The following is a 114,351-nucleotide window of genomic DNA, read 5'->3' on the forward strand; positions in this document are numbered from 1 at the left end:
CGCCACGGCGTTGCCGGTGAAGTTGGTCAGTGCGCGGGCTTCGGACATGAAGCGGTCGATGCCGACGATCATGCCGACGCCGCCGAGCAGCTCCGGCCGGTGGGCCTGCAGGCCTGCGGCCAGGGTGGCGAGGCCGGCGCCGGTGACGCCGGCGGCGCCCTTGGAGGCGATGATCATGAAGATCAGCAGCGAAATCTGGGCGCCCAGGTCCAGCGGGGTGCCCATCGCGTTGGCGACAAACAGCGACGCCATGGTCAGGTAGATCGCGGTGCCGTCGAGGTTGAAGGAGTAGCCGGTGGGGACCGTGACGCCGACGACGGGCTTGGACACGCCGAGGTGTTCCATCTTTGCGATCAGGCGGGGCAGGGCCGCTTCAGAGGAGGAGGTGGAGAAGATCAGCAGGTATTCGCGGCCGAGGTACTTCATGAGGCGGAAGATGTTGACGCCGGACACAACCTGCAGGATGCCGCCCAGGATCACGACGATGAACACGGCGCAGGTGATGTAGAAGGCGACCATGAGGGTGGCCATGCTGATGATGGCCTGGACACCGGTGGCGCCGACGACGGCCGCGATCGCACCGAAGGCGCCGACCGGGGCGAGCCACATGACCATGATGAGGAGGCGGAACACGAGGACCTGGCCGTGGCCCACGGCCTTCAGGATCGGGGTGCCCTGCGGGCCCATCTTCTGCAGCGCGAAACCGATGAGGATGGCCGCAAAGAGTGTGGGCAACACGGGGATGTCACCCGGGATGATGCCAAGCAGGAAGTCGACGGTGCTGTCTGTCGCGGCCTTCTTGTTCGGATCGTAGGGGGCGAGCTTGAGGCCGGCGCCCGGGTGGATCAGGTTGCCGACGACGAGCCCGATGGCCAGCGCGAAGGTCGACATGACGATGAAGTAGCCGAGGGCCAGGCCGCCGACCTTGCCGACGGTTGCCGCCTTGGCGATGGAGCCGATGCCCAGCACGATGGTGCAGAAAATGACGGGGGCGATCAACATCTTGATGAGCTTGATGAAGCCGTCACCGAGCGGCTTGAGCGACTTGCCGAACTCGGGGAACATCAGGCCGACCAGGGCGCCGAGGACAACGGCGATGATGACGGCCATGTAAAGGTAGTGGGACTTGTCCAGCCCCTTGCGCTGCTTCTTGAACGGCGCCGCGGCCGTAGCCGCTGACTCTCCTCGTTGAGAGGCCATGGTGTTTCTCCTTGGATAGGCTGGACCTGGATGCGGCAGAGTGCGCATCTGTCCGTTCTGCGTGTTCCTCCATCATTGGGGACACCGTGACGCGCATCACCGTTGCGTTCATATTGGTCATGGAAGGTGCAGTTGATCCATCACTGGAGCATCGCCCGAAGGCTGTTTGTGGCCCATCTGTTGTTCATGCTGGCCCTGACCGCACTGGTGGGTACAGCCACCTATGTGGACGCGAGGGACCACGCCTACCAAGAGGCCGGCCGCAGGATGACCGGCATCGCCACCTCCGTGGCGGACAACCCCTTGGTCCTGCAGGCAGCAGGCAGCGCCAACCCGTCTGCGCAGCTCCAGCCTTATGCCCTGCAGGTGATGCGCGACGCGCCGGCCGATTTCATCACGATCATGGCGCCGGACCGAACGCGCTGGACGCATCCCCGCGACGAGGAGCTGGGCAAGCCCTACATCGGCTCGATCCAGGCGGCCTTGAACGGTGAGGTCTTCACTGAAATCATGGCGGGCACGCTGGGTCCCTCGGTCCGCACCATCGCCCCCGTCAAGGATGCCGACGGGAAGGTCAAGGCCCTCGTGGCGGCAGGCGTCACGGTGCGGAACGTGGATGTGGCTTTCTCCGGCCGCCTGCCGGCTTTGCTGCTGATCGCCGCGGCCCTGCTGGTCGCCGGGTCGGTGGCCTCCTGGCTGCTTGGCCGCTACCTGCGCTCGGTCACCAGGGGCTGGGGGCCGGAACAACTCGCGCAGCTGTTCGCCTACTACGAGTCAGTCCTGCATTCGGTCCGTGAGGGCGTGATCCTCATCGATCCCAGGGGCAGGGTGGTGATGTACAACGACCAGGCGGCCGCACTGCTGGGGGTGCCACCGCGCACTGTCGACGGCGTCCCCGATGGCAGCGACCCCGGCAGCGGCAATGCCGGCACGGACGGCAGCGGCAGCGTCTCGGCTGGTGGCGGCCCGGACAGCAGCTTCCCCGACAGCGGAGCCGGCGAGCGCCGCGGGAAGAGGTCCCGCAACGGCCGTGGCGACGTGGCGCCGTCGTTGGCGGAACTGCCGCTTGCCCCCAGCCTGAAGGAGCTCTTCCAGTCCGGCCGAAGCGCCCGGGACGAAATCCACCTCACCGGCGAGCGCGTGCTGGTGGTGAACCAGGGCCCTGCAGTGGGCCCCCGCCCGGGGCCGGGCCGGCAGCGGTGGGCGTCGGGGGCGCCTGTCTTCGGCACGGTTGCCACCATCCGGGACCGCACCGAGATCGAGTCGCTCGGCAGTGAGCTGGAAACCATGCGCACGCTGTCCGACGCGCTCCGTGCCCAGACCCACGAGCACGCCAACCGGCTGCACACCATGGTCTCGCTCATGGAGCTGGGCCGCGGCGCCGAGGCGCTGGACTTCGCGACGAAAGACCTGGAACTGACCCAGCGCCTGACCGATGACCTGGTGGGCTCCATCGAGGAGCCGGTGCTCGGTGCTCTGGTGATGGGCAAGTCGGCCCAGGCACACGAACGCGGTGTGGAACTGATCCTCACCACCGGGGGCTCGACCGCCGTCACCGGGCTGGCGGTCCAGGACCTCGTCGCCATCCTGGGCAACCTGCTGGACAACGCGATCGACGCCGCCGCCGACGCGCCGCCCCCGCGGCTGGTGGAACTCTCCGTGATAACCGAGGCGGACACTGTGGAGATCACCGTGGAGGACAGCGGTCCCGGGATCGACCCGGCCGCTCTGGACGACGTCGTCCGGCACGGCTTCAGCACCAAGGCCCCCGGGCCGTTCGGGCGCGGACTTGGACTCGCCCTGGTCCGCCAGGCGGTGCGGCGGCTGGGCGGTAGCATGACCATCAGCAGCCCGGCCGGGGCACTGTTCCGTGTCACCCTTCCGACGGCGCCGGCCGAACCGTCGGCGGAACCGGCCGCCGCCTCGCCGGCCACACCGCCGGCCGAACCGCCGGCGCCACTAAGTGCAGAGGACCAGCAATGAGCGAGATCCGGGTACTCGTCGTCGAGGACGAGCCCATAGCGGCCGCCGCCCACGCCGCCTACATCGGCCGGCTGGACGGTTTCATCCTGGCCGGGTCCGCCCCGGACGGGCAGTCGGCCCTGCGCCTGATGACCGACCTCTCCGCTGCGGGCCAGCCGGTGGAACTGGTCCTGCTGGACATGAACCTACCCGACCTGCACGGGGCTGGACATCGCGCGCCGGATGCGCGCCGCCGGCCTCTTCGCGGACATCATTGCGATCACCGCGGTGCGTGAACTGAACATTGTCCGCAGTGCCGTGGCGACCGGCGTCGTGCAGTACCTCATCAAACCTTTTACCTATGCCACGTTCGCCGACAAGCTGCGCAGCTACAGGCAGTTCCGGGAGCAGCTGGCCTCCCCCGGAACGGGCGCCGGCGGGGCAGGCGCGTCACAGAGCGATGTGGACCAGGCCTTCGCGAGCCTGCGGGCGCCCTCGGAACTGCCGCTGCCCAAGGGTCTGTCCGTGTCCACGCTGGAGTCGGTGCAGGAGTTCATGAAGCTTCAGTCAGGGGCGGTGTCGGCCACGGAGGTGATGGCGGCGCTGGGCATGTCCCGTGTAACCGCGCGCCGCTACCTCGAGTATCTGGCCGACGCCGGCACAGTCTCCCGCACGGCACGCTACGGTGCTCCGGGTCGGCCGGAAAATGAGTACCGCTGGAGCCGTCCAGGGACCTAACCCCGCGCCCCGCTCCCCGCCGCATCGAGTTCGCACTTCGCGGCAATGTCTGGCCACAACACTGCCGTGAAATGCCGACTCGATGCGACCACCCGACGCGGTCACCCGGTTCGCCAACCCGGTGCGCCAACCCGGTGCGCCAACCCGGTGCGCCTACCCCACTGGCAGGCGGCCGTGGAACTACTGGACTGCGGACCGGACCGGTCCGCCGGCGTCCGGCCGGAGCGTTTCGAGCAGCTGGTCGATCACGCCGGCGTCCTCGATGGTTGAAGGCACGACGTACTCGTCGCCGTCGGCAATCTGCCGCATCGTCTTGCGCAGAATCTTTCCCGAGCGGGTCTTGGGCAGCGCCTCGACAACCGTGACGTGTTTGAAGTCGGCCACAGCGCCGATGTCGCGCCGGACCAGCGCGATCAGGTCCTTGACCAGGACCTCCTCCGGGATGTCCACACCGGATTTGAGGACCACGTAGCCGCTGGGCCGCTGGGCCCTTGAGCGGGTCCGCAAGCCCGATCACAGCACATTCGGCGACCGCCGGGTGCTGGCCGATTACCTGTTCCATCGCGCCGGTGGAGAGCCGGTGACCGGCGACGTTGATGATGTCGTCGGTGCGGCCCATCACGAACAGGTAGCCGTCCTCGTCCCGGTAACCGGAGTCGCCGGTGGCGTAGTAGCCATCGAAAGCCTGCAGGTAGGACGAAATGTAGCGGTCGTCGTTGCCCCAGAGGGTGGTCAGCGTTCCCGGCGGCAGCGGCAGCCCCAGCACGATGTTGCCCTCGGTTCCCGGCTCGACTTCCTCGCCTGCGCCGTCGAGGATCTGCAGCTTGAAGCCTGGCATGGGAACGCTGGGCGACCCCGCTTTGATCGGCAGGTCGTCCAGGCCTCGAGGGTTGGCACAGATGGCCCAACCGGTCTCGGTCTGCCACCAGTGGTCCACCACCGGTACGTCAAGGATCCGCGAGGCCCAGTGGAAGGTGTCCGTGTCCAGCCGCTCGCCGGCGGCGAAGAGCGTCCGCAGGCTGGAGATGTCGTACTTTTCCAGCAGCGCCGCTTCCGGGTCGGCTTTGCGGATGGCCCGCAGCGCCGTCGGGGCGGTGAACAGCACGTTGACTTTGTGGTCCGAGATGACCCGCCAGAACGCGCCGGCATCGGGGGTGCCCACCGGCTTGCCTTCGTAGAGCACCGTGGTGGCTCCGGCCAGCAGCGGGCCGTAGACGATGTAGGAATGCCCCACCACCCAGCCGACGTCGGAGGCGGTCCACATCACGTCTCCGGGTCCGACGTCGTAAATGTTCTCCAGCGTCCAGCGCAGCGCGACGGCGTGGCCGCCGTTGTCCCGTACCACGCCCTTCGGGGTTCCGGTGGTGCCGGAGGTGTAGAGGATGTAGAGCGGATCGGTGGCCTGCACGTCAACCGGGGCTGCCGGCTCGGCCGACGCCATGACCGTGTCCCAGTCGAGCCAGCCGGCGTGGTCGGAGGCGGACGCCGTGAAGCCGGGCCGCTCCTTGACCAGCACGGGGGTCCCGGGGGTCCCGGCGAGTTGCAGAGCCTCGGCGACCGCCGGGAGGTACTCAATCCGGCGGGAGGGTTCGATGCCGCCGGAGGCAGTGACCACCGCGGCGGGTGCAGCGTCCCTGATCCGGGCTGCCAGTTCCTTGGGCGCGAAGCCGCCAAAGACCACCGAGTGGATTGCGCCGAGCCGGGCGGTGGCAAGCATGGCGATGGCGGCCTCGGGGATCATCGGCATGTAGATCACCACGCGGTCGCCTTTGCCGACGCCGTGGCTGCGCAGCACCCCGGCGAAGCGGGCAACGAGATCAGTGAGTTCGGAGTAAGTAAAGCGCTGTTGGGTGCCGAGCATGGCGGAGTCGTAGATCAGGGCGTCCTGCGACCCGCGGCCCTCCTCAACGTGCCGGTCGAGCGCGTTGTAGCAGGTGTTCAGGGCGCCGTCCGGAAACCAGCCGTAGAGCGGCGCCCGGCTGGAATCAAGGGCGCGTCCCGGCGGCGTACTCCAGCCGACGGCTTTGGCGGCGTCCAGCCAAAACTCCTCCGGCTGCTCAACGCTGCGTTCGTAGCTGTCCCGGTAACTCTTGATGCCCATGAAGTAATCCCGTCCACGACGTTGTGATGCAGCTCATGGTAGCCCGCCCGGCGGTCTTACGACAAGGTTTCTGTATACATCGTCCGGCATCTTTAGAGAAATATGTAGCAACGAGGCCTTCTTCAGGCGGGTTGTGTATACACTGGAGGTAAGCGCCCGAGGAAGGAGACCAGCATGCGTGCCAGCGACAAGGCCTACGCGGCCCTGCGCGACGAGATCATTGAGTGGCGTCTGGCTCCCGGCACCGTGCTGGCCGAGGTGGAGCAGTCCGAGCGGCTCGGCATTTCCCGCACTCCGTTGCGGGAGGCCCTGAGCCGGCTGACCGCCGAAGGACTCACGACGACGGCAGGTGGCCGCGGCGTCGTCGTCACCGACATCTCCCTTGAGGACATCGACGAACTTTTCGAGCTGCGCGAGACCCTTGAGGGCAAAGCCGCCGGGCTGGCCGCCGAGCGCGGGGACGCCGTCGTTTTCGAGCAACTGCGCAGTGAACTCCTGCGTGCACCGGAGCTCATCAACGGCTCGGATCCGGCACGGCATGACTATTACGGCCTGGTCGGGCGGCTCGATTCAGCAATTGACGCCGCCATCTCCAATTCCTATCTGGCGCAGGCCATTCGCAGCCTGCGCGTGCACCTGGTGCGGGTGCGCCGGCTGGCGGCCGACGACGCCGAACGCCTCACCGCCGCAGCCGCCGAGCACGCGGCGATTGCCGAAGCCATCGCCGCCGGCAACCCGCGGCTCGCCGAGGCCGCCACCACCCTTCACCTGCACCGCAGTCTTTCCCACGTCAAAGCAACCCACGTACCTCACTAGAAGGAGCACCATGGTCAAGGAACACCACGTCCGCGTATACAAGAGCGAGGAAAACCTGGCCCGCGAGGACCAGCTGGCGTACAAGATCGCCAAGGTCGCGGCCGACCCCGTCGCGGTCTCCGATGAGGTCACCGACATGGTGATCAACCGCGTGATCGACAACGCCTCGGTGGCCATCGCTTCGCTGAACCGCGCACCGATTGTCGCGGCCCGCGCCCAGGCGCTGACGCACGGCCCCAGCACCGGCGGCAAGGGCTCGAAGGTCTTCGGCATCGAAGAGCGCGTCTCCCCCGAGTGGGCGGCCTGGGCCAACGGAGTCGCCGTGCGCGAACTCGACTATCACGACACCTTCCTGGCTGCAGAGTACTCCCACCCGGGCGACAACATCCCGCCGATCCTCGCGGTTGCGCAGCACGTCGACTCCAGCGGCAAGGACCTGATCCGCGGCATCGCCACCGGCTACGAGATCCAGGTCAACCTGGTCAAGGCCATCTGCCTGCACAAGCACAAGATCGACCACGTCGCGCACCTTGGCCCGTCCGCCGCCGCCGGCATCGGCACCCTGCTGGGCCTCGACGTCGAGACGATCTTCCAGTCAGTCGGCCAGGGCCTGCACACCACCACCGCAACCCGGCAGTCCCGCAAGGGTGAGATCTCCACCTGGAAGGCTCACGCCCCCGCGTTCGCCGGCAAGATGGCCGTCGAAGCCGCCGACCGCGCCATGCGCGGCCAGACTTCCCCGGTGCCGATCTACGAAGGCGAAGACGGAGTCATCGCCTGGATGCTGGACGGCCCCACTGCCGACTACCTGGTGCCGCTGCCCGAGGAGGGCGAAGCCAAGCGCGCCATTCTCGACACGTACACCAAGGAACACTCAGCCGAGTACCAGGCGCAGGCCTGGATCGACCTGGCCCGGAAGCTGCACGGCGAGCACCCGGAGGTCACGGACCCGGCCAACGTCGAGTCCGTGCTGATCAAGACCAGCCACCACACCCACTACGTGATCGGCTCCGGCGCGAACGACCCGCAGAAGTACAGCCCCACGGCCAGCCGCGAGACCCTGGACCACTCGATCCCGTACATCTTCACGGTGGCACTGCAGGACGGTGCCTGGCACCACGTCGACTCCTACTCGCCCGAGCGGGCCGGCCGTGCCGACACGGTGGAACTCTGGCACAAGGTCACCACGGTGGAGGACCCGGAGTGGACCCGCCGCTACCACAGCCTGGATATCTCGGAGAAGGCCTTCGGCGGTTCCGTTGTCATCACGCTCAAGGACGGCACCGTCATCACGGACCAGATCGCCGTCGCCGACGCGCACCCGCTGGGTGCCCGGCCCTTCGCCCGCGAGCAGTACGTCAACAAGTTCCGCACCCTCGCGGCCGGCCTCGTGGACGAAGCCGAGATCGAGCGCTTCCTGGCCGCCGCCGCGCGGCTGCCCGAGCTGGCCGCGGGCGAACTGGACCAGCTCAACATCAAGGCCGCCGACGGCGTGATCGACCTGGCCGCCGCACCGAAGGGACTCTTCTAATGCTGTACTCGAAGACCACGCCGGAGCAGAAGCGGATGAAGTTCCGCGAGATCCTGTCCTCCGGAACCATCGCGCAGTTCCCCGGCGCGTTCAGCCCGCTATCCGCCCGCCTGATCGAGGAGAAGGGCTTCGCCGGGGTGTACATCTCCGGCGCGGTCCTCGCCAATGACCTCGGCCTGCCGGATATCGGGCTGACCACCCTCACCGAGGTGGCCACCCGGGCCGGGCAGATCGCCCGGATGACGGACCTGCCCTCGATCGTTGACGCGGACACCGGCTTCGGCGAGCCGATGAACGTGGCGCGGACCGTCCAGGAACTCGAGAACGCGGGCCTTGCGGGCCTGCACATCGAGGACCAGTTCAACCCGAAGCGCTGCGGCCACCTTGACGGCAAGAACGTCGTGGATCTGGACACCGCCACCAAGCGGATCCGGGCCGCGGCCGACGCACGCCGGGACCCGAACTTCCTGATCATGGCCCGCACCGACATCCGGGCCACCGACGGGCTGGAGGCTGCGCAGCAGCGGGCCAAGGCCCTGGTCGAAGCGGGCGCGGACGCGATTTTTCCCGAAGCCATGAAGGACCTGTCCGAGTTCCAGGCCATCCGGGACGCCGTGGACGTGCCGATCCTGGCGAACATGACCGAGTTCGGTAAGAGTGCGCTCTTCACCGTGGACGAGCTGGCTGGCGTCGGCGTCAACATGATCATCTACCCGGTGACGCTGCTCCGTAGTGCCATGGGCGCTGCTGAGCGTACTCTGGAAGCGATCAAATCCGACGGCACCCAGGAGGCACAGGTTTCGAGCATGCTGACCCGTGCACGGCTCTACGACCTCGTGGACTACGAGGCCTACAACCGCTTTGATACCGGGGTGTTCAATTTCCAGGTCCCCGGCGTCTGACACCACCACCGGATTGCCGGCCCCGGCCGGACAACAGGCTTTAGGAACAAAGGAGTTTCAGCATGGCTGAAAATGAGATCAAAAAGGGCCTTGCCGGCGTCGTGGTGGATTACACCGCGGTGTCCAAGGTCAACCCGGACACCAATTCCCTGCTCTACCGCGGGTATCCCGTGCAGGAGCTCGCCGCGAAGTGCAGCTTCGAGCAAGTGGCGTACCTGCTCTGGAACGGTGAACTGCCCACCGAGGAACAGCTCGCCGAGTTCACCGCGAAGGAGCGCGCCGGCCGCGCCCTGGATCCGGTTGTCAAGCAGGTCATCGATGCGCTGCCGCTCAGCTCGCACCCTATGGATGTCTGCCGGACCGCGGCGTCGGTGATGGGCGCCCGGCACCCGCTTGCCGAGGACTCCTCGCGCGAAGCCAACATGGCCAAGGCCGTGGACCTGTTCGCCGCGATGCCGGCGGTGGTGGCCTACGACCAGCGCCGCCGCCACGGTCAGGACGTGGTGGAACCCCGCGAGGACCTGGGCTATTCCGCCAACTTCCTGTGGATGGCTTTCGGCGAGGAGCCGGTCCAGGAGGTTGTTGAGGCCTTCAACGTCTCGATGATTCTGTACGCCGAGCACTCCTTCAACGCGTCCACCTTCACGGCCCGGGTGATCACGTCGACGCTCTCGGATCTGCACTCGGCTGTGACCGGTGCCATCGGGGCGCTCAAGGGTCCGCTCCACGGCGGCGCAAACGAGGCCGTCATGCACACCTTCGACGAGATCGGAATCCGGCAGGAGGAGTCGCTCGAAGAGGCTGCGACCCGGGCGAAGGCCTGGATGGAAGACGCCCTGGCCCAGAAGAAGAAGGTCATGGGCTTCGGCCACCGCGTCTACAAGCACGGCGATTCCCGGGTGCCCACCATGAAGGCGGCCCTGGACAAGATGATCGCGCACTACGGCCGTCCGGAGCTGTTGGGGCTGTACAACGGCCTAGAGACCGCGATGGACGAGGCGAAGGCAATCAAGCCCAACCTCGACTACCCCGCGGGCCCGACCTACCACCTGATGGGCTTCGACACCCCGACTTTCACTCCCCTGTTCGTGGCCAGCCGGATCACCGGCTGGACAGCCCACATTATGGAACAGTTGGCCTCCAACTCATTGATCCGCCCGCTGAGCGAATACAACGGTGAGGAAGAGCGGCACCTGCCGTAGCGATTGCTGGCCTTACCGGCACGGGCCGGCCACCTTTTCTAAGGTGGCCGGCCCGTGCTTTTGGTTGCCGTGCTTTTGGTTGCCGGGCTTTTCGCTGCCGGTGGTTCTCAGGCCGCGAGTGGTCGGCCTGGTCAGCCCTCGCTGACCTTTAGCGAGGTAATCATGCGCTTCGCGTTCAGGTACTCAGGAGTCTGCATGTAGGCGCGTGCCGCGTCCAGGGACGGGAATTTCTTGGCGCCCTTGTGGTTGGCGGTCTCGTCCGTCATCCCGGCAGTGACCTGGAACGTGTCAGCGAAGGAGAAGAGGGGCGAGCCGACCGGGGCGCTGACGGCGTTGTTGAACATGCAGGCGGTGCCGTTCTGCCCGGCGGCGAAGCTAGTCAGCCCGTACGAGGTGGTGACGTGGTCAGTTTCCTGCAGCGCCCGGAACGTGAAGCGCGGCGTGATGGATCCCTTGGTGGGCTGGTAGGGGAGGTCCAGCTCGACCGAATCCAGCACCGTGTACGGCACCGGGCCTTCGCAGGCGCCGCCCAACCCGCCGGTCGGCCCGGAATGCAGGGACGCCACCACTACTCCGGCTTCGTCGGCAACGTCCACGTCAACCGACCCGGTGTCACCGGCTGCCTGGGATGCGTGCCAGGCAGCCGGGTAGTTGAACGTCACCTTTCCGTCGGCGCTGGTGAAGGTCTGCCAGGTGCCGGCGGAGGGCGACGGGCTCGCCGCGGCGGACGTAGCGGACGCCGTCGGCGTTACGGCAGGCGGGGTTGTAATCGTCGACGACGGCGTGGTGGTCGCAATGGCAGCAGACGTGGCGGGCGCCGTTCCTGCCGGCGACGAAGCGGCCGCGGGGGCAGGATCGCTGGATCGCATGTTTCCAGCGAGGGCCACGCCCCCGCCAACGGCCGCCAGTGCTATGGCCACGCCGGCGACTGCCCACGGCCATCGCCGACGCGTGCTTGAGCCGCCGGACGGTTGATTGTCGTAGGCTTCATCGCCGTTGGCGTCCTCGCCCGGAAGGTCGAGCTTGTGTGAGTCCATGCCTTGCCCCTAAAGGAATCCATGTGCCGCGTGCCGGTCTGGGCGGAGCTGCTCGTGCCGCCGTGGCGCAATGTTCAAGGCCTAGGCTACCGGCGGGGCGACCGCGTTCCCGGCATCCGAGCTTCGCGTCGCGAAGACCGTGGCTCCCGGGGCAGGGGTCAGGAGGCAGCGTTAGGGGCAAGATCACGCTGGCCTGGAGGGGTACCGGACTGAGGCGACGGTTTCGCTGTCGTCGTTGAGGACCACGACGACGTCGACGGCTTCACCTGCCAGCGCGGGAGGCAGCCAGTGCTCCGCATCCTGCCACATCCGCTCCAGCGGCAGCGCTTCAGCGTCGAACCACTCCGGCGTGATTTCCCGGCTCTCCGCCGGTTCGCCTTCCCAGCGACGGGTGGTGAAGAGCCGGCACGACATGTTCCACTCGGGCTTCGCCGGGAAGATGAATTCGACGACGCCGGCATGGGCCAGGTCTTCTTCCAGCACAATGATGCCGGCCTCTTCCCAGACCTCGCGGACGACCGCTTCGGCGTCGCTCTCCCCCGGCTCCACATGGCCACCGATTCCGACGATCTTTCCGACGCCGAAGCCCGTCCGCTTGAGGCCCAGCAGCACTTCGGTGCCGCTGTCCGTGTCGCGGAGCATGAAGCAAAGAGTGACCGGTGTGTAGCTCATCTGCCTACCCTATAGCTGCTGCCGCGCACCCGGACTACCCGGCGGGCGGCCCGTCGCCGACCAGCTGCGACCGCAGTTCGACAGGGATTCCCTTCTGCGCGAACTCCTGGTCCATGGCCTGCTGGGGCGTGAGGCCCTGATTATTTAAGGCTTGGAACTCCCAGTTGAAGACGGTGGCCCATGGCTGCCGGACATCCCAGAGAAAACGGCCGTTCTGGAGTTTGGCTAGCCTGAACCAAGCATTGCCGCCGTCGAGCTGGAGGGCCCTTCCCCCGTCGTCGGAAATGGAGTACGCGAGCCAGCCGTCGGCGCAGCCCAGCACGGTGTAGTAGGGCTGCTCCGTCGGGGGAATCGGCAGGATCGTGCGCTGCTGATCGTTGCGCAGCTGGTCGATGTTCGCAGGGGTGCAGGCGACTCCCCCGGTGGTCAAAGCGGCGGCTGAGGTGCTCGCTGTGGCAGAAGGGAGTGTGGGTGCCGGCAGCGGAGCGGGAACTGAAGGAGTCGCGGAAGCGCTCAGCGAAGCGGGCGGGGTGCTGGCAGATGCGGCCGGCGCGGGAATGCGCGACTGGGCCGGCCCCGGTGCCGGTTCCGGCATCAGGTTCCCGCCGATAACCACAGCGCCGACGACGGCGGCAGCGGCCAGGACGATGGCGGCCGTTGCCCGCGCACCCGTGCGCCGTTGCGCTGTGTGGGCCGCCAGGGCGACAACGTTCGGGTCAGTGGAGGAGACCACGGAACGGAAGATTTCCGGTGCAGTTCCCGGAGCGACGACCCGTGGTTTGGCATCTTTCATGAGCTCTTCGATGCGGTCCATGGCTAGTCCTTCCGTTCGGTCATCAGGTGTGCGGGGGCTGCCTTGGCAAAGGCTCGGCGTGCCCGGTGCAGGCGTACCGCAGCTGCTGATGTGGAACACCCGAGGGCTTCGCCGAGCTCTGTGCCCGTGAGGTCATCCCAGTAGCTGAGCATGAGCACCTCGCGGTCTCGATCCTTGAGCTGCATCAGCACGTCCGCGACGGCGGCGCGCTGGCTGGCGGCAGGACCCGGCGCCTCATGGCGGGCTTCCTCTTTGAGTCGCTCGACCAGTTCTTGGCGGCGGCGGCGTCCCCTGTACTCATTGCCGATTACATTCCGGGCGGTCGCAAGAAGCCAACCGATGCCCGGTGGTTCCGGCAGCTGCTTTTCCCAAGCAATTCGAAAGACGTCAGCGGCAAGTTCCTCCGCGCGGTGCCCGTCATTGATCCGGCAGGCGATATAGCCGTAAACCCGCGCGGCATGCTGGGCATGCAAGTCGATGAACGCTTGCTCTTTCGCAGCCAACATAGTGTTTCCCCCGAACATCGAATGACTTGTTCCTGCTGACTAAGTGTCCTGTGACGGTCCTTTCCTTACACGGGTGACCAAAAAAGCTTTCCCTGAGGACGAGTCTGGCACGATGAGCTGCGCTGGACGGTCCGCCGGCCCGTGCCGCGCGGCGGGGCCGGGCGCCCGGGCCGGGCGCCCGGGCCGGGCGCCCGGGCCTGCGCCGCGCGACCACGCTTGGCCGTGCTTGCTTCGCCTTAGGCGGTACTAAGGGCCGTGTACCGGTACCAGTCGGGGAAGGGGTCTTCGGGCAGGCGTAGGTCGGCATCGCAGCCGGGGCCCGGAGGCGGGTCGAATTCGAAATCCGGCTCCCAGACCGGCCGCGGACCGGCTTGGGGACCAAGACCTGGGTCTGGCGGATGATTGGATCCGAAGTCATGTTCCCAGTCCGGTGGCAGGCCCGCATCGGCTTCCGGTTCCCAGCCCGCTGGCAGGTTGAATTTGAAATCCTGTTCCCAGTCCGGTGGCAGGCCGGCGTCGGGGCTGAGACCTGCGTCCGGCGGAAGGTCGGATCCGAAGTCCTGTTCCCGGTCCGGTGGCAGGTCGGCGTCGGGGCTGAGACCTGCGTCCGGCGAAAGGTCGGATCCGAAGTCCTGTTCCCAGCCCGGAGGCAGGCCGGCGGCGGGATCCGGTTCCCAGTCCGGCGGGCTGGAACCGAACGGCAGGTCTATTGCCAGGATGCCGTCCGGCATTCGGGGTGGTTCCCAGTCCTGGTGTTCGCTTGGGTAGGTGCGGCCTGTTGGGGACGTCCAGCCGGGCGGGTGGTCCTTGTCCGCTGCGGCGGGAGTCCAGTTCGTGGCATGTTTGAGGCGGTGGTGTTTCCGGCAGGCCTGGCCCAGGTTAGCGATCCCTGTGGTGCCGCCGTCGGCCCAGGCCAGCAGGTGGTCCGTTTCGTTATCCAGCGACGCGTTGTTACAGCCCGGGAACGAGCACTTCGCGTCCCGCAGCCGCAGCCACTGCCGTAAGGCCTTGCTTGGCCGGTAACTCTTTCGGCCGATCTCCAACGGCGCCCCGTCCCGCGGATCGACCAGCACCCGGTACATCGAGTCAGTGCCGTCGGCGACCAGCCGGCGGGCCATCGACGGCGGAATCGGACCGTACCCGTCCAACATTGCTGGTTCCTCCGTGACCCCCAGCAGCGACAGAACCGGCACCGTGACCAGCACCTGCGCCCGCGGCAACCGCACATCCCCCGACAACCCAGCCCCTCTAACGCCGGAAGCGGCCGACCCGGAAGCGGAATCAGCGGTGGAACCCATACTGCTGGCCCCTAAGGCGCCGGCGCTGATTTCGCTGCCGCTTTCGGTGCCGTTGCCGGTGGCGGTTTCGGTGCCGGTGCCGCTGCCGGTGCCGGTGCCGGCGCCGGCGGTAACCATGGTGGGGAGTTCGCTGCCGCTGCCGTCGCGGTGGCCGGCGGTAGCCACGGTGGGGAGTTCGGTGCCGATACCGGAAGAGGCGCCGGCGGTGATTTCGGTGCCGTTGCCGCTGCCGGTGATCTCGCCGGTGAGGAGCAGGCCCGCGGTGACGTCCGCGCGCAGCTGCGTCAGGTTCCGTCCCTCGGCCGGGCCCTGCAGGGCCCGGGCCGTGGCCGTGGTCCGCTCCCAAATCCCTGCCGCGGTGTCCGCAGGCAAATACGCGTTGTACCAAGCCATCCCGTCACGGTCGGGCAGGAACTCCACCCGCCGGTCCTGCACGCTCCTGGTATGCCGGGCTTCGATGCTGACCGGGTGGTGGCGTTCCCGCCACGTCCGGGCCTTCGCGCGGAACCGGCCCGGCACCAGCTCCCCGGCCGGGCAGCCCCTCGCCGGGTCCGGGACCTCCAGGTCCGGGAAGTACGGGGCCAAGAAGTGGGCTTCCAGCGCCGCGGCGCCCGCCGGGTCCAGGTTCATGGTCTCATCGACCATGATCCGGGCATGCTGCCACGAAATCTGCCCGGCCTGCAACGCTCCCAGCGTCAGCGGCAGCGCCGTCGTCAACGCCAGCGCCTGACCAATCAACGCCCCGGCAGTGCGTTCACTGACCGTCAACACACACGCAAGCTCCGCGACCATCGACATCCGATGCACCGTGCGCAGCTGCGGCGCCGACACCGGCGGCATCAACGCCTCCGACACCCCGAGGTACTCCGCAGTCAGCCGGGCCTTCACCGCCGCGAACTGCCCCTCCAACCGCGCCACCTCCGCGAGCCCGTCCAGGCACGCATCCGCCGCCTCACGCAACGGATCCTCAACAAACACCGCCCCGGCATCAGAACTGGCCTCAGGCACAGAACCGGCATCAGCCAGGGGCCCGACCCCAGGCGCGGCGCCGGCAGCAGCCAGGGGGCCGGCGTCGCGGGAAGAACCGGCATCGGGCACAAGCTCACCGACCACGACACCGCCGCTGGCCAGGGAACCAGCCGCAGGCGAGGAATCAGCTTTGAGTGGCTCGCAGTCCTCCAGCCCCACCCCCACCGAAGCAGCAAACGCCGTAACCGACGCAAGCAGCGCCGCCACCGCCGACCTGCTCTCCGCACTCAAAGCCACTCCGCTTCTCATACCCAGAGCCTATTCACGGGCACTGACAATATAGACGGACCGGCGCAGTCCGACCAGCAGCCGATCAGCGCAAACAGGGCACCAGCGCGGAACAACTCCCGGCGGGCCCGGCTGGCGACGCCGAAGAGTAGCGCGGCAAACGCAGCACCATGCGCGGCAAGCGCCGCACCGAAAGCAGCAACTCGGGCGCCCGCCGCGGCCCTGCTCCCCGCACTCAAAGCCACACCGCTTCTCATACCCAAGCGTAAAAGAGAGCACCGACAAAAAGGGCGGCCTCAGTGCTACGCCGGGACTGCACCCGCCAAAGCAGCACGACGCCGCAGATGCAGCCGATTCAGGCCGCAGGCCTGTTCCTAGGCAGGAAGAATCGCACGGGGAACCATGGAATCGTCGCCCGCCCGGCCCGGGGAATCGCGACCCGGGGCCCGGGATACAACGGTCTACCCCAGGGCCCTCGGGTGCGCCGCGGCATAGATTTCACGCAGGGTGTCGGCCGTGACCAGAGTGTAGACCTGCGTGGTGGTCACGGACGCATGGCCGAGCAGTTCCTGCACCACACGAACGTCGGCACCGCCCTCAAGCAGGTGTGTGGCGAAGGAGTGCCGCAGCGTGTGCGGTGAGACGTCCTTGGTGATGTTGGCCTTCTCGGCAGCGACTTTCAGGATCGTCCAGGCGCTCTGCCGGCTGATCCGGCCGCCCCTCGCGTTCAGGAACAGCGCCGGAGTGCCCTTGCCCTTGCCGGCCAGCAGCGGGCGGCCACGGACCAGATAAGCGTCCAGTGCCCGGGCGCCGAACGAACCCAGCGGCACCAGCCGTTCCTTCGAGCCCTTGCCAAACAACCGGACAATAGCGGGGCCGCCGGCGCCGGGTTCCTCGTCCCCCTGCAAAGCGATGTCATCGACATCCAGGCCGACCGCCTCACTAATACGCGCGCCGGTCGAGTAGAGGAACTCCAGCAGGGCCCGGTCGCGAAGGCCGGTCGCCGTGTCGGTCCCGACCGCTTCCAGGATGCGCGTGACCTCGTCCACCGTGATGGCCTTGGGCAGGCGCTTACCCGGCATCGGCGGGTGCACGTCGCTGGCGGGGTCGGTGGGGGTGACGCCTTCCAGTGCCCAGAACTTGTGCAGCCCGCGGACTGCAACCACTGTGCGGGCGGCGGACCGGACGCCCAATGCGGAGCCGCCGTCGGACCCGTCGGAAAGGGCCTGGACGAACGCGGTCACGTCCCGCCGGGTGACCTCCTCTGGACGCGCCCGTCCAACCGAAGCCAGGTGCCGGGCGTAGCGCGCCAAGTCACGGCGGTAGGCAGACAGGGTGTTGGCAGCCAGGCCGCGTTCGACTCCCATATGCTGCAGGTAATCGGTAATGGCCCGGTCGACGGCGGTCAGCGGCCGGGTGGGCTGCTCCCCCGCCGCAGGTTCAACCGGCTCGGCTGCCAGCAGTCCAGTCATCCGCGCTGGCTGGGGTGAACAGGCCACGGCGCGTCCGCCGGACGGAGGCCCGCAAAGTCGTCCGCCCTTGCTGCAGCGGCGGCGAGCACCCCAACGACGGCGGACGGGTTGTGCAGGCGCCCCTCCAGGACTGCGCGGACGGCCGCGTCGAGCGGAATCCAGTGCAGCTCGATTTCCGCTTCCTCATCGGTGCGGACGTGGAGCTCGTGCCCGGGGACATCGCTCAGGCCACGTGCCAGGTAGATCCGGATAGCCTCGCTTGATGACCCAGGCGAGTTAAAGAAGTCCGCGAGGACGTTCCAGCGCGCCGCCACCAGATCGGCTTCTTCAGCGAGTTCCCGGGCCGCACCGGCGGCGAAGTCTTCGCCCTCGACATCGAGCAGGCCGGCCGGAATCTCCCAGAGTGCCATGCCCACGGGATGCCGGTACTGCTTAATCAGCAGGATTTCGCCGTCGTCGTTCATGGGCAGCACGGCGACGGCGCCGGGGTGGTCGATGTAGTCGCGGACTAAGGTGTCGCCGTCGTCGCTTAGCTGGAAACTATCGCTGACAACGTCCCAGATCCGTCCTTCGTAGACCTTCTTGGAAGACAAAAGACGGCGCGGGCTCGGCTCATCCGAAACCTGCCGTGCAGCATTGGGGGTTTCAGACTTACCAGGCATCGCGCCGTCCTTTGATTCAGTTGGGAGTTACTTGGACTCTGCCGTCGCAGCTTTGGCAGCCTTGGCAGCCGCCGCAGCGGGCTGGCCGACACCGTGCTGGTGGTCCAGTGCAGCCTTGACCAGTCCTGCGAACAGCGGGTGCGGCCGGGTGGGCCGTGAGCTTAGTTCCGGGTGCGCCTGCGTGGCAACGTAGTACGGGTGCACTTCGCGGGGAAGCTCAGCGTACTCCACCAGTTTGCCGTCGGGCGAGGTTCCGGAGAACACCAGGCCCTTGGCAGCAATCTGCTCGCGGTACTTGTTGTTGACCTCGTAGCGGTGGCGGTGGCGTTCGCTGACCACGGTCTTGCCGTAGGTCTCGGCGATGACCGAGCCCTCGTCCAGCTTGGCCTCGTACAGGCCCAAGCGCATGGTGCCGCCCAGGTCGCCGCGGCCCTCAACGTACTCCAGCTGCTCCTCCATTGTGGCGATGACCGGGTATTTGGAGTCCGGCTCGAACTCGGAGGAGGACGCGCCTTCGAGGCCGACGACGTTGCGGGCGTACTCGATCACCATGCACTGCAGGCCCAGGCAAAGGCCCAGGACCGGGAGCTTCGATTCGCGGGCGTACTTCAGCGCGCCGAGCTTGCCTTCAAGGCCACGGATGCCAAAACCGCCGGGGACGCAGATGGCGTCCACGCCGGCCAGGGACCGGACCGCGCCTTCTTCGGTGTCGCACTCGTCGGAGGGGACCCAGCGGATCTTGACCTTGGTGTCGTTCGCGAAGCCGCCGGCGCGCAGCGCCTCGGTCACGGAAAGGTAGGCGTCCGGCAGGTCGATGTACTTGCCGACGAGGGCAATCTCCACCTCGTGCTTGGGGTTGTGGACGGCCTCAAGGAGCTTGTCCCAGCTGGTCCAGTCGACGTCCTTGAACGGCAGGTCAAGGGCGCGAACGATGTAGGAGTCCAGCCCCTGCGAGTGCAGCGTCTTGGGGATGTCGTAAATGCTCGGTGCATCCGGGCAGCCGATGACAGCGTCGATGTCGACGTCGCACATGCGGCCGATCTTGTCGCGCATGGCCTGCGGAACCTCGCGGTCCGAGCGGATCACGATAGCCTCCGGCTGGATGCCGATGGAGCGCAGCGCGGCGACGGAGTGCTGCGTCGGCTTGGTTTTCAGTTCCTGCGAGGGGCCGATGTAGGGCACCAGCGACACGTGCAGGAAGAAGACGTTGTTCCGGCCGACGTCCTGACGGACCTGGCGGGCGGACTCGAGGAACGGCTGGGATTCGATGTCGCCGACGGTGCCGCCGATTTCGGTGATGATGACGTCCGGGGCGTTCTTGCCTTCGGCCGGCAGCCGCATGCGGCGCTTGATCTCATCGGTGATGTGCGGGATGACCTGGACCGTGTCCCCGAGGTACTCGCCGCGGCGCTCCTTGGCGATGACTGTGGAGTAGACCTGGCCGGTCGTGACGTTGGCGGATCCTTCGAGGTTTTCATCGAGGAAGCGTTCGTAGTGCCCGACGTCAAGGTCGGTTTCCGCACCATCGTCTGTCACGAAGACTTCGCCGTGCTGGAAGGGGTTCATCGTGCCCGGATCCACGTTGAGATAAGGATCGAGCTTCTGCATTGTTACAGACAGGCCGCGTGCCCGCAGGAGGTGACCGAGGCTCGAAGCCGTCAGTCCCTTACCGAGCGAGGACGCCACACCACCGGTTACGAAGATGTGTTTGGTCGTCTTGGACGAGCCCGGGAACCGGGAATTTACACGGGAATTTGATCGCTGCACCACGGAATTTGAGCCTATCATCAATTCGGTCTTCCTAGGGTCGATTGGACGCCGCTGTGATGGTCATCCCAGTGCCGGGGACTCAAGCCTGTTGCGGCAGCAACTTGGCGTCGTCCAGGAGTTCCTGGGCGTGCGCCTGGGCCGATTCGGAGTCCTCCTGGCCCGCCAGCATGCGCGCCAGCTCGCGGACGCGTTCCGCCTCGTCAAGCAGTTGCACGTCGCTGGAGGTGAAGCCGGTGGCGGTCGCGCCGTCGGCGCCGCGGACCGAGGTCTTAGTGACCCGGATGTGCTGGTCGGCGAAGGCCGCCACCTGCGGCAGGTGGGTGACCACCAGAACCTGGACGTGGCGGGCGAGCATGGCCAGCCGGCGGCCGATTTCGACGGCGGCGCGGCCGCCCACGCCGGCGTCGACCTCGTCGAACACGAACGTGGGGACAGGGTCGACGGCGGCCAGCACGACCTCGATGGCGAGCATCACGCGGGAAAGCTCGCCGCCGGAAGCGCCCTTGCCCAGCGGCCGCGCGGGCGCGCCCGAGTGCGGCTGCAGCAGGAACGCGATGTCGTCACTGCCGAACGGGCCCAGCGCATCCCCGGGCTCGACGTTGATGACTAGGGTGGCGTCCGCCATGGCCAGAGCGGTCAGCTCGGCGCTGACGCGGGCCGCGAGATCCTTGGCGGCTTTCTTCCGGAGCTTGCTGATGGCCGCCGCCTGCTTGCGCAGCTCCGCCTCGGATCCCGTGACCTCGGCTTCGAGCGCCTCGATCCGGGTGGAATCGTCCTGGAGTTCCTCGAAACGCGCCCGGGCCTGCTCCGCCCAGACGAGGACTTCGTCGATGCTTGGGGCGTACTTGCGCACGAGCTTGGCCAGCGCGGCGCGGCGGTCCTCGATCTCCGCGAGGCGTTCCGGGCCTTCGGTGTCCAGGCCGGCCTGGTAGCTCGCCAGTTCACCGGCGATGTCGTTGAGCAGGAAGCCCACCTCGGCCAGCCGGGCAGCGGCGGAGCCGAGTTCCGCGTCGTGTTCGGCGACGTGCTCGAGGGTGCGCTTGGCGGCGTCAACCAGGGTGGTGGCGTCGGCTTCCTCGCCGAAGTCTTCAGAAATCAGGGCCTGGCGGGCGGTGCTCGCGGCGATCCGCAGTTCTTCGACGTTGGCGAGTTTGACGGCCTCAGCCTTGAGCGATTCGTCTTCGCCCGGCTGCGGGTCGACGGCGTCGATCTCAGCCAGGGCGGCTTCCAGGGATTCCGCTTCGCGGAGCCGCTCCCGGGCTGCACTGCGGAGCCCGTCCAGTTCCGCCTGGCTGGCCTTCCAGCGTCCGTGCAGCTCCTGGTACGCGGTGAGCGGCCCTGCCAGGCCCTCCCCCGCGAACTTGTCCAGCGCTTCACGCTGGGCAACAGGGCTCTTGAGCCGAATCTGGTCAGACTGCCCGTGGACCACCACCAGGGTTCCGCCGATCTCGGCGAGCACACCGACCGGCGCGGTGCGGCCGCCAAGGTAGGCGCGGCTGCGTCCGTCGGCGCCGACGCTGCGGGCAAGCAGCAACTCGGCGCCGCCGTCGAACTCCTCCACCTCGGCTCCGGCGTCACGCGCCCGGTTGACCGCGGCGTGCCCGGCGTCGAGCTTCAACACAGCCTCGGCGGAAGCGCTCTTTGCACCGCTGCGGACGGCGCCGGCGTCGGACCGGGCGCCCAGCAGGAGGCCGACGGCGGTAACCACCATGGTCTTGCCCGCTCCGGTCTCGCCGGTCACGACGCTTAGACCAGGGCCCAGCGGCAGCGTCGCGTCGGTGATGACGCCGAGGTCGCGGATTCTTAGTTCTTCAAGCATGGGTCACTTCGCAGTCGGGGGATCGTTTGGTGCGCCGGGGTCCGCGTGCCGGGGCGCGGACAGCGGCGGCATGGGCCGCGGTGTGCGCACCACCGGGATCGGCCCGGTGTGAATGACATTCGGTTGCGGCACCGGGCCGCGCCAGCCCTGGATGGGCAGTTCGAATTTGCGCACCAGGCGTCCGGAGAACGGCGTCTGGTGGGTGCGGGCGAGCCGGACCGGGGTGGCGGAGCGGGTGACTTCCACGCGGGCGCCGGGCGGCAGGTCCACGGAGCGCCGGCCGTCGCACCACAGCACGCCCTGGGCGTCGGTCCGGTTCAGGATTTCGACCGCGAGCCGGGACCTGGGCGAGACGACCAGGGGTTTGGCGAAGAGCGCGTGCGCGCTGATCGGCACGATAAGCAGCGCCTCGACCTCGGGCCACACCACCGGTCCGCCGGCGGAGAACGCATAGGCGGTGGATCCGGTGGGGGTTGCGAGGACGACGCCGTCGCAGCCGAAGGAGGTGAGCGGGCGTTCGTCGACCTCGGTCACCACCTCGAGCATCCGTTCCCGGTTGCCCTTTTCGATGGCAGCCTCGTTCAGCGCCCACGTGTGCCAGATTTTCTGGCCGCGGCACCACACCTGCACGTCGATGGTCATCCGCTCCTCCACCGTGTACTGGCGGCTGGCGATCCAGTCAACGGTCTGGGCAAGGTCGGCCCGCTCGCTTTCGGCGAGGAAGCCGACATGGCCGAGATTAACGCCGAGCAGTGGCACGTCCACCTCGCGTACGAGTTCCGCGGCGCGCAGAATGGTGCCGTCGCCGCCGAGAACCATGACCAGCTCGACGTCGGGAAGCTTGACGTGGTCGTGCAGGACCTCCACCGGCTGGTCCAGCCGGCCGAAGAACCGCACCATGTCGCCGAGTTCGGATTTCTGCATCACGGGGACGATCCCGGACGCGTGCAGCTGGGCGCACGCTTCCCAGGCGGCTTTGAGGGATTCCTCGCGGCCGGTGTGGGCAAGGATGAGGACGCGCCTGCTCATCGGGGTTCCGCCTTCTCGTGCTTCTCGTGCTGCTTGTGCTTTCAGGGCTACGGCCAAATCGTTCCGAGCAACGCAGCAACGGCTGCGTCCCGCTCCTCGATCTTAGGCGGGTCTGACCGGTTCCCGCGTTTTATCCACAGGAAGTACTCGACGTTTCCGTTCTGGCCTGGCAGCGGGCTTTCCGCCAATCCCATGAGGTCCAGGCCCGCATCCAGCGCGGCGGCAGCCACCTTGGTGACAGCCAGCCGGCGTTCCCGCTGGGAGGTAACCACGCCGGTTCGGCCCAGCCGGTCCTTGCCGATTTCGAACTGCGGCTTGACCATCAGCACGAGGTCCCCGCCAGGCTCGGTGCAGGCGGCGAGCGGTGCCAGCACAAGGGTTAGTGAGATGAAGGATAAATCTGCCACTGTCAGCGCCACAGGACCACCGATGAGCTGCGGCGTGAGGTACCGGACGTTGAGGCCTTCATGGACCGAGACGCGAGGGTCCTGGCGGAGCTGCGGCACCAGCTGGTCGTGGCCGACGTCGACGGCGACGACGTGGAGCGCCCCGCGGCGCAGCAGCACCTCGGTGAAACCGCCGGTGGACGCTCCGGCGTCCAGGCAGCGTTTACCCTCCACGGCGACGGCGGGGAAAGCATCCAGCGCACCGGCGAGCTTGTGCGCGGCTCGGCTGACGTAGTCATCTTCCGCGGTGTTGGCGACGTCGAGGACCGTGCTTTCCTGGACCTGCAGCGAAGCTTTGGCCAGCACCTCTCCGCCTGAGCTCACTTTGCCTTCGCTGATCAGCCGCGCCGCGTGGGTGCGGGACCTGGCCAGCCCGCGGCCGACCAGGGCCTGGTCGAGCCGGGTCATGGGTGCGGGTCCCCCGTTGCCTGGGCCGCCACGTCCTCGTTCAGGGCTTCCACCAGTCCGTTGTGCAGGCCTTCGTATACCTCGCTGTGCGCCGACACCGGCAGCCCGGGCAGGCCGTCCAGGCGAACTAGCAAGGCGTCTACCGCAGCGTCGCCGGTCACCGGCTGCGCCGCGTCCGGCCACTGGACCCGCACGTCCTGGCTCTCCGGCTGGGCGTTCGTGGGTTGGCTCTGCTCGGTCATGCTCTCCAGTCTAGTGATCCAGCCACTCAAGACCCGGTGCGAGCGGAGCAGGTGTCTCCGGATTGGCGGTCCACCAGGCGGCGCACGCGGCCCGCCACGAGTCAAGGTCGGCCGGGTCTCCGGTGATGCGCACCGTCGTCCCGTCCACGTCGGCGGTGGCGCGGCCGCAGCGGAAGCGTCCGTCGCCGTCGTGCTCCACTGTCGGGTAGGGGAGGTAGAGGTCGGTCAGGTCGTTGATGAGGAATGTCGGCCGTTCCCGCGTCCGCGCGGCGAGTACGGATTCCCGCGAGTCGACGCCCGTCAGCACTGCCACGGTGGCGAAGCCGGCGTTGTTGCCGCCAAGAATGTCGGTATCCAGCCGGTCCCCGACAACCAGCGGGCGGTCGGCGGCCAGGCGTTTTGCGGCGGCGTGGAACAGCGGCGCCTCCGGCTTGCCGGCGACGAGAGGCTGCCGGCCGGTTGCTGCAGCGACGGCGGCGACCAGCGTGCCGTTGCCCGGTGCGATCCCGCGGGCCTGCGGAATGGTCAGGTCCGTGTTGGTAGCCACCCACAGGGCGCCGCCGGCCACCACGTAGGCGGCCTCAGCCAGATCGCTCCAGCCGACGTTGGGGTGGAAGCCCTGGACGACGGCGACCGGGTCCTCGGATCCGCTGCGCACCGGAACCAGGCCGGCCAGTTTGATTTCGCGGGCCAGGGCGTCGCCACCGGTGATCAGCACACGCGCGCCGGAAGGCAACTTCGAGGCGAGCAGTCCGGCAGCTGCCTGCGAGGAGCTGACGACCTGCTCGTCCTCCGCGGGGGCGCCGAGGTCGCGCAGGTGCTGCGCCACCTCGGCGGGCGTGCGCGAGGCATTGTTCGTCACGTAGCCCAGCCCCACGCCGATCTCCGCAAGCCTGCTCAGCGAGTCCACGGCCCCCGGAATGGCGTTCGGGCCCGCATAGACCACTCCGTCCAGGTCGGCGAGGAGCGCGTCGAACCGTGAAATCAGCTGTACTTCCGCCATTGCTGCCTAGTCCTCGGTGTGGACCGGCTCCGCGGACTCTTCGTCCTGGGCCTGCCCGGGTTCCAGTTCGTCCGCCTCCACGGAATCCTCGTCGGATTCGGCGTCGTTGGATTCGAAGAAGTCGGGTTCCTCGTCGTCGGAACCCGTTTCAAGGTCGCGGGCCGCGGAGTGCCCGGCGGTCTCGGGGAGGCCTGCTGCCGCTTCGGCGCTGGCGGCGCGGGGTGCTTCCTCCTGGGCGACAGCGGCAGACTGCCGGTCAGCCTGTTCCTGCAGGATCCGACGTCGCCGCTGCTCTTCGCGGGCTTCCTCTTCCTCATCCCAGCCGAGGTCGATGATGTCCGGCTCCTCATCGACGCCCATCCCGAGGGCATTTTCGGCGACGACGGCCTGACGCTGCCATTTCGCGGCTTCAGCTTCACGGCCGACTGCCGTCAGGGCGTCAGCGTAGGCGCGGAACAACCGGGGGCTGTAGGAGAAGGCCCGGTTGATGTCCAGCTGTGCGATTTCCAGCTCTGAAACGGCCGCGTCGAGCTGCTCCAGGTCGCTGCGGGCTCCGGCTGCGACGATGGCCAGTTCGACCTTTCCGGGAGCGTCAAGGTCCTTGGCTTCTTCAGACCGGGCCATCTCCAGGGCGCGGTCGGGCCGGCCGAGGCCACGTTCGCAGTCCGCCATGACTGGCAGGTGCATGTTCGATCCGCTGATCCGGCGGTAGGTGCGGAATTCGCGCAGCGCTTCGCCGTAGTGTCCTGCCGCGTAGGCAGTCAGGCCGACGGCTTCGCGGACCGCTGCGAGACGGCCGCCGCGGCGGCTGGCGGCGAGGGCGTGCTGGAAGGCCAGTTCCGGCTCATCATCGATGAGCCGGCCAGCCATGACGAGGTGGCGCGCTACCCAATCGGCACTGTTGTCTTCGAGGGTCTTGATCTGGTGTTGCGTGGCGCGGTCAAGTTCCTTGCCCGTAACGTCCTCGTCGATCTGGGGTGAACGCTCACGGTCCGGGCGGTTGGCACTGCGCAGGTCCTTGGCGTTCGGCACACGTACGGGACGGTCCTCGGCGCGGTCCCGGCCGAACTGGCGGGGGCCGGAGTCACCGCGGTCAAAGCTGCGGGCAGGACGGTCTTCGCGGTTGCCGAACGGTTTGCGGTTGTCGCCGCCGCTGAACGGCTTACGGTCGCGGTCGCCACCGAAGCTCCGACGTTCCCCGCCCTCACGCGACGGACGATCACCAAACGGCTTCCGATCCCGGTCACCACCGAAGCTCCGACGTTCCCCGCCCTCACGCGACGGACGATCACCAAACGGTTTCCGATCCCGGTCACCACCGAAGCTCCGACGTTCCCCGCCCTCACGCGACGGACGATCACCAAACGGCTTCCGATCCCGGTCACCAGCACCATACGGCTTGCGCTCACCGTCACGCGACGGACGATCACCAAACGGCTTCCGATCCCGGTCACCAGCACCATACGGCTTGCGCTCACCGTCACGCGACGGACGATCACCAAACGGCTTCCGATCCCGGCCACCAGCACCATACGGCTTGCGCTCACCGTCACGCGACGGACGATCACCAAACGGCTTCCGATCCCGGTCGTTGAAGGAGGGACGGGAGCCCGGCTCGCGGTCGTCCCCGGCCCGGAAGCCTCGAGGATCTCCGCCGGAGTTGTTCGCTCCGCGGAAGCCACCCCCGCCGGAGTTACGTCCTCCGCCGAAGTTGCCGCGATCCTTGCCGCCGCGATTGCCGCCGTTGTGCTCAGCCATGCTGGGTTCCTGTCCGAGGCAGCCGTCGTCTTGAGACAGCCGCACCACTCTTCGCAATAGTTTCTGAAGACTCACTGCACCGGTTTACCCGGGCGGTCTTCGCAAGTCCCGTCTATTCTATTGCAGCAGAGCCGTTCAGATTTTTGCCTTGCGCATGATCTCTTCCAGAACAGCCCTTCCCTGCTTGCGGTCCCAGCCGACGTCGTTGTTCGGGCGCGCTACAACCAAGCGATAGGCGGCCTGCGTTGACTGCACCCTGAGACTGAACTCACTGGATCCGGACAGGCGCACCATGGAGTACTGCGCTTTGGTCCCGAGCCCGGACACCTCCTCAGGATCCGTGACCGCGCCGAAGTCGCTGATCGAGGGACTTTTCGCCCCTGTACCGTCCCAGATGACCTCCATCACGACGGCGTTCGTGGTCACCCCGCTCGCATCCAGGGGGTACACGCAGGTGTCCTTCTCAAAGCCGTCATCGAGCCGGACCCCCGAGGGCTCGGGCGCCTTCAACGATGCACCGACGCTGCCCAGTGCTGCCTTGAGCTCCGCCTGGTCCAGCACTGCGCAAGCCCGCGTCTGCCCGGTCGGGATAAGGGAAGGGGTAGTCCGCCCGGGCGACGCGGACTCCGGGACCCCCGGACCCTCGGTGGAAACAGAGGGCGCGGCCGGCGGCGCGGAGGCGGTGCAGCCGGTCATTCCGAGGAAGACCAGTCCGCAGACGCTTGCTGCCTGCAATGCGCCCCGCCCAACGGCGGGGCCTAGCGGAAGACATCTCCACCTACTCCCATGACGATCCGGTCACCGGGAACAGCCGACCTGATGAACCGGGTCACGTCGCTTTCCAACAGTGAGATGCACCCCCAGGTAGGAACGCGGTTGGCGTGCAGGAAGATGGCGAAACCGGCGTTCATCACAATGGGCGAGTCCGGCGGCCGGTTGTAGTTGATTACCACGCCCTGGCGGTAGTCGTGCGAAGGACGAGTCGCGTAGTACCACATGTTCTCATCCGGGAAGACGTCAGCGCTGGACTCAAAGTACTTGTTGTAGTTGCCGTTGAGCCGGCCGCCCCAGCGAGAGTAGGAGTTGAGCGTGATGTAGTTCAGTGCCGTTCCCGGGTTCCCCAAGCCGAAGGCGTCGCTGACGGTGAAGGAGCCGGTCGGCGAGTACTTATTAATGGTCGGTCCGGTCGCAACTCCCGCCCAGGCGAAGCCGCTTTCGCCGGCGTAGCCCGGTACATTCCATTCCAGGTGATAGCCAGAGTCGCCCTTAAGGCACGTCGCGAACGTCACAGGAGTGCTGGAGTAACGCTCCGCTATGGCGAAAGACACCCGCTTTGCGCCGGCTGTGTCATACCTCAAGCCTCCCCGGTTAATTGCTTCGCAATATCCCACCGGGGTCACGTGTAGCGTCACCCTGCCGTCTGGTTCCCAGTCGAGCCAGCCCCATTGGTAGTACTGCCGGCATCCGGCTGCACTGCAGTATTCGGGGCTGTTGGGGTAGCCCAGGGTGCTGGCCCCGTTTCCGCGCTGGTTGTAATACACGCGGATGGCGCCTCCGGCAGGCTGCGCCCCTGTACTGGGAGACCAGAAAATGGTTGCACGCTCAAAGTCTTGGGAGCAGCCGTCGCCGGGCAATCCGCACACTTCCCGACCGGTCGGATACCCCAGCCAGCTGTTCTCGAAGCCCAATTCCGCCCAGCGGGTCCGGATCGCACCCCATGTGGGCTGCGCGCCGGTGCCAGCCGACCACATCATTGCTCCACGCTGAAAGCCCTGATAGCACCCGGACCTGGTGAGACCGCAAACTTCACGTCCGGTGGGGTAGCCGAGGCCGCTTTTCTCCGACCCCAGTTCAACCCAACGGGTGCGGATTCCGCCCCATGTGGGCTGTGCCCCCGTGCCAGGCGACCACATCATCGTCCCGCGTTGAAAGTTCTGGGAGCAGCCGTTACCCGAAAGGCCGCACAGTTCGCCGCCAACCGGGTATCCAAGGCCGCCGTTTTGCCCGGCAAGCTCCGCCCAGCGCGGAGCGATCGCGCCGCCCACGTCCCAGGCACCTGCGGAAGCGGACCAGGCGATGGAGCCGCGTTCAAAATGCTGAAGACATCCGCCCTCTACGAGCCCGCATGTCATCGCGCCAGCGGGGTAGCCCAAGCGGCCCGCAGCGCCTCCGATCTGGCTCCAGCGCAAACCGATGCCGCCGCTGAGGGGAACCGCGCCGTTCGCGGCCGACCAGTAGAAGGTGCCGGACTGGAACGCTTGGGAGCACCCGCCACCTGGCAGACCGCAGCTTTCGGAGGAGACGGGGTACTTCAGCCAAGAGCTCTCGGCTCCGAGCCGCTTCCACTGGCCACCAATGGCACCGTTCCATACGGCAACGGCGCCGGTTGCGGACGTCCAGTAAATGGAGCCCCCCGCGAAGTCGCGTTTGCAGCCGTCGGCAGCCAGTTCGCAGACGGCAGGCGCCAGCGCGGCGCCATACGAACCGGTCGGCCCGCCCAGGGCCTTCCACTTCTCATCAATGGCGGCGGGGCCATCTGCCACCACCGCGGCACCGCCATTTACTGCAGGATCCTTTGAGGCGTCTGCTGTGGGGACTGCGCTCGGAGTCGGCTCAGCCGAGGCAGTCGCCGTCGGCGTGACCTCAGGAGAAGCAGCCGTCGGAGTCGGCGTGGGACCGGAACTACTATCGCTACTGGGAGTCGACGTCGGAGTTGGAGCCACGGCGGTCCCGGTGGGGCTGGTAGGCGGAGCCGGCGCGGTGGTGGCAGATACCGGTGCTATTGCACCGAGAGAGAGTATGCCTGCCAAAGCGGCAGCGGCGCAGATGCGCCCAATGGGCCTTTTAATCAATGAATCCCCCAAAATTCCAAGCTAAAAAGTAGCAGCACCACGTTGGAGACGGCTATGACCGTCAGGACCCGCAGTCGATGTCCATCCCAAAGCTAGATCACTTTAACCACTTCGCCGCGAACTTTTTGGCCTTAACGACATATCGTTCCCAGATTGTTGTGATGGGAGTCTCAGGCAGCGGCGCAGGCATGTTTCGAACGGCCGGTTTTGGGGGTTAAAGAGCTCAGGCCCCGACGTGTGTCGGGGCCTGGCTGTAATGGTTGTCCGGCGGTGTCCTACTCTCCCACACCCTCCCGGGTGCAGTACCATCGGCGCTGTGGGTCTTAGCTTCCGGGTTCGGAATGGGACCGGGCGTTTCCCCCACGCTATGACCGCCGTAACCCTGTGTCCGCACCCCTGGTGGCCGGCCCTGGTGGGGGGCGGTTTTCCCTGGGTGGGAAATCTTGTGGTTACAACATGTGGTGTTGTATTCAGTTGTTTTGGTTCGTCAAGCAACGTTCCCGTGGGTTTGGGTTTGTTGTTTGGGAACCACATAGTGGACGCAAGCAGTCTTGTCTCTTTCCCCCTCCTTCGTGGTGTGAACGTCTTTTGAATCCGTTCACGAAGGTGGGGTGTGTGGTGTAAGTTATCGGCCTATTAGTACCGGTCAGCTTCACGAGTCGTTAGTCCTCGCTTCCACATCCGGCCTATCAACCCAGTGGTCTGGCTGGGGGCCTCTCACACACGAGGTGTATGGAAATCTCATCTTGAAGCGAGCTTCCCGCTTAGATGCTTTCAGCGGTTATCCCATCCGAACGTAGCTAATCAGCGGTGCACTTGGCAGTACAACTGACACACCAGAGGTTCGTCCGTCCCGGTCCTCTCGTACTAAGGACAGCCCTTCTCAAATTTCCTGCGCGCGCAGCGGATAGGGACCGAACTGTCTCACGACGTTCTAAACCCAGCTCGCGTACCGCTTTAATGGGCGAACAGCCCAACCCTTGGGACCTACTCCAGCCCCAGGATGCGACGAGCCGACATCGAGGTGCCAAACCATGCCGTCGATATGGACTCTTGGGCAAGATCAGCCTGTTATCCCCGAGGTACCTTTTATCCGTTGAGCGACGGCCATTCCACAATGTACCGCCGGATCACTAGTCCCGACTTTCGTCCCTGCTCGAGATGTCTCTCTCACAGTCAAGCTCCCTTGTGCACTTACACTCGACACCTGATTGCCAACCAGGCTGAGGGAACCTTTGGGCGCCTCCGTTACTTTTTAGGAGGCAACCGCCCCAGTTAAACTACCCATCAGGCACTGTCCCTGACCCGGATTACGGGCCGAAGTTAGATGTCCAAAGTGACCAGAGTGGTATTTCAACGATGACTCCACCCGGACTGGCGTCCGGGCTTCAACGTCTCCCACCTATCCTACACAAGCCACTCCGAACACCAATACCAAACTATAGTAAAGGTCTCGGGGTCTTTCCGTCCTGCTGCGCGTAACGAGCATCTTTACTCGTACTGCAATTTCGCCGAGTTTATGGTTGAGACAGCGGGGAAGTCGTTACTCCATTCGTGCAGGTCGGAACTTACCCGACAAGGAATTTCGCTACCTTAGGATGGTTATAGTTACCACCGCCGTTTACTGGGGCTTAAATTCTCAGCTTCGCCTTGCGGCTAACCGGTCCTCTTAACCTTCCAGCACCGGGCAGGAGTCAGTCCGTATACATCGTCTTGCGACTTCGCACGGACCTGTGTTTTTAGTAAACAGTCGCTTCCCCCTGGTCTCTGCGGCCCCGCCACGCTCCGGACAGCATGTGTCCATCACGATAGGGGCCCCCCTTCTCCCGAAGTTACGGGGGCATTTTGCCGAGTTCCTTAACCATAATTCTCTCGATCGCCTTAGTATTCTCTACCTGATCACCTGTGTCGGTTTGGGGTACGGGCGGCTAAAACCTCGCGTCGATGCTTTTCTCGGCAGCATAGGATCACCGGATCCCCCCATACGGGGGTCCCATCGGGTCTCAGGCATCATGAACGGCGGATTTGCCTACCGTTCGCCCTACATCCTTAGACCGGGGCAACCATCGCCCGGCCCGGCTACCTTCCTGCGTCACACCTGTTAATACGCTTGCCTCCCAGGTTTCGGTCCCGCGCTCCACCAAAACCCTCACACCACAAGGGTGAAAAGGGCAGGTCTCGGGCGGTTAGTATCCCCTGTTCAGCATGGGCGGTTTTTCGCCGGTACGGGAATATCAACCCGTTGTCCATCGACTACGCCTGTCGGCCTCGCCTTAGGTCCCGACTTACCCAGGGCAGATTAGCTTGACCCTGGAACCCTTGATCATTCGGCGGACGGGTTTCTCACCCGTCTTTCGCTACTCATGCCTGCATTCTCACTCGTGTAGGCTCCACCGCTGGTTTACACCGCGACTTCACTGCCCACACGACGCTCCCCTACCCATCCAGACGCCTGAACCACAAGGGCTTAGCAAAAATCTGAATGCCACAACTTCGGCGGTGTACTTGAGCCCCGCTACATTGTCGGCGCGGAATCACTTGACCAGTGAGCTATTACGCACTCTTTTAAGGATGGCTGCTTCTAAGCCAACCTCCTGGTTGTCTTCGCAACTCCACATCCTTTCCCACTTAGCACACGCTTAGGGGCCTTAGTTGGTGGTCTGGGCTGTTTCCCTCTCGACTATGAAGCTTATCCCCCACAGTCTCACTGCTGCGCTCTCACTTACCGGCATTCGGAGTTTGGCTGACGTCAGTAACCTTGTAGGGCCCATTAGCCATCCAGTAGCTCTACCTCCGGTAAGAAACACGCAACGCTGCACCTAAATGCATTTCGGGGAGAACCAGCTATCACGAAGTTTGATTGGCCTTTCACCCCTACCCACAGCTCATCCCCTCCATTTTCAACTGAAGTGGGTTCGGTCCTCCACGACGTCTTACCGTCGCTTCAACCTGGCCATGGGTAGATCACTTCGCTTCGGGTCTAGATCACGCCACTGCAACGCCCTGTTCAGACTCGCTTTCGCTACGGCTTCCCCACACGGGTTAACCTCGCGACGTAACACTAACTCGCAGGCTCATTCTTCAAAAGGCACGCCGTCACAACTACAAGGCTGCTCCGACGGATTGTAAGCACACGGTTTCAGGTACTGTTTCACTCCCCTCCCGGGGTACTTTTCACCTTTCCCTCACGGTACTGGTCCGCTATCGGTCATTAGGGAGTATTTAGGCTTATCAGGTGGTCCTGACAGATTCACACGGGATTTCTCGGGCCCCGTGCTACTTGGGATACTCTCCGGGCGGCATGACAACATTTCGGTTACGGGGCTCACACCCTCTCTGGCCGGCCTTTCAAGACCGTTCACCTATGCCCATGCAACACACCCCACTGTCCCGGCAGAGACAGAACGGAAAGTCCCACAACCCCGACCATGCAACGCCCGCCGGCTATCACACATGGAACGGTTTAGCCTGATCCGCGTTCGCTCGCCACTACTAACGGAATCACTATTGTTTTCTCTTCCTGCGGGTACTGAGATGTTTCACTTCCCCGCGTTCCCTCCACGCACCCTATGTGTTCAGATGCGGGTCACCAGGTCACTCGCGCGCCTGGCGGGGTTTCCCCATTCGGACACCCTGGGATCACAGTCCGGTTATCGACTCCCCCAGGCTTATCGCAGATTCCTACGTCCTTCTTCGGCTCCTAATGCCAAGGCATCCACCGTGTGCTCTTAAAAACTTGACCACAAAAGATCAATCAGTAATTTTCGAGAGAACCATGAAAACCACCGCCCCGCCCCAAAGGACAGAAACGACAGATCCAGGTTCATATTCTTGGAAATTGCTTCTTATAAAAGATGCTCGCGTCCACTATGTAGTTCTCAAACAACAACCCCAGACCACACACCCCACACACCAGAACCCCCGCAAAAGGGGCCCATCACAGTGCATGCTCGCTGCAGCCGGGAAACCAGAAACACACAAGCCCCACACCCCGCACCCCCACCCCCCGCAAAAGAGGAAGAACGCCCGGGCCATGGTCCTGTTGTCTCAGGACCCAACAGTGTGCCAAACACGAAACCGCCCCATCCCCGTCCGCACCGTTCCAGGACACCCGAACCCCGAAGGGAACGAACATGTCCGTACTGGGTGCCGGCAGAAAAACCGGCGGCCGCTATTTGCTGATATTCCACCCGTGAGCACCCGCCGCAGAACAATCGTCTGCGCAACGGGCGTACTCCTGACAACACCACCACACAGACATAACGCCTGGCAGGGTTGTTGTAGGTGCTCCTTAGAAAGGAGGTGATCCAGCCGCACCTTCCGGTACGGCTACCTTGTTACGACTTAGTCCCAATCGCCAGTCCCACCTTCGACAGCTCCCTCCCACAAGGGGTTAGGCCACCGGCTTCGGGTGTTACCAACTTTCGTGACTTGACGGGCGGTGTGTACAAGGCCCGGGAACGTATTCACCGCAGCGTTGCTGATCTGCGATTACTAGCGACTCCGACTTCATGGGGTCGAGTTGCAGACCCCAATCCGAACTGAGACCGGCTTTTTGGGATTAGCTCCACCTCACAGTATCGCAACCCTTTGTACCGGCCATTGTAGCATGCGTGAAGCCCAAGACATAAGGGGCATGATGATTTGACGTCGTCCCCACCTTCCTCCGAGTTGACCCCGGCAGTCTCCCATGAGTCCCCGCCATTACGCGCTGGCAACATGGAACGAGGGTTGCGCTCGTTGCGGGACTTAACCCAACATCTCACGACACGAGCTGACGACAACCATGCACCACCTGTGAACCGGCCCCAAAGGGGAAGGACTGTTTCCAGCCCGGTCCGGCCCATGTCAAGCCTTGGTAAGGTTCTTCGCGTTGCATCGAATTAATCCGCATGCTCCGCCGCTTGTGCGGGCCCCCGTCAATTCCTTTGAGTTTTAGCCTTGCGGCCGTACTCCCCAGGCGGGGCACTTAATGCGTTAGCTACGGCGCGGAAAACGTGGAATGTCCCCCACACCTAGTGCCCAACGTTTACGGCATGGACTACCAGGGTATCTAATCCTGTTCGCTCCCCATGCTTTCGCTCCTCAGCGTCAGTTAATGCCCAGAGACCTGCCTTCGCCATCGGTGTTCCTCCTGATATCTGCGCATTTCACCGCTACACCAGGAATTCCAGTCTCCCCTACATCACTCTAGTCTGCCCGTACCCACCGCAGATCCGGAGTTGAGCCCCGGACTTTCACGGCAGACGCGACAAACCGCCTACGAGCTCTTTACGCCCAATAATTCCGGATAACGCTTGCGCCCTACGTATTACCGCGGCTGCTGGCACGTAGTTAGCCGGCGCTTCTTCTGCAGGTACCGTCACTTTCGCTTCTTCCCTACTGAAAGAGGTTTACAACCCGAAGGCCGTCATCCCTCACGCGGCGTCGCTGCATCAGGCTTGCGCCCATTGTGCAATATTCCCCACTGCTGCCTCCCGTAGGAGTCTGGGCCGTGTCTCAGTCCCAGTGTGGCCGGTCACCCTCTCAGGCCGGCTACCCGTCGTCGCCTTGGTGAGCCATTACCTCACCAACAAGCTGATAGGCCGCGAGTCCATCCAAAACCACAAAAAGCTTTCCACCCCCCACCATGCGATGAGGAGTCATATCCGGTATTAGACCCAGTTTCCCAGGCTTATCCCAGAGTTAAGGGCAGGTTACTCACGTGTTACTCACCCGTTCGCCACTAATCCCCCCAGCAAGCTGGGGATCATCGTTCGACTTGCATGTGTTAAGCACGCCGCCAGCGTTCATCCTGAGCCAGGATCAAACTCTCCGTTGAAGAACAGACACAACCAAAGAACCACGGGAAAACGCGGAACCAGGCTGCACAAAATTTGAAACCAGCTGTAAAAACCATGCCATCCACGGGGTGGACAACACAGCCAAACAACCAATCAATAAAACAATTGGTATCAACAAACTTGGCACACTATTGAGTTCTCAAACAACAGACACATTCGAGTACTTCTCGAAACAATTTCTTTTGTTTCGCATTTCCTCGTCGCTACATTTCTACTTTATTGCATTCATTTCTGCTTTGCAAATCCGGCATTTTTCCCGGAATTCTGGCAGCAGAAGCAAATCTGCCCAGCAATTATCAAGCAATTTCAATTTCCCGGTGCTATGACCAGGAAGAATTGCTTCTTTTTGTTGGGGGTTGGTCGCCACTCAGTGGCGGCGACTCAGAAGACATTACACGCTCGACATCGGCCGTGCAAATCGGCCGGTGAGGAGCATGGGGGGTGCGGCAGCTACAGCGGCGCGACCCGCCTTAGCCGGGAACCACGACAGGAACGACATGCCGGCTAAGCTCCGGCCACTTCCACCGTTGCGAGGTTCTTTTTGCCCCGGCGCAGCAGCAGGTAGCGGCCGTGGAGCAGCTCTTCGGCGCCGATGACGGCGTCGGGATCTGAAATTTTGGCGTTGTTCACGTAGGCGCCGCCCTCCCCCACGGTGCGCCGGGCCGCGGACTTGCTCTCGGACAAACCGGTCGCCACAAGCAAGTCGATGATGCCGAGGCCGGAACCCTCCACGGTGGCAGAAGGCAGTTCCGCCGTCGCGGCCTTCAAACTCTCTGCATCCAGCGCTGTCAGGTCCCCGCCGCCGAACACTGCCGCAGAGGCCGCGATGACTTTTTCGGTGGCGTCGACGCCGTGCACCAGGGACGTGACCTCGTAGGCAAGTTTCCGCTGGCCTTCGCGGGCGAACGGCCGCTCTACAACTGACGCTTCCAAAGCTTCGATGTCGGCACGGCTGAGGAAGGTGAAGACTTTGAGCCGGGCGGCGACGTCGGCGTCGGCGGTGTTGAGCCAGAACTGGTAAAAGGCGTACGGGCTGCACATCTCGGCGTCGAGCCAGATAGCGTTGCCCTCGCTTTTGCCAAACTTGGTTCCATCCGCGTTGGTGATCAACGGGGTGCCCAGGGCGTGAACGTGCTTGCCCTCAACCTTGCGGATCAGGTCCGTACCACTCGTAAGGTTGCCCCATTGGTCCGATCCCCCGGTCTGCAGCACACAGCCGTAGTCGCGGAACAGCTGCAGGTAGTCCATCCCTTGCAGGATCTGGTAGCTGAACTCGGTGTAGCTGATGCCCTCGTCCGAATTCAGCCGCGTGGCCACGATGTCCTTTTTGATCATCGTGCCGACGCGGAAATGCTTCCCGATCCCGCGCAGGAAGTCGATGGCGCTCAGTGGGGCGGTCCAGTCGAGATTGTTGACCATCCGCGCCGCGTTGTCGCCGTCGAAGCTGAGGAAGCGCTGCACCTGGCCTTGCAGCCGGCCGACCCATTCCGCCACGGTTTCCGGGGTGTTGAGCACGCGCTCCGCGGTCTGCCGCGGGTCACCAATGAGGCCGGTGGAACCGCCCACCAGGCCCAGGGGCTTGTGCCCGGCCAGCTGCAGCCGGCGCATCAGCAGCAGCTGTACAAGGTTGCCCAGGTGCAGGCTCGGTGCGGTGGGATCGAAGCCGCAGTAGTAGGTGGCGGGGGCGCCGGCGAGCAGCTTTTCCAGCTCCGCCTCGTCGGTGGAGACGTGGACCAGGCCGCGCCATTTCAGCTCCTGCCAGATGTTGGCGAAGCCGGGGTCGTTCTGTTGGGACTGAAGATTCGTAAGCTCGGGCACGGAATCTAAGTTAGCAGGATCGGTCCGGCGGGACGGCCCTGCACCGGCTCGTGACAGAGAGAGCCGGTGCAGGCCGGGCCGCTACTCTTCGATGCCCGCCGGCACGCCGGCGGACGCGATGAGCCGTAACCGCTGGGTGGGGCGGGTCATCGCCACGTACAGATCCCCCACCCGGCCGTGCTCGTGGTTCAGCATGGTCGACGGTTCCAGTACCACAACGCCGTCGAACTCCAGCCCCTTGGCCTCGCGGGGGCTGATCACGACAATGTCCTGCTCGTAGCTCCCGGCGCCGGTACCGACCCTGCGGCCGTAGGCGCCGCGCAGCGCCTTGGCGGCTTCCGGAAGGAGCCCGCCGTCGGCGATCACCGCCAGCAGGCCGCCGTCGAGCGCGTCGATCTCCTCGGGAAGGACCTCAAGAAGCCGGCCGACAACCGCGCCGGACTCGACCTGGTCGATCAGCGGGGACCAGCGGCCCTCGCGGACGGCCTTCGGGGCTGAAACAACAAGCCCTGCGGCGTTCGCCATCCGGGCAGCCGCCTCGGCGATCTGCGACGGGGTGCGGTAGTTGACAGTGAGCTCCTCGAGCTGCCAGCGGTCCCCGAACATCGGCGCCAGTGCACTCTGCCAGGACTTGGCCCCGGCCACAGAGCTTGTCTGGGCAATGTCACCGACAATGGTGAAGGACTTCAGCGGGCAGCGGCGGACCAGCAGCCGCCACTGCATGGGCGAGAGCTCCTGCGCCTCGTCCACCACGATGTGTCCGAACGCCCACGTACGGTCCGTGGTGGCGCGTTCGGCCGCGGTGAGCCGTGCCTCGCGCTCCTGGTTTTGGTCCACCAGTTCCTCAGCCGAGATCAGGACGTCCACACCCGCTGTTTCCATGTTGACGAGCGTCTGCTTGGCGTTCGCCAGGTCCCGGGCACGGTCGTGCTCCTGCTGGGCCAGCCCGCGGCCGGCGGCCGGATCCAGTTCGCCGAGCAGTTCGGCGGCCTCGTCCAGCAGGGGCACGTCGGCTTCGGTCCACGGGGATCCGGCCGGCCGGAGCAGCAGTGCCCGCTCGGCGGGGTTAAGGTTCGGGGTGCAGGCCTCAAGGATGGCCGGTTTGCTCAGCAACTCCCCCACGAGCTTTTCGGGCGTCATCGGCATCCAGCACAGGTTCAAGGCAACCCGGACGTCCCGGGCCGAGCGGACGTCCTCGGCAAGGTAGGAGCGGTCGGCGTTGTTGCCGATACTGCCCGCCTCAACGAGTTCGGTCATTTGTTCGGTCAGTTCACGGAGCAGGATCTTGACGAAGGACACCCGGGCTTCGTTGTGCGGCTTCCCGGTGGCCCGCGCCTTCTCCCGGGCGCGGCGGACCTGGCGCGGGGTCAGCACCAGCTTGCGGCCGTCGACTTCCAGGATGCGGTTCCCGGCCGGGATGCGCTGGCGGTTCGCAACCGCGTTCGCCACCACCTCGGCCATCTCCAGCCGTCCCTTTATGGCAGCGACGTCGGAGTCGTCCTCGACGACGGCGTGGATGCCGGGCATCAGCCGGCCCAGGCTGGCCATCACGACGCCGGTCTCGCCGAGGGAGGGCAGCACCCGCTCGATGTAGTTCATGAACGACGACGACGGCCCCACCAGCAGCACGCCGGCCGTCTTGAGCCGCTCCCGGTGCGTGTACAGCAGGTAGGCGGCGCGGTGCAGGGCGACGGCGGTTTTTCCGGTGCCAGGTCCGCCCTGGACCACGAGCGCGCCGGAAATTGAAGAGCGGATGATCCGGTCCTGTTCGGACTGGATCGTACCGACGATGTCCGACATGCGTCCGGTGCGCTTAGAGTTCAGGGCGGCAAGCAGCGCCCCCTCGCCCTGCAGGGAATCGCTGTCGGCGAGCATGTCGGCGTCGAGCACGTCATCCTCGATGGCCTTGACCTGGCGGCCCTGCAGAATCAGGTGGCGGCGGCGGCGCACACCCTGCCGGTCAAAGGCCGTGGCCTGGTAAAAGTGTCCGGCTTCCGGGGCACGCCAGTCCACCATGAGCCGCTGCAAATCGTCGGTGGTCAGGCCGATGCGGCCGATGTACTGGGCCTCTCCAGAGTCAAGGTCAAGGCGGCCAAACACGAGGCGGTCGTCGACGGCGTCGAGCTGGGCGAGACGGTCCTCGTACAGTGCGGCAAACGCGTCACGCTCGGAGACGTTCTGCATGGTGCCCACGGCGCCGGCGCGGCGGACCTGGGCCAGTTGGGCACGCTCTTCTCCGCCCGCAACTCATCCAGCCGGGCGTACAGTCCGGCCACGTAGTCGCGTTCATGGGCCAAATCTGCGTCGTGCATGGAACGTTCCCCTATCGAAAAAGACAGACCAACCATTCTACAGCGATTTTCGCGATCGCTCCTTAAATATGTCGGTTTACATCAGGTCCGGACTTTTTTCAGGCATTCTACCGACGCCGGCACGCCCGTCCAGTGACAAGGCGGGTCGGCGGCGCGGCACTTCCGGGCCGCGGCGCGCCAGGGCGGAGGCTCTCTGGCGCCGGCTCCGCTACAAGTTCAGCAGGGAATGGATGCGGTGCCCGGCGAGGGCGGCCCGGCCGTTGAGGTCGCCCAGTTCCATTACGACGCCGACGCCGGCCACCTCGACCTCGCAACGTTCGAACAACCGGGCAGCCGCGCCCAGGGTGCCGCCGGTGGCGAGGACATCGTCGAGGATGAGTACCCGCGTGCCGGGAGCGAGATCCGAGGTATGCAACTCCAGGGTGGCGGTGCCGTACTCCAGCGCGTAATCCTCCGACACCACCTCGCGGGGCAACTTGCCGGCTTTGCGCACGGTGACGACGCCGGTGCCGGTCGCGTATGCCGCGGCGGCGGCGAGCAGAAAGCCCCGCGCTTCGACGCCTGCGACGGCGTCAAACTGGCCGTGGAACGGCTCGACCAGGGCGTCCACGACGGCCTTCAGCGCGGCGCCGTCCGCGAAGACCGGGGTCAGGTCCTTGAAGACGATGCCCGGTTTGGGATAGTCCGGGACGGTGGCACAAAGGCTGGTGATCTGCTCGCCCACGGTCATTGTCGTGTCCGGCTGGGGAAGGTCCTGCTCGCGTTGTTTCACCCATCAATCTTACTGGCTGGTAGCAATCCCGCCCTGCCGGTTGCGGCCGATCACGCCGTCCTGACTTTCGCTGCCTTGTACTTGGACACCGTGGGGTCGCCGCTGAGCCAGAAGCGCCAGGGATAGTTATCGGACCCGCCCGCCCCGGAGACGCCTACCCGCGGACCGGAGCTGATGTCGGTCGCCGGATCGGCCGGCAGCTCGAGCCGGAACGGTGCGGCCAGGGCATCGCGGCCGCTGTCCGCCGTCGTCAGTCCCAGCGACGTGGCGAACCGGGCGGGACCGCTGGCCAGGTCCTTGCGGGCTTTCGACGTCGGCCGCCGTACCAGGGCCAGCTCTTCGCCCGCGACAACTTCGCCGGCGCGCAGGAGCAGGGCGGAAGCCACACCCTCCGGGCCACAGACGATGTTGGTGCAGTGGTGCATACCGTAGGTGAAGTACACGTACAGGTGGCCGGCCGGGCCGAACATCGGGGCGTTGCGGCGGGTCTGGCCGCGGAACGTGTGCGAGCCCGGATCCGGGTGCAGTGAGTCCTCCGGTCCGAGGTACGCCTCGACCTCGGTGATCCGCACCGCTACCGGCCCGCTGTGGCTCTCGTGCGTGAGTACGGCCCCGAGCAGCAGCGGGGCCACCGTGCGGGGGTCCTGGGACAAAAGCCCGCGCAGGGCCTCGGGCGTCAGGTGCGAATCCATTCTTCGACCTTAACAAACCGGTGCAACCACCTGCCCGGAAGCGCCCTACGGCTGTGTCCGATTTCCGCTAGCGGGGGGCCGTACGAAGCTGGCAAGATGAAGCCATGGACTTTTGGCAGCGCTATCGGGCGATCGACGCCCGGGACCCCCGTTTCGACGGGCAGTTCTACACCGCTGTCCGCACCACCGGCATCTACTGCCGGCCCTCCTGCCCGGCACGGACCCCCAAGGCGGGCAACGTTACCTTCTATGAGACGTCCGCCGCCGCGCACGACGCGGGTTACCGGGCGTGCAAACGCTGCCTGCCCGAAGCAGTGCCGGGAACGCCGGCCTGGAATGTGCGCTCGGACATCGCCGGCAGGGCGATGCGGCTGATCAACGACGGGGTGATCAACCGCGACGGTGTGGAAGGTCTAGCCGCACGGCTGGGCTATTCCTCGCGGCAGCTCAACCGCATCCTCAGCCACGAACTCGGCGCCGGTCCGCTCTCCCTCGCCCGGGCCAGCCGGGCCCAGACCGCCAGAACGCTGCTGGTGTCCACGTCGATGAAGGCCGCCGACATTGCGTTCGCCGCCGGGTTCAGCAGCGTCCGCCAGTTCAACGAGACCATCGCCGAGGTCTTTGCCATGACGCCGTCGGCGTTGCGCGCGACAGCGAGGCATCCGCAGACGGCAGCCAGGACCGCCGTAACGTCCACTGCCCTGACGCTGAACCTGCCCTACCGGGAGCCGTTCGATCCGGGGGTGTTCGGTTTCCTGGCCGTCCGCGCCATCCCGGGCATCGAGGAGGGTACGTCGACGTCTTACGCCCGCACCCTGCGGCTGGCCCACGGGGACGCCCGCTTCCGGGTGGAGTACGGCGCCGACGCGCCGGGCCGGCCGATGACGCTCAGCATCGGCGCCGTGGACCTGCGGGACCTCTCCTCGCTGCTCAGCCGGGTTCGGCGCCTGCTCGACCTCGACGCCGACCCGGTCGCCATCGACACTGCCCTCGGCGCGGACCCCCGTCTGGCGGGCAGCGTCGCCGCCGCACCCGGGATGCGGATGCCCGGCGCCGTGGACCCGCACGAGTTGCTGATCCGCGCCATGATCGGCCAGCAGATTACGGTCGCTGCGGCGAGGACGGCTCTGGTCCAGCTCGCCGCGTCCGGCCGCGAGTGCCTGGTGCCGGCGGAGGGACTGCAGCGGCTTTTCCCGACGGCGGCTGACATCGCGGATGCCGGCTTCGCGCTGCTGCGCGGCCCGCAGCGCCGGATCGACGCCATCCGCGGTGCCGCCGCGGCCATCGCGGCCGGCGACCTTGAGTTCGGCTACGGCGACGACCTGGCCGGACTGCAGGCCAAGCTCCTGCCGCTGGCCGGCGTCGGACCGTGGACCGTGGGGTACCTCGCGATGCGCGTGATCGGCGCCCCGGATGTGTTCCTGGCCAATGACGCCGCGGTCCGCAACGGCATCCGCTCGCTGGCGGCCGGTACGTCTGGGCCCGGTACGTCTGGGCCCGGTCCGTCCTCCCCCGGTTCGTCCTCCCCCGATTTTCGGGAGGTCAGTCCCTGGCGGTCCTACGCCACGATGCATCTGTGGCGGGCGGCCGCAGCCAAGAAACCTGCTCCCAAGAAAGTGACCCGATGAATGCCCAGCTGTTGACCATGTCCACCCCGGACGGCCCGTTCACCATCATTGCCCGCGACGGCGCTGTCCTGGCCTCGGGCTGGACCGCCGTGCCGGGCGAGCTGACGGGCCAAATCCATCCGACGCTGCTGCCCGGCAGTTATGAAGCCGTCTCCTCGTTGGGACCTATCTCGGCCGCCGTCGAGGCGTTCTACGCCGGCAGCCCGCAGGCCGCGATGGAGGTGCCGGTCAGGCAACTGTCCGGTCCCTTCCGCAGCCACGCGTGGGAGATGCTCCGGACCGTCACCGCCGGGCACCCGGTGACCTATACCGAATACGCCGAACTGTCCGGCAACGCCAAGGCCGTCCGGGCGGCAGCCAGCGCCTGCGCCTTCAACGCAGCGGCCCTGTTCGTTCCGTGCCACCGGGTGATCCGGACCGACGGAAGCCTGGGTGGTTTCCGCTGGGGCCTGGCGGTCAAGGAAAGCCTGCTGGAGCGGGAGCGGCAAGTGGCCTTGGCGGTGCAGGCGTAATCCGCCAGCCCTGACCTGCCGGCCCTGGTGGGCGAGTACTTGGTGCGCGAGTACCTGGTCCGTCAGGCCTGGTTCGTTACCGGAACGCCCGCGGGCCAGGGCAGTAGCTCGGGCAGGTCGACGCCGTCGGCTGCGGCGGTGGCGCGGAGACTGCCCAGGGTGGGGGTGCGGCCGGCCAGCCACGCGGCGATGTCGGTGAGCATGCCGTTGATGACAGTGGATCGTCCGCCAGCGGCGCCGAGTGTGACGGACGGCAGGCCGAGCGGCTGGAGCACGAACCGTTGGCCCTCGGGCACCCGGGCGGAGAGAAAGTTGAAGAGGTTCTCGCAGAAGGGCCGGCTCCAGGTCTCCGGGCCGCGGCCGGTGCCCAGGTCGGTGGCGTGGATGGTGAGCTCGCGCCAGAGCGCCAGCCCGCCGTCGAACACCACGCCGTCGCGGAAGGTGATCGGCGCCTGCCAGCCTGCCGCGTCGAGCGTCCCGAACGCCTCCAGTGCACGGCCGATGGCTGCTTCCACCGCGGCCCGGTGCTGCTCGGCGCCGTGCCCGGCGCTGAGTTCGATGGCACGGTTCCGTCCCTCGGAGCCGCCGTCGTACAGCTCGATCTTCTCGCCGCGGGCCGCGTACTCGAGCTGCCGCGCCATGGCGTTGCCAATCCCGGCTACGTGTGCGAGGACGTGGCCGCGGGTCCAGCCGGGCAGTTCCGACGGGGCCGCGACCTCCGCGTCTGTCAGTTTTGCGGCGATTCCGGTCACGACGTCGGCGGCGCGGCGGAGTTCCTCCAGCAGGTTTTCGGGGGTGATTGAAGTCATGGCGCCCATCCTAACCGAGCCACCGGATTAGTGGGGATTAACCCAGTTCGGCTTGTCAGCCTGGTCCGTAGCGGTGCCGGATGTGCCGGCGGTCGTGCCGTGCCTGCCAGAACTCGAACTCCCGGGGTCGGATCGCGTAAAGCTGCCACGCCGGGTTCATACTGCCGTCGGCGCCGGGCCGGGCCGCCCAGTCGGCGGCGGAGGCCGCCGCGGAAAGCAGCACCACATCCCCCGCGACGCGCACCTGGCGGCCCTGCTGCTGCCAGAAGAAGTTCAGCGCGGCGTGCGGGTTGGCGGCAAGCTCCAGGCCCTTGCGGGACTCCCGGGACGTCGCGAAGTGCCAGCCGGCGTCGTCGATGTCCTTGAGGATCAGCATCCGCGACGACGGCCTTCCCAACTTGTCCGCCGTGGCCAGGCTGCAGGCGTTCGGCTGCGGCACACCGGCGGCCAGTGCTTCGGCGAGCCACTGCCGGAACAGTGCCGCCGGATCCGCAGGCGCCTGATCCGGGTCGAAGTCCGGCAGGTCGTCGGGAAAGTCGGGCAGGGCGCGCAGCAGTTCACGGAACGATTCGCTCATGCACCCACCTTAAACGCCGCCGAGTTGGCACGTCACGGCAATGTTTTGGAAAACACTGCTGTGAAGTGCCAACTCGGTGCAGCGGAGGCTGGTTACCGGCCCGCGTAGGCGCGGACTCCGTCGAGTTCCGTTTCGAGCGCCTGCAGCTGGCGTTCGACGGCGGCCGGTGCGGTGCCGCCCTGGGAGTTCCGGCTGTTGAGCGAGCCTGCGGTGGACAGGACCGTGCGGACCTCCGGCGTCAGGTGCTCCGAGATGGCGGCGTATTCCTCGTCCGTCAGGTCCCAGAGTTCGACGTCGCGGCTTTCGGCCTGCTTCACGGCGGCGCCGGAGAGTTCATGCGCCTCGCGGAACGGCACGCCCTGCCGGACCAGCCACTCGGCGATGTCGGTTGCCAGCGCGAAGCCCTGGGGCGCCAGGGATTCCATCCGTTCGGTGTTGAACTTCAGCGTCGCAATCATCCCGGAGACGGCCGGAAGCAGCAGTTCGAGGGTGTCGGCGGCGTCGAAGACCGGTTCCTTGTCCTCCTGCAGGTCGCGGTTGTACGCCAGGGGCAGGCCCTTGAGCGTGGCAAGCAGCCCGGTCAGGTCACCGATCAGCCGGCCTGCCTTGCCGCGCGCCAGTTCGGCCACGTCCGGGTTCTTCTTCTGCGGCATGATCGAGGAGCCGGTGGAGTAGGAGTCATGCAGGGTCACGAAGGAGAACTCCTTGGTGGCCCAGAGGATGACTTCCTCCGAGACCCGGGACAGGTCCACGCCGATCATGGCCGAGACCCAGGCGAACTCGGCGAAGACGTCGCGGGAGGCGGTGCCGTCGATCGAGTTGTGCGTGGCCGAGTTGAAACCCAGATCCGCCGCGACGGCCTCCGGGTCCAGGCCGAGCGAAGACCCGGCGAGGGCACCGGAGCCGTACGGCGAGACGCCCGCGCGCTTGTCCCAGTCGGCCAGCCGCTGGACATCGCGCAGCAGCGCCCAGGCGTGCGCCAGCAGGTGGTGGCTGAGCAGCACCGGCTGGGCGTGCTGCAGGTGGGTGCGGCCCGGCATGGCCACCCCCTGATGCGTCTTGGCCTGGTCCACCAGCGCGTCGATCGTGGCGAGCACGCCGCGGGCGATGATCCGGGCGTGGTCGCGCAGGAACATCCGGCCCAGGGTGGCCACCTGGTCGTTGCGGGACCGGCCGGCGCGGAGCTTCCCGCCCAGCTGCGGACCGGCGCGTTCGATCAGGCCGCGCTCCAGCGAGCCGTGCACGTCCTCGTCGGATTCGGCCGGCGTATACGCGCCGGAGGCCACGTCCTCGTCCAGCCGGTCGAGGGCGTCGAGCATGCCGGAGAGCTCGGCGTCGTCGAGAAGCCCGGCCTTGTGCAGCACCCGGGCGTGCGCCCGGGACCCGGCAATGTCGTAGCGGGCCAGCCGCCAGTCAAAGTGGGTGGACTTGCTCAGCGCCGCGAGGGCGTCCGCGGGACCGCCGGCGAACCGGCCGCCCCAGAGGGCGCCTTCGTTCGTCCCCGAGCGCCCCCCGGCCTCGCTTCGCTCGGCCGGGGACCCCTGCGCTCGTGGGCCCATCTGAGCCTTGCTGGTTTGGTGCTCAGCCACAGGGGCTACTTTCCCGCGACGCGGATGTCGCGGCCGGAGGCGACCTTGGCGGACATGCCCCACAGCTCGATGAAGCCCTTCGCCATCGACTGGTCAAAGGTGTCGCCGGTGTCGTAGGTGGCGAGCGAGAAGTCGTACAGCGAGGTGTCGGAGCGGCGGCCGTTGACGACGGCCTGGCCGCCGTGGAGGGTCATCCGGATGTCGCCCGTGACGTAGCGCTGGGTGTCCTCGATGAAGGCGTCCAGGGAACGCTTGAGCGGGGAGAACCACTGGCCGTCGTACACCAGTTCGGACCAGCGCTGGCCAACGGTGGCCTTGAAGCGGGCCTGCTCGCGCTCGACGGTGATGTCCTCGAGGTGCTTGTGCGCGGTGATCAGCGCCATCGCGCCCGGCGCCTCGTAAATTTCGCGGGACTTGATGCCGACGAGGCGGTCCTCAACGACGTCGATCCTGCCGACGCCCTGGGCGCCGGCGCGGCGGTTCAGTTCCTTGATGGCCTGCAGCGGGGTGACCTTGACGCCGTCGATGGCCACCGGGATACCGGCTTCGAAGGAGATGATGACCTCGTCCGGCGCCGGCGGGAACTCCGGGGTCGCAGTGTAGTCGTAGATGTCCTTCGTCGGGCCGTTCCAGATGTCTTCGAGGTAGCCGGTTTCGACGGCGCGGCCCCAGACGTTCTGGTCGATCGAGTACGGGTTCTTCTTGGTGGTCTCGATCGGCAAGCCCTTTTCCTCGGCGAAGGCGATGGCCTTGTCACGGGTCAGGGCAAGGTCGCGGACCGGTGCGATGCATTTCAGGTCCGGGCCGAGGGTCTGGATGCCGACTTCGAAGCGGACCTGGTCGTTGCCCTTGCCGGTGCAGCCGTGCGCGACCGTGGTGGCGCCGAACTCTCGGGCCGCCTTGACCAGGTGCTTGACGATGACCGGGCGGGAGATCGCGGAAACGAGCGGGTAGTGGCCCTGGTAGAGGCCGTTGGCCTTCAGCGTGGGCATGCAGTATTCGTTCGCGAACTCATCCGAGGCGTCGGCGACATAGGCTTCGACGGCGCCGCAGCCGAGGGCGCGCTGCCGGATGGTCTCCAGCGATTCGCCGCCCTGTCCGACGTCGACCGCCACGGCGATGACCTCGGCGCCGGTCGCTTCACCGATCCAGCCGATGGCTACGGAAGTATCGAGGCCACCGGAGTAGGCCAGCACAATACGCTCAGTCACTTGAAACGCTCCTTAGTTGTTGTGTTCTTCATTGTCTGTGAAAGTTCATGGCTTAGGGTCACTGCCCGGCCTCTTCGGCCAGCTGCAGGAAGCGGGCCGCCGTGGCGGCCCCGCCGAGCGGGTCCCGGGTGACCAGCAAGACGGTGTCGTCCCCGGCGATGGTGCCCAGGATCGACGGCATCACCGAGTGGTCGATCGCGAGGGCGAGGAAGTTCGCGGCCCCTGGCGGGGTGCGGAGCACCACGAGGTTTCCGGAGGCCTCCGCCGTGACCAGCAGTTCCCCGCACAGCCGGGCGAGCCGGGCGTCGAGGATTTCCTGGGTCACACCGCTCTTGGCGCCGCGTTCCCCGCCTTCCCCCGGGACCGCATAGACGAGCACGCCGTCCTTGCCCCGGACCCGGACGGCCCCGAGCTCCACCAGGTCGCGGGACAGGGTCGCCTGGGTGACCTGGACGCCGTCGTCGGCGAGCAGGGCCGCGAGCTCGGCCTGCGAGCGGACCGATTCACCGGTGAGGATCGCGGTGATCCGCGACTGCCGGGCCGTCTTGGTGGCCGGGCTGGCCCCCTGGGCGGCGGGCTGGACGGACATCAGTCCAGCCCGTCGGCGGCGGCCGGCGCGTCAACCCGCGCTAGGCCCTCGACGACGGCAAGGCCGGAGCGGTGCAGCAGCCACGCCATCAGGGCCTTCTGCGCGTGCAGCCGGTTCTCGGCCTCGTCCCAGACCACCGACTGCGGGCCGTCGATTACGCCGGCAGAGATCTCGTACCCGCGATACGCCGGGAGGCAGTGCAGCACGACAGCATCCGGTGCCGCGAGCGTCATTGCATCCTCGTCCACCGAGTAGGCACGGAAGAGCTGCAGCCGGGCTTCCTTCTCGGCTTCCTGGCCCATCGACACCCAGGTGTCCGTGGCGACGACGTCGGCTCCGCGAAGTGCCTCGGCGGCGTCGACGGTGACCAGCACGGATCCGCCGGTCTGGGCGGCGCGCTCCTCGGCGGCGGCGACGATTTCCGGGGCGGGCAGGTAGCCCTCGGGGCCGGTGATCCGTACGTGCATGCCGGCGGTGACGCCGGCAAGCAGGTAGGAATTTGCCATGTTGTTGGCGGCGTCGCCCAGGTAGGTCATCGTGAGGCCCGCCAGGCTGCCCTTGTGTTCCTTGATGGTCAGCAGGTCCGCCAGCAGTTGGCAGGGGTGGTAGTCATCGCAGAGGGCGTTGATCACCGGGACGCGGGAGTTCTCGGCCATGGCCACGAGGCCGGCGTGTGCGCCGGTCCGCCACACAATGGTGGACACCATCCGCTCAAGCACCTTGGCGGTGTCCTCGACGGATTCCTTGTGGCCGATCTGCGCCTCGCCGGGGTTGATGATCAGCGCGTTGCCGCCCAGATCGGCGATGCCGGTGGCGAAGGACACCCGGGTGCGGGTGGAGGTCTTGTCGAAGATCACGGCGACGGTCTTGCGCCCGTTGCCCTCGGCGGCGAACGGCTGGACGCTGTACGGGGCAGCCTTCATCCGGAGCGCCAGGTCCAGGACCTCCGCCTGCTCGGCCGGGCTGAGGTCGGTGTCTTTGAGGAAATGGCGGGTGGGCACTGCGGCAGGCAGCGTTGGAGTCGTAGGGGCGGTCACTGGGCGTCCTTTGCGGTCTGGAGGAGAGCCGGCAGCGCGGCGAGGAAACGGTCGGCCTGGTCCGTGGTGAGGATCAGCGGCGGCGCGAGCCGGATGGTGTGCGGGCCGGGGCTGTTGACGATGAAACCGGCGTTCAGGCCTGCGGTGACGACGGCGGGAGCGACGTCGGCGTCGAGGTCGAAGCCGATGAGCAGGCCTTCGCCGCGGACCTCCGTCACGCCGTCGATTCCGGCCAGGCCGGAGCGCAGGTGCTCCCCCACCTCCCGGACGTGCTCAAGGACCTGCTGGGATTCCAGCACGTGCAGGGTGGCCAGGGCCGCCGCGGTGGCCACCGGGTTGCCGCCGAACGTGGTGCCGTGCTGGCCGGCGGACAGCAGAGAAGACACGTCCGGGCCGAAAGTGACGAGGGCGCCGATCGGGAACCCGCCGCCCAGGCCCTTGGCGAGGGTCACGGCGTCGGGGACGATGCCGGCGTCCTCGCTGGCCAGCCACTTGCCGGTCCGGCCGATGCCGGTCTGGACCTCGTCCAGGATCAGCAGGGCGCCGGCTGCGGTGGTGGCCTCGCGGGCGGCCCTGAGGTAGCCGGCCGGCAGCGGACGGACGCCGGCCTCGCCTTGGATCGGTTCGAGGAAGACGGCAGCGGTGGTGTCGTCGATCTCGGCGAGGAGGGCGTCGATATCCCCGAACGGGACGTGCACGACGCCGCCGGGCAGCGGGGCGAACGGCGCCCGGTAGGCCTCCTTGGCGGTCAGCGCCAGGGCGCCCATGGTGCGGCCGTGGAAGGCACCCTCAAGAGCGATGACTTTGGTGCGCGGGAACGCTGGACTGTCCGGGCTGGCGCCCGTGTTCCGCCGGGCCAGTTTGAAGGCGGCTTCGACGGCCTCGGTGCCGGAGTTGGCGAAGAATACCTTGGACCCGGCCGGGGCCTTGGCAATTTCCAGCAGCTTCTCGGCCAGCGCTACTTGTGTGGGGCTGGTGAAGAAGTTGGAGACGTGGCCAAGGGTGGCGAGCTGGCTGGAAATCACGGAGGTGACGAACGGGTGGGCGTGGCCCAGCGCATTGACCGCGATCCCGCCGAGCAGGTCCAGGTACTCCTTGCCGTCGGCGTCCCAGACCAGGCAGCCGGCACCGCGCACCAGCACCCGCTGCGGGGTCCCGAAGACGCCCAGCAGCGAGGATGAGTAGCGGGCGAGCCAGTCGGCGCCACTGCTCATTCCCGTCATAACGGACGCTGTGGGGACCGAGCCGGCGATGGGGGCGCGGGTGTGGTCGGGCACCGCGAAGCGGGCGGGGGCCCCATCGCCGGTCGGCCGCGAACCTGCAGTTTCGTTCATGCTTTCACTTCCTCGTCCGGGACGATCTGGGTGCCGATGCCGGCGGTGGTGAAGGTTTCCAACAGCATGGAGTGCGCCAGCCGGCCGTCCACGATGTGCGCACGCTCCACCCCGCCGTCGACGGCCTTGAGGCAGGCTTCCATTTTGGGGATCATCCCCGACTCCAGGTCCGGCAGCAGCCGGCGCAGTTCGGAGGCGGTGAGCGAGGAGATCAGCGAGGAGCGGTCCGGCCAGTTGGCGTAGAGGCCTTCGACGTCGGTCAGGATCACGAGCTTGGACGCGCCGAGGGCCTCGGCGAGGGCGGCGGCGGCGGTGTCCGCGTTGACATTCAGGACCTGGCCGGTGGTCTGTGCCTGCTTTGATCCGGCGTCGAGTGCGCCGTCGTTCTCGATCTCCGGGGCAACGGTCGAGATCACCGGGATCCGGCCGGCCGCGATGATGTCCAGGATGCCCTCCGGGTTCACCCCGACGACTTCGCCGACCAGGCCCAGGTCCACTTCTTCACCATCCACCAGGGTGCCGGTGCGGATTGCGCGCAGCAGCCCGCCGTCCTCGCCGGACATCCCGACGGCGTAGGGGCCGTGCGAGTTGATCAAGCCCACCAGCTCACGCCCAACCTGGCCGGTGAGGACCATGCGGACCACGTCCATGGCCTCGGGCGTGGTGACGCGCAGGCCGCCTTTGAACTCGGATTCGATGCCGAGCCGGCTGAGCATGGCGTTGATCTGCGGACCGCCGCCGTGCACGACGACGGGGTGGATGCCGACGTGGTGCAGGAAGACGACGTCTTCGGCGAAGGCGCGCTGGAGTTCGTCATTGACCATGGCGTTGCCGCCGTACTTGATCACCATGGTGGTTCCGGCAAAACGCTGGATCCAAGGCAGCGCCTCGATCAGTGTGCCGGCCTTGTCCTGTGCGGCCGCCATGGAGGTGGTCTCACGGGGCTGGGTGTTCATCAGTGTCTGTCCTTCTGCTCGTCCCTGCTCTGCCTACCTTGCAACGGGCTCAGCTGGAGTAGGCGCTGTTTTCGTGGACGTACTCGTGGGTGAGGTCGTTGGTCCAGATGGTCGCTTCCGCGGCGCCGGCCTGCAGGTCGATCTCAACCAGGACTTCGCGCGGCTCCAGGTCAACGAGGTTGCGGTCCTCGCCGATGCTGCCGTTGCGGCAGATCTGCACGCCGTTCATGGCGACGTTGAGCCGGTCGGGTTCGAAGGCGGCATCGGTGGTGCCGACGGCGGACAGCACCCGGCCCCAGTTGGGGTCCTTGCCGAAGATCGCGGTTTTGAAGAGGTTGGAGCGGGCCACGGCCCGGCTGACCACTTCGGCGTCCTTTTCGCTCGCGGCGTTGAAGGTGCGGATGGCGATGTCGTGGCTGGAGCCTTCGGCGTCCCCGATCAGCTGGCGGGCCAGGTCCGCGCACACCTGGGTCAGGCCCTTGCCGAAGGCGCTGGCCGAGGGCACGGCCCCGGTGGCGCCGGAGGCCAGCAGCACCACGGTGTCATTGGTGGACATGCAGCCGTCCGAGTCCGCCCGGTCGAAGGTGACCCGGGTGGCGTCCCGGAGTACGACGTCGAGCAGTTCGGGTTGGACCTCCGCGTCGGTGGTCAGGACCACAAGCATGGTGGCCAGGCCCGGGGCGAGCATGCCGGCGCCCTTGGCCATGCCGCCGATGGTGAATTCCCGGCCTTCGGCGTCGGTGCCGGTGAAGACCGCCTGCTTGGACACCGAGTCGGTGGTCATAATGGCGGCTGCGGCCGCCGGGCCGCCGTCGGTGGCCAGTTCGCCTGCGGCGGCGCCGATCGCGGGGATGAGCTTGTCCATCGGAAGCTGCTCGCCGATCAGCCCGGTGGAGCAGACGAAGACGTCCGTGGCTGACACGCCGAGCACCTCGGCGGTCTTTTCCGCCGTGCTGTGGGTGTTTTGGAAGCCCTGCGGACCCGTGCAGGCGTTGGCGCCGCCGGAGTTGAGGATGACCGCGTCGACCCGGCCGTCCTTGACCACCTCACGGGACCAGTGCACCGGCGCCGCCGCCACCCGGTTGGAGGTGAAAACGGCCGCGGCTGCCTTGTTGGGGCCGTCGTTGACCACGAGGGCCAGGTCCGGGTTTCCCGAGGCTTTAAGGCCGGCCTTGACGCCGGCGGCCCGGAATCCCTTGGGCGCGGTGATGCTCACGGTGCGACTCCCTGCAGTTCGAGGCCGGCGGTTTCCGTCAGGCCGAGGGCGATGTTCATGGACTGCACGGCGCCGCCGGCGGTCCCCTTAGTGAGGTTGTCGATGGCGCAGGTGACGATGACGCGGCCGGTGTGTTCGTCGAAGGCGAGCTGCAACACGGCGTGGTTGGAGCCCTGCACGGATTTCGTGGTGGGCCATTGGCCTTCCGGCAGCAGGTGGACGAACGGTTCCTCATCGTAGGCGTCCGCCCAGGCGCGGCGCAGTTCCGCGGCGGTCACGCCGGCACGGACCTTTGCCGTGGCTGTGGCCAGGATGCCCCGGCTCATGGGCGCGAGCGTGGGGGTGAACGACACGGTGACCGGCGCACCCAGCGCGTTGGAGAGTCCCTGTTCGATTTCCGGAGTGTGCCGGTGACCGCCGCCGACGCCGTACGGGGTCATGGAACCCATCACCTCGGCGCCGATCAGGTTCACCTTGGCGGCTTTGCCCGCCCCGGAGGTGCCGGAGGCGGCGACGATCACGACGTCGTCCCCCTGCAGCAGACCGTTGCTGAAGCCCGGGGTGAGGGCCAGCAGGGCCGACGTCGGGTAGCAGCCCGGCACGGCGATCCGGTTCGCGCCGCGGAGGGCCTCCCGCTGTCCGGGCAGCTCCGGCAGCCCGTACGGCCAGGTGCCGGCGTGCTCCGAGCCGTAGAACTTCTCCCAGGCCGCGGCGTCCTCCAGCCGGTGGTCGGCGCCGGCGTCGATCACGACTGTTCCGGCGGGCAGCTGCGCGGCGATCCCCGCGGAGGCGCCGTGCGGCAGCGCGAGGAACACGACGTCGTGCCCGGCGAGGTTTTCCACCGTGGTGTCCTCGAGGATCCGGTCCGCCAGGCCATGGAGATGGGGCTGCAGTTCCCCTAGTCTGGATCCAGCGTTGCTGTGCGCGGTGATGGCGCCGATGGTGACGTCCGGATGTCCGGCCAGGAGCCGGAGCACCTCGCCGCCGGCGTAGCCGCTGGCGCCGGAAACGGCAACAGTAATAGTCATAGCGTCGAGTATACAGCAAGACTATGCACCGCTGTCGATATTTATGCATGCCCGCGTGGGCCAGCCCCTGCTGGCCCGCGGGAGCTGGCGCTACTAAGGTCTACCGGAAGCGCTACAACACTCGGAGGCGGACTTCATGCAGGCAGAACAGTGCACCGACCCGGTCGCCTACCACGGCGAGGGCCCGGTCTGGTCCGCAGCCTGGGGCGCCCTGCGCTGGGTGGACATGCTCGCCGGCGACGTTCTGTCGCTGGCCGAATCCGGCGCCGTCACGCGCCGCCACGTCGGCACGGTCGCTGCCGCGTTGCGGCCGCGGCAGGGCGGCGGCTCGGTAATCGGCGTCGAGCGCGGCTTCTGTCTGGAGGCTGCCGACGGGACGCTGACCCGGCTGGACGAGGTGTGGGCCGACGCCGGTATCCGAATGAACGAAGGTGCCTGCGATCCTGACGGCCGGTTTTACTGCGGTTCGATGGCCTACGATCAGCGGCCCGGCGCCGCCGCGCTGTACCGGCTCGACCCGGACGGCTCATGCCACCGGGTGCTGCAGGACATCACCATTTCCAACGGCCTGGACTGGAGCCCGGACGGTTCCCTCGCCTACTACAACGACACGGCGACCCACGCTGTCGCCGTTTTCGACTACCACCGTGACGCGGGGCTGACCGGGCGGCGCACCTTCGTTCGCATGCGCGACGACGAGCAGCCCGACGGGCTCACGGTGGACGCGCAGGGCGGCGTCTGGGTCGCGGTCAACGGTTCGGGCGAGGTCCGGCGGTATACCCCTGAAGGGCGCCTCGACGGCGTCGTGCACGTTGCGGCCCGCCAGGTGACCGCCTGCACCTTCGGCGGACCGGACCTGCGCCAGCTGTACATCACGACCTCGCGCGAGCACCTGGAGCCAGGCGACGATCCGCTGGCCGGATCCCTCTTCCGGGCGGACGTCGGCGTGGCCGGGCTGGCCGTACGCGAGTTCGCGGGTTAGGTTCCGGCCGTGCAGCGGGAGGGCCTTCGCCGCCGGCGCCGGGGTGCCTAGGATGGGTTGAGATCCGGGCCAGGAAAGTCCAGTCCCGGGAAAGGAGACACATGACGCACGCAATTGTCGCCCGCCAGTCCGGCGGTCCGGAGGTCCTCGAACTGGCCGAGGTCGACCGCCCGGTTCCCGGTCCCGGCCAGCTGCTGATCAAGGTCGCCGCCATCGGCGTGAACTTCATCGACACCTACAAGCGCAGCGGCGTCTATAAAGTGCAGTACCCCTTCATTCCCGGCTCCGAAGCCTCCGGCACCGTTGAGGAAACCGGCGACGGCGTGACCGGCTTTTCCGCCGGGGACCGGGTGGCCACCGCCGAAGGCCTGAACTGCTACGCCGGATACGCCCTCGTCGACGCCGACAAGGCGCTGCCGGTGCCCCGCGGCGTTGACGACTTTACCGCCGCGGCCCTCCCCCTGCAGGGCATCACCGCGCACTACCTGATCAACTCCTCGTTCAAGGTCGAGCCGGGCCATACCGTGCTGTTGCACGCCGGCGCCGGCGGCGTCGGCCTGCTGCTGATCCAGTTGCTCAAGGCCCGCGGAGCGACGGTCATCACCACCGTCTCCACCGACGAGAAGGAGGCGCTGGCCCGGGAGGCCGGCGCGGACCACGTGCTGCGCTACGAGGGCTTTGCCGCCCGGGTACGCGAACTGACCGGCGGCGCCGGCGTCCACGTGGTGTACGACGGCGTCGGCAAGGACACGTTCGATGATTCCCTGGCCGCCCTTCGGATCCGCGGCACTCTGGTGCTCTTCGGCGCCGCGTCCGGCCCGGTGCCGCCCGTCGACCCGCAGCGACTCAACACCGGCGGCTCGCTGTACCTGACCCGCCCCACCATCACCCACTTCCTTCAGGATGCGCAGGAACGCCGCTGGCGTTCCGATGAGCTCTTCGCCGCGGTGGCAGACGGGAGCCTGAAAGTCCGTATCGGGGCGCGGTACGACCTGGCCGACGCCGCGACGGCCCACACCGACCTGGAGCAGCGGCGCACCACCGGCAAGGTCATCCTGGTGCCCTAACAATGGACCGCACCGCAGTGCCCGCAACCGACCCGGACCCGTACCTGCCGGGCCAGGGCAGCGCCGCCTACCGGGTCGCGCGGTACGAACTGGACCTCGAATACCGGGTGGACAACAACCGGCTGACCGGCCGGGCGGTGCTGCACGCGGTGGCCCGGCAGGAGAGCGCCTCGGTTGTCCTGGACCTGGCCGGGTTGCGGGTCACCGAGGTGCTGATGCCGGGCAGGAAGGTGCGCAAATTCAAGCAGCGGGCCGACCGGCTCGTCGTCGTTCCCGATGCGGCCTTGCTGCCCGGCGACACCTTTACGGTGGACATCCGCTATAAAGGCAAGCCCTCGCCCCGCCGGGGCTTTTGGGGCGAGGTGGGCTGGGAGGAACTGACCGACGGCGTCCTGGTCGCCGGCCAGCCCAACGGCGCGCCGTCGTGGTTCCCCTGCAACGACCACCCCGGGGACAAGGCCAGCTACCGCATCACCGTGACCACCGACGCCGGCTACCGCGCGATCTGTAACGGGGTGCTCGTCGCACACGAGGCCCGGTCCGGCCAGGCGACCTGGGTCTACGAGCAGTCCGAGCCAATGGCCAGCTACCTTGCAACGGTCCAGATCGGCCGGTACGAACAGTTCCAGCTCAACCCGGACCGGGCCGGCGGCGACGTCGCGCAAACTGCCGCCGTTCCGGGCCGGCTGTCCGTCAAGGCCCAGGCCGCCCTGGCCCGTCAGCCCGAAATGATGCGGACCTTCACCAGCTGTTTCGGACCCTATCCCTTCGCGGACTACACCGTGGTGGTGACCGGGGATGCGCTGGAAATACCGCTGGAGGCCCAGTCCCTGTCCATTTTCGGCCGCAACCATCTGGGGCACGACTGGGATTCGCAGCGCCTGATAGCGCACGAACTGTCGCACCAGTGGTTCGGGAACTCCCTGACGGCAGCCTCGTGGAAGGACATCTGGCTGCACGAAGGCTTCGCCTGCTACGCCGAGTGGCTCTGGTCCGAGGCCGCCGGAATCATGACCGCCGCGGACCGGGCCCGGGAAGCCTGGCGGACGCTGCACCGGGAGGGCCAGGACCTGCTGATCGGGAACCCGGGGCCGGAACGGATGTTCGATGACCGGGTCTACCTCCGCGGTGCCCTGGCCCTGCACGCGCTGCGGGTCCGGTGTAGTGATGCTGCTTTCTTTGCGCTCCTGCGGGACTGGACTGCCAGCCACCGGCACGGTTCCGTTTCCACGCAGGACTTCGTCGCGGCGGCGGGGGCGGCCACCGGGACGGACACGGCGGCCCTGCTGTACCCGTGGCTTTACGAGGAAGCGCTCCCGCCGCTGCCGGGCTGATATGCGTCGCGGCCGGCCCCGTCCGGCATCCCGGACAGGGCGACGGCGGCTGCGAAGCGGGCGGGCAGTCCGGTCTCGGCCGGCGGAAGATCCCGGATGCCCGGGTGGTGCAGCACGTCCAATGCGTCCGGGGCGGTGCGCAGCCCGGTTCCGCACAGCTTCAGCCAGGCCTCTTTGCGTGCCCACAGCCGGGCCCGGGCCGAGACGAGCGCCGCGGCGGACAGGCCGCTGAGGCTCGCGCGTTCGGCCGGCCCCAGTGCGACGTCGTCGAACCCGTCGAAATCCGCGCCGGCCGGGTCCTGGACGTCGACGCCGAGCAGCAGCCCGGTTGGCGGATCCGGCACCGCGGCCAGCAAAACCCAGCCCGCACTGCGGGAGAGGCTCAGCAGCAGCGGCGCCGGCACGCCGTGGAGACTGTAACCGGGCCTGCCGTGTGCGCTTCCCGGGCCGCAGCGCGGACAGTCATAGGCGGCCGTGAGCCCCGACGCCGGCACGCCCAGCAGTTCCGCGGCGAACTGGCGCTGGGCAACGCGGCCGGCGAGGAACGCCGCCCGGGGACCGGGGGCCATTCCGTGGGCGCGTGCCAGCTCCACGTTATCCAGCGCCTCGCGGGCGGCCGGGGGTACGGGAAAGGGCGGGACGGCCCGCAAAATCAGTTGCGCTGCCATCGTCCCGCCCTTCCCTGGTTCCGGCTGGCGCCGGACTGTGCTTACCTCTGGACGGCCCCGAACCGCTCGTGTGCGGCGGCCATCGCGCTGTCCCGGGCGGCGGAGGCCTCCTCCGCGGTCAGCGTCCGGTCCGGGGCGCGGAAACGGAGGTTGAAGGCCAGCGACTTCTTGCCTTCCTCGATGCCCTTGCCCGCGTAAACGTCGAACAGGGACAGCTCCTCAAGCAGCTCCCCCGCACCCTCGCGCAGGGCGGCCAGCACGTCATCCGCCGGAACGTCGGCGCCCACCACGAGGGCCACGTCCTGGGTCGCAACCGGGTAGCTGGAAATGTGCCGGGCGACGATCACGTCCGCGGCCGCGTCGAACAGGGCGTCGGCGTTCAGCTCCAGCGCCACCGAACGGGCCGGCAGGTCATACCCGGCAAGCAGCTTGGGGTGCAGTTCGCCGGCGTAGCCCACGACTTCGCCGGTGCGGAGCGCCAACTGGGCGGCCCGCCCCGGGTGGAAGGCCTGGTGCTGGCCCTGGCTGATGACGAGTTCGACACCGAGGACGTCACTGGCGAGCCGGGCGATGTCCAGGGCGTCGGCCCAGTCCCAGGCCCGGGGTGTGTGCGCCGGTGACGCGGGGGTGTCGTGGCCGGTCAGCACGGCGGCAAGGTGCAGCGGCTGGTCCGGAACGCCGTCGTACAGGCCGTCCAGCACCTCATCGGCGGGTTTGGCGCCAAGCGGCGGGATCGCGGCGGTGCCGAGCGTTTCACCGGGCAGGAAAACCAGCCCGGCCTCGAAGAGCGCCAGGTCGCGGAAACCGCGGGAATGGTTGCGCTTGGCGACCTCGATGAGGCCCGGCAGGATGGAGGTCCGGAGGTACCCGTGCTCCTCGCTGATGGGGTTGGCCAGCTTCAGCGCCGTCCGTTCCGCGTCCGCAGCCGGCACCCCGAAGGTGTCGTTGGCGGCCTTCGAAACGAACGGGTAGGCCAGCACCTCGGTGAGGCCTGCGTCGGCGAGAGCCTGGATGAGCCGGCGGCGCTGCTGCTGCACGCGGGTCAGTCCGCGGCCCGGAGGAGCCACCGGCAGGGTCGCGGGAATCTGGTCGTATCCGACCAGCCGGGCGATCTCCTCGGACAGGTCTTCCTTGGTTTCCAGATCCGTGCGCCAGCTTGGCGCCGTGACACGGTAGCCGGTACCGGTCTTTTCGACGGCGGCGCCCAGGTCACGGAGCGAGGTGAGGATCTGGCCCTCGGTGAAGTCCACGCCGATCCGTTCCGCGGCGAAGGCCGCGGGCAGTTCGACGGCGACGGAGTCCGGTGCGGTGCCGACGTCGGTCCCTTCGGCCACGGCGGTGCCGCCGGCAAGCTGGACCAGGAGGTCGACGGCGCGCTGGGCAGCCACGTGGGCGACCTGCCAGTCCACGCCGCGTTCAAAGCGTTTGGACGCCTCGGAGGGCAGCTTGTGGCGGCGGCGCGAGCGGGCAATCGAGACTTCCTCGAAGTGCGCCGCTTCAATCAGGATGGTTGACGTCGCGTCGCTGACCTCTGTTGCGGCGCCGCCCATCACGCCGGCGACGCCGATCGGGCCGGAGCCGTCGGTGATCAGGAGGTCCTCGGCGTCGAGCGTACGTTCCTTGCCGTCCAGGGTCTTGAGCTTTTCATCGGCGACGGCGCGGCGGACCACGATGTCGCCGGAGAGCTTGTCCTGGTCGTAGAAGTGCAGCGGCTGGCCCAGCTCCAGCATGACGTAGTTGGAGATGTCCACCGGCAGCGAGATGGACCGCATGCCGGCGAGCCGGAGCCGGGAGGACATCCACGGCGGTGTGGGCCGTGTGGCGTCCACACCGCGGACGCTGCGGGCCACGAAGCGGTCACAGCCGGGCTTGCCGTAGATCGGGCCGTCGTCGTTGAGCTTCACGCCGTAGCCACCGGAGAGTTCCGCCGGGGCCTGCACGTTGGCGGCCGGGTCGGTGAACGGGGTGCCGGTGGCGTGGGCGTATTCCCGGGCCACGCCGCGGATGGAGAACGCATAGCCGCGGTCAGGGGTGACGTTGATTTCGGCGGCCTGGTCGTACAGACCGAGCAGCTCCATGGCGTCGGTGCCGATTTCCGGGTCCAGTCCGATGCGCGAGAGCACCAGGATGCCGTCGTGGTCCTCGCCGATGCCGAGCTCCCGCACGGAAGCGATCATGCCGGCGGAGAGGTGTCCGTAGGTTTTCCGGGCCGAGATCCGGAAGTCGCCGGGCAGCACGGCTCCCGGAAGGGTCACCACAACCTTGTCGCCTTCCACGAAGTTGTGGGCGCCGCAGATGATGCCCTGCACACCGGACGGGTCGATGCCTTCGCCGGTGAGTGTCTGCTGCTGGCCTTCGGGAACCACCCGGACCTGGCACCAGTTGATGGTCTTGCCGTTGGTCTGCGGCTCCTTCACCAGGCTGAGGACCTGGCCCACCACGATGGGGCCCTGCAGGGTGTCCGTGGGCCGGTGCACTGCTTCTTCTTCAAAGCCGACTTTGACCAGGTCCGCCATGACGTCTTCGGCCGTCGCTCCGGCCGGTACGGCCGCGAATTCACGCAGCCAGGAAAGGGGGATACGCACTGTTAGATCTCCATCCCGAAGTGCTCGCTGAAACGTACGTCGCCTTCGATCATGTCCCGCATGTCGCCGACCTCGTTGCGGAACATGAGGGTCCGCTCGATGCCCATGCCGAAGGCAAAACCTGAATAGATGTCCGGGTCAATCCCGGCGGCGCGGAGCACGTTGGGGTTGACCATGCCGCAGCCGCCCCATTCGATCCAGCTGGGCCCGCCTTTGGCGCCGGGGTGCCAGATGTCCAGCTCCGCGGAGGGTTCCGTGAAGGGGAAGTAGTTGGGGCGCAACCGGATCCGGGCGTCACCGCCGAACATCTGCCGCGCGAAGTGCTCCAGGGTGCCGCGGAGGTCCGCCATGCTGAGCTTCTTGTCAATCGCCAGGCCTTCGAACTGGTGGAAGACCGGGGTGTGGGTGGCGTCAAGCTCGTCGGTGCGGAACACCTTGCCGGGGCACAGCACGTAAATGGGCAGGTCACGTTCGAGCATGGAACGGACCTGCACCGGCGACGTATGGGTGCGCATCACCAGGTGCGCTTCGGGCGGCTCGACGAAGAAGGTGTCCTGCATCTCGCGGGCCGGGTGATCCGGCTTGAAGTTCAGCGCGTCGAAGTTGAACCATTCCGACTCGACTTCGGGGCCTTCGGCAATTTCCCAGCCCATGCCGACGAAGATGTCCGCGACGCGGTCCTGCAGGGTCGACAGCGGGTGCCTGGCACCGGCCCGGCGCCGGCGGGGCGCGGCGGTCACGTCCACGGTCTCCTCGACCAGGATTCGGGCGTCGTTTTCGGCGACGAGTTCATCGGTGCGGTCCGCGAGCGCCTTGTTGACGCGTCCCCGCGAGGCACCCATGAGCTTGCCGGCGGCGGCTTTCTGGTCCTTGGGCAGGCCGCCGATTTCACGGTTGGCGAGGCTCAGAGCGGATTTCTCACCGGTGTGGGCGAGGCGCACGGCTTTAAGTTCATCGAGTGTCGAAGCGGCGGCGATGGCGGCGACGGCCTGGTCCACGGCGGCGGTGATGGCGGCTTCGTCCAGAGGGTTCGGGACGGCGGCGCCCGGCAAAGTTTCAGTCATCTACTGTTCTTAGCTACGAGTCGGGTCATGCCAACGCGGGGCCTTCTCCAAGTGCGGGACTCGGAGCATGGGGACCCTCTCGTTGACAAAGGGCAGGCCCGTCACAGTCGCTCCGGCGGGCACTCCCCTCCAGTCTAGTTGAACGGGCTCCCCCGGCCCGTCCTCCCGGGCAGCACCTGACCGGCGGGCGCCCGTCCCCCGCTACCATGGCCTCATGACGACCGGACAGCGCCTGCGGCAACTGGCCAACGTGCTGAATGCCTCGACGCCGCTGGGGTTGCTGCTGGCCGCGTGCGCGGGCTGTTCCGTGCGCCCCGGGCCGCGGGGCCTGCTGATCGCCACCGGCTACCGCTGGCGGCTGCCCGTCGCGGCAGCGTTCACCGTGGGCAACGTGGTGCTGTACCGGGCCGGGCCGGCCGAAGCCGCGGACAACCACCTGCTGCTGGGGCACGAGGAGCGGCACAGCACCCAGTACGCCTGCTGCTTCGGCGTGCCGTTCCTGCCGGCGTATTTCCTCGCAACCGCCTGGTCCTGGTGGCGGACCGGCAACCCCGGTTCAGCGAACCTTTTCGAGCGGCACGCCGGGCTTCAGGCCGGCGGCTACCCGCCGGCGTTCCCTGGACGCGCCGCAAGGAAGTCCGGAGTAAAAGCCGGCAGTACAGCCCCCGAGCAGAACGAGGCATGAACATGACCGAGGATCCCAGAACCGTTTCGGTCACCGGATCCGGCACCGCGGAAGCCGCGCCGGACCTGCTGACTCTCTCCATCGGCGTCGAATGCCGCCGTGCCGATGTCGCTACGGCGTACAGAGACGCAGCCGGCGCCTCGTCCGCGATCACGGCAGTGCTGCGCGGCCACGGCGTGGCGAACCCGGACATCACGACGTCGGGCCTGAACCTTCGGGCCGAGGTCAGCTGGCAGGAGGGCCGCGGCCAGCTCGTCTCCGGCTATCTTGCCTCCACCATGCTCAGCGTCCGGCTCCGCGACATTTCGGACTCCGCGGGGATCATCTCCGCCGCTGTGGCGGCCGGCGGGGACGAGGTCCGGCTCAACGGCCTTCAGCTCGGGTTCGCGGACGCTGAGGATGTCGAGGCGCGCGCCCGTGAGGCTGCGTGGAACGATGCCCGGACCCGCGCTGAACACTTCGCAGCGCTGGCCGGTGCCCGGCTGGGCAAAGTTCTCTCGGCGGCCCAGCACTCCTCGGCGGCACCGCCGCTGCCGCTGGCGGGGGGCCTGCAGCGGGCGGCGGCCTCCGAACCCCTGGCCGTGGAGGCGGGCAGCGCCAGCGTGACCACAGCCCTCGACGTCGTCTGGGAACTGCTGGATTGACGAGCGCACGCCGCTAGTGGGTGGCGCCCGCGGAGACCTTGAGGTCCTCCGCGGTCGCCAGCGCGGTACGGACGACGACGGCGAGCGCCTCCGTCATCTGCTCCAGCGGCAGGGAGGCCACACCGCCGTCGGGCCGGACCTGGTCCGGGCCGTACGGCACGTGGACAAAGCCGGCACGCACCCCCGGCGTGAGCCGCACGGCGTGCATCAGCCCGTAAAAGACGTGGTTGCAGACATAGGTCCCGGCCGACTGGGACACCTCGGCAGGAATGCCCGCCGCCTGCAGCGCCGAAAGCGCCGCCTTCACCGGCAGGGTGCTGAAGTAGGCGGCCGGGCCGTCCGGGACCACCGGCTCGTCGACGGGGGCCTTGCCGGCGTTGTCCGGGATCCGGGCGTCATCGCAGTTGATCGCGACGCGCTCCAGGGAGATCCCGGCACGTCCTCCCGCCTGGCCGGCACAGAGCACCAGCTCCGGACGGTGTTTGGCAAGGGCGGCGCGCAGGGCTTCGATGGCGTCGCCAAAGACGCAGGGCAACTCCACGGCGACGGCCTTGTGTCCTGCCGCTTCCAGCAACGCCGCCGCCCCGCGCGCCGCGGCCCAGGAAGGATTGGTGGTTTCGCCGCCGAAGGGCTCAAAGCCGGTCAGGAGAATCATGCGCCCAGCCTAGCAACGCCCCGACACGGTGTCCGGCCGCCTCCGGCGCGAGCTCGCATCCTTGACTTAAGGTCGAACATATATTCGAATGGACCCATGAGATGGGACGCGCAGGCACTCCGACCGACCGGTGCAGCACCTGGGCTGGACGCGGCAGCTGACGAACAGGCGGCTGATCCCTCCGGGGCCGGAGCAGCAGGTCCCGTGCCGCCCTCCGGCGGTTCATCCTCCCCCTCCGTCTCCTCTTCCCGGGCAGCGACGCCGGCGTTGCTGCCGCTCGTGGGATTGGTGCGGTCGGTCACCACTCCTGAGTTTGCCGGCGTCACTTTTCATGAGGTCACTGCCAAATCGGTGCTCAACAAAGTGGCTCCCGGTTCACGCATGCCGTTCGAGTGGACCATCAACCCCTACCGCGGCTGCAGCCACGCCTGCGTCTACTGTTTCGCGCGCAAGACCCACACCTACCTGGACTTCGATGCGGGCCTGGACTTTGACAGCCAGGTGGTGGTCAAGATCAATGCCGCGGAGGTGCTGCGCCGGGAACTGGCGAAGCCTTCCTGGCAGCACCAGCACGTGGCCCTGGGCACTAACACCGACCCGTACCAGCGGGCCGAGGGCCGGTATCAGCTGATGCCCGGCATCATCGGCGCCCTGGCGGACTCCGGCACTCCCCTGTCCATCCTCACCAAGGGCACACTGCTGGCCCGGGACATCCCCCTGCTCAAGCACGCAGCCGCCCAGGTCCCGGTCGGCGTCGGTATCTCGCTTGCCATGACGGACGAACGGCTCTCGGAGGCGGTGGAACCAGGAACACCCGGCCCGCGGGCGAGGCTCAAGCTGGTATCGAGGCTCCGGGAGGCGGGGCTGCCCTGCGGCGTGATGGCGATGCCGATCCTGCCGTGGCTTTCCGATTCCGATGACGCACTCGATTCGCTCTTCGGTTCACTTGCCGCGGCCGGTGCCACCGGCGTGACGGCCGGAGCCCTCTACCTCAAGCCGGGCACCCGGGAATGGTTCATGCAGTGGATCGCGAAGGAGCACCCACAGCTGGTCGGAAAGTACCGCCGGTTGTACGGCAGCGGTTCCTATGCCTCCAAGGAATACCGGGCCTGGCTGGCCGGCCGGATCCGGTATTTCAAGACCCGGCATGGCTTCCTGGGCTCCTCGGGATTCAGCCACCGGGACCTCAATGAGGACCCCCGGGAAGAGGAAGCACAGTATCCCGCCGGCAGCATCCCCGAGCCGACCGCCCGAGGAGCGGCCCACACCTCTGCCGTGGCCGCCCAGCCCACGCTCTTCTGAACGGTAAGCAACGCCGCGCACCCCAGGTATCGGTGGGGATTACACCTAGAGGACCTTGACCGCGCCGAGGACCTTCGAGAGCGAGTCCTTGGCGTCGCCGAACAGGAGGGTGGTCTTGGGGTCATACAGGAGTTCGTTCTCGATGCCGGCAAAGCCCGGGCGCATCGAGCGTTTGAGGAACACCACCTGCTGGGACTGGACCACCTCCAGGATCGGCATGCCGTAGATCGGCGACCCGGGCGAGGACTTCGCGGCCGGGTTAACGACGTCGTTCGCGCCCACCACCAGGGCGACGTCCGTGTTGGCGAACTCCGGGTTTACCTCGTCGAGTTCCCGCAGCGACTCGTAGGGTACGTTCGCTTCAGCCAGCAGTACGTTCATGTGCCCCGGCATCCGGCCCGCGACCGGATGGATGGCGAAGACGACCTCTACCCCGCGGGCGGCCAGGGCGGTGGCAAGCTCCGCCACGGTGTGCTGGCCCTGCGCGACCGCGAGTCCGTAGCCGGGCACGATCACCACGCGTTCGGCGTAGCCGAGCTGGACAGCGACGTCCTCGGCCGAGGAGGAGCGCACCGGCCGGTCGCTGACCGTGGTGGACCCGGCGGTGGAGCCGCCCCGGAAAGCGCCGAACATGATGCCGGCGACGCCGCGGCCCATGGCGGCGGCCATCACCTTGGTGAGGATGGTGCCGCTGGCCCCCACGAGCGTCCCGGCGACGAGCAGCAGCACGTTGCCGAGGACGATCCCGGACGCGGCGACGGCGAGGCCGGTGAAGGCGTTGAGCAGCGAGATCACGATCGGCACGTCGGCGCCGCCCACCGGGAGCACCAGCAGCAGCCCCGCGGCCAGGCCCAGCACCAGCAACGCCCCGGCCCAGCCGGGGGCGCCGGTGAGTACGACGAGGCCGCCGGCGGCCAGCGCGCCAGCCACAACCAGCACCATCACCACCGGCATGCCGGGGAAAAGCAACGGGCGGGTGCTGATTAGTTCCTGCAGCTTCCCCACGGTGACGGCCGACCCGGCGAAGGACACTGCTCCGACCAGCATGGTGAAGACGACCGCGAGCCGTACCCACGGGTCGGCGCTGTGGCCCAGTTCCAGCACGGCGACGAGGGCGGCCGCTCCGCCGCCGACGCCGTTGAACAGGGCGACCAGCTGCGGCATCTGGGTCATCTGCACGCGCCGTGCCACCGGCACGGCGACGGCTGAGCCGACGGCGATAGCTCCGAGGATCAGCGGCATGTTCTCCAGCCGTGCCGAGAGGAACACGGCCAGCACCGCCACCGCGGCGCCGGCGGCACCGACGGCGTTGCCGCGCCGGGCCGTCCGCGGTGAGCTCAGGCCCTTGAGCGCGAGGATGAAGCAGACTGCCGCCGCGAGGTACAGCAGCGCGGTCCAGCCCGGCGCCAGGACGCTCATCGCCGTTCCTCCCCCGCCGCGCCGGCGGTTCCCGGTGTGATGGCCGCTTGCCCGCTCCCCGATTCGGGTGCCCGGCCCGGACCGGCCGCGGCAAGGACTTTGCGCGGGCCGAACATCTCCAGCATCCGGTCGGTGACCACGAAGCCGCCGACCAGGTTTACGGTGGCGAGGACGACGGCGAGCAGTGCGACCCCGAGCAGCCAGGGGTCGGCGGCCTGGCCGGCGACGATGACAGCCCCGACGAGAATGATGCCGTGGATGGCGTTCGCGCCCGACATCAGCGGAGTGTGCAGCTTGCTGGTGACCTTGGAGACGACTTCGAAGCCGACGAAGACCGCGAGGACCACCACGGTGAGTAACGTGACTGCGTCCATCAGTGCCGGGCCTCCATTGCTGCCGCTGTGCCGGCGTGCCGGACGGCGCCGTCGTGGGTGAGACACGCTCCGGCGACGACCTCGTCGTCGAAGTCCGGGGCGACCGTACCGTCGGAGGTCATCAGGGCGAGCAGGTTGGCGACGTTTTTGGCGTACAGACGGGAGGCGTCCGAAGCGACGGCGGACGCGGCGTCCTGCAGTCCCACCAGGGTGACGGCGCCGCCGGGCACCGGGACCAGGACGTCGCGTCCGGGCACGACGCCCTCCACGTTGCCGCCGGATTCGGCGGCGAGATCCACGACGACGGAGCCGGCCCGCATGCCGGCGACCATCTCGGCGGTCACCAGCAGCGGGGCTGCACGCCCGGGAATCGCCGCCGTCGTAATCAGCACGTCCGCCGCGGCGACGTGCGGCGCCAGCAGCGCCCGCTGCCTGGCGGCCCGGTCCTCCCCGAGTTCGCGGGCGTAACCGCCACCGCCCTCCGCGGACGCGTCCGCAGTCCGGGTGTCGAGCTCCAGGTTGATGAAGGTGCCGCCCATCGAGGCGACCTCGTCGGCGGACGCGGCGCGGATGTCGTTCGCCGAGACCCGCGCGCCGAGCCGTTTCGCGGTGCCAATGGCCTGCAGGCCCGCGACGCCGGCACCGAGCACCAGCACCCTGGCCGGCGGGATGGTTCCGGCTGCGGTCATATAGAGCGGAAAAAACCTTGGGTAGCGTGACGCTGCCTCCAGCACGGCGCGGTAGCCGGCGACGAGCGATTGGGAACTGAGCGCGTCCATGGACTGTGCCCGGGAGATCCGCGGGACCAGTTCGAGGGCGAAGGCCGTCACGCCGACGGCGGCGAGGGCCCCGACGGTTTGCAGTTCCGACGCCGGGGACGCGAAGCCGATGGTGACCGCACCGGGCTTCAATGCGGCGGCGGTCTCCGGCGTGAGCGGGCGTACGTGCAACAGGACATCGATGGCCGGCAACGGAAGCTCCGCAGTGAGGGTGGCCCCCGCCGCCTCATAGTCGGCGTCGCCGCAGCCGGAGGCCGTACCGGCGCCACGCTCCACCAGCACTGCAAGTCCGAGGCCCGTCAGCTGCCGTACCGTCTCCGGCGTCGCCGCAACCCGGCGTTCCCCCGCACGCTGTTCCCGTCTGACACCGACCTGCACGCCCAGCTCCTCCCGGTTGGCCCCAGCGTAGCTACCCCGCGCTCAATTTGGCGAGGGCTGGGCCGACACTGCAGCCAGCAGCGCCTCGACGATCGGCAGGTCAGCCGGAATCCAGGGCAGCCCCAGGACCTCTTCGGCGTTCGCCAGCGCCACCCAGCGAAGCTCGTCGTGGTCTTCCAGCGGCTGCGGTGTCCCGGCGGTCAGCTCCGCGAACCAGACGCGCATGGCAGCCTTGGGATTGAGCGGCCAGCCGGCCGGCGCGCCGGCGGAAAGTTCCGGGCCCAGCCGGACCTCGACCCCGAGTTCCTCCCGCAGCTCACGGTGCAGCGCTTCCTCCGGAGCCTCGCCGGGGTCCACCTTGCCCCCGGGAAATTCCCACATGCCCGCAAACTGGGGTGGCGCGGTGCGCCGTGCCACCAAAAGGCTCCGGGGATCGGCCAGGGAGTCCACTACCGCGCCGCCGACGACGTTGATGAGTTCTGTCACGTCCACCAGTCTAGGGGCGGTCGGACCGGCGCCCGCGGGGGACACTGGGGAGAGCACACCGGGGCCAGGCGTCCGGCGCCGGAATAGCTGGGCACGCGCCCGGCGTTCCCTTCACGGCACCACCCGGCCACCGGATGACCCTCATATTGCCAAGTTCTTTGCCGCATTCTCCTGGCGTCCCGCCGGGATCGTTCCCGAAAAGCAGACGGATGACCCTCTCTAAAGACGCCCGCGCAACACCCCAGACCGGCTCCCGGTCCCTGGCCCTCGCCATTATCTCCCTCGCCATGGGCGGGTTCGGCATCGGCACCACCGAGTTCACCATGATGGGCCTGCTTAAAGAGGTTGAGCACGGCCTGGGCATCAGCACCCCGGAGGCCGGGCACCTGATCTCTGCCTACGCATTAGGTGTGGTGGTGGGTGCCCCGGCGCTGGCCGCCGCCGGGGCCAAACTGCCCCGCAAGTACCTCGCCTTGGGGCTGATGCTGTTCTTCAGCCTGGCGAACCTGAGCTCCTTCATCGCGCCGGACTACGGCACCATGCTGGTGTCCCGCTTCGCTGCGGGCCTGCCACACGGGGCCTTCTTCGGGGTGGCGGCGGTTATCGCTTCCTCCCTGGTCGCTCCGACCAAGCGCGGCTGGGCCATCTCCATGGTGATGGCCGGCCTCACCGTCTCGAATGTCATCGGAGTCCCCTTCGGGACCTGGCTGGGTCAGAACTTCGGCTGGCGGCTGCTCTTCCTGCTCGTCGGCCTGATCGGCATTGCCACCATGGCGATGCTCTGGAAGTTTGTGCCGTACCAAAAACCGCATGAGGACGCCAGCATCCGCCGGGAGCTCGCCGCACTGAAACGGCTGCAGGTGTGGCTCGCGGTCCTGATTGGCGTGGTGGGCTTCGGCGGTTTCTTCGCCACCTACACCTACATCGCCCATACAATGACCTCGGTGGCCGGCATCCCGGCCGAATGGTTGCCGCTCGTCGTCGCGCTTTACGGCGTCGGGATGGTGGTGGGCAACATCGTGGGCGGCCGGATCGCGGACAAGTCCGTGATGGGCACCATCTACTGGGTGCTGCCCGGCGTTGCGGTGGCGCTCGTGGTCTACGCCGTCGCCGTGCACTGGCCCTGGTCCGCGTACGTGATGGTCTTTGTCGTCGGCGGCGCCGGCTCCATGCTGGTTCCGGCCCTGCAGACCCGGCTGCTCGATGCCTCCCCCGATGCTCCGTCGCTGGCGTCCTCCCTGAACCACGCGGCCCTGAACGTGGCCAACGCGCTGGGCGCCTTCCTTGGCGGCCTCGTCATCGCCTGGGGCTGGGGCTACGTCGCGCCGGCACTGGTCGGCGCGGTCCTAGCCCTCCTGGGCCTCGGCGTCGCGGTCCTCAGCGGCGCCGTCGAACGCAAAAAACCGCTGGTCCGGTAACCGCTTTCCTGCGGCTACCGGCCAGCGGCCCAAACCGGCTTTAGGCCTGGCCGGCGCTGATGCGCTGCAGATCCGGTTCGAGGTAAATCTGCCGCGCGGTCGGCACGGCAGCACGGATACGGGCCTCGGCGGCGTCGATTGCCGCGGCGATGTCACGGCCTGAGTCAGCCGCGCCGACGCTGATCTTCGCGGCGACCAGCAGTTCGTCCGGGCCCAGGTGCAGGGTCTTGAGGTGGATGATGGTGGTGCCGTCGGACTCGATGGCGGCCCGGATCTTTCCGACGTCGGCCCTCGTGGCCGACTCGCCGAGGAGCAGGGACTTGGTTTCGATGGCCAGGACCGCCGCGATCGCCACCAGCAGCAGACCGATCATGGCAGTACCAAGCGCGTCCCAGACGCCGTTCCCGGTTATCAGCGTCAGACCCACCCCGAAGAGCGCGAAGAGCAGGCCCAGCAGCGCGCCGAAGTCCTCCAGCAGGATGACGGGCAGTTCTGGCTGCTTGGCATTCCGGATGAACTTCACCCAGCTCTGGTCCCCGCGGAGCGGATTCGATTCGCGGATCGCTGTCCGGAAGGAGAAAGACTCGGCCAAGATGGCACCGACCAGTACGGCCAGCGGAACCCACCAGAAGTCCCCCTCGATGCCGTGCGGGTGCTGGAGCTTGCCCCACGCCTCATACAGGGCAAACAGCCCGCCGACGCTGAAAAGCACAATCGCGACGATGAAGGCGTAGATATAGCGTTCCCGGCCGTAGCCGAAGGGGTGCTCCGGGCTCGCTTCCTTCTTGGCCCGCTTGCCGCCGACGAGCAGGAGCAGCTGGTTTCCGGAATCCGCCACCGAGTGGATGGCCTCGGCCAGCATCGACGAGGACTGCGTCAGGATGAACGCGACGAACTTCAGGACCGCGATCGTCAGGTTGGCCGCTAGAGCCGCCACAATCGCTTTAGTACCGCCGTTTGCAGCCAAGAGAGCTTCTCCTTTGGAGGGTTTGTGAACGTGGTCAACGGATCCGGAAGAGTCCCGTCCGCAAAGAACCACCGTACCCGTTCCGGCCTGCCCCTCGCACCGCCAATGGTTGGGTACGAAGCAAATAACGATTGGGTTCTGCCCTGCTGACACGCCGGAATGCTTGTGTTAGCTTGAAGCCATAATCGGAATTCCTAAGCTGAATACCGACGAATATGTAGGAGGAGACATGGGCTTCATAGGCTGGATCATTCTCGGACTCATTGTAGGTGCAATCGTTAAGGCAGTTATGCCTGGCAGGGTCGGCGGCGGCTGGGTCACCAGCCTCATCCTCGGCGTGGTCGGTGCCATTGTCGGCGGCTGGATCGGAGACCTGCTGTTCGGCGGCGGCAAGATGGAATTCTGGAATCTCGGTTCCTGGATCCTGGCCATCGTCGGCGGCCTCGTCGTAGCCGGCATTTACGGCGCCGTCACCGGACGAAACCGCACAACGTAAAACTCTCACACCGCCGGCCCGGCCACAGCGCCGAGGCGGTAACAGCACGACGGCGGGGGCTCACCGAAAGGTGGGCCCCCGCCGTCCTTGCTGCCGCTGCAGCCCGGCCTTGCCGGGCTGCCAGACGCTGGGTTGCCTGCCGGGCTGCCAGACGCTGGGTTGCCTGCCTGCCTGCTAGACGGTGGGTTGTTGAGACCGGGCGCTGGCGTACAGACAGACGGTCGCGGCGGTCCCGAGGTTCAGGCTCTCGGCTGCCCCGTAAACCGGAACCGCGACCCGGTGGTCCGCCAGGGCTAGTTGTTCCTCCGACAGGCCCTGGGCCTCGTTGCCGAACAGCCAGGCCGTTGGCTGCTCCAGCGAGTAGCCCGAATCGGTGGCCGGTGCACCCAGCCGCCGGGCGGCACTCTCGTCTTGCAGACGGTCCAGGTTGAGTTGTCCGTAGCCGTCGGCGGCGAGCACGCCGATGCCCCGTTCCTTGCAGCGGACCACGATTTCCTCGGTCCCGGCACCCAGCACCACCGGTAGGTGGAAGAGGGACCCCGCCGTCGACCGAACCGCCTTGGGGTTGTAGACGTCAACGCTGGAGGCCGTCAGGATGACTGCGTCCGCACCCGCCGCGTCGGCGGCACGCAGCACGGTGCCGGCGTTGCCGGGGTCCCGGACCTCGCACAGCACGGCAACCAGCCGGGGACCTGCGTCGAGGACCTGCTCAAGGCTGACGTCCAGGAATCGGCAGACCGCCAGAATTCCCTGCGGGGTGACGGTGTCCGCCATCGCGGCGAGCACTTCGTCGGTTGCGAGGTACGCAGCCGTGCCTTCCGCGAGCGGCTCCAGTTCCGGGTGCCGGTCCAGGCAGGATTCACTGGCGTAAACCTCGTGGACGATGCCCGGCTCCCCCGCTGCGATCCGCTGCTGATGCAGGGTCAGCGCCTCGCGGACCGCCTGGGGTCCTTCGACCAGGAACTCACGGCGCTTTAAACGGGCCGGGCGCCCGGCAAGCTGTGCCACCTTCCTCACCCGATCAGCTCGAGGATTGGAAAGTGTCAAGTCTTGCGGGCGCCCGGTTTCGTTCATATAAGAACCTTAGTTGCTCAAGCGAGCGGTTCTAGAACGCAGCCTGGAGGCTCCGTTGCTGCTCGGCAGCCAGTTACTTGGCGGCGGGAGCGGAAGTGTCGCTGGGCAGCGAGTCCTTGGCGATCTGGACCAGCGCGGCGAAGGCGGTGGCGTCCGAGACGGCCAGCTCTGCCAGCATGCGGCGGTCAACCTCGACCTCAGCGGCCTTCAGGCCCTGGATCAGGCGGTTGTAGGTGAGACCGTTGGCGCGGGACGCAGCGTTGATGCGCTGGATCCAAAGGCGGCGGAAGTCGCCCTTCTTCTTCTTGCGGTCGCCGTAGCTGTACACGAACGAGTGCAGCAGCTGCTCTTTGGCCTTGCGGTACAGGCGTGAACGCTGTCCACGGTAGCCCTTTGCGCGTTCGAGGATAACCCTGCGCTTCTTGTGGGCGTTGACCGCCCTCTTCACACGTGCCACGTGCGTACTCCTTCAGAATTCTGATCCCAAGCATCTACTGCCGGATTTGCCGGCTGGCCTGAGAAGCCTTTTTGGTAGTGGACCGGTTGCAGGTGGCAACCGCTCCGGGAACTTGGAACTTAGATGCCGAGCATCTTCCGGATGACCTTGGCGTCGCCCTTGAAGACGATCTTGTCGCCGGCGAGGCGGCGGGTCAGCCTGGAGGACTTGTGCTCGAGGTAGTGGCGGCGGTTGGCCTGCTGGCGGCGCAGCTTGCCGCTGCCGGTCAGCTTGAAGCGCTTCTTAGCACCACTGTGGGTCTTCATCTTCGGCATGGGAACCGATCTCCTTACGTGTCCGCAGACCAGGTCTGCAGTCTTCGCGCAGCCGCCCCTGCAGGCGGCATGCTGGTTTCTTGCTGCCGGACATTACGGTCCGGCAGCCGTGGACTAGTTGGTCTTCTTGCTGCCCGGCTTCGGGGCGGCCTTGGGAGCTGCCGGCCGGGCAGCAGGCTTCGGAGCTGCAGGCCGGGCAACCGGCTTCGGAGCCGCGACCGGCTTCGGGGCCGCCGCAGGCTTATCCGCTGCCGGCTTGTCCGTTGCCGGCGCTGCCTCAGCCGCCTTCGGTGCTGCAGCCTTGGCGGCCGGAGCCGCCTTGGGAGCAGCGGCCTTCGGTGCAGCAGCCTTCGGTGCAGCAGCCTTGGGGGCGGCGGCCTTGGGGGCCGGAGCCGCCTTCGGTGCCGCAGCCCTGGGGGCTTCCTGCTTCGGCTGTTCCGGAGCCTTTTCGGCCGGAGCCGCCTCGGCGGCGGCTTCTTCGACCTTCGCCTCGGCGGGAGCTGCCGTCTCCGGAGCAGCCGCTGCCGGCGACTCAGGTGCGGGTGCCTCGGTCCGGACCTGGTAACCCTCCGGAAGAAGGTCGGCCAGCGACTGCGTCAGGGGCGCCTCGGGGCCTGAGGTGTCAACGCGGCCTGCGGCCTTCGCTTCGTTCTCGGCCTTGGCTTCAGCACGCTGCGTTGCGCGGCGGGCCTCTGCCTTCGCTTCGGCCTTGTTCTTCAGCGGACCCACGACCATGACCATGTTTCGGCCGTCGATGCGCGGGCTGGACTCGACGACGCCCACCTCGGCGACGTCGTCCGCGAAGCGCTGAAGCAGGCGGATGCCCATCTCGGGGCGCTGCTGCTCACGGCCGCGGAACTGGATCATGGCCTTGACCTTGTCACCGGCGCCGAGGAAGCGCAGCGCGTGGCCGCGCTTGGTTTCGTAGTCGTGGGTGTCGATCTTGAGCCGGAAACGGATTTCCTTCAGGACCGTGTTGGTCTGGTTCTTCCGGGCCTCGCGTGCCTTGACCGCAGCTTCGTACTTGTACTTGCCGAAGTCCATCAGCTTGCACACCGGAGGCTTCGCCTGCGGTGCAACTTCAACGAGATCAAGATCGGACTCGGCAGCCAAACGCAGGGCATCCTCAATACGGACAACGCCTACCTGTTCGCCTGCAGGGCCGACCAGCCGCACCTCGGGGACGCGGATACGCTCATTGATTCTTGGCTCGCTAATGTTAAAGCTCCTGTGTTCGTGAGGGGTATTCCGCCGGCAAAAGAAGAAGGCCTCCAATTGCCGGGAGCAATCGAAGGCCTCGAAGATCGGAACGGCCTGCTTCCTGAGGAAGCGGCACGCGTTTCCGCCAGGCGCGATGCCTAAGGGAAATGCCCGACCAGGTACCCGGCAACCTTGATTCCGAAGAGAATACGCGCGGCTGACGCGGGTGGGAGAGAACTCCGCTTGCAAACTGGAAGTCGATTCTACAGTGAGATCCCCGCACAGCGCACATGCGCCCGCCGGGGGCCAAGTACCAGGATCATTCCTGCTCCTCGGCCGCTGTAGAAATAACGACATCCAGTCGGTCTGTGACAAGCTTACCAGCATGAGCACAGCAGATAGTAATTCCCACGTTTACCGGCCGGCGGACGCCCAGGGTGACGTCTCTCAGCAGATCCGCGACATCTCCGAGGTCCCCGCGATCGAGGTCATCACCACCGCCGCGGTCCATCTCATGAGCGCTGCTGCGGTGAAGCTCGGCCTGGCCGCCGAAGACAATGCCGAAGAGCTCAAGGACCTGGACGAAGCGCGCAAACTGATCACGGCCCTGGCCGGGCTGGTAACGGCCGCGGCCCCCGAAATCGGATCCCAGCACGCCGGCCCGTTGCGCGACGGCCTGCGGTCCCTGCAGCTGGCCTTCCGCGAAGAATCCGCCATTCCGGACGCACCGGGCAAGGGCCCGGGCGAGAAGTACACGGGCCCGGTGAACTGATACCCGAGAACTGGTACCGGTAAACCAACGCCGGTGAGCCATTCCCTGCGGCGACGGCGGGCGGACCAAAGCGGTCCGCCCGCCGTCGTCGTTAAGCCAGACGTTGGCAGCCGGGGCGGTCAGGAACCGGCAAGGCCTAGGCCGCGGCGAGCCGACGGCGGCGCCGGCGCTGTAGCACCAGGCCCACCACGCAGAGTACGACGCCGGCCACGCCGACGGAGACGAAGCCGGCACCAGGACCCACGCCGTCGATAAAGAGCCCGGCCAGCGGCGCGCCGAGCGCCACGCCGCCGGTGAGGGCAGAGCCGTACCAGCCCATGGCTTCGCCGCGCCTGCCCTCCTCGACCAGTTCCGCGACCTTCTCCGACGCGGCCGAGAGCACCGGCGCGCAGAGCAGGCCCGGCAGCAGCGAAAGCAGCGCCAGCGTCCAGGTGTCCTGCGCGAAGGACATCGGCAGGCTCAGCGCCGACATGCCCAGCAGCAGCAGAACCGGTGAAACCGGCCGGTGCATCGCCCCGTAAACCAGGCCCCCCAGCACCGACGCCGCGCACCAGAACAGGAACACAATGCCGATTTCTGCCTGATGCCCCCCGGTTTCAAGGGCCGCGACGATCCCCACATCGGTGCCGCTGAGCACCATGCCCGCTCCGGCGGCGACAGCGAAGACTGCGGCGACGGCGGCGGTGAACCAGGCGAAGTTGTGGACGACCTTGTGGCGCAGGCCAAGCCGGCCTTTCCGCCGCTGTTCAGCCGCGGCCAGCGGGGCGAACTCGGCGGCGGCTTCCTGGAGATGGGCCGGTGCGGCAGCGACGACGGCGGCCTCGGCGGCTTCCTGCTGGCTGGACTCAAATACGGCTTCGGACTCGTCATCCGCTTCGATACTGCGGGTCGGCGGGTTGAACCACATCAGGAACAGCCCGGATACCGAGGTGGCGATGCCCACTACGGTCAGCCCTACAACCGAAAATCCCGCCGTCGCGACGACGGCGCCGACGGCCGGGCCGACCATGAAGACCAGCTCCGTGCTGATCGCGTCCAGCGCAAAGGCCGTCCGGCGCTGCTCGCCGGAGGCAAGGATTCCCAGTGACTGGCGCACCACGCTGAAGATCGGCAACGTGAGCAGACCTCCGATGAACACCAAAGGCAGCAGCGCTTCGTAGCTGACGTGCGGGACGATGGACCAGATAACGGTCTCGGACACAACGGAAGGAATGAGTGCCCGGCGCAAGCCCACCGTATCCACGCGGCGGCCGCGCCAGGGGGCGCCCACGGCAATGCCGATGGTCATGACGGCGGCAGCAGCGCCCGCGGCGGCGTAGCCCTGCCCCAGGGTGAGAACGATGTGCAGGGTCAGCAGCACCCCGGCGGCAGAGTGCGGGATACGGGCGATCATGCCGACCAGCAAAAGGTTCCGGATCGGCCGCACGGCCAGCAGATCCCGGTAAAGCGCGAAATTCACGAAACTGCGTTCCTTTGTGTACTGCCGTCGGCAGCACCGGAAGGTTTCCGTTCCGGCCGTCGGCTATGGTGCTGCGCGCTGCAACTTGATTTCGATCGAGTCAACCCGGTCAGCGAATATTTCATTCCGGGCCCAGGCGTCGTTGAGCCCGGCCACGAGGGACTGCACCGCGGCGGCGTCGAGTCCGTCTTCAAGGTACAGCACCACCCGCAGCTCCGGGCCCGCACCGCCGCCGGGAAGCTGTCCGCCGCCGGCCTGCGCCGAAGCCACTCCCCCGCCCGGACAGATCTCCACGCGCCGGAGGGCGGGAAAGCCGGCGGCAGCGGCCGCGACGGCGTCCGCGACCGCCGCGTCACGGTAGCTCGGTGTCCAGCCGTGCTGCCGGGCCAGCGCCCAGACAGCGGGCCGGCGCACCACGAAGGTAGCCTCCGAGCCGGGATCCAGCACGAGCAGTTCGGCGTTCTCCGCGACGGCGGACAGCGCGGCACGGGCGGCGTAGACCGCAACAGGCCGCGCCTCGGGATGCCAGGCCGCCAGGGACCGGGCAGAGGTGAAGACCGGCAGCGCGGTCCGGCCGTCGGGGGCCTGGAGGGTCACCAGAGCCATGTCTGCCTGCTTGTCGCCATGCAATTCACCGTGGGCACCGGCGACGGCGTCGCCTTCTTCAGCCAGCCGGGCAACGATCGGAACGAAGACGCGGGCGGTGGCCAGCGACGCCACCACTGCCGCTTCGTCGCCCTCGCCGGCGGCCAAGGCGGCCAGCGCGGCGAGGTAGCCGGCGTCGGCAGCGCCGTCGTCGTCCTCGAAGTTGTGGATTGTGGCGTCATCGCCGCTGAGGCTGCGCCCGGCCCACGGCTGCCCGGCGGAGTCAGCCGCTCCGCCGGCGCCAGCGAGGGCGGCGGCGATGTGGCCCGGCAGTTCACGGCCGCCGGAGGGCCCGTTGCCGGTAGGGGTGCTGTGTTCCACGGGGCGGCCGGGCCTAACGGCGGCCGGCTACGTCGAGGGCTTCGGGCAGGGTGAAGTTGCCGTTGTAGAGCGCCTTGCCGACAATGGCACCCTCGACGCCGAGCGGAACCAGGGAGCGGAGGACCTTGAGGTCCTCGAGGCTGGAGATGCCGCCGGAGGCCACGACGGGTTTCCCGGTCTTCTCCACCATCTGGCGCAGCAGTTCCACGTTGGGGCCCTGCAGGGTGCCGTCCTTGGTGACGTCGGTAACCACGTAGCGGGCGCAGCCGGACGCTTCGAGGCGGTCCAGGACCTCCCAGAGGTCGCCGCCTTCCTTGGTCCAGCCGCGGCCGGCAAGGGTGGTGCCGCGGACGTCGAGGCCCACGGCGATCTTGTCGCCGAAACGTTCGATCACACGGTGCGTCCACTCCGGGTTCTCCAGGGCCGCGGTGCCCAGGTTCACGCGGGCGACGCCAAGCTCCAGCGCCTTTTCCAGCGACTCGTCATCGCGCAGACCGCCGGAGAGCTCGACTTTGATGTCCAGCTGGCCGACAACCTCACGGAGCAGCCCGGCGTTGGACCCGCGGCCGAAGGCGGCGTCGAGGTCGACGAGATGGACCCATTCTGCGCCCTGCTCCTGCCAGTTGAGCGCGGCTTCCAGGGGCGTCCCGTAGCTGGTCTCACTGCCGGCTTCGCCCTGGACCAGGCGGACGGCCTGGCCGTTGACGACGTCGACGGCGGGCAGCAGCTCAAGTACCGGAAGCGGGGTTTCGGTGATCATCGTTAGGTCCTCATGGTTGGAGCGGCGGGAGCGGGTAGGGCTGCGGGACTCAGTTGCCGGGCAGCGTCAGCAGGTACGCGGCCAGCAGCGACATGCCGGCCAGGAAGTAGAACACGATCTGGACCCACAACGGGCTCTTCTGCTGCCGGAAGGAGACGCCGCCGCCGACCAGCAGGCCGGCGAGGCCCATCAGGACTAGTGACCACATTCAGGCGGTCTTTTCCGGAGCGCCGGCTGGTGCGGCGGCCTGGGTGCGGCCGCGCAGGCTGTCGACCCAGTTCTTCAGCAGGCGCGCACCGGCGTCGCCGGATTTCTCCGGGTGGAACTGGGTTGCGCAGAGCGGGCCGTTCTCCACCGCGGCGATGAACGGGGCGCCGTGTTCGGACCAGGTGACAAGCGGGGCCGCCATTCGCGGCTGGACCACGTCGAAGTCCCAGCGCTGCACGCCGTAGGAGTGCACAAAATAGAAGCGCTCATTTTCAACCCCGGCGAAGAGCGTGGAACCCTCCGGCGCGGTGACCGTGTTCCAGCCCATGTGCGGCACAACCTCTGCCGGCAGGAGTTCCACCTTGCCGGGCCACTCCCCCATGCCCTCCGCGACGGTACCGTGTTCGACACCTGCTTCGAACAGGACCTGAAGTCCGACGCAGATCCCCAGCACCGGCCGTCCGCCGGCGACACGGCGGCCGATCATGCGGATGGCGTCAACGGCCTTGAGTTCCTTCATCACGGTCTCAAAGGCCCCGACCCCGGGAACGACCAGGCCATCGGCGTTCAGCACGTCCTCGGGTTTGGAGCTCAGGATGACCTCCGCGCCGGCCCGCTCGAGGGCGCGCACGGCCGAGCGGATGTTCCCCGAACCGTAGTCGAGCACGGTGACGGTGGGCTTTCCTTCCGGGGAGGGCGGCTTCCGGGCCGCGTCCGGGTCGATGATGGCCCCGTCGCGGAGTTCCGGGCCGGTCACAACGCACCCTTGGTGGAGGGAATGCCTTCAACCCGGGGATCGGGCTCTACTGCGGCCCGGAGGGCCCGGGCGAAGGCCTTGAACTGGGCCTCGACGATGTGGTGCGGGTCCCGGCCGGCAGTGACGTTCATGTGCAGGCAGATACCGGCGTGCAAAGTGATGGCCTCGAAGACGTGCCGAGTCAGGGAACCGGTGAAGTGGCCGCCGATGAGGTGGTATTCCTGGCCCGCTGGTTCGCCGGCGTGCACCAGGTACGGCCGGCCCGAAACGTCGACGACGGCCTGCGCCAGGGCCTCGTCGAGCGGGACGGTGGCCTCGCCGAAGCGGCGGATACCGGCCTTGCTGCCCAGGGCAGTGCGGAGAACCTCGCCGAAGGTGATCGCGACATCCTCCACCGTGTGGTGGACGTCGATGTGCGTGTCGCCGGTGGCCTTGACCGTCATGTCGATCAGGGAGTGCTTGCTCAGTGCGGTCAACATGTGGTCATAGAACGGCACGGAGGTGCTGATGTCGGAGACGCCGGTGCCGTCGAGGTCGATTTCGACGAGCACCGAGGACTCGCTGGTGGTCCGTTCGAGGCGGGCGGTCCGGGCGCCGGCTGTTCCGGTGTTGCTCATGTGGGATGTCCTTTGGGAGAAGGCGGGCGCCCGCGAACGCCGGCGGTGTGCGTGTCCTGGGTTAAGTCTAGGCGGGCTGAACTTCCCGGCCGGCCAGGATCCGTTCGAGGGCCTCCAGAAACCGTGTGGTTTCGGTCTCAGTGCCGGCAGTGACGCGCAGGTGACCGGCAATACCGACATCCCGGATGAGCACGCCGGCGTCCAGCAGCCCCTGCCAGACGTCGTGCTGGTTCTCCAGGCCGCCGAAAAAGACGTAGTTGGAATCGGAGGCGGCGGGCTGCAGTCCCATGCGGGTCAGCTCGGAGACGATCCGGTCCCGTTGGCGCTTGATGTCCTCGACATCGGCCATCAGGGCCGTCCGGTGGCGCAGTGCGGCCAGGGCGGTGGCCTGGGTGATGGCGGAGAGGTGGTACGGCAGCCTGACCAGCCGGAGGGCGTCCGTGACCTCGGGTGCAGCTGCCATGTAACCAATCCGCGCACCGGCCAGGGCGAAGGCTTTGCTCATGGTCCGCGAGACGATCAGCCGCTCCCGGCCGGGCAGCAGCGTCAGGGCGCTGGGCGTGCCCTCGTGGGCGAACTCATGGTAGGCCTCGTCGACGATCACGACGGTCTGACTTGCCTCCCCTGCCTCGTACACGGCCTCGACGACGTCCAGTCCCAGGCCCGTGCCGGTGGGGTTGTTCGGGGAGCAGAGGAAGACGACGTTGGGCTGCAGCTCGCGGACCTGGCGGGCGGCGGATTCGGCACTGAGGCCGTAGTCCTCAACGCGCGCTCCAACGATGTACTCGGTGTCCGTGCCGGCAGCCAGCAGGGGGTACATCGAATACGTGGGAGGGAACCCGAGGGCGGTGCGTCCCGGGCCGCCGAAGGCCTGAAGGATCTGCTGAAGGACTTCGTTGGAGCCGTTGGCTGCCCAGATGTTGCCGGCCGTCAGACCGTGGCCAAGGTATTCAGCCAGCGCTTCGCGCAGTTCGGTGAACTCGCGGTCCGGGTACCGGTTCAGCCCGGCGGCCGCCTCGGTGACGGCTTCGGCAATGGCAGCCCGGACGTCGGCCGGGACGCCGTGGGTGTTCTCGTTGACGTTGAGCAGAATGGGGACGTCCAACTGGGGTGCGCCATAGGGGCGCAGCCCCCGCAAATTCGTCCGGAGGGGCAGTCGGTTGAGTCGCTCTAGCTGGTCGGTCACCCGTCTAGTTTAAGTGAGACCGGGCCCTGGCCTGAAACCGGGCGCTCCGCTTCCGCTTACTTGGCGGGAATGTAGAGCTGCTGGCCGGGGAGCACACGGGCAGCCCCGAGGTTGTTCAACTGCACGATATCGGCGACCACGTCCCGCGGATCGCGGTCCGGGGCGACGGTGCCGGCGATGGTCCACAGCGATTCGCCGGGCTGGACCGTCACTGTGACCGTCGGCGTGAGGGTCAAGCCCCCGGACGAATCAGCGGCCTTGGCCGGCGCGTTGAGGAAACCGGCAAGCGAGAGGATGAGGGCCGCGAGCAGGATCAGCGGCACGCCAAAGAAGACGAACCTTCCCCGGCGGGTCAAGCGCAACGGCGCCTGTTTCATTGCAGCCGCGGGTGCGGCGGGCCGGCGGGAACTTGAAACCATGGAATCGGAATTAGCGCTTACTGCTGACATGAACTGAGCCCTCCTGGACTGATCTGTGCCGCCCGGCGTACTCCTCGTACCTGCCGCCAACCGGCCGAACCATCTAACGCAAAACTTGAAAAGCTGATCGTTCGCACGCTTCGAATGCACAACCGAACGGTTACCCGAGCTCCGAACCGATTCTTCGAACACATATTCGAACCCTGCTGTTCTATTTTTAGCACCTATGAACGAACATTGTCGAGACTCACTAGAACAAATGTTTGAAAAACCCGAACGGCTGGCCTATTTTTGAAGCACAGGACAACCGCCTGGAACGATCAATAGCAGTTGACCAGCGGGGTCTGACATTTTTAGGACTGACTGGTCCCGGCACGCACGGCGGCCGGGGAAATGGAGAGGCGTGGCGAACATGGCAGCACAAGCCGCCGGCGGGAGGGCTCCCCAGCGCAGCCCTCAGACCAGCCGGGCGCCTAAGGGCCTTACCGTCCGGCAGAAGAAGATCCTGGAAACCATCCAGCGCTCCGTGACGGACAACGGCTACCCGCCCTCCATGCGTGAAATCGGCGACATCGTCGGACTCGCCAGCCTCTCCAGCGTCACCCACCAGCTCTCGCAGCTGGAGAAGCTGGGCTACCTGCGGCGGGACCCCAAGCGTCCGCGGGCCATGGAAGTACTCATGCCACTGACCCTCGACGAGGGAGCTACCAAGATTTCCGGGGCGGAGAAGTCGAGCGGCCTTCGCGCGGTGGGTGGCCGCGCCGTCTCCGAGCTGGCCAGCGCCACCGACACCGCGATGGTGCCGTTCGTCGGCCGAATCGCAGCGGGTGGACCGATCCTGGCGGACCAGGTGGTGGAGGACGTGATGCCCCTGCCGCGCTCACTGGTGGGCCACGGCGAATTGTTCATGCTCAAGGTGGCCGGTGACTCCATGATCGACGCCGCCATCTGCGACGGCGACTGGGTGGTCGTACGGCGCCAGAACGACGCCGTCAACGGCGACATCGTTGCCGCGCTGCTCGATGATGAGGCCACGGTCAAGACTTTCCGCCAGCGCGACGGCCACACCTGGCTGCTGCCGCAAAACACCCAGTACGAGCCCATACTCGGCGACCATGCAGTCATCATGGGCAAGGTCGTCTCGGTGCTGCGTTCGCTCTAGCCCTGTCGGGTGTCCCGCTAGCCGGAAGGCCGCCGTCCGCCCGGACGGCGGCCTTCCGCGTTTCGGCTGCGGCGGCCGCGGCTATTTGGCTGGCTGCCCGGCAGGCGCCTCCTTGGCGAGCCCGCGGCGGCGCCTATCTGGCTGGCTGCCGGGCGGGCGCTTCCTTGGCGAGGCGTTCGAGCGCGGCGAAGGCCACCGCGGGATCCGTGGTCGGCCAGAACGGCGGGAGCGCGGCCCGCAGGAAAGCACCGTACCGTTCAGTCGACAACCGGGAGTCAAGCACCGCTACGACGCCCTTGTCCGAGGTCGAGCGGATCAGCCGGCCGGCGCCCTGGGCCAGGCGGATGGCGGCGTGCGTGGCCGAAACACTCATAAAGCCGTTCCCGCCCGACTGCGCCACGGCGCGGGACCGTGCGGTCATCAGCGGGTCATCGGGCCGCGGGAACGGAATCCGGTCGATCACCACCAGCCGACAGGAGTTCCCGGGCACATCGACACCCTGCCAGAGCGACATGGTGCCGAACAGGCAGGTATCCGGTTCATCGGCGAACTGCTTCACGAGCGCCGTCATGGTGGACTCGCCCTGGCACAGGATGTTGAGCCCCAGCCGGGGCCGCATGGCATCGGCGGCTTCTTCGGCGGCACGCCGCGAGGAGAAGAGGCACAGGGCGCCCCCGCCGGAGGCCCGGATCAGCTTTTCGAGTTCATCCAGGGCCTCGGGGGACGTGCCCCGGCCCGGCTTGGGCAGGTGCCGGGCGACGTATAGGATGCCTTGCTTCGGATACTCAAAGGGTGAGCCGACGTCGACGCCGGTCCAGCTGGGCGCGCCGGGGCCGACCAGTCCCAGGCCGCCGGCGGCCGGCTCAAAAGCGGAACCGATGGCCAGGGTCGCCGAGGTGAGTACCACGGTGTGGTCGGCAAAAAGCCCCTCGCGCAGCCGTCCGGCGACGCTCAGCGGGGCAATGTTGATCAGGGCGGGCGCGGAGTCATCCGGCTGCGAGTACCCCTGCTGGGGATCAAAGCTGCTGTTCCGCGAGAACCACACCACTTCGCGGTTCTCCTTCGCTGCCAGCAGCCGTTCGCACAGTTCGAGGATCACCATCAGGCGGGAGCGCGCGAGCTGCCGGCCGCCGTCGGCCGTGGCGCTGCTGTCGCCCTTGGAGTCCGAGAGCGCAGCGCGGCAGGCGTCACGCAGCTGGTCGACGCAGTCGAGCTGCTCGTTGTTGAGCCCGTTGGGCATCAGGCCGCTGGGAACGCCTTCGATCGCGAGTTCAAGGTTGGCAGCGGCGTTGTTGAGCGCGTCCACCGTGATGCCGGTGTGCTTGCGGGCACCGGAGGCGGCTGCGTGCACCATGGCCACGGACAGTTGGCCGGACACGGCGCCGGTGACCCGGTCCTGCAGTTCGTGCGCTTCGTCCACCACGACGACGTCATACTCGGGCAGCACCGCCAGGCCTTCGAACGCGCTGACGGCCAGCATGGCGTGGTTGGTGACCACGACGTCGGCGTCGGCAGCGTTCTGCCGCGCGAGTTCACTGAAGCACTCGGCGGCCAGCGGGCATTTCTGCGCGCCGAGGCACTCCATGGAGGTGACGGAGACCTGCCGCCAGGCGCGGTCGGTCACGCCGGGCAGGAGCTCGTCGCGGTCCCCGGTCTGGGTGTCCTCGGCCCACTCGCGGAGCCGGACCACCTCTTTGCCGAGCTGCGAGGACGGCCCGCCCATGGCGGCAGCGAAGTGCGGCACCGAGGTGTCCTCGCCGAGGGAGAACAGCTGACCTTCGGACGGTTCCTCCGAGGGGAACCCGCCTTCGAGCTTGTGCCGGCAGACGTAATTGGAGCGGCCCTTGACCAGGGCGATCTTCACCGGCCGTTCCAGCGCCGGGGTGATGGTCTTGAGCAGCCGGGGCAGGTCGCGGCCGACGATCTGGGTCTGCAGTGCAAGGGTAGCGGTGGAAACCAGGGTCGGTTTGTCGCTGACCAGCGAATGGGCGATCAGTGGGATCAGGTAGGCCAGGGACTTGCCCGTTCCGGTTCCGGCCTGGACCAGCAGGTGGTCGCCGGTCTCGATGGCGCGGGCCACCTGCCGGGCCATCTCATGCTGGCCGTCGCGGCTCTGGCCGCCCATGCCGGCGACCGCCCGGTCGAGGAGTTCAACCACAAACTCCTCGCCGGACGCGCCGGACGCTTCCGGGTCTCCGGCCGAATCCGGTTCTGCTTCCGCCGCCGCTGGTTCAGTCATTGCTGATGAACGAGTCCAGCTCTGCGGCGAGTCCTTCGCGTACCATCACGACGGCACGGGTGCCGGTCTCCTCATGGTCGAGGCTGATGATCTCGGCGTCCGTCTCGTGCAGCTTGCTCAGCAGATCACCGCGGTCGTACGGGATCATCAGTTCCAGCTTGACGCTGGGCCGCGGGATGCCCTCGCTGATGGCTTTGAGCAGTTCCGGGATGCCTTCGCCGGTGCGGGCCGAGACGACGACGTGGCGCGGTTCGCGCTGCTTGAGCCGTTCGATCACGAACGGGTCTGCGGCGTCGGCTTTGTTCAGGACGATGATTTCCGGGACCTTGCGGGCGTCGACCTCGCTGAAGACCGCACGGACTGCCGCTATCTGCCCTTCCGGGTCAGGATGCGAGACGTCCACCACGTGCAGGATCAGGTCCGCGTCCGCGACTTCCTCCAGAGTGGAGCGGAAAGCTTCCACGAGCTGGGTAGGCAGCGAGCGGACAAAGCCCACGGTGTCGGCGAGGGTGTAGCCCAGGCCGTCCGGGGTTTCGGCTTTCCGGACGGTGGGATCCAGCGTGGCGAACAGGGCGTTCTCCACCAGGACGCCGGCGTCGGTCAGCCGGTTCAGCAGCGAGGACTTGCCCGCGTTGGTGTAGCCCGCGATTGCCACGGAGGGAACCGCATTACGGCGCCGGTTGGACCGCTTGGTTTCCCGGGCCGGCTTCATAGCGGCGATTTCGCGCCGCAGCTTGGCCATCCGGGTGCGGATCCGGCGGCGGTCCAGCTCGATCTTGGTCTCACCGGGGCCGCGAGAACCCATGCCCGCGCCGGCGCCGCCGACCTGGCCGCCGGCCTGGCGGGACATTGATTCGCCCCAGCCGCGCAGTCGCGGCAGCAGGTACTCCAGCTGGGCCAGTTCCACCTGCGCCTTGCCTTCGCGGCTCTTGGCGTGCTGGGCGAAGATGTCCAGGATCAAGGCGGTGCGGTCAATGACCTTGACCTTGACGATGTCCTCAAGGCTGCGGCGCTGGGAGGGGGCCAGTTCGGCGTCGACCACCACGGTGTCCGCACCGGTGGACATCACGATGTCCTTGAGCTCCTGGGCCTTGCCCGAGCCCAGGAAGGTGCCCGGGTCGGGCTTCGCGCGGCGCTGGACGAGGCCGTCTAGAACCTCGGAGCCGGCCGTCTCGGCGAGGGCGGCGAGCTCGCGCAGGGAATTCTCGGCGTCGGCGAGGGTGCCTTCCGTCCACAGCCCCGCGAGCACGACCCGCTCAAGGCGCAACTGCCGGTATTCGACTTCGGTGACATCTTCGAGCTCGGTCGAGAGGCCGGCGGTGCGGCGCAGGGCGCGGCGTTCCTCGAGGTCCTGCTGATCGCCGTCGTAGCCGCCGTGTTCCTCGTCCAGCCCGGAAATCGCTTGGGCCTTACCGAGAACAGCTTTGGATTCGCCGGGCTCCCCCGCGCGGGCGCTGCGTCCTACCTTCGGGGCGGGAGCGTCTTTGGAGAGAATCCGGTCAATGACAGCCTGGATTTCCGCAGGACTCATGTCCTGGGCGGCTGAATCGGATCCGGTGTTGGGCTGACTGGTCATGGTCTCCTTTGAAGAGTGTGCAATCTCAGAATAGTGCTGTTCGGTGCTTCTTGGCGCGGTATTCGCGCTGGGCTGACGACTGTCGGTCAACCGGGCCTCCTGGATAGCGGGGCGGTGGGGGCGCGCCCGGCTGGTCGGTGCACTGCCACCTTCACGCTAAAAAATGGCGTCGGCGGACGGTGCGGAGCTGTGTGGGAAGTGCGGCTGTTGAACGCCGCACGGTGTGGATACGGTCCGCCCCGGTATGGAGAGAAATCCGCGGCCGGCCCTGAAGATGCCAGCCGATGGAACTCAAAGTACAGCGCGCGCCGGTAGCGGCGGGAAAGCCGGAACGAGGGGTGCGCGGAGCGGAAGGTGAATACCTGCGTCGCTGCGGGGACGGGCGCTGCTCCCCAGTGACGTTGGAGACGAAACTGGGAAACGAAGGCCCGCGCCGGCTACTTGAAGTTCAAGATCATGTCATCAATAATAGCAGATTTTCTCCTGTTACCTTGGCGCCACAGGTCCGGCCCCGGGGGTTTTCCGGCCGGTTTCCCATAGCACCGAAGCTCAAACTAATCTGGCCAGTTATGGAGTCTGCACACTATTTCAGCGCCCAGCCCGCCGGGCCGTTTCCCCGCAAGCCCCTGGCCGTGGAGCTTGCCGGCGAACCGCGAAAGCTGCAGACGTCCTCTGGTATTTTCAGTCCGGACGGAATCGACAAGGGAACCGCTGTGCTGCTCGCGGATGTGCCTTCCCCGGCCCCGCTGGGGAACCTGCTGGACATCGGCTGCGGCTGGGGCCCCATTGCGCTGACCATGGCACTGAAGGCGCCGCATGCGCGGGTGGTCGCCGTGGACGTCAATGAGCGTTGCGTGACCCTGACGAATGAGAATGCCGCCCTGCTGGGGCTGGGCAACGTCACGGCCAGCTTGCCCGGGGACGTGGACCCGGACCTGCGCTTCGACACCATCTGGTCCAACCCGCCCATCCGGATCGGCAAGGACGAGCTCCACGCCCTGCTGCTGCACTGGCTGCCACGGCTCGCTCCCGGTGGCTCGGCCTGGCTGGTGGTGCAGAAGAACCTGGGTTCGGATTCACTCCAGCGCTGGCTGGCAGCCGAGCTGGACAGCAGCTTCACCGTGACCCGCGAGAGCACGTCGAAGTCGTTCCGGATTCTGCGCGTCAGGAAAGCGTCCCGCTAGCAACAATTACGGCGGGTCCGCTGAGTTCCACGTGCTCATGGCCGTCTGCGGCCACAAAGAATTTCACGCCGACGACGCCGCCGGGGACCGCGACCTTCCAAACGTCGGGGGCGCCCTGGCCGGCCCAGTGCCGGATGGCGACAGCTGCGGCGCAGGCACCGGTCCCGCAGGACAAGGTCTCCCCCACTCCCCTCTCGTGCACCCGCATCGTGACCGTCCCGACGCCGTCGTGCACCAGCGGCTCGGAAGGAACGACAAATTCGACGTTGGTCCCGTGCGGCGGCAGCGGGTCAACGTGCGGCGCCCGGAACAGGTCGGTGGCGTCCAGCTCCGCGATTTCGGCCAGCGCGACGACGGTGTGCGGGTTGCCCATGCTGACCGACAATGCCGGCCGGGCTACCTCAAGTCCGTCGGCGCTGACCAGGGAGTCCATAGCCCGCGCGGTGGCCTCCCCCGGGAAGATGAACTCCCATGGGCCCATGTCGACGGCGTAGCCGGCCGCGGTGCGGACGACCGTCTTGACGCCGGCCCTGGTTCCGATGGTCAGCGATTCGCCGGCGGGCAGGTCGGCGAGGCCTTCGGCAATCAGGAAGTGGACGAAAACGCGGACCCCGTTGCCGCACATTTCCGAGAGCGAGCCGTCGCCGTTCCGGTAGTCCATGAACCACTCGGCTTCCGGGTGCGCGGCGAGCAGCGCTGCGCCTTCGGGCAGCAGCCGCGAGGGGACTGCGCGGATGAGCCCGTCGCCGCCGATGCCGCGGTGCCGGTCGCAGAGGGCCGCTGCCTGCTCCGGGGTCACGGAGAGGGCGCCGTTGGGGTCGGCGATCAGGACAAAGTCGTTGCCGGTTCCGTGGCCTTTGGAGAACTTCAGGCCGCTGAGGCCGGCGGTGTCGACGGCGGCGTGCTCAGCGGCCGTAGCTAGGGTTTCGTCCATGGCTCAAGGCTACCGTTCCGGCCGCGGCGGTGCGGAACGCGTGCGCCGGTGGGGGCGGGCACCGGGCGCGTTAGCGGCGAGAGCACCGGGGCCTAACCGCAGAGCGCCGCCGCTTTCGGCGACAGGAGCGGGTCCTGCCAGTCCAGCCAGCTGATCCGGGGGTCGGCTCGGAACCAGGTGAGCTGGCGGCGGGCGAATTTCCGGGTCGCGGCAATGGTCTCTTCGACGGCCTGCGCCTCGTCTGCCTGGCCGTCCAGGACGCTGAGGAACTGGGTGTAGCCGAGGGCCCGGGAGGCTGTCTTGCCGTGCCTCAGGCCCGCTGCGTCCAGGCGCTGCACTTCGGCCAGAAGCCCCTGCTGCACCATAGAATGCACCCGCGCCGCGAGGCGTTCGCGGAGCTGTTCACGGTCCACCTGCAGGCCGAGCTGCACGGCCGGCTGGAAGTACTTCCGCTCCGGCATGAACGAGCTGAAGGGCCGGCCGGTCAGTTCGAAAACCTCGAGGGCCCGGATGACCCGGCGGGCGTCGCCGAGCCGGCCGGCAGAGACGGGGTCCACACGTTCCAGCCGGGCCCGCAGCGGCGTCAGGCCTGCGGCCTGCTCTTCCGCCTCAAGCCGGCGGCGGATTGCAGGGTCGGTACCCGGAAAGTCCAGCAGGTCGAGGGCTGCGCGGACGTAGAGCCCGGAACCGCCGGCGAGGATGGCGCGCTTACCGCGGGCATGGATGTCCGCGATGACGGCCCGGGCGCGCTGCTGGAAGTCCGAGACGCTGGCCTCCTCGGTGACGTCCAGGATATCCAGCAGGTGGTGCGGCACTCCCCGGCGCTCGGCCTCGGTGATTTTGGCCGTGCCGATGTCCATCCCGCGGTAGAACTGCATGGCGTCGGCGTTGACGACTTCCCCGTCGAGGGCCAGCGCAAGCGAGACGGCGAGCTCCGACTTTCCGGATCCGGTCGGTCCAACGACCGCGATGACCGGCGGGGTGGCGGCGACCACAGGCTAGCGCGCGCGGATGGGCAGGCTGGGCATGCCCAGGGAGACCCCGGTGGCGCCGGCTTTTCCGGCCGGTGCCGGAGCGCCGCACGAATCGGCCTGGGACCGGTCCCAGGCGTCGCCGGCCCGTGAGCGGCGCAACTGGTACTCGTCGACTGATGAGGGGTCCGCGACGAGGTGGAAGGCGGCCGCTTCGGTGATGGTGACGGTGACGAGGTCTCCCGGACGGGGTGTTTCCGCGCCGGCCGGCACCGAGAAGTGCACGAGCCGCTGGTCCCGGGCGCGGCCGGAGAGGCGATGCGTTTCCCCTGCCTTGCGGCCGGACTGTGCGGTGACCATCACCTCGACGCGGCGGCCCAGCTGGCGGGCGTTCTCCTCGGCGGCGATGCGGTCCTGCAGTGCGGTGAGCCGTTCAAAGCGTTCCTGCACCACAGCCTTGGGGAGCTGGTCCGGGAGGTCGGCAGCCGGGGTACCCGGCCGCTTGGAGTACTGGAAGGTGAACGCGGTGGCGAAGCGGGACTGCTCCACAACGTCGAGGGTGGCCTGGAAGTCCTCTTCGGTTTCGCCCGGGAATCCGACGATGATGTCGGTGGAGATGGCGGCGTGCGGGATCTTTTCGCGGACCTTGTCCAGGATGCCAAGGAACTTGGTGGAACGGTAGGACCGCCTCATGTCGCGGAGCACCTTGTCCGAGCCGGACTGCAGCGGCATGTGCAGCTGCGGCATGACGTTGGGGGTCTCGGCCATGGCGTCGATGACGTCGTCGGTGAACGCTGCCGGGTGCGGGCTGGTGAACCGGACGCGCTCCAGGCCGGGGATCTCGCCGCAGGCACGGAGCAGCTTCGAGAAGGCCTGACGGTCGCCGAACTCCACGCCGTAGGAGTTCACGTTCTGGCCCAGCAGGGTGACCTCGATGGCGCCGTCGTCGACGAGGGCCTGGATTTCGGCGAGGATATCGCCCGGACGGCGGTCCTTTTCCTTGCCGCGCAGGGCGGGGACGATGCAGAACGTGCAGGTGTTGTTGCAGCCGACCGAGATGGAGACCCAGCCCGAGTAGACGGAGTCACGCTTGGTGGGCAGCGTCGAGGGGAACACGTCAAGGGATTCCAGGATTTCGAGCTGTGCCTCGTTGTTGTGCCGCGCCCGGTCCAGCAGGGCCGGCAGGGCCCCGACGTTGTGCGTGCCGAAGACCGCGTCGACCCAGGGCGCCTTCGCGAGGATAGTTTCCCGGTCCTTCTGCGCGAGGCAGCCGCCAACGGCTATCTGCATCCCCGGGTTGGCGTCCTTCACCGGGCGCAGCATGCCGAGGTTGCCGTACAGCTTGTTGTCGGCGTTTTCCCGCACGGCGCAGGTGTTGAACACCACGACGTCGGCCAACTCGCCTTCGGAGCGGACGTAACCGGCGGCTTCCAGCATGCCGGACATCCGCTCGGAATCGTGGACGTTCATCTGGCAGCCAAAGGTGCGAACCTGATAGGTGCGGGCCGGGGCCGTCTCGGGGACGACGGCCGTCGCGGGCGCCAGACTGGTCGAAGGGCCGTCGGCTGGGGAGGAAATGGTCAAACTCACCTGTTAAGGGTAACGGCTCCGCCCGCCGGTACCCATGGGTGGCGCGGGCAGCCGCGGTGCGGCGCTACGCGGGCGGGGCCAGCGTCAGGATTTCCGACCCGTCCTCGGTGATGGCGATCGTGTGTTCGCTGTGGGCCGTCCGGCACCCGGTAGCGCTGCGGAGCGTCCAGCCGTCGGCATCGGTGATGAGTGTGGCGGTGTCCGCCATCACCCACGGCTCCAGCGCCAGCATCAGCCCGGGACGGAGGGTAAAGCCCCGGCCGGCCCGGCCGGTGTTGGGCACGTGGGGGTCCTGGTGCATGGTCGAGCCGATGCCGTGGCCACCAAACTCGGTGTTGATCGGGTAGCCGGCAGCGCTGAGGACCGAGCCGATGGCGGCGGAAATGTCGCCGATTCGGGCGCCCGGCCTTGCGGCGGCGATACCAGCCGACAACGCCCGCTCGGTGGCCTCGATCATGGCGACGCTCTCCGCGGGACCGGAACCGCCGACGACGAAACTGATGGCAGCATCTGCGGCGATGCCGGCCTTGCAGACCGCGAGGTCGAGGGTCAGCAGGTCACCGTCGGCCACTGCGTAGTCATACGGCAGGCCGTGCAGGACAGCGTCGTTGACGGCGGTGCAGATGTAGTGGCCGAACGGTCCGCGTCCAAACGGCGGCGCGTAGTCCACGTAGCAGGACTCCGCGCCCGCCACGGCGATCAGGTCCCGGGTCCAACGGTCGATCTCCAGGAGGTTCGTGCCCGCCGCCGTTCGGCTTTTCACGGTCTGCAGGATGCGGCCAACGAGGGCGCCGGTCTCCCGCGCACGGTCCAGTTCGGCGGAGTTCAGGATTTCGATCATCCAATAACTATACCGGTCAAATTATCCCGGTATGCTGGCGTGATGGTTAGACTGCCGCTCTCCCCCGCCGAGGTCCAGCGAGGACAGCGCCTGGGTGCCCTGCTCCGGGCGGCAAGGGGCGAACGATCAATGCTGGACGTGGCCCTGGCCGCGGGAGTCTCCCCGGAGACACTGCGGAAGATTGAGACCGGCCGGGTGGCCACCCCGGCCTTCCCGACCATAGCGGCGCTGGCCGACGTTCTCGGGCTTTCCCTGGACGAGGTCTGGAACGAGCTGAAACGGCGTGACGGCACCGTCGGGCTGGCGTCCTAGAGACCCGCCTGCCCGTCGTCCTGCAGCGCGGCGTCGATGACCTCGTTAACGATGCGGAAGGCCTGACCCGGCTGGTACCCCTTCCGGGCCAGCATGGACGCCAGTCGCCGCACGGCCTTGTCCCGCTCGGACGCATCCCCGAGGCCACGCAAGGACCTGAGCTTGCGCTCCACGAGTTCCCGGGCGGCGGTTTCCTCCTGCTCATCGCTGACCTGCGCCAACGCGCAGGCGGCGGTGTCGTCGTCGATGCCCTTTTCGGCCAGCTCCCGGCGCAGGGCGCCCCGGGCGAGCTTCCGGTTCTGCGCACGGCTCCGCACCCACAGCTCCGCGAACTCGGTGTCGTCAACGAGCCGGACCTCTTCGAAGCGGTCCAGGACCGCCTCGGCGACGTCTTCCGGAATGTTGCGCTCGGCCAGCTTGCGGGAGAGCTGCAGCCGGCTTTTGGGCGAGTTGCTCAGCTGCCGCAGGACGATGGCGCGGGCCGCCGACGCGGGATCCGCGTCGGCGTCCAGCTCCGGCCCCGGTGGCTTAGAAGCCGTCAACGGCCTTCAGCTTTGGTGACTCTTCCGGGTCGGCGGCCTTGACGCCGACGCCCAGCTTTTCCTTGATCAGGCGCTCGAGCTCGGCGGCCAGCTCGGGGTTGTCCCGCAAGAAGCGGCGGGAGTTCTCCATACCCTGGCCCAGCTGGTCACCGTCATAGGTGAACCAGGAACCGGACTTCTTGATCAGGCCGTGCTCGACACCCATGTCAATGATGCCGCCCTCGCGGGAGATGCCCTGACCGTAGATGATGTCGAATTCGGCGATTTTGAAGGGCGGCGCCATCTTGTTCTTGACGATCTTCGCCTTGGTCCGGTTGCCGACCGAGTCTGCACCCTCCTTGAGCGTCTGGATCCGGCGGACGTCGATGCGGATGGAGGCGTAGAACTTCAGCGCCTTGCCACCGGTGGTCGTTTCGGGGGAACCGAAGAACACGCCGATCTTCTCGCGCAACTGGTTGATGAAGATTGCGGTGGTCTTGGTCTGGCTCAACCGGCCGGTGATCTTACGCAGCGCCTGGCTCATCAGGCGGGCCTGCAGGCCGACGTGGCTGTCGCCCATGTCGCCCTCGATTTCGGCGCGGGGCACCAGCGCGGCGACGGAGTCGATCACGATGACGTCCAGCGAGCCGGAACCAATCAGCATGTCCATGATTTCAAGCGCCTGCTCACCGGTGTCCGGCTGGGAAACCAGGAGCGCGTCGGTGTCGACACCGAGCTTGGCGGCGTATTCCGGGTCGAGCGCGTGCTCGGCGTCGATGAACGCGGCGATGCCGCCCTGGCGCTGGGCGTTGGCTACGGCATGCAGCGCGACGGTGGTCTTACCGGAGGACTCGGGGCCGTAGATCTCGACCACGCGGCCGCGGGGCAGGCCGCCGATTCCGAGGGCCACGTCCAGGGCAATGGAGCCGGTCGGAATGACCTCGATGGGCGCACGGACTTCATCGCCCAGGCGCATGACGGAACCTTTGCCGAACTGCTTGTCAATCTGGGCAAGCGCTGCGTCGAGCGCCTTCTGGCGATCCGGGGCTGCGGCCATGGTTCACACCTCTGATACTTTCTCGCTGGAGAGTGGCCATCGTGGCCGTTGTTATGTCATCACCGACGCTAGTGGCAGCCTCTGACAATATTGCCGCCGTCGTCGCGTATGTGGAAAACGCTCTGGAAAAAGCATAGCCATACCCGAACAGATATTCGAACAATTGGGCGGCGTGTCCGAGGACTCGGACACCGCCGGTCCCCCCGGGAGGATGGCTCAGTGCGGCTTGACGTCGCGGCCGAGACGCCGCTCGACGGGGACGTCCTGGACATCGCACATGGCCAGCCACACCTGTTTGGGCGGCACCCCGGCGCTGAGAGCCTGGTCGGCGGTGCGGCCGCCGACGCCGGCCAGCACGAGGGAGCTGCTGAGGACACGGGAATAGCCTGCCCCGAACTCGTCATCCATAAGCCGCCAGAAGTCGCTGATTCTCACCGGTAAAGTCTCTCACGGGCCCGGACCCTAGAATGGTTGCTATGAGCACCCCACCCGATGCCAGCCCGGAACCGGCGCGAATTTCCGGGGTCGGCGAAGCCTCCACCGAAGATGCCCTGGCCGCCGTTGAACACCAATTGAGCCTGCTCTGGCGGCGTGCCCGTTCGATGTCGCAGCGGCTCTCCCGCCAGGTCCACCCAGAGATGGAACCGGCCGCCTACGGTCTGTTGTCGGTACTCCGGAGCGAGGGCCCCATCCGGCTGACCGAGTTGGCGTCGCGCATCGGCGTCGGCAAACCCTCGGTGAGCCGTCAGGTCGCGTTCCTGGAGGGCCTGGGTCTGGTTTCCAAGGCTGCCGATCCGCTCGACGGGCGCGCCCAGGCCATCAGCCTGACGGCCAAAGGCGAGGAGAAGATGCACTTGGTCCAGGATGCCCGGCGCGAGGTGTTTCGGGAGCGGCTGGCGGAGTGGCCGGCCGGGGAGCTTGAGGCTTTCGCCGGGTACATGGCGAAACTGAACTCCAGCTACGAACGCGACGGCTTTCCGCGGGACGAGGTGCTTTAGGCCGGTCCCGGGACACGGCGGCCGCGGGTCTCCTCGGGCGGCCCGCGGGTCTGCGGGCGGTCCGGGACTGCGGCGGTCGGGACTGCGGCGCCCGGACTTCGTAGAGCATGCAAAAGGTCCCCGGCACACCGCCGGGGACCTTTCCTGCAGTTATCGGGTAGGGCTAGCGCGCCCCGGAGAGCAGGCCGGTGCCCAGCTCGTCGTTCAGCTCACGGTCAAGGTCACGCCCGTAGCGCTGGGCAAACTCCTGGGGGACGGTGTCCGGTACAGCGACGCCCTCGGCCACGGCCACACGGTCGCTGACTTCGCGGAGCATGCTGGACAACGGAACGTCGAGGGCCGAGCAGATCGAGGACAGCAACTCCGAGGAGGCTTCCTTCTGGCCGCGTTCCACTTCACTCAGGTAGCCCAGGGATACACGGGCACTGTGCGAGACTTCGCGGAGGGTACGGCCTTGGCGCTGGCGGACATCGCGCAGGACATCACCGATTTCGTGACGAAGTACAACCATCTTGCGCTCCTTTTGTTCGCTCTTTGCCTGATCGGCGAGGCCCACATCCTTCCAGCGGACAACGCCGTTTACGGATACGGGCTGCTTTACCATCTGTATCGCCTTGCTCCCTCGTATGTCTGATTCGCCGCGAACGGCGGACGTTGTATTGGTTTCATCCTAGGCGCCGCCTCTCTTTCGGGGCGACACAATCTAACAACTATTCACAATCAACTTTTGTTCCCGGCAACTTTCCCGGCGGTAGCATGGCCCAGGACCTCGAGCAGGCGTTCCAGCGCGGCGCCGCACGCCAGCCCGCGGATTTCCTGGCGGGCCCCCTCGAAGCGGTACGCGAAGGACGTCGCGCCCGCGCCCGTGGCGAGGCCGATGTAAACGGTCCCGACGGGCTTGCCGTCGTGCGGTTCAGGTCCGGCCACGCCGGTGGTGGCCACTCCGACGTCGGCCCCGCACGCGGTCCGCGCGCCGGCCGCCATCGCGGCGGCGACCTGGCCGTCCACGGAGCCGACGGCGTCGAGCAGGTCGCGGGAGACGCCGAGCACGTCGGCTTTGACGGAGTTCGCGTACGCGATCACGCCGCCCTGCAACATGGCTGAGGCGCCCGGCGTGTCCGCGAGCACGGCGGCGACCATGCCAGCAGTGAGGGATTCCGCCGTGGCGACCGTCAGTCCATGCTCGGCGGCGCGGCTCACAGCTTCGCCGGAAAGGCGGTGCAGGTTCGGGTGGTGCCCGGGGTGCTGATCGTGCTGCGGAAGGCTCACGGCGTCCCCTTTCCCACGCGCTGCTTGCGGGCCTGAATACCCCGGGCACGCAGCTTCAGGGCCTCGACGACGTATTCGCCCCCGGTCCAGAGCGTGATTGCGAGGGCGGCCAGCATGACCGCGAAGGACACCACACCAAGCCACGGGGCGATCGAAGCCAGCGGCATCACGTACAGGAAAATGGCCGCGGTCTGGACCACTGTCTTGAGCTTGCCGCCGCGCGAGGCCGGCATGACGCCGTAGCGGATGACGACAAAACGCAGCGCCGTGATCCCCCACTCCCGGACCAGGATCAGCACGGTCACCCACCACGGCAGCTCGGCCAGCAGCGAGAGCATCACCAGGGCCGAGCCGATCAGCAGCTTGTCAGCGATCGGGTCCGCGATTTTGCCGAAGTCGGTGACCAGGCCACGGCTGCGGGCGATGTCGCCGTCGAGTTTGTCTGTGTAGATCGCCACGGCGAACACGACGACGGCGGCCCAGCGCCAGAGTCCATGCTGCGCGTGCAGGCCCGGAGCGTCGGCGACGAGGCACCAGACGAAGAAGGGCACCAGCGCGATCCGCAGCATCGTCAGGATGTTGGGCAGGTTCCAGATCCGCGCGGCGGATCCGGGGCTGGTTTCGGCGCTAGTCACCTTCCTAGGCTACCGTCCGGTGAGCGACCAGGCGTCCTCGGATCCTTCGTCATCGTCACCTGGGCCGTCCGCGCCGTCGTAATACTCGACACTTTGGGTGCGGTTGTCCAGGTCCGCAGCGACCAGATCCTCGGCATAGCCGCCCTGGGCGATGTTCGCGTTCGCGTTGTCGCTGAGCGCCGCCGTCTGCGAGTCGGCGGCGGCGGGGCCTTCCTGGCCCTTCATCGCTGCAAGGACCGCGGCGAGGTCGTCCGGTTTGACCAGGACGTCGCGGGCCTTGGACCCCTCCGACGGGCCCACCACTCCCCTGGACTCCAGCAGGTCCATCAGGCGGCCGGCCTTGGCGAAGCCGACCCGCAGCTTGCGCTGCAGCATCGAGGTCGAGCCGAACTGCGTGGTGACGACCAGCTCGGTCGCCTGCAGCAGGACCTCAAGGTCATCCCCGATGTCGTCGTCGATCTGCTTCTTCTGCGTCTCAGGCGCGACGTCGTCCCGGTATACGGCCTTGAGCTGGCCCTTGACGTGCTCAACCACCTTGTGGATTTCGGACTCGGTCACCCAGGCGCCCTGCACGCGCATGGCCTTGGAGGCGCCCATCGGCAGGAAGAGCGCGTCGCCCTGGCCGATCAGTTTCTCCGCGCCGGGCTGGTCGAGGACCACGCGGGAGTCCGTGACGGAGGACGTCGCGAAGGCCATGCGGGACGGAACGTTGGCCTTGATCAGGCCCGTGACGACGTCCACAGAGGGCCGCTGCGTGGCGAGCACCAGGTGGATGCCGGCGGCGCGGGCAAGCTGGGTGATGCGGACAATGGAGTCCTCGACGTCGCGCGGGGCGACCATCATGAGGTCGGCGAGTTCGTCCACGATTACCAGCAGATACGGGTACGGCCGGATGACGCGCTTGGAATCCACCGGCGGCTGGACCTTCCCGGCGCGGACAGCCTTGTTGAAGTCGTCGATGTGCTTGAACCCGTAGTTGGCGAGGTCGTCGTAGCGGGCATCCATTTCCCGCACCACCCATTGCAGCGCCTCGGCGGCCTTTTTGGGGTTGGTGATGATCGGGGTGATCAGGTGCGGAACGCCCTCGTAGGCGGTCAGCTCCACGCGTTTGGGGTCGACCATGACCATGCGGACCTCATCCGGGGTGGCGCGCATCAGGATCGAGGTGATCATCGAGTTCACGAACGAGGACTTGCCGGCACCGGTGGCGCCTGCGACGAGCAGGTGGGGCATCTTCGCGAGGTTGGCGACGACGTAGCCGCCCTCGACGTCTTTGCCCACGCCCATGACCATCGGGTGGTCGGTGCGGCGGGCGTTCTGGCTGCGCAGCACATCGCCGAGGGACACCGTTTCGCGGTCCGTGTTGGGGATTTCGATGCCGATCGCGGACTTGCCCGGGATGGGGCTCAGGATCCGGACATCGGAGCTGGCGACGGCGTAGGAGATGTTCTTGGACAGGGCGGTGACGCGTTCGACCTTGGTGCCCGGGTTCAGTTCGATCTCGTAGCGGGTGACGGTGGGTCCGCGGCTGAAGCCGGTGACCTGGGCGTCGACGTTGAACTGGGTCAGCGTCTCGGTCAGGGACGCCACGATCGCGTCGTTGGCCTCGGTGCGTTCCTTGGGGATGGAGCCGGGGGTGAGCATGTCCGACGCCGGCAGGGTGTAGGTGACGTCGCCGGCGAGCGAGAGCTGCTCGGTGCGCTGCGGGATCGGGGTGGGCAGTGGCGCCGGGGCGACCGGGTTGGACGGGACCTTGGGAGCCGACCCGGAGGACGGGTTCAGGGACCCGGCCGCGACCATGCCGGGGGTGACCATCGGGATGGCCTCGGTGGCGTTCTCCGCTGCCGCGTCGACCGCCGTGCTGCCCAGGCCCTGGGCTGCCTTGATTTTCTCCACCGCGATCTCTGCCTGGGTGGGCCGCCGCACGCCGGGTGCCACGGCGCTGGCCCCTTTGCCGGTCTTGCCGGCCCCCTTGCCGTGAGTTTCCGCCGACTCGTCGTCGTCGACGACAGCGTGTTCGAACGCCTCGTCCCCGACATAGCCTTCGAGGCGGGGGTCGTTGTCGTCGTCCTTGCCGAAGAGCCGCTTGCGCTTCTTCTTCGGGGCGGGGGCGTCATTTTCGTACAGGTAGCTGCGGTCGTGGCTGTCCTGGGCGTCGTCGTCGTGGCCCTGCAGGTCGACGCCCATCAGGTGCTCGTAGCCGCTGCGGAGCCGGGACGGAATGGCGCCGAAAGGCGTGGCGGTGACGATCAACAGCGAGGTGAAGGCCAGCAGGCTGTACAGCGCCACCGGGACAGCAGCGTGGATGGTTGCCAGCGGCGCGGCCGCGAGATAGCCGAGCATGCCGCCGGCATGGCGCAGGCCGTCAAAGCCGTCGGCCACGGTCGGCTCGCCGCCGATGATGTGCGCCAGGCCGCAGCCGGCAAACGTCATGATCAGGAAACCGATGCCGATCCGGTTGTTCCCGCGGCCGTCCACCGGCTGGCGGAACAGGCGGAACGCGCAGACGAACAGCATCAGCGGCAGCAGCAGCGACATCCAGCCGAAGGTGCCGTTGACGACGGCGAACACCAGGTCCGGGAACCAGCCCTGGAAGCCCCACCAGGCGAAGGTGGCAATGAAGACGCCAAGCACGAGGTTGAACAGGGCTGCGCCGTCGCGGCGTTCCTCCGGTGCGAGGTCGCTGACGTCCGAACCGACCCGGCGGACGCCGGCGCCGACCACGTGGCCAACCCCCAGCCAGGCGCCGGCCACCACGCGGACGAGCCACGGCTGCCGCGGTTCGACGGCGGGCAGTTGCCGGGTCCGCGCTGGACCCTGCCCCCGGCTGCTCTTGGGCGCGGCGGTGCCGGAGCCCCGGACGGATGAACTGCCGGATTTGCCCCGTGAGCTGCCGCTTGAGTTGCCTCTAGGCGCGGAGGTAGTACGTGTCGCCATACTGCCACGCTACCGGAGGCGGAGCGTGAAACCGCGGATTTCCGGGCCGGAGGGATCATGTTGGACGGTGTGGGAACGGCCCGCCCGTCCGCCAGGGGCCGCCGTCGGACAAGGCAAAACGGCCTTTCCCGCCTGCCGCCGGAGGGCGGCCGGCGGGAAAGGCCGTTGCTGGGTTATTTTCCGGACAGCATCCGGGACGGCGTTTAGGCCTCCAGGACCACCGGGATGATCATCGGCTTGCGGCGCAGCTTGCGGTTCACCCAGGTGCCGACAACGCGGCGGACGACCTGCTGCAGCTGCTGCGAGGTGTGCTCCGTCCCGTTCTGGACAGCTTCCTCGAGTGCGGCGTTGATCTTGGGGATGATTTCGTCGAAGACCGAATCGTCCTCGGCGACACCGCGGGCGTGGATTTCCGGCCCGGAGACCACCTTGCCGGTCGCGCGGTGGATGACCGTGATGATCGAGATGAAGCCCTCGTCCCCAAGGGTCTGGCGGTCCTTGAGGTCGGCTTCGGTGACTTCACCGACGCTGGAGCCGTCCACGTACACGAAGCCGACCTCGACCTGGCCGACAATGTCCGCCTGGTGGTCCCGGAGGTCCACGACGGTGCCGTTGTCAGCGAGCAGGATGCTCTCTTCCGGAACACCGGAGTCGAGGGCGATCTTGCCGTTGGCGATGAGGTGGCGGGTTTCGCCGTGTACCGGCATCGCGTTGAGCGGCTCCAGGATGTTGTAGCAGTAGAGCAGCTCGCCCGCGGCGGCGTGGCCGGAGACGTGGACCTTGGCGTTGCCCTTGTGGATGACGTCCGCGCCGAGCTTCAGCAGCCCGTTGATGATGCGGTAGACGGCGTTCTCGTTGCCCGGGATGAGGCTGGAGGCGAGGATGACGGTGTCGCCCTGGCCGACGACGACGCGGTGGTCGCCGTTGGCCATGCGGGACAGCGCGGCCATCGGTTCGCCCTGCGAGCCGGTGGACATCAGGACCACGCGGTTGTCCGGCAGGTTGTCGATGTTCTTGATGTCGACCAGGATGCCGGCCGGAACCTCGAGGTATCCCAGTTTCTCGGCGATGGCCATGTTGCGGACCATGGAGCGGCCCACGAAGGCCACCTTGCGGTTATGGTTCGCGGCGGCGTCAAGGACCTGCTGGACGCGGTGCACGTGCGAGGAGAAGGAGGCCACAATGATGCGCTTCGACGCCTGGCCGAAGAGCCGGTCCAGGGTGGGGCCGATTTCCTTCTCGGCCGTGGTGAAGCCGGGAACGTCCGCGTTGGTGGAGTCGGACATGAAGAGGTCAACGCCCTCCTCGCCAAGCTTCGCGAAGTGGCGCAGGTCGGTGATCCGGCCGTCCAGCGGAAGCTGGTCCATCTTGAAGTCGCCGGTGTGCAGCACGGTGCCGCCGGCGGTGCGCAGGAACACGGCGAGGGCATCCGGGATCGAGTGGTTGACAGCCACGAATTCGCATTCGAACGGGCCGAGCTTTTGGACTTCACCCTCGGTGACGACGTGGGTGTTCGGCCGGATCCGGTGTTCCTGCAGCTTCGCTTCGATCAGGGCGAGGGTGAGCTGGGAGCCGACGATGGGGATGTCGTTGCGCAGGCGCAGCAGGTAGGGAACGGCGCCGATGTGGTCCTCGTGGCCGTGGGTCAGGATGACGGCGACAATGTCGTTCATCCGGTGCTCGATGTAGGAGAAATCGGGCAGGATCAGGTCCACGCCGGGCTGGGTCTCCTCGGGAAAGAGCACGCCGCAGTCGACGATGAGCAGCTTTCCACCGATTTCGAAGACGGTCATGTTGCGGCCGATCTCGCCGAGACCGCCAAGCGGAACGATCCGCAGGGTGTTCTGCGGCAGGCGGGGCGGCGTGGTGAGGCCGGGAAGGGCGGTTTGGGTCATAATGCACTACTTTCCAGGCAGAGCAGGAGGGTCTTCTTGCGATGTGGCAAAGGAGCCGGATCAGGAGAAGACGAGCCCTGCTTCCGCCAAATCCTCGCGGATGATTTCGATCTCGGCATCGCCCGGCTCCACGAGGGGCAAACGGACAACCGAGTTGGACAGGACTCCCTGCCACTTAAGAACTTGCTTTGCAGCAACAGCACCCTGGATATGGGTCATCACTGCACGGACCACAGGGTCCAGTTCGAAATGTATGGTGCGGGCGGTGGCAAAATCGCCTGCAAGCGCGGCGTCAATCATCGCGCGGTACTGCTTGGTCGCCACGTGCGCCGAGACACTGACCAGCCCGACGGCGCCCGCGGCCATCCAGGGCAGGGTCAGCCCGTCGTCGCCGGAGTAGACGTCAAGGTCGGTGTTGGCCAGCACGCGGGTCACGGCGGCGAAGTCTGCCTTGGCGTCCTTGAGGGCGACGATCCTGGGGTTGTCGGCCAGCCGGATCATCGTCTCCGGCAGGATCGGCACACCGGCGCGGCCGGGGATGTCGTAGACCATGACGGGCAGGTCCGCGGCGGCGGCGACGGCCTCGATGTGCGCCTGGATGCCGGCCTGGCTCGGCTTGTTGTAGTACGGGGTGACGATCAGCTGGCCGTGGGCGCCGGCTTTGACGGCCCGCTTGGCCATCTCGATCGAGTGCGAGGTGTGGTTGGTGCCGGTCCCGGCAATCACCTTGGCCCGGTCCCCCACCGCCTCGACAATGACCCGGAACAGTTTTTCCTTCTCATCGTCCTCCAGCGTGGAGCTTTCCCCCGTGGTACCGGAGATGACGAGAGCGTCGTTGCCGTCGTCGACCAGCTTGCTCGCCAGCTCCGCGGACCCCTGATAATCGACCTCACCGTCGTTTGTGAACGGAGTGACCATGGCGGTCACAAGGGTTCCGAACGTGTAAGAACGAATGTCAGAGTCAGCCATAGGAAAAACGTTACCTTGTCCCTGGCTTCTTAGGACAATGGCGGCGGCGTGACGCGCGTCAAACGCGGCCCTCCCCCGCCGTCGGCCGTGGCTGCGCGGTCGGCCCCGTCGGCGCCGTCGGCCCCGTCGGCGCCGGATGAGCGTCCCCGTGGACGCCTCGGCGCGTAGCCGGGGAAGCGCAGTAGCGGCTGACGGCGTCCTCGCGCAGGGCCTCCGCCCAGGCCGCCAGACGCTGGGCTGCGCGGACATAGTGGAACAACTCAGTCGGGGTGAGCGCCTCAAGGTCGGTTTCAGCGAGCCGGCGGGCCAGCTCCGCCCCGGGCGGCTGGGCCGACAGAAGGGTGCCCTCACGGTGCCACTGGATGTCTTCTGCCGACTCCCCCGCGACCAGCCGCCGGAAGAGGAAATCGACGACGCCCGGGCTCATCGCCCTGAGCACTCCGGAGGCGCTTGAGAAGTCGTTCCCTGCAGGTTCTGGTGCATGCGTCATGCCGCCCATCGTATTCGAACGTATATTCGAATACAAGGCTGCGTGGCGGCTATGAACCGGGGGCGCCGGCGCGGCAGGGGGCGCCGTCGGACAACCGTGGACATGAGACGATCAGACGATGACCTCGCGCGGCATTGCATCAGCTTCCCGGCTGGCCGGAGGCGGGGCGGCAGCGGTCCGCCTTACGGGCGTCGACGCAGCCAGGGGGCTGGCGCTGCTGGGCATGATGGCGACGCATATTCTGCCCACCTTCGAGTCCGGCCCGCAGCTGACGCCGACCTGGGTCGGCCTGGCCTTTTCCGGGCGGGCCGCGGCGCTCTTTGCTGTCCTTGCCGGCGTCGGCCTGGCGCTCTCGACCGGCAAGGAGCAGCCGCTCCAGGGGCGCCCGCTGTGGGCTGCCCGCCGCGGCATCGCGCTCCGGGCACTGGTGGTGGGCGCCGTGGGGCTCGCGCTCGGCGGTCTCGAAGTGAACATCGCGGTGATCCTGTTGCATTACGCCGTGCTGTTTCTCTGTGTGCTGCCGTTCATCGGACTTCGTCCGGGGCAGCTCTGGGGGTTCGCAGCGGCCTGGCTGCTGGCCAGCCCGGTCCTGGCGTACCTACTGCGGCCGTGGCTGCTGGCGGCTGACCCGCCGCTGCGGCTCGACCATAACCCGGGGTGGGAGGACTTATCGACGCCGGGCCGGTTGTTCGGTGACTTGTTCCTGACCGGCTACTACCCCGTGCTGCAATGGCTCACCTACCTGATCATCGGACTGGCGATCGGGCGGATGGCATTGTCGAGGACGGCAGTACCGGCGCTCCTGGTCGCCGCCGGGGCCGCGGCGGCGGTCCTCGCCAAGTGGCTGAGCGGGGTGTTTCTGGAAGACTGGGGCGGCCGGGCGGCGCTGCAGGAGGCGCTCGGCGACCCGTCATACCCGCTGAGGAGCCTGTTGCAGGTCACTCTTGCCGGGATCGACCAGTCCGGGTCGGGGTGGTGGCTGGCTTCCAGCGCCCCGCATTCGGGCACCACCCTGGATCTGCTGCACACCTCGGGCGTCGCCGCCGCCGTGCTGGGCCTGTGCTTGTTGCTGGGCCGGCTCGCGGAGTGGGTGGAGCTTGACCTGCTGCTGCCCTTCCGCGGCGCCGGCGCGATGACGCTGAGCCTGTACGCGGCGCACATCGCGGTGATGGCATCCCTGTACGGCCGGCCGTTGCCCGTCGGCTGGACGGTTGAAGGCGTCTACTGGGCGCAGGCCCTCGCGGTGCTGGTCCTGGGCGGGGCGTTCGCCGCGCTGTCCTGGCGCGGACCGCTGGAGTGGGCCGGCCACGGCGCCAGTCAACTGGGCCGGGGCCAGCTGGCGCGCGGCCAGCTGGGTCGTGGCGGCGGGAACGCCGGGACCTAGGCGCCGCCCTCCGGCGAACCGTCGCGGAAGAGCCGGACGGCGTCGCGCATGGACGCGCGGGCCCGCTTGCGGTCGCCGGCGGCGTCGTAGGCGCAGCTGAGCCGGAACCATGAGCGCCAGTCCCCCGGCGCCGCTTCGGCTTCTGCCCGGTACTTTTCGAACTCCAGATCCGCGGCTTCGCGAACAATCCGGCCGGCGGGGGTCCGCGGGAGCGTGTCTTCGGGCAGGCCGCCTTCAGCCTCCAGGATTTTCGCCAGCCGCTCGGTCCGGGCCCCGAAGAGCAGTTCCCGCACCAGGGCCCAGGCCCCGACCACCGGCAGCAGCAGGTACGCCAGGCCCAAACCCTTGGCGACCAGGTTGGGATCCGACAGCAGCAGCACGGAGCGCTGCAGGGAGACCACCAGGTAGAACACCAGCAGGAGCGTCACTGCGCCCACCCAAAGCTTGGTGCGGTTGGTCTTCAGCGCGTCCAGGACGTTGGCCATCAGAGGCCCAGGTCCAGGTAGCCGTCGAGGCCCACGGTGAGTCCCGGGTGCGCGGCGACGTTGCGCACGCCAAGCAGGACGCCGGGCATGAAGGACGCCCTGTCGAAGGAGTCGTGGCGGAAGGTCAGCTGCTCGCCGGGGCCGCCCAGCAGGACTTCCTGGTGTGCCACGAGGCCGCGGAGCCGGACGCTGTGGACGCGAACGCCGTCGACCTCGCAGCCGCGTGCCCCGGCGCGCTCCGACATGGTGGCGTCGGGGCTGACCGCGACACCGGCGTCGGCCCGTTCCGCTGCGATTAGCTGGGCTGTGCGCACGGCGGTACCGGAGGGGGCGTCGACTTTCTCCGGGTGGTGCAGCTCGATGATTTCCACCGACTCAAAGTAGCGGGACGCCTTCGCGGCAAAAGCGGAAGCAAGGACCGAGCCGAGGGCGAAATTCGGGGCGATCAGGACACCGGTGCCGGGCCGGGCCGCGAGAAGAGCTTCCAGCCGCTCCAGCCGGTCCGGGCTCCAGCCGGTGGTGCCGACGACGGCGTTCAGGCCGTGCTCAACGGCGAAGGTCACGTTCGCTTCGGTGCTCCCGGGAACGGTCAGGTCCACCACGACCTGCGCTCCCGACTCCACCAGTTCATCGAGGGAATCGTTCCGGCCCAGGGCGGCCACGAGCTTCAGATCCTGGGCGGCTTCGACGGCCTTGACGGCTTCGGCCCCCATGCGTCCGTGGGCGCCCAGAACGGCGACGGCGAGTTGTTCGGTCATGCCATCAACCCTACCGCCGGTAGGCCTCCGGGCCGGAACCGGGGAGCTGGGTTACTACCCGTCCGCTCCGAACTTACCCGCCCGCACCGACCCACTCAACGGTGCCGTCGGTGAAGAACTGTTCCTTCCAGATCGGGACTTGCTCCTTGATCCGGTCCACCAGCTCCGAGCACACCGCGAACGCCTGCCCGCGGTGCGCGGCGGAAACGGCGCAGACCAGGGCCGGATCGCCGATCTCCAGCATGCCGGTGCGGTGCGCCGCCCAGATCCGCACCGGTCGGGCAGGCTGATCCCCCTGGGACCCGTCTGCCCCGCCGGGGGTGTACTCGGCTACGAGCTGGGCAACGACGTCGGCCATCACCTGGTGCGCCGTGGGGTGGGCGCTGTAGCTGAGGCGCTGCACCGGCTTGCCGCCGTCGTGGTTCCGGACGACGCCGCTGAAGCTCACCACGGCTCCCGCGGTGTCCGACTCGACGGCGGCGATCGCCTGGTCCACCGAGATGGGCTCGGCGCTGAGGACGGCGTGGACAACTTCAAAGGTGGATTCAGTGCCCATGGCTGCCCTCCAGCTGGTCGCAAAGGTGTCCGATCACCGGGTCCAGCACGCCCAGGCCGTCCATGACGCCCTTCGGGGATCCCGGGAGGTTGAGGATGAAGGTCTGCCCGGCGGCGCCGGCGTGGCCGCGGCTCAGCATGGCCGTCGGGGTCTTCGCCGCGCCCGCCCTCCGCAGGGCCTCCATGATGCCGGGTATCTCCCGGTCCAGCAGCGGCAGCGTCTGTTCCGGGGTCGCATCGGTGGGGCTCAGCCCGGTGCCGCCGCTGGTGATGATCACCGCCGGTCCCTGGCTCAGCAGGGCCCGCAGGGCCGCGCCGACCGGCTCGCCGTCGGGCACCACCATGGCCGGATACGGCTCGAAACCGTGCTCGGTCAGCCAATCGGCGATGACGGGGCCGGTAAGGTCCTCGTAGACTCCGGCGGCGGCACGGGTGGAGGCGATCACGATACCGGCCTTACGGCCGGTGGCCTCGCCGTGGCGGTGTGGTTCAGGCAGGTTTCCATTGTGCTGGGTCACAGTGTCCAGTCCCCGCTCTTGCCGCCGCTTTTGGCGAGCACTTTGATATCCGTCAGGACCGCGTGCTTGTCCACGGCCTTGATCATGTCGTAGACGCTCAGCGCCGCGACGGACACCGCGGTGAGCGCTTCCATCTCTACCCCGGTCACGCCCCGGGTCTTGACCGTGGCGAAGACAGTGACGGTGTCGGCGCCGAGTTCGAAGTCGACGGTGACCTTGGTCAGTGGCAGCGGGTGGCACAGCGGGATCAAGTCCGGCGTTTTCTTGGCCGCCAGGATGCCGGCGACCCGAGCGACGGCGAGCGCGTCGCCTTTGGGCAGTTCACCGGCGCCGAGCAGGGCCAGAACCTCGGCGGTGCTGTTGACTGTGGCCGTGGCGGTGGCTTCCCGGGTGGTCTCGGCCTTGTTGGAGACGTCGACCATCTGGGCGGTGCCGTCCTGCCGGAGATGGGTCAGCGCGGGCGCGCCCGGGTTCTCCGCGTCGGGGTTCTCCGCGTCGGGGTTCTCCGCGTCGGGGTTCTCTGTGTGGGGGCTCTCGGCGTCGTTCACAGCATCCATACTTCCACCTCGTCGCCTGATGCGAGCTCCGCAGTTCCCACCGGGACCTGAACGAGGACGTTGGACTGCGCCAGGGCGTGCACCAGATGCGATCCTGGACCGCCTTCCAGCCGGACCGTACCGTCAGTGCCGAGGGTGCCGCGCCGGACCTGGTGCTTGGCCTCTGGCGAGGACAGGGCTTCGGCCAGCCGGGCCCGCACCGCCGGGCGCGGCGACGGTGAGCCGAACAGTTCAGCAAGCACCGGCCGGAGGAACATCTCGAAGGAGACCAGGCAGCTGACCGGATTCCCCGGGAACCCGAGGACGGGCACACCGTCGAACGTTCCGATACCCTGCGGCCCGCCGGGCTGCATCGCCACCGCACCGAAGTCGACGTCGTGTCCTGCCAGCGCCTGCCGGACCACCTCGTACGCGCCTTTGCTGACGCCGCCGGTGGTGACGATCAGGTCCACCTCGGGCGCGTGCCGGCGCAGCAGCCGCGCCAGGTCGCCAGGGTCGTCCGCGGAGATGCCGGTCCGGGTGACGGCCAGGCCGGCCTGGCGCAGCGCAGAGTCCAGCAGGGTGCCGTTGGCATCATAGATTTTTCCGGGCGCCAGCGGGATTCCGGGCTCCACCACCTCGTCGCCGGTGGTCACCAGCAGGACGCGCGGGACGGCGTGCACCGGCACCTCGGTAAGGCCCAGCGCGGCCAGCAGACCCAGCTGTCCCGGACCCAGGAAAGTCCCGGCGGCCAGGGCCGTCGCGCCGGCGGAGATGTCGCTGCCTACGGAACGGACGAAGGCGCCGGCCGGGGCGGCGGGCAGGCGGACCGTGGCGGTCGCCCCGGGCTCGGGGAAAGAATCGGGGACGGCCTGTTCGATGGGTACGACGGCGTCCGCACCGGCCGGGATCATCGCGCCGGTCATGATGGGCGCGGCGGTGCCCGGTGCCAGCCGGGCGGGCTCGGCACCGGCCGGGACAGCAGCGGCGACGCGCAACTCTGCGCCGCCGTCGGGCACATCCGCGCTGCGGACGGCGAAACCGTCCATCTGCGAGTTCGCGAAAGGCGGAAGGTCCATCGGCGCGACCAGGTCCGCGGCGAGTCCGCGGCCCAGGGCTGCGCGCAGCGGTACCGTGTCGACGCGGGCGGCCAGGGGTGCAAGCAGCACACGGACCTTGTCCCGGTGCGCTTCCACGCTGGCTGGCCTTTTCGCGGTGCGGTGCATGGGCTTGACCTTCGGCTCGGCGGGCTAGGACTTCACGTCCACTGTAACCGTGTGGTAGCCGGTGGCCCCGCTGGGCGCAACCGGCGCGCTTTCCTCCACTTGCGGGGCGCCGGACAGATCGGTGGCGCGGACCTGCACCTCGTACTGGCCCGGGCCAAGCGGCAGGCCAAGCTTCCACTGTCGCCAGGTGTCCGCAGAGATCGCCGGTGCGAGTTCAGCGGGTTTCCAGTCGCCACGGTTGACCCGCAGCTCCACCTTGCCGACGCCGCGGTGCTGCGCCCAGGCGACACCGGCGAAGGTCACCGTCCCCGCCTTGACGCTCCGGCCGCCGCGGGGCACATCGATCCGTGACGACGTCTTGATCGGGCCGCGCTCACTCCAGCCACGCGGCGTCCAGTACCCGACGTCGTCAGCGAACCGCGTCACCTTCAGCTCGGTCACCCACTTGGTCGCCGAGACGTAGCCGTAGAGCCCCGGGACGACGAGACGGACTGGGAAGCCGTGCTCCAGCGGCAGCGGTTCCCCGTTCATTCCGACGGCCAGCAGCGCGTCCCGGTTATCCGTCAGCACCTCCAGCGGGGTTCCCGCGGTCCAGCCGTCGGCGCTGCGCGAAAGCACCATGTCGGCATCCAGCTGCGGACCTGCCTGGGCCAGCAGCTCCCGGACCGGCCAGCCGAGCCAGCGGGCGTTGCCGATCAGGTCACCGCCAACTTCGTTGGAGACGCAGGCGATGGTGATGTGCCTTTCGGTGAGGGGTTTGGCCAGCAGTGCCTGAAAGTCCAATTCGACCTCGTGGTCCACCATTCCGGTGACGGTGAGTCTCCAGCCGCCCGGATCCACCAGCGGAACCCGCAGGGCCGTGTCGATCCGGTAAAAGTCCTTGTTCGGCGTCACCAGCGGGGCCACGTTGGCGACGCCAAGCTCGGCCCCGGCGGGGATCTCCGGCGCCGCGGACGCCGGGGCGGGCAGGGCGAGTTTGCTGCGGACGCCGGCGACGGCGTCAGCCGCCCCGCGCAGGCTGGAGGCAATCAGTCCGCCCGCCCCCGAGAGAAGGGCGGTGCCGGCCAGGGACGTCAGGAAGCGGCGGCGGCCGGCGCCCTCCGGCCGCTGGCCTGCCCACGTGTCGTCGTGCGGCAGGCCCACCCGCGCATCGTCCTGCCACTGCCCCAGGCGGCGGATCAGCCAGCGCAACAGCCCCACACCAAGGACGGCGGCCAGCAACGGGGCCGCGACAGCGGTCGCGGAAGCGCCGGCCCGGCCCAGCACGGCCCCGAGGCCCGCCAGACCAAAAACAACGATGACAGCCTGCCCGGCGAAGCGGCGCCGCCATTCCAAAATACCGGCCACGGCTGCCAGCGTGGCGATCACCAGTGCCATGCCGCCAAGCAGGGCCAGTTTGTCCGCCGTCCCGAAGACTGCGATGGCCCAGTCTTTAACTCCCGGCGGCACTGCGTCGATCACCACGCCGCCGACCGCCGTCACCGGCGACACCGAGGGGCTCAGCAGCCCGGCAGCCAGTTCACCCAGGACGACACCCGCGCCGACGGCAGCCATCCCGGCCGCGGCCGCCCAGCGTAGGGCGTGCCGTCCGGAGGGCCGGGGCATTTCACCGGCATCCGCTGCCGGAGCGGCCCGGAACGTGTTCACGCTTCCAGCATAAGTCGCAGGCCCCAGGGGGTGATGCCCCGAGGTTGGTGGCGTAGCCTGACGTTATGAGTGTTCAGCTTGGCATGCCCCAGCCCCGTCCGGAAGGCGGCCCCGGCGCGGGTTCGCCCGCGCCGCTCCCGGCCGGACGCCCGGCCGGGATACCTGCCGGGCTGGTGGACCGCTACGGCCGCCGTGCCACCGACATGCGCCTCTCGCTGACAGACAAATGCAACCTGCGCTGCACGTACTGCATGCCGGCCGAAGGCCTGCAGTGGCTGGCCAAGCAGGCGGTGATGACTGCGGAAGAAATCGTGCGGATCGTGCGGATCGGCGTGGAACAGCTGGGTGTCCGCGAGCTCCGGCTCACCGGCGGAGAGCCGCTGGTTCGGGCGGATCTGCTCGACATCATCTCCGCAATCCGAACCGCGCATCTCGATCTTCCGATCTCCATGACCACCAACGCCGTCGGACTCGACAAAAAGGCGGCCGGGCTGAAGGCCGCCGGTCTCACCCGGATCAACGTGTCGCTGGATTCACTGCATGAGGAAACGTTCACCCAGCTGACCCGGCGTCCGTTCCTGGACCGGGTGCTCGCCGGTGTGGACGCCGCCTGGGCCGCGGGCCTGGGTCCGGTGAAGCTCAATGCCGTGCTAATGCGCGGCATCAACGACGCAGAGTCCCCCTCGTTGCTGGCGTGGGCGCTGGGCCGCGGCTACGAGCTGCGCTTCATCGAACAGATGCCGCTCGATGCAGACCACGGCTGGACCCGCCGGAACATGATCACGGCGGCGGAGATCCGCGAGTTGCTTTCCGTGGATTACGTGCTCAGCGCCGACCCGCGGGAACGTGACGGTGCCCCGGCCGAGCGTTTCGAAGTCCGTGCCCGCATCCCCGGCACCGGCGAGGCCGCCGGCCCCGTGCTGGGCACCGTGGGCATCATCGCCTCGGTCACCGAACCTTTCTGCGCGGACTGCCGCCGGACCCGGATCACGGCGGAAGGCAAGATCATGAGCTGCCTCTTCTCCCGGGAGGAAGTCGACCTGCTGGGGTTGCTGCGCGCCGGTGCCAGCGACGAACAGCTCGTGGAGCGCTGGCAGGATGCCATGTGGCTCAAACCCAAGGCCCACGGCATGGACCACGTCGGACTGGACGCTCCGGACTTCGTCCAGCCGGACCGCAGCATGAGCGCCATCGGAGGCTGACCCGCCCGTGAACGTACGTTACTTCGCTGCCGCGCGGGCAGCCGCCGGCACCGACGAGGAGAAATTCGACCTCGCCGACGGCGCCACGGTGGCCCATCTACTGGAGGCCATCCTCGCCGTCGAACGGCGCGAGCCCCCTGCGGGCACCCCGCCGCTGGCCCGCATCCTGTCCAGGTCGAGCTTCCTGCTCAACGAGGTGGCTGTCCGGAACCAGTCGGCTCCCCTGGCGGCGGACGACGTCGTCGACGTGCTGCCGCCGTTCGCCGGCGGCTAGCTGTACTGCGCCATTAGGTTGGTGACACTCGGTTGATGGGTGTGGTTCCGATGCCGGTGTGGATTCGTTCAGTGTTGTAGTGCTGGAGCCAGGGCGCAAGGGCTGCTTGGCGGTGGTTGCTGCTGGTGAAGACCTGCCGGTAGGCCCATTCGGTTTGCAGGGTGCGGTTGAAGCGTTCGGCTTTGCCGTTGGTCCAGGGGCAGTGCGGTTTAATGAATCGCTGCACTGCCCCGAGATCGGTCACGGCCTGACGGAACGCAGCCGACTTGCGGTAGGCAAAGGCGTTGTCCGTGAGGACACGTTCGATGCGGTCGATGCCGTGCCCGGCGAAGTAGGCTGCGGCGCGGGTGAGGAACCCGGCGGCGGTGGTGCCCTTCTCGTCGGGGAGGACTTCGGCGTAGCCGATGCGTGTGTGGTCATCGATCGCGACGTGGACGTAGTCGTAACCAATTCCATTGCCTCGGACCTGTTCCGAGCGGCCGTGGGCCCGCCAGCCGCCTCCTTCCGGGATGCGGCCGAGTTTCTTGACGTCCAGGTGGATCATTTCCCCGGGCCGTGAGCGTTCGTACCGGTTCGCCGTGGTCCTGGCAGCCCGGATCGGAGCGCCGGTCAGCGGATCACAGTCCGCGAGATGCGGGACGCCGTGGCGGTGCAGGATCCTGCCCACGGTCCGGGCCGGGACGCCGGTCAGCGCCGCGATCCGCAATGGCCCGAACCGGACAGAGCGCCGGGCGTCCAGGACGGCTTGTTCACGCTCGGGACTTGTCCGGGCCGGTGATGACTTCGGGCGGCTTGAGCGGTCCCGCAGTCCGGCCGTTCCTTCGGTCCGGAACCGTCGGACCCACCGGTACGCGGTCTGCCGGGACACCCCCAGCTCCGCGGCGATATGGGCGACCGGCCGGCCTGCGGCCACCCGGTCAACGATGAGGCGTCTTCCATGAACTGTCAGTCGGGCATTAACGTGGGACACGAGGACCTCCGAGCGCGAAGTGTGTGAATTAGACAGCTCCACTTAGCCCGGAGGTCCTCCTCGTTTTCAAGCCCCTAGTGTCAACAACGTCCCGGCCCAGTACAGCTAGCCGGGCGCGGCTCCCAAGGCCAGGCCCAGCAGCGCAGCCCGGCTCCGGACACCGCAGGCGATGAACACAGCCTTGAACTGGTCCTGCACGGTGTAGGGGCGTATGTGCAGGGCAGCCGCCAACTCCGCCGTGCTGAGCCCGCCGGCAGCGATTTCCAGCAACCGGTGCTGCTGGGGCGTCAAAGCAAAGCAGCGGGCGAAAACCTCGATCCGGTCCGCCGCCGGACAATCCTGGATCGTCACCGCCAGCGGCGCCGTCGTCCCTGCCTTGGAATCCATCCGGGTGGAACGCAGCAAGGCCAGCGCCCCCTGTCCCACCGGGACCCTGCTCATGGCGGGGTTGTCATCCACTCCGGCTTCCCGGGCCAGGAGCTGGGCTGCGACGTTAAGAACTTCGGCCGGAACGCCTTGATACGGCCGGGGCGCGCGCTGCAGCAGCCCCAGCCATTCCCCTGCGGTGGCGGTTTGTCCCACGACGCTCAGCTGCTCGTCCAGGACCAGCACGGCCTGAAGCGGAAGGGGCGTGCCCGGTACCCGCTGGGCCGGGCGGCCTTCGGCGTCGCGGTGCCATTGTGCTGCCCGGCTCCGCCGCAGCCCGGCCGTCAGCAGCGGCGCTGCCGCGGCGAGGTAGGCGGTTTCAGTCTCGGAGAACGTCCCGGCGGTCCCACTGCGAACACCCCCGCCGCGCGCATCGTCACTGCTCGCATCGTCACTGCGCCAGAGGTCCAGCCAGCCCCAGCACCCGTGCTTGTCGGCAAAAACCGCTGACAGCACATCCGTCACGCCGTAACGAACCAGCAGCCGGTTCCAGAGCAGGCTCCGCTCCGGGTGCCCCCGCGTAACTGTCAGCAGGGTGGCTGCCCGCCGGGGCTGTCCGCTTAGCGCGGTCCAGCGGCACTGCGGTGTCAGGTACTTGAGCCGGATGAGTTCCGGCAGTTCCTCCGGACAGGGAATCACGGCAATCGGCGAGATCCCGGTGGCCGACTCCGGGTCCGACAACGGCCACGCATAGGCACTGAACGGCACGATCTTGGCGATTTCGCCAAGCGCTTCCTTCCGCAGCTCCGTGTCGTCAGGCGCGTCCCGGCAGAGGTGCGCTATGCGATCCAAACTGCGGCTCAAGGCCCAGCTGGTGGCCATGAGACCAGTATGCCGTTTAGGCACTTCCGTTGAATACGCCCGTACCACCCAGAATTCTGGGATACCTCGCATCCCTGGCCCGCGCTTACCGTGAAGACGTCCGCAGGGACAGCGACAGCAGGAAGGATTCTTATGTACACCTTGCAGATCGAGCACAAGATTAAGGATTTCGGGATGTGGAAGACGGCGTTCGACCGGGACCCGGTCAACCGGGCGGCCTCTGGAGTGACCGGGCACCGGATCAGCCGCCCGGTGGAGGATCCGCACTATGTGGTGGTCGAGCTCGACTTCGAGCAGCGGGACCAGGCGGAAGCATTGCTGGCGAATCTCCGGGCAACTGTCTGGAATTCCTCCAGCGCCGCTCCTGCCCTTCAGGGGGTGCCGACGACCAGGATCCTTGAGTCGGCCAGTTGACGACGGCCCGGCCGGCGAGCGGCCGCAGCTAAGGGCCGGGCCAGCCGCGAGGCTGGACCCGGCTTTGACCGTCAGCCGCGGGCCAGGGCCGCCTGTACCGTCTCGGCCACTGCGCGGGCGCCGGGTTCGCCCATGATGATGGTGTAGTGGTTGACGTCGGGCACTTCCTGGACCGTCAGTGTTGGCAGCTTTTCTGCCCACGACTCCAGGTAGCCGGGCGCGTAGAGCCCGGCCGGTTCGTTGAGCAGGCCTCGTGGCGCGCGGAGCACCTCGGCGTCCACGGAGAGCTCATCCAGGGCCTTCAGCAGTGACGCGCCGCGGTGCAGGTCCGCGGTGTCCTCGGCCATCGCTTCGTACCGCGTGGCGGGCCGCAACTCCGGTTCCTCGCCGGTGAGATCGTAATCCACATACGCGTCCACGAACGGGCCCCAGTCGGTGCTGAAAGCCGGGTGCTGCCGCCAGAAGGACCGGTAGACCTCACGGCTCGGGAAGGTGGCGTTCAGGCGCTCCGCCGCCGGTCCCAGCACGGAGGTAATGATCTCGTCATCCGAGAGCCCTTCCGGGACCTGCAGCGGCAGGCCGCCGTCCACCAGCACGAGCGAGCGGACGCGCTCCGGGAACTGGTTTGCCAGGACAAGCGACA

At 67.5% G+C, this 114,351-nt stretch carries 100 protein-coding genes, 3 rRNA genes and 4 pseudogenes (2 of these 107 cut by a window edge); 25 read left to right on the forward strand and 82 right to left on the reverse strand.

Going from position 1 to position 114,351, the window contains the following annotated elements:
• Positions 1-1,200: the 5' portion of a cation:dicarboxylate symporter family transporter gene (locus QFZ61_RS14205; RefSeq protein WP_307037087.1), read on the reverse strand. The gene continues 171 nt to the left of window position 1, outside the view; the window shows 1,200 of its 1,371 coding nt (coding positions 1-1,200); its start codon is at positions 1,198-1,200; its stop codon lies off the left edge, out of view.
• A 132-nt stretch (positions 1,201-1,332) separates the two neighbouring features.
• Here QFZ61_RS14205 and QFZ61_RS14210 point away from each other — a divergent pair, with 132 nt between their 5' ends.
• On the forward strand, positions 1,333-3,183 hold the full coding sequence (locus tag QFZ61_RS14210; RefSeq protein WP_307037089.1) for an ATP-binding protein: 1,851 nt from the start codon (positions 1,333-1,335) through the stop codon (positions 3,181-3,183).
• A pseudogene (locus QFZ61_RS14215) lies at positions 3,180-3,900 on the forward strand (response regulator). The gene QFZ61_RS14210 and the pseudogene QFZ61_RS14215 overlap by 4 nt, the downstream one beginning before the upstream one ends.
• Positions 3,901-4,080: 180 nt before the next feature.
• Here the strand turns inward: QFZ61_RS14215 and QFZ61_RS14220 are convergent.
• Positions 4,081-6,001, reverse strand: a pseudogene (locus QFZ61_RS14220) (propionyl-CoA synthetase).
• Positions 6,002-6,175: 174 nt separating this feature from the next.
• Between QFZ61_RS14220 and QFZ61_RS14225 the strand changes: the two are divergent.
• The 4 genes from QFZ61_RS14225 (at position 6,176) to QFZ61_RS14240 (ending at position 10,452) form a co-directional block, all read left to right on the forward strand.
• Entirely contained in the window at positions 6,176-6,817 is a 642-nt protein-coding gene (locus QFZ61_RS14225) for a GntR family transcriptional regulator (protein WP_307037091.1), read from the forward strand.
• A gap of 10 nt (positions 6,818-6,827) precedes the next feature.
• Entirely contained in the window at positions 6,828-8,348 is a 1,521-nt protein-coding gene (locus tag QFZ61_RS14230) for an MmgE/PrpD family protein (RefSeq protein ID WP_307037093.1), read from the forward strand.
• Positions 8,348-9,250 (forward strand): methylisocitrate lyase, encoded by a 903-nt coding sequence (prpB, locus tag QFZ61_RS14235; protein ID WP_307037095.1) that lies wholly within the window; start codon positions 8,348-8,350, stop codon positions 9,248-9,250. The genes QFZ61_RS14230 and prpB overlap by 1 nt, the downstream gene beginning before the upstream one ends.
• Before the next feature lie 62 nt (positions 9,251-9,312).
• Complete coding sequence (locus QFZ61_RS14240) at positions 9,313-10,452, forward strand: bifunctional 2-methylcitrate synthase/citrate synthase (protein ID WP_307037097.1); 1,140 nt, start codon at positions 9,313-9,315, stop codon at positions 10,450-10,452.
• A 131-nt stretch (positions 10,453-10,583) separates the two neighbouring features.
• Here the strand turns inward: QFZ61_RS14240 and QFZ61_RS14245 are convergent, their stop codons facing one another.
• The 23 genes and pseudogenes from QFZ61_RS14245 to QFZ61_RS14355 all read right to left on the reverse strand — a co-directional run bounded on the left by QFZ61_RS14245 (position 10,584) and on the right by QFZ61_RS14355 (position 40,934).
• Positions 10,584-11,489, reverse strand: coding sequence for a hypothetical protein (locus QFZ61_RS14245; RefSeq protein WP_307037099.1), 906 nt, complete (start codon positions 11,487-11,489; stop codon positions 10,584-10,586).
• Between the two features lie 183 nt (positions 11,490-11,672).
• Positions 11,673-12,161 carry an 8-oxo-dGTP diphosphatase gene (locus QFZ61_RS14250; protein WP_307037100.1) on the reverse strand — a complete coding sequence of 163 codons (489 nt, stop codon included), beginning with the start codon at positions 12,159-12,161 and terminating at the stop codon, positions 11,673-11,675.
• A gap of 34 nt (positions 12,162-12,195) precedes the next feature.
• Positions 12,196-12,975, reverse strand: a complete 780-nt coding sequence (locus tag QFZ61_RS14255; RefSeq protein WP_307037103.1) for a hypothetical protein — start codon at positions 12,973-12,975, stop codon at positions 12,196-12,198.
• 2 nt (positions 12,976-12,977) lie between these two features.
• Positions 12,978-13,481 (reverse strand): RNA polymerase sigma factor, encoded by a 504-nt coding sequence (locus QFZ61_RS14260; protein WP_307037104.1) that lies wholly within the window; start codon positions 13,479-13,481, stop codon positions 12,978-12,980.
• 236 nt (positions 13,482-13,717) lie between these two features.
• Positions 13,718-16,057 carry a DUF222 domain-containing protein gene (locus QFZ61_RS14265; protein ID WP_307037106.1) on the reverse strand — a complete coding sequence of 780 codons (2,340 nt, stop codon included), beginning with the start codon at positions 16,055-16,057 and terminating at the stop codon, positions 13,718-13,720.
• A gap of 440 nt (positions 16,058-16,497) precedes the next feature.
• A complete protein-coding gene (xerD, locus tag QFZ61_RS14270; RefSeq protein WP_307037108.1) occupies positions 16,498-17,508 on the reverse strand; it encodes a site-specific tyrosine recombinase XerD in 1,011 nt (336 codons plus the stop codon).
• Positions 17,505-18,170, reverse strand: coding sequence for an NUDIX hydrolase (locus QFZ61_RS14275; protein WP_307037110.1), 666 nt, complete (start codon positions 18,168-18,170; stop codon positions 17,505-17,507). Before QFZ61_RS14275 ends, xerD begins: the two co-directional genes overlap by 4 nt.
• 27 nt (positions 18,171-18,197) lie before the next feature.
• A complete protein-coding gene (locus QFZ61_RS14280; RefSeq protein WP_307037112.1) occupies positions 18,198-19,958 on the reverse strand; it encodes a CTP synthase in 1,761 nt (586 codons plus the stop codon).
• 61 nt (positions 19,959-20,019) lie between these two features.
• A complete protein-coding gene (gene recN, locus QFZ61_RS14285; protein WP_307037113.1) occupies positions 20,020-21,759 on the reverse strand; it encodes a DNA repair protein RecN in 1,740 nt (579 codons plus the stop codon).
• A gap of 3 nt (positions 21,760-21,762) precedes the next feature.
• Positions 21,763-22,788 (reverse strand): NAD kinase, encoded by a 1,026-nt coding sequence (locus tag QFZ61_RS14290; RefSeq protein ID WP_307037116.1) that lies wholly within the window; start codon positions 22,786-22,788, stop codon positions 21,763-21,765.
• A gap of 47 nt (positions 22,789-22,835) precedes the next feature.
• Positions 22,836-23,642: a TlyA family RNA methyltransferase gene (locus QFZ61_RS14295; RefSeq protein WP_307037118.1), complete on the reverse strand. Its 807-nt coding sequence runs from the start codon at positions 23,640-23,642 to the stop codon at positions 22,836-22,838.
• Positions 23,639-23,884 (reverse strand): hypothetical protein, encoded by a 246-nt coding sequence (locus QFZ61_RS14300; protein ID WP_307037120.1) that lies wholly within the window; start codon positions 23,882-23,884, stop codon positions 23,639-23,641. The genes QFZ61_RS14295 and QFZ61_RS14300 overlap by 4 nt, the downstream gene beginning before the upstream one ends.
• 10 nt (positions 23,885-23,894) lie before the next feature.
• Complete coding sequence (locus QFZ61_RS14305) at positions 23,895-24,887, reverse strand: HAD-IIA family hydrolase (protein WP_307037122.1); 993 nt, start codon at positions 24,885-24,887, stop codon at positions 23,895-23,897.
• Positions 24,888-24,893: 6 nt separating this feature from the next.
• Entirely contained in the window at positions 24,894-25,919 is a 1,026-nt protein-coding gene (locus QFZ61_RS14310) for a hypothetical protein (RefSeq protein WP_307037125.1), read from the reverse strand.
• 861 nt (positions 25,920-26,780) lie between these two features.
• Positions 26,781-27,380 carry a hypothetical protein gene (locus QFZ61_RS14315; protein ID WP_307037127.1) on the reverse strand — a complete coding sequence of 200 codons (600 nt, stop codon included), beginning with the start codon at positions 27,378-27,380 and terminating at the stop codon, positions 26,781-26,783.
• A 23-nt stretch (positions 27,381-27,403) separates the two neighbouring features.
• Positions 27,404-29,368 carry a hypothetical protein gene (locus tag QFZ61_RS14320; protein WP_373427161.1) on the reverse strand — a complete coding sequence of 655 codons (1,965 nt, stop codon included), beginning with the start codon at positions 29,366-29,368 and terminating at the stop codon, positions 27,404-27,406.
• Positions 29,369-29,759: 391 nt separating this feature from the next.
• Positions 29,760-29,876, reverse strand: a 5S ribosomal RNA gene (gene rrf, locus QFZ61_RS14325).
• A 236-nt stretch (positions 29,877-30,112) separates the two neighbouring features.
• A 23S ribosomal RNA gene (locus QFZ61_RS14330) occupies positions 30,113-33,239 on the reverse strand.
• Between the two features lie 553 nt (positions 33,240-33,792).
• Positions 33,793-35,318, reverse strand: a 16S ribosomal RNA gene (locus tag QFZ61_RS14335).
• The 16S, 23S and 5S rRNA genes sit together here, the layout of an rRNA operon.
• A gap of 526 nt (positions 35,319-35,844) precedes the next feature.
• Positions 35,845-37,158 carry a tyrosine--tRNA ligase gene (gene tyrS / locus QFZ61_RS14340; RefSeq protein ID WP_307037128.1) on the reverse strand — a complete coding sequence of 438 codons (1,314 nt, stop codon included), beginning with the start codon at positions 37,156-37,158 and terminating at the stop codon, positions 35,845-35,847.
• Between the two features lie 81 nt (positions 37,159-37,239).
• Positions 37,240-39,470: pseudogene (locus tag QFZ61_RS14345) on the reverse strand (AAA family ATPase).
• A gap of 208 nt (positions 39,471-39,678) precedes the next feature.
• Positions 39,679-40,200 (reverse strand): adenine phosphoribosyltransferase, encoded by a 522-nt coding sequence (locus QFZ61_RS14350; RefSeq protein WP_307038225.1) that lies wholly within the window; start codon positions 40,198-40,200, stop codon positions 39,679-39,681.
• A 92-nt stretch (positions 40,201-40,292) separates the two neighbouring features.
• Positions 40,293-40,934, reverse strand: coding sequence for a DNA-3-methyladenine glycosylase (locus QFZ61_RS14355; protein ID WP_307037130.1), 642 nt, complete (start codon positions 40,932-40,934; stop codon positions 40,293-40,295).
• Between the two features lie 104 nt (positions 40,935-41,038).
• On the opposite strand from QFZ61_RS14355, the gene QFZ61_RS14360 reads away from it, so the two are divergent.
• Together QFZ61_RS14360 and QFZ61_RS14365 are read left to right on the forward strand one after the other, a co-directional pair.
• Complete coding sequence (locus QFZ61_RS14360; RefSeq protein WP_307037132.1) at positions 41,039-42,562, forward strand: DNA-3-methyladenine glycosylase 2 family protein; 1,524 nt, start codon at positions 41,039-41,041, stop codon at positions 42,560-42,562.
• Positions 42,559-43,074, forward strand: coding sequence for a methylated-DNA--[protein]-cysteine S-methyltransferase (locus tag QFZ61_RS14365; protein ID WP_307037134.1), 516 nt, complete (start codon positions 42,559-42,561; stop codon positions 43,072-43,074). The genes QFZ61_RS14360 and QFZ61_RS14365 overlap by 4 nt, the downstream gene beginning before the upstream one ends.
• A gap of 62 nt (positions 43,075-43,136) precedes the next feature.
• Here the strand turns inward: QFZ61_RS14365 and QFZ61_RS14370 are convergent, their stop codons facing one another.
• From QFZ61_RS14370 to argC, 10 genes are all read right to left on the reverse strand, one after another.
• Positions 43,137-43,883: a maleylpyruvate isomerase family mycothiol-dependent enzyme gene (locus tag QFZ61_RS14370; RefSeq protein WP_307037136.1), complete on the reverse strand. Its 747-nt coding sequence runs from the start codon at positions 43,881-43,883 to the stop codon at positions 43,137-43,139.
• 55 nt (positions 43,884-43,938) lie between these two features.
• Entirely contained in the window at positions 43,939-44,460 is a 522-nt protein-coding gene (locus tag QFZ61_RS14375) for a pyridoxal 5'-phosphate synthase (RefSeq protein ID WP_307037137.1), read from the reverse strand.
• A gap of 92 nt (positions 44,461-44,552) precedes the next feature.
• On the reverse strand, positions 44,553-46,019 hold the full coding sequence (gene argH, locus QFZ61_RS14380; RefSeq protein WP_307038227.1) for an argininosuccinate lyase: 1,467 nt from the start codon (positions 46,017-46,019) through the stop codon (positions 44,553-44,555).
• A gap of 35 nt (positions 46,020-46,054) precedes the next feature.
• A complete protein-coding gene (locus tag QFZ61_RS14385; protein ID WP_307037139.1) occupies positions 46,055-47,260 on the reverse strand; it encodes an argininosuccinate synthase in 1,206 nt (401 codons plus the stop codon).
• A 58-nt stretch (positions 47,261-47,318) separates the two neighbouring features.
• Complete coding sequence (locus QFZ61_RS14390; RefSeq protein WP_307037141.1) at positions 47,319-47,849, reverse strand: arginine repressor; 531 nt, start codon at positions 47,847-47,849, stop codon at positions 47,319-47,321.
• A complete protein-coding gene (gene argF, locus QFZ61_RS14395; protein WP_307037143.1) occupies positions 47,849-48,886 on the reverse strand; it encodes an ornithine carbamoyltransferase in 1,038 nt (345 codons plus the stop codon). Before argF ends, QFZ61_RS14390 begins: the two co-directional genes overlap by 1 nt.
• Positions 48,883-50,109: an acetylornithine transaminase gene (locus QFZ61_RS14400; RefSeq protein ID WP_307038229.1), complete on the reverse strand. Its 1,227-nt coding sequence runs from the start codon at positions 50,107-50,109 to the stop codon at positions 48,883-48,885. The genes argF and QFZ61_RS14400 overlap by 4 nt, the downstream gene beginning before the upstream one ends.
• A 107-nt stretch (positions 50,110-50,216) precedes the next feature.
• The gene (gene argB / locus QFZ61_RS14405; RefSeq protein ID WP_307037144.1) at positions 50,217-51,176 is read right to left on the reverse strand and encodes an acetylglutamate kinase; all 960 of its coding nucleotides are present in this window, start codon (positions 51,174-51,176) and stop codon (positions 50,217-50,219) included.
• A gap of 49 nt (positions 51,177-51,225) precedes the next feature.
• Complete coding sequence (argJ, locus tag QFZ61_RS14410) at positions 51,226-52,392, reverse strand: bifunctional glutamate N-acetyltransferase/amino-acid acetyltransferase ArgJ (protein WP_307037146.1); 1,167 nt, start codon at positions 52,390-52,392, stop codon at positions 51,226-51,228.
• Positions 52,389-53,420 (reverse strand): N-acetyl-gamma-glutamyl-phosphate reductase, encoded by a 1,032-nt coding sequence (gene argC / locus QFZ61_RS14415; RefSeq protein ID WP_307037148.1) that lies wholly within the window; start codon positions 53,418-53,420, stop codon positions 52,389-52,391. Before argC ends, argJ begins: the two co-directional genes overlap by 4 nt.
• 136 nt (positions 53,421-53,556) lie before the next feature.
• On the opposite strand from argC, the gene QFZ61_RS14420 reads away from it, so the two are divergent.
• The 3 genes from QFZ61_RS14420 to QFZ61_RS14430 all read left to right on the forward strand — a co-directional run bounded on the left by QFZ61_RS14420 (position 53,557) and on the right by QFZ61_RS14430 (position 56,803).
• Entirely contained in the window at positions 53,557-54,402 is an 846-nt protein-coding gene (locus QFZ61_RS14420; RefSeq protein WP_307037150.1) for an SMP-30/gluconolactonase/LRE family protein, read from the forward strand.
• 101 nt (positions 54,403-54,503) lie between these two features.
• Positions 54,504-55,469: a quinone oxidoreductase gene (locus QFZ61_RS14425; protein ID WP_307037152.1), complete on the forward strand. Its 966-nt coding sequence runs from the start codon at positions 54,504-54,506 to the stop codon at positions 55,467-55,469.
• Between the two features lie 2 nt (positions 55,470-55,471).
• The gene (locus tag QFZ61_RS14430) at positions 55,472-56,803 is read left to right on the forward strand and encodes a M1 family metallopeptidase (RefSeq protein ID WP_307037154.1); all 1,332 of its coding nucleotides are present in this window, start codon (positions 55,472-55,474) and stop codon (positions 56,801-56,803) included.
• Here QFZ61_RS14430 and QFZ61_RS14435 read toward each other — a convergent pair.
• From QFZ61_RS14435 to pheS, 3 genes are read right to left on the reverse strand one after another with little or no spacing between them, the layout of a single operon-like run.
• Complete coding sequence (locus QFZ61_RS14435; RefSeq protein WP_307037156.1) at positions 56,770-57,471, reverse strand: 4'-phosphopantetheinyl transferase superfamily protein; 702 nt, start codon at positions 57,469-57,471, stop codon at positions 56,770-56,772. The genes QFZ61_RS14430 and QFZ61_RS14435 overlap by 34 nt on opposite strands.
• A gap of 41 nt (positions 57,472-57,512) precedes the next feature.
• On the reverse strand, positions 57,513-60,056 hold the full coding sequence (pheT, locus tag QFZ61_RS14440; RefSeq protein WP_307037159.1) for a phenylalanine--tRNA ligase subunit beta: 2,544 nt from the start codon (positions 60,054-60,056) through the stop codon (positions 57,513-57,515).
• A 2-nt stretch (positions 60,057-60,058) separates the two neighbouring features.
• Positions 60,059-61,120 (reverse strand): phenylalanine--tRNA ligase subunit alpha, encoded by a 1,062-nt coding sequence (gene pheS / locus QFZ61_RS14445; RefSeq protein ID WP_307037160.1) that lies wholly within the window; start codon positions 61,118-61,120, stop codon positions 60,059-60,061.
• 214 nt (positions 61,121-61,334) lie between these two features.
• On the opposite strand from pheS, the gene QFZ61_RS14450 reads away from it, so the two are divergent.
• Together QFZ61_RS14450 and QFZ61_RS14455 are read left to right on the forward strand one after the other, a co-directional pair.
• Positions 61,335-61,805: a hypothetical protein gene (locus QFZ61_RS14450; protein WP_307037162.1), complete on the forward strand. Its 471-nt coding sequence runs from the start codon at positions 61,335-61,337 to the stop codon at positions 61,803-61,805.
• A gap of 2 nt (positions 61,806-61,807) precedes the next feature.
• Entirely contained in the window at positions 61,808-62,449 is a 642-nt protein-coding gene (locus QFZ61_RS14455; protein WP_307037164.1) for an SIMPL domain-containing protein, read from the forward strand.
• Positions 62,450-62,462: 13 nt separating this feature from the next.
• On the opposite strand, the gene pcp is transcribed toward QFZ61_RS14455, so the two are convergent.
• Positions 62,463-63,104, reverse strand: a complete 642-nt coding sequence (gene pcp, locus QFZ61_RS14460; RefSeq protein WP_307037165.1) for a pyroglutamyl-peptidase I — start codon at positions 63,102-63,104, stop codon at positions 62,463-62,465.
• A 96-nt stretch (positions 63,105-63,200) separates the two neighbouring features.
• On the opposite strand from pcp, the gene QFZ61_RS14465 reads away from it, so the two are divergent.
• Positions 63,201-64,406 carry an Rv2578c family radical SAM protein gene (locus tag QFZ61_RS14465; RefSeq protein ID WP_307037167.1) on the forward strand — a complete coding sequence of 402 codons (1,206 nt, stop codon included), beginning with the start codon at positions 63,201-63,203 and terminating at the stop codon, positions 64,404-64,406.
• Between the two features lie 45 nt (positions 64,407-64,451).
• Here the strand turns inward: QFZ61_RS14465 and QFZ61_RS14470 are convergent, their stop codons facing one another.
• The 4 genes from QFZ61_RS14470 to QFZ61_RS14485 are packed head-to-tail and all read right to left on the reverse strand — an operon-like array spanning position 64,452 to position 67,842.
• The gene (locus QFZ61_RS14470) at positions 64,452-65,825 is read right to left on the reverse strand and encodes an NAD(P)(+) transhydrogenase (Re/Si-specific) subunit beta (protein WP_307037169.1); all 1,374 of its coding nucleotides are present in this window, start codon (positions 65,823-65,825) and stop codon (positions 64,452-64,454) included.
• Positions 65,822-66,199 carry an NAD(P) transhydrogenase subunit alpha gene (locus tag QFZ61_RS14475; RefSeq protein ID WP_307037171.1) on the reverse strand — a complete coding sequence of 126 codons (378 nt, stop codon included), beginning with the start codon at positions 66,197-66,199 and terminating at the stop codon, positions 65,822-65,824. Before QFZ61_RS14475 ends, QFZ61_RS14470 begins: the two co-directional genes overlap by 4 nt.
• Entirely contained in the window at positions 66,199-67,356 is a 1,158-nt protein-coding gene (locus tag QFZ61_RS14480; RefSeq protein WP_307037173.1) for a Re/Si-specific NAD(P)(+) transhydrogenase subunit alpha, read from the reverse strand. Before QFZ61_RS14480 ends, QFZ61_RS14475 begins: the two co-directional genes overlap by 1 nt.
• A gap of 42 nt (positions 67,357-67,398) precedes the next feature.
• Positions 67,399-67,842: a (deoxy)nucleoside triphosphate pyrophosphohydrolase gene (locus tag QFZ61_RS14485; protein WP_307037175.1), complete on the reverse strand. Its 444-nt coding sequence runs from the start codon at positions 67,840-67,842 to the stop codon at positions 67,399-67,401.
• A gap of 209 nt (positions 67,843-68,051) precedes the next feature.
• Here QFZ61_RS14485 and QFZ61_RS14490 point away from each other — a divergent pair, with 209 nt between their 5' ends.
• Positions 68,052-69,260, forward strand: a complete 1,209-nt coding sequence (locus tag QFZ61_RS14490; RefSeq protein WP_307037177.1) for an MFS transporter — start codon at positions 68,052-68,054, stop codon at positions 69,258-69,260.
• Positions 69,261-69,300: 40 nt separating this feature from the next.
• Here QFZ61_RS14490 and QFZ61_RS14495 read toward each other — a convergent pair whose 3' ends face one another.
• Positions 69,301-70,227, reverse strand: coding sequence for a cation diffusion facilitator family transporter (locus tag QFZ61_RS14495; protein WP_307037179.1), 927 nt, complete (start codon positions 70,225-70,227; stop codon positions 69,301-69,303).
• A 229-nt stretch (positions 70,228-70,456) separates the two neighbouring features.
• Here QFZ61_RS14495 and QFZ61_RS14500 point away from each other — a divergent pair, with 229 nt between their 5' ends.
• Positions 70,457-70,723 carry a GlsB/YeaQ/YmgE family stress response membrane protein gene (locus QFZ61_RS14500; protein WP_307037181.1) on the forward strand — a complete coding sequence of 89 codons (267 nt, stop codon included), beginning with the start codon at positions 70,457-70,459 and terminating at the stop codon, positions 70,721-70,723.
• A gap of 174 nt (positions 70,724-70,897) precedes the next feature.
• Here QFZ61_RS14500 and QFZ61_RS14505 read toward each other — a convergent pair whose 3' ends face one another.
• From QFZ61_RS14505 to infC, 4 genes are all read right to left on the reverse strand, one after another.
• A complete protein-coding gene (locus QFZ61_RS14505; RefSeq protein WP_307037183.1) occupies positions 70,898-71,797 on the reverse strand; it encodes an RNA methyltransferase in 900 nt (299 codons plus the stop codon).
• Between the two features lie 73 nt (positions 71,798-71,870).
• Positions 71,871-72,254, reverse strand: a complete 384-nt coding sequence (gene rplT / locus QFZ61_RS14510) for a 50S ribosomal protein L20 (RefSeq protein ID WP_307037185.1) — start codon at positions 72,252-72,254, stop codon at positions 71,871-71,873.
• 119 nt (positions 72,255-72,373) lie between these two features.
• Positions 72,374-72,568, reverse strand: coding sequence for a 50S ribosomal protein L35 (gene rpmI / locus QFZ61_RS14515; protein WP_009358635.1), 195 nt, complete (start codon positions 72,566-72,568; stop codon positions 72,374-72,376).
• 114 nt (positions 72,569-72,682) lie between these two features.
• Entirely contained in the window at positions 72,683-73,744 is a 1,062-nt protein-coding gene (gene infC / locus QFZ61_RS14520) for a translation initiation factor IF-3 (RefSeq protein WP_373427162.1), read from the reverse strand.
• A gap of 409 nt (positions 73,745-74,153) precedes the next feature.
• Between infC and QFZ61_RS14525 the strand changes: the two genes are divergently transcribed.
• A complete protein-coding gene (locus tag QFZ61_RS14525) occupies positions 74,154-74,540 on the forward strand; it encodes a DUF1844 domain-containing protein (protein WP_307037189.1) in 387 nt (128 codons plus the stop codon).
• A 136-nt stretch (positions 74,541-74,676) separates the two neighbouring features.
• Here QFZ61_RS14525 and QFZ61_RS14530 read toward each other — a convergent pair whose 3' ends face one another.
• From QFZ61_RS14530 to QFZ61_RS14565, 8 genes are all read right to left on the reverse strand, one after another.
• On the reverse strand, positions 74,677-75,999 hold the full coding sequence (locus QFZ61_RS14530) for an MFS transporter (protein WP_307037191.1): 1,323 nt from the start codon (positions 75,997-75,999) through the stop codon (positions 74,677-74,679).
• 63 nt (positions 76,000-76,062) lie between these two features.
• Positions 76,063-76,965 (reverse strand): SseB family protein, encoded by a 903-nt coding sequence (locus tag QFZ61_RS14535; RefSeq protein WP_307037193.1) that lies wholly within the window; start codon positions 76,963-76,965, stop codon positions 76,063-76,065.
• Positions 76,966-76,978: 13 nt separating this feature from the next.
• Positions 76,979-77,725, reverse strand: a complete 747-nt coding sequence (gene priA / locus QFZ61_RS14540) for a bifunctional 1-(5-phosphoribosyl)-5-((5-phosphoribosylamino)methylideneamino)imidazole-4-carboxamide isomerase/phosphoribosylanthranilate isomerase PriA (RefSeq protein WP_307037194.1) — start codon at positions 77,723-77,725, stop codon at positions 76,979-76,981.
• A 49-nt stretch (positions 77,726-77,774) separates the two neighbouring features.
• Positions 77,775-77,933, reverse strand: coding sequence for a hypothetical protein (locus QFZ61_RS14545; protein WP_307037196.1), 159 nt, complete (start codon positions 77,931-77,933; stop codon positions 77,775-77,777).
• A complete protein-coding gene (gene hisH, locus QFZ61_RS14550) occupies positions 77,934-78,689 on the reverse strand; it encodes an imidazole glycerol phosphate synthase subunit HisH (protein ID WP_307037198.1) in 756 nt (251 codons plus the stop codon).
• On the reverse strand, positions 78,686-79,306 hold the full coding sequence (hisB, locus tag QFZ61_RS14555; RefSeq protein WP_307037200.1) for an imidazoleglycerol-phosphate dehydratase HisB: 621 nt from the start codon (positions 79,304-79,306) through the stop codon (positions 78,686-78,688). The genes hisH and hisB overlap by 4 nt, the downstream gene beginning before the upstream one ends.
• 67 nt (positions 79,307-79,373) lie before the next feature.
• Positions 79,374-80,492 carry a histidinol-phosphate transaminase gene (locus QFZ61_RS14560; RefSeq protein ID WP_307037202.1) on the reverse strand — a complete coding sequence of 373 codons (1,119 nt, stop codon included), beginning with the start codon at positions 80,490-80,492 and terminating at the stop codon, positions 79,374-79,376.
• A gap of 56 nt (positions 80,493-80,548) precedes the next feature.
• The gene (locus QFZ61_RS14565) at positions 80,549-80,911 is read right to left on the reverse strand and encodes a LysM peptidoglycan-binding domain-containing protein (protein ID WP_307037204.1); all 363 of its coding nucleotides are present in this window, start codon (positions 80,909-80,911) and stop codon (positions 80,549-80,551) included.
• Positions 80,912-81,323: 412 nt separating this feature from the next.
• On the opposite strand from QFZ61_RS14565, the gene lexA reads away from it, so the two are divergent.
• The gene (gene lexA / locus QFZ61_RS14570) at positions 81,324-82,073 is read left to right on the forward strand and encodes a transcriptional repressor LexA (RefSeq protein ID WP_307037207.1); all 750 of its coding nucleotides are present in this window, start codon (positions 81,324-81,326) and stop codon (positions 82,071-82,073) included.
• A 133-nt stretch (positions 82,074-82,206) separates the two neighbouring features.
• Here the strand turns inward: lexA and QFZ61_RS14575 are convergent, their stop codons facing one another.
• Together QFZ61_RS14575 and hflX are read right to left on the reverse strand one after the other, a co-directional pair.
• A complete protein-coding gene (locus QFZ61_RS14575; protein ID WP_307037209.1) occupies positions 82,207-84,312 on the reverse strand; it encodes an ATP-dependent DNA helicase in 2,106 nt (701 codons plus the stop codon).
• Complete coding sequence (gene hflX / locus QFZ61_RS14580; protein WP_307037211.1) at positions 84,305-85,888, reverse strand: GTPase HflX; 1,584 nt, start codon at positions 85,886-85,888, stop codon at positions 84,305-84,307. Before hflX ends, QFZ61_RS14575 begins: the two co-directional genes overlap by 8 nt.
• 569 nt (positions 85,889-86,457) lie before the next feature.
• On the opposite strand from hflX, the gene QFZ61_RS14585 reads away from it, so the two are divergent.
• Complete coding sequence (locus tag QFZ61_RS14585) at positions 86,458-87,072, forward strand: class I SAM-dependent methyltransferase (protein WP_307037212.1); 615 nt, start codon at positions 86,458-86,460, stop codon at positions 87,070-87,072.
• Here the strand turns inward: QFZ61_RS14585 and dapF are convergent.
• The 4 genes from dapF to map all read right to left on the reverse strand — a co-directional run bounded on the left by dapF (position 87,053) and on the right by map (position 91,408).
• Entirely contained in the window at positions 87,053-88,006 is a 954-nt protein-coding gene (dapF, locus tag QFZ61_RS14590; RefSeq protein WP_307037214.1) for a diaminopimelate epimerase, read from the reverse strand. The two genes, QFZ61_RS14585 and dapF, sit on opposite strands and share 20 nt — an antisense overlap.
• 92 nt (positions 88,007-88,098) lie before the next feature.
• Positions 88,099-89,001, reverse strand: coding sequence for a tRNA (adenosine(37)-N6)-dimethylallyltransferase MiaA (miaA, locus tag QFZ61_RS14595; protein ID WP_307037215.1), 903 nt, complete (start codon positions 88,999-89,001; stop codon positions 88,099-88,101).
• A 3-nt stretch (positions 89,002-89,004) separates the two neighbouring features.
• Positions 89,005-90,567: a tRNA (N6-isopentenyl adenosine(37)-C2)-methylthiotransferase MiaB gene (gene miaB, locus QFZ61_RS14600; protein WP_373427163.1), complete on the reverse strand. Its 1,563-nt coding sequence runs from the start codon at positions 90,565-90,567 to the stop codon at positions 89,005-89,007.
• 64 nt (positions 90,568-90,631) lie between these two features.
• Positions 90,632-91,408 carry a type I methionyl aminopeptidase gene (gene map, locus QFZ61_RS14605; RefSeq protein WP_307037217.1) on the reverse strand — a complete coding sequence of 259 codons (777 nt, stop codon included), beginning with the start codon at positions 91,406-91,408 and terminating at the stop codon, positions 90,632-90,634.
• 42 nt (positions 91,409-91,450) lie between these two features.
• Here map and QFZ61_RS14610 point away from each other — a divergent pair, with 42 nt between their 5' ends.
• Positions 91,451-91,720, forward strand: a complete 270-nt coding sequence (locus tag QFZ61_RS14610) for a helix-turn-helix transcriptional regulator (RefSeq protein ID WP_307037219.1) — start codon at positions 91,451-91,453, stop codon at positions 91,718-91,720.
• Here the strand turns inward: QFZ61_RS14610 and QFZ61_RS14615 are convergent.
• From QFZ61_RS14615 to QFZ61_RS14625, 3 genes are all read right to left on the reverse strand, one after another.
• A complete protein-coding gene (locus QFZ61_RS14615; RefSeq protein WP_307037221.1) occupies positions 91,717-92,262 on the reverse strand; it encodes a regulatory protein RecX in 546 nt (181 codons plus the stop codon). The genes QFZ61_RS14610 and QFZ61_RS14615 overlap by 4 nt on opposite strands.
• A complete protein-coding gene (gene recA, locus QFZ61_RS14620) occupies positions 92,249-93,298 on the reverse strand; it encodes a recombinase RecA (RefSeq protein ID WP_138769744.1) in 1,050 nt (349 codons plus the stop codon). The genes QFZ61_RS14615 and recA overlap by 14 nt, the downstream gene beginning before the upstream one ends.
• A 216-nt stretch (positions 93,299-93,514) precedes the next feature.
• Positions 93,515-93,733 carry a DUF3046 domain-containing protein gene (locus tag QFZ61_RS14625; RefSeq protein WP_307037224.1) on the reverse strand — a complete coding sequence of 73 codons (219 nt, stop codon included), beginning with the start codon at positions 93,731-93,733 and terminating at the stop codon, positions 93,515-93,517.
• A 41-nt stretch (positions 93,734-93,774) separates the two neighbouring features.
• Between QFZ61_RS14625 and QFZ61_RS14630 the strand changes: the two genes are divergently transcribed.
• On the forward strand, positions 93,775-94,296 hold the full coding sequence (locus QFZ61_RS14630; protein WP_307037226.1) for a MarR family winged helix-turn-helix transcriptional regulator: 522 nt from the start codon (positions 93,775-93,777) through the stop codon (positions 94,294-94,296).
• A 163-nt stretch (positions 94,297-94,459) separates the two neighbouring features.
• Here the strand turns inward: QFZ61_RS14630 and QFZ61_RS14635 are convergent, their stop codons facing one another.
• The 7 genes from QFZ61_RS14635 to QFZ61_RS14665 all read right to left on the reverse strand — a co-directional run bounded on the left by QFZ61_RS14635 (position 94,460) and on the right by QFZ61_RS14665 (position 102,491).
• The gene (locus QFZ61_RS14635; RefSeq protein ID WP_307037228.1) at positions 94,460-94,900 is read right to left on the reverse strand and encodes a helix-turn-helix domain-containing protein; all 441 of its coding nucleotides are present in this window, start codon (positions 94,898-94,900) and stop codon (positions 94,460-94,462) included.
• Between the two features lie 116 nt (positions 94,901-95,016).
• Positions 95,017-95,565 (reverse strand): CinA family protein, encoded by a 549-nt coding sequence (locus QFZ61_RS14640; RefSeq protein WP_307037229.1) that lies wholly within the window; start codon positions 95,563-95,565, stop codon positions 95,017-95,019.
• A complete protein-coding gene (gene pgsA / locus QFZ61_RS14645) occupies positions 95,562-96,200 on the reverse strand; it encodes a CDP-diacylglycerol--glycerol-3-phosphate 3-phosphatidyltransferase (protein WP_307037231.1) in 639 nt (212 codons plus the stop codon). The genes QFZ61_RS14640 and pgsA overlap by 4 nt, the downstream gene beginning before the upstream one ends.
• Positions 96,201-96,209: 9 nt before the next feature.
• Positions 96,210-99,137, reverse strand: a complete 2,928-nt coding sequence (locus QFZ61_RS14650; RefSeq protein ID WP_307037233.1) for a DNA translocase FtsK — start codon at positions 99,135-99,137, stop codon at positions 96,210-96,212.
• A gap of 203 nt (positions 99,138-99,340) precedes the next feature.
• Positions 99,341-101,032, reverse strand: coding sequence for a ribonuclease J (locus QFZ61_RS14655; protein ID WP_307037235.1), 1,692 nt, complete (start codon positions 101,030-101,032; stop codon positions 99,341-99,343).
• Between the two features lie 60 nt (positions 101,033-101,092).
• A complete protein-coding gene (gene dapA, locus QFZ61_RS14660) occupies positions 101,093-102,001 on the reverse strand; it encodes a 4-hydroxy-tetrahydrodipicolinate synthase (protein WP_307037236.1) in 909 nt (302 codons plus the stop codon).
• Positions 102,002-102,059: 58 nt separating this feature from the next.
• On the reverse strand, positions 102,060-102,491 hold the full coding sequence (locus QFZ61_RS14665; protein WP_307037239.1) for a hypothetical protein: 432 nt from the start codon (positions 102,489-102,491) through the stop codon (positions 102,060-102,062).
• Positions 102,492-102,609: 118 nt separating this feature from the next.
• On the opposite strand from QFZ61_RS14665, the gene QFZ61_RS14670 reads away from it, so the two are divergent.
• Positions 102,610-103,875: a heparan-alpha-glucosaminide N-acetyltransferase domain-containing protein gene (locus QFZ61_RS14670; RefSeq protein ID WP_307037241.1), complete on the forward strand. Its 1,266-nt coding sequence runs from the start codon at positions 102,610-102,612 to the stop codon at positions 103,873-103,875.
• On the opposite strand, the gene QFZ61_RS14675 is transcribed toward QFZ61_RS14670, so the two are convergent.
• The 7 genes from QFZ61_RS14675 to QFZ61_RS14705 all read right to left on the reverse strand — a co-directional run bounded on the left by QFZ61_RS14675 (position 103,872) and on the right by QFZ61_RS14705 (position 109,558).
• Positions 103,872-104,360: a hypothetical protein gene (locus QFZ61_RS14675; protein ID WP_307037242.1), complete on the reverse strand. Its 489-nt coding sequence runs from the start codon at positions 104,358-104,360 to the stop codon at positions 103,872-103,874. The genes QFZ61_RS14670 and QFZ61_RS14675 overlap by 4 nt on opposite strands.
• Entirely contained in the window at positions 104,360-105,118 is a 759-nt protein-coding gene (gene dapB / locus QFZ61_RS14680) for a 4-hydroxy-tetrahydrodipicolinate reductase (RefSeq protein ID WP_307037245.1), read from the reverse strand. The genes QFZ61_RS14675 and dapB overlap by 1 nt, the downstream gene beginning before the upstream one ends.
• 73 nt (positions 105,119-105,191) lie before the next feature.
• A complete protein-coding gene (locus QFZ61_RS14685; RefSeq protein WP_307037247.1) occupies positions 105,192-105,674 on the reverse strand; it encodes a molybdenum cofactor biosynthesis protein MoaE in 483 nt (160 codons plus the stop codon).
• Positions 105,664-106,191 carry a molybdenum cofactor biosynthesis protein B gene (locus tag QFZ61_RS14690; RefSeq protein ID WP_307037249.1) on the reverse strand — a complete coding sequence of 176 codons (528 nt, stop codon included), beginning with the start codon at positions 106,189-106,191 and terminating at the stop codon, positions 105,664-105,666. The genes QFZ61_RS14685 and QFZ61_RS14690 overlap by 11 nt, the downstream gene beginning before the upstream one ends.
• On the reverse strand, positions 106,188-106,613 hold the full coding sequence (gene moaC, locus QFZ61_RS14695; RefSeq protein ID WP_373427205.1) for a cyclic pyranopterin monophosphate synthase MoaC: 426 nt from the start codon (positions 106,611-106,613) through the stop codon (positions 106,188-106,190). Before moaC ends, QFZ61_RS14690 begins: the two co-directional genes overlap by 4 nt.
• Before the next feature lie 122 nt (positions 106,614-106,735).
• Complete coding sequence (gene glp / locus QFZ61_RS14700; protein ID WP_307037253.1) at positions 106,736-107,953, reverse strand: gephyrin-like molybdotransferase Glp; 1,218 nt, start codon at positions 107,951-107,953, stop codon at positions 106,736-106,738.
• Positions 107,954-107,977: 24 nt separating this feature from the next.
• Positions 107,978-109,558 carry a molybdopterin-dependent oxidoreductase gene (locus tag QFZ61_RS14705; protein ID WP_307038235.1) on the reverse strand — a complete coding sequence of 527 codons (1,581 nt, stop codon included), beginning with the start codon at positions 109,556-109,558 and terminating at the stop codon, positions 107,978-107,980.
• 107 nt (positions 109,559-109,665) lie between these two features.
• Here QFZ61_RS14705 and moaA point away from each other — a divergent pair, with 107 nt between their 5' ends.
• Both moaA and QFZ61_RS14715 read left to right on the forward strand, forming a co-directional pair.
• A complete protein-coding gene (gene moaA, locus QFZ61_RS14710; RefSeq protein WP_307037255.1) occupies positions 109,666-110,802 on the forward strand; it encodes a GTP 3',8-cyclase MoaA in 1,137 nt (378 codons plus the stop codon).
• 7 nt (positions 110,803-110,809) lie between these two features.
• The gene (locus tag QFZ61_RS14715; RefSeq protein WP_307037257.1) at positions 110,810-111,076 is read left to right on the forward strand and encodes a MoaD/ThiS family protein; all 267 of its coding nucleotides are present in this window, start codon (positions 110,810-110,812) and stop codon (positions 111,074-111,076) included.
• Between the two features lie 13 nt (positions 111,077-111,089).
• On the opposite strand, the gene QFZ61_RS14720 is transcribed toward QFZ61_RS14715, so the two are convergent.
• Both QFZ61_RS14720 and QFZ61_RS14725 read right to left on the reverse strand, forming a co-directional pair.
• Positions 111,090-112,046, reverse strand: coding sequence for an IS481 family transposase (locus QFZ61_RS14720; protein WP_307037259.1), 957 nt, complete (start codon positions 112,044-112,046; stop codon positions 111,090-111,092).
• Positions 112,047-112,151: 105 nt separating this feature from the next.
• On the reverse strand, positions 112,152-113,294 hold the full coding sequence (locus tag QFZ61_RS14725; RefSeq protein ID WP_307037261.1) for a LuxR family transcriptional regulator: 1,143 nt from the start codon (positions 113,292-113,294) through the stop codon (positions 112,152-112,154).
• A 132-nt stretch (positions 113,295-113,426) separates the two neighbouring features.
• Here QFZ61_RS14725 and QFZ61_RS14730 point away from each other — a divergent pair, with 132 nt between their 5' ends.
• Complete coding sequence (locus tag QFZ61_RS14730) at positions 113,427-113,708, forward strand: hypothetical protein (protein WP_307037262.1); 282 nt, start codon at positions 113,427-113,429, stop codon at positions 113,706-113,708.
• 71 nt (positions 113,709-113,779) lie between these two features.
• On the opposite strand, the pseudogene QFZ61_RS14735 reads toward QFZ61_RS14730, so the two are convergent.
• Positions 113,780-114,351: pseudogene (locus QFZ61_RS14735) on the reverse strand (alpha/beta hydrolase); it runs 335 nt beyond the window's last position.

Origin of the sequence: Arthrobacter sp. B3I4 (genome assembly GCF_030816855.1) — a bacterium.
Taxonomy (GTDB): domain Bacteria; phylum Actinomycetota; class Actinomycetes; order Actinomycetales; family Micrococcaceae; genus Arthrobacter.

Coding starts and splice junctions, on each gene's coding strand:
- QFZ61_RS14225 (WP_307037091.1), top strand. CDS start 6,176: ATGCGTGCCAGCGACAAGGCCTACGCGGCCCTGCGCGACGAGATCATT.
- QFZ61_RS14230 (WP_307037093.1), top strand. CDS start 6,828: ATGGTCAAGGAACACCACGTCCGCGTATACAAGAGCGAGGAAAACCTG.
- prpB (WP_307037095.1), top strand. CDS start 8,348: ATGCTGTACTCGAAGACCACGCCGGAGCAGAAGCGGATGAAGTTCCGC.
- QFZ61_RS14240 (WP_307037097.1), top strand. CDS start 9,313: ATGGCTGAAAATGAGATCAAAAAGGGCCTTGCCGGCGTCGTGGTGGAT.
- QFZ61_RS14245 (WP_307037099.1), bottom strand. CDS start 11,489: ATGGACTCACACAAGCTCGACCTTCCGGGCGAGGACGCCAACGGCGAT.
- QFZ61_RS14250 (WP_307037100.1), bottom strand. CDS start 12,161: ATGAGCTACACACCGGTCACTCTTTGCTTCATGCTCCGCGACACGGAC.
- QFZ61_RS14255 (WP_307037103.1), bottom strand. CDS start 12,975: ATGGACCGCATCGAAGAGCTCATGAAAGATGCCAAACCACGGGTCGTC.
- QFZ61_RS14260 (WP_307037104.1), bottom strand. CDS start 13,481: ATGTTGGCTGCGAAAGAGCAAGCGTTCATCGACTTGCATGCCCAGCAT.
- QFZ61_RS14265 (WP_307037106.1), bottom strand. CDS start 16,057: ATGAGAAGCGGAGTGGCTTTGAGTGCGGAGAGCAGGTCGGCGGTGGCG.
- xerD (WP_307037108.1), bottom strand. CDS start 17,508: ATGACTGGACTGCTGGCAGCCGAGCCGGTTGAACCTGCGGCGGGGGAG.
- QFZ61_RS14275 (WP_307037110.1), bottom strand. CDS start 18,170: ATGCCTGGTAAGTCTGAAACCCCCAATGCTGCACGGCAGGTTTCGGAT.
- QFZ61_RS14280 (WP_307037112.1), bottom strand. CDS start 19,958: ATGATAGGCTCAAATTCCGTGGTGCAGCGATCAAATTCCCGTGTAAAT.
- recN (WP_307037113.1), bottom strand. CDS start 21,759: ATGCTTGAAGAACTAAGAATCCGCGACCTCGGCGTCATCACCGACGCG.
- QFZ61_RS14290 (WP_307037116.1), bottom strand. CDS start 22,788: ATGAGCAGGCGCGTCCTCATCCTTGCCCACACCGGCCGCGAGGAATCC.
- QFZ61_RS14295 (WP_307037118.1), bottom strand. CDS start 23,642: ATGACCCGGCTCGACCAGGCCCTGGTCGGCCGCGGGCTGGCCAGGTCC.
- QFZ61_RS14300 (WP_307037120.1), bottom strand. CDS start 23,884: ATGACCGAGCAGAGCCAACCCACGAACGCCCAGCCGGAGAGCCAGGAC.
- QFZ61_RS14305 (WP_307037122.1), bottom strand. CDS start 24,887: ATGGCGGAAGTACAGCTGATTTCACGGTTCGACGCGCTCCTCGCCGAC.
- QFZ61_RS14350 (WP_307038225.1), bottom strand. CDS start 40,200: ATGACCGTGGGCGAGCAGATCACCAGCCTTTGTGCCACCGTCCCGGAC.
- QFZ61_RS14355 (WP_307037130.1), bottom strand. CDS start 40,934: ATGGATTCGCACCTGACGCCCGAGGCCCTGCGCGGGCTTTTGTCCCAG.
- QFZ61_RS14360 (WP_307037132.1), top strand. CDS start 41,039: ATGGACTTTTGGCAGCGCTATCGGGCGATCGACGCCCGGGACCCCCGT.
- QFZ61_RS14365 (WP_307037134.1), top strand. CDS start 42,559: ATGAATGCCCAGCTGTTGACCATGTCCACCCCGGACGGCCCGTTCACC.
- QFZ61_RS14370 (WP_307037136.1), bottom strand. CDS start 43,883: ATGACTTCAATCACCCCCGAAAACCTGCTGGAGGAACTCCGCCGCGCC.
- QFZ61_RS14375 (WP_307037137.1), bottom strand. CDS start 44,460: ATGAGCGAATCGTTCCGTGAACTGCTGCGCGCCCTGCCCGACTTTCCC.
- argH (WP_307038227.1), bottom strand. CDS start 46,019: ATGGGCCCACGAGCGCAGGGGTCCCCGGCCGAGCGAAGCGAGGCCGGG.
- QFZ61_RS14390 (WP_307037141.1), bottom strand. CDS start 47,849: ATGTCCGTCCAGCCCGCCGCCCAGGGGGCCAGCCCGGCCACCAAGACG.
- QFZ61_RS14400 (WP_307038229.1), bottom strand. CDS start 50,109: ATGACGGGAATGAGCAGTGGCGCCGACTGGCTCGCCCGCTACTCATCC.
- argB (WP_307037144.1), bottom strand. CDS start 51,176: ATGAACACCCAGCCCCGTGAGACCACCTCCATGGCGGCCGCACAGGAC.
- argC (WP_307037148.1), bottom strand. CDS start 53,420: ATGACTATTACTGTTGCCGTTTCCGGCGCCAGCGGCTACGCCGGCGGC.
- QFZ61_RS14420 (WP_307037150.1), top strand. CDS start 53,557: ATGCAGGCAGAACAGTGCACCGACCCGGTCGCCTACCACGGCGAGGGC.
- QFZ61_RS14425 (WP_307037152.1), top strand. CDS start 54,504: ATGACGCACGCAATTGTCGCCCGCCAGTCCGGCGGTCCGGAGGTCCTC.
- QFZ61_RS14430 (WP_307037154.1), top strand. CDS start 55,472: ATGGACCGCACCGCAGTGCCCGCAACCGACCCGGACCCGTACCTGCCG.
- QFZ61_RS14435 (WP_307037156.1), bottom strand. CDS start 57,471: ATGGCAGCGCAACTGATTTTGCGGGCCGTCCCGCCCTTTCCCGTACCC.
- pheS (WP_307037160.1), bottom strand. CDS start 61,120: ATGACTGAAACTTTGCCGGGCGCCGCCGTCCCGAACCCTCTGGACGAA.
- QFZ61_RS14450 (WP_307037162.1), top strand. CDS start 61,335: ATGACGACCGGACAGCGCCTGCGGCAACTGGCCAACGTGCTGAATGCC.
- QFZ61_RS14455 (WP_307037164.1), top strand. CDS start 61,808: ATGACCGAGGATCCCAGAACCGTTTCGGTCACCGGATCCGGCACCGCG.
- pcp (WP_307037165.1), bottom strand. CDS start 63,104: ATGATTCTCCTGACCGGCTTTGAGCCCTTCGGCGGCGAAACCACCAAT.
- QFZ61_RS14465 (WP_307037167.1), top strand. CDS start 63,201: ATGAGATGGGACGCGCAGGCACTCCGACCGACCGGTGCAGCACCTGGG.
- QFZ61_RS14470 (WP_307037169.1), bottom strand. CDS start 65,825: ATGAGCGTCCTGGCGCCGGGCTGGACCGCGCTGCTGTACCTCGCGGCG.
- QFZ61_RS14475 (WP_307037171.1), bottom strand. CDS start 66,199: ATGGACGCAGTCACGTTACTCACCGTGGTGGTCCTCGCGGTCTTCGTC.
- QFZ61_RS14490 (WP_307037177.1), top strand. CDS start 68,052: ATGACCCTCTCTAAAGACGCCCGCGCAACACCCCAGACCGGCTCCCGG.
- QFZ61_RS14500 (WP_307037181.1), top strand. CDS start 70,457: ATGGGCTTCATAGGCTGGATCATTCTCGGACTCATTGTAGGTGCAATC.
- QFZ61_RS14505 (WP_307037183.1), bottom strand. CDS start 71,797: ATGAACGAAACCGGGCGCCCGCAAGACTTGACACTTTCCAATCCTCGA.
- rpmI (WP_009358635.1), bottom strand. CDS start 72,568: ATGCCGAAGATGAAGACCCACAGTGGTGCTAAGAAGCGCTTCAAGCTG.
- QFZ61_RS14525 (WP_307037189.1), top strand. CDS start 74,154: ATGAGCACAGCAGATAGTAATTCCCACGTTTACCGGCCGGCGGACGCC.
- priA (WP_307037194.1), bottom strand. CDS start 77,725: ATGATCACCGAAACCCCGCTTCCGGTACTTGAGCTGCTGCCCGCCGTC.
- QFZ61_RS14545 (WP_307037196.1), bottom strand. CDS start 77,933: ATGTGGTCACTAGTCCTGATGGGCCTCGCCGGCCTGCTGGTCGGCGGC.
- hisB (WP_307037200.1), bottom strand. CDS start 79,306: ATGAGCAACACCGGAACAGCCGGCGCCCGGACCGCCCGCCTCGAACGG.
- QFZ61_RS14565 (WP_307037204.1), bottom strand. CDS start 80,911: ATGGTTTCAAGTTCCCGCCGGCCCGCCGCACCCGCGGCTGCAATGAAA.
- lexA (WP_307037207.1), top strand. CDS start 81,324: ATGGCAGCACAAGCCGCCGGCGGGAGGGCTCCCCAGCGCAGCCCTCAG.
- QFZ61_RS14575 (WP_307037209.1), bottom strand. CDS start 84,312: ATGACTGAACCAGCGGCGGCGGAAGCAGAACCGGATTCGGCCGGAGAC.
- hflX (WP_307037211.1), bottom strand. CDS start 85,888: ATGACCAGTCAGCCCAACACCGGATCCGATTCAGCCGCCCAGGACATG.
- QFZ61_RS14585 (WP_307037212.1), top strand. CDS start 86,458: ATGGAGTCTGCACACTATTTCAGCGCCCAGCCCGCCGGGCCGTTTCCC.
- dapF (WP_307037214.1), bottom strand. CDS start 88,006: ATGGACGAAACCCTAGCTACGGCCGCTGAGCACGCCGCCGTCGACACC.
- map (WP_307037217.1), bottom strand. CDS start 91,408: ATGATCGAAATCCTGAACTCCGCCGAACTGGACCGTGCGCGGGAGACC.
- QFZ61_RS14610 (WP_307037219.1), top strand. CDS start 91,451: ATGGTTAGACTGCCGCTCTCCCCCGCCGAGGTCCAGCGAGGACAGCGC.
- recA (WP_138769744.1), bottom strand. CDS start 93,298: ATGGCCGCAGCCCCGGATCGCCAGAAGGCGCTCGACGCAGCGCTTGCC.
- QFZ61_RS14630 (WP_307037226.1), top strand. CDS start 93,775: ATGAGCACCCCACCCGATGCCAGCCCGGAACCGGCGCGAATTTCCGGG.
- QFZ61_RS14635 (WP_307037228.1), bottom strand. CDS start 94,900: ATGGTAAAGCAGCCCGTATCCGTAAACGGCGTTGTCCGCTGGAAGGAT.
- QFZ61_RS14650 (WP_307037233.1), bottom strand. CDS start 99,137: ATGGCGACACGTACTACCTCCGCGCCTAGAGGCAACTCAAGCGGCAGC.
- QFZ61_RS14655 (WP_307037235.1), bottom strand. CDS start 101,032: ATGACCCAAACCGCCCTTCCCGGCCTCACCACGCCGCCCCGCCTGCCG.
- dapA (WP_307037236.1), bottom strand. CDS start 102,001: ATGGCTGACTCTGACATTCGTTCTTACACGTTCGGAACCCTTGTGACC.
- QFZ61_RS14665 (WP_307037239.1), bottom strand. CDS start 102,491: ATGACGCATGCACCAGAACCTGCAGGGAACGACTTCTCAAGCGCCTCC.
- QFZ61_RS14670 (WP_307037241.1), top strand. CDS start 102,610: ATGACCTCGCGCGGCATTGCATCAGCTTCCCGGCTGGCCGGAGGCGGG.
- QFZ61_RS14675 (WP_307037242.1), bottom strand. CDS start 104,360: ATGGCCAACGTCCTGGACGCGCTGAAGACCAACCGCACCAAGCTTTGG.
- dapB (WP_307037245.1), bottom strand. CDS start 105,118: ATGACCGAACAACTCGCCGTCGCCGTTCTGGGCGCCCACGGACGCATG.
- QFZ61_RS14685 (WP_307037247.1), bottom strand. CDS start 105,674: ATGGGCACTGAATCCACCTTTGAAGTTGTCCACGCCGTCCTCAGCGCC.
- moaC (WP_373427205.1), bottom strand. CDS start 106,613: ATGGTCGACGTCTCCAACAAGGCCGAGACCACCCGGGAAGCCACCGCC.
- glp (WP_307037253.1), bottom strand. CDS start 107,953: ATGCACCGCACCGCGAAAAGGCCAGCCAGCGTGGAAGCGCACCGGGAC.
- QFZ61_RS14705 (WP_307038235.1), bottom strand. CDS start 109,558: ATGCCCCGGCCCTCCGGACGGCACGCCCTACGCTGGGCGGCCGCGGCC.
- moaA (WP_307037255.1), top strand. CDS start 109,666: ATGAGTGTTCAGCTTGGCATGCCCCAGCCCCGTCCGGAAGGCGGCCCC.
- QFZ61_RS14725 (WP_307037261.1), bottom strand. CDS start 113,294: ATGGCCACCAGCTGGGCCTTGAGCCGCAGTTTGGATCGCATAGCGCAC.
- QFZ61_RS14730 (WP_307037262.1), top strand. CDS start 113,427: ATGTACACCTTGCAGATCGAGCACAAGATTAAGGATTTCGGGATGTGG.